Annotated in this window: 105 protein-coding genes, 4 tRNA genes and 1 pseudogene (2 of these 110 only partly in view); 42 read left to right on the top strand and 68 right to left on the bottom strand. The window is 56.6% G+C overall.

The window, feature by feature from the left end:
* The 15 genes from KUF73_RS15105 to rluD form a co-directional block, all read right to left on the bottom strand.
* Positions 1-67: the start of a GNAT family N-acetyltransferase gene (locus tag KUF73_RS15105; RefSeq protein ID WP_218438867.1), read on the bottom strand. The gene continues 446 nt to the left of window position 1, outside the view; the window shows 67 of its 513 coding nt (coding positions 1-67); the start codon lies at positions 65-67; the stop codon falls past the left edge of the window.
* Positions 64-1218 carry a class I SAM-dependent methyltransferase gene (locus KUF73_RS15100; RefSeq protein ID WP_218438866.1) on the bottom strand — a complete coding sequence of 385 codons (1155 nt, stop codon included), beginning with the start codon at positions 1216-1218 and terminating at the stop codon, positions 64-66. The genes KUF73_RS15105 and KUF73_RS15100 overlap by 4 nt, the downstream gene beginning before the upstream one ends.
* A gap of 3 nt (positions 1219-1221) precedes the next feature.
* Positions 1222-2064 carry a phytanoyl-CoA dioxygenase family protein gene (locus KUF73_RS15095; RefSeq protein ID WP_256345647.1) on the bottom strand — a complete coding sequence of 281 codons (843 nt, stop codon included), beginning with the start codon at positions 2062-2064 and terminating at the stop codon, positions 1222-1224.
* Positions 2065-2090: 26 nt separating this feature from the next.
* Positions 2091-3191: a DegT/DnrJ/EryC1/StrS aminotransferase family protein gene (locus KUF73_RS15090; protein ID WP_218438865.1), complete on the bottom strand. Its 1101-nt coding sequence runs from the start codon at positions 3189-3191 to the stop codon at positions 2091-2093.
* On the bottom strand, positions 3188-4411 hold the full coding sequence (locus KUF73_RS15085; RefSeq protein ID WP_218438864.1) for a class I SAM-dependent methyltransferase: 1224 nt from the start codon (positions 4409-4411) through the stop codon (positions 3188-3190). Before KUF73_RS15085 ends, KUF73_RS15090 begins: the two co-directional genes overlap by 4 nt.
* Positions 4408-4959 (bottom strand): dTDP-4-dehydrorhamnose 3,5-epimerase, encoded by a 552-nt coding sequence (rfbC, locus tag KUF73_RS15080; protein WP_218438863.1) that lies wholly within the window; start codon positions 4957-4959, stop codon positions 4408-4410. The genes KUF73_RS15085 and rfbC overlap by 4 nt, the downstream gene beginning before the upstream one ends.
* Positions 4956-6035 carry a CDP-glucose 4,6-dehydratase gene (rfbG, locus tag KUF73_RS15075; protein ID WP_218438862.1) on the bottom strand — a complete coding sequence of 360 codons (1080 nt, stop codon included), beginning with the start codon at positions 6033-6035 and terminating at the stop codon, positions 4956-4958. The genes rfbC and rfbG overlap by 4 nt, the downstream gene beginning before the upstream one ends.
* Entirely contained in the window at positions 6032-6802 is a 771-nt protein-coding gene (gene rfbF, locus KUF73_RS15070; protein ID WP_218438861.1) for a glucose-1-phosphate cytidylyltransferase, read from the bottom strand. The genes rfbG and rfbF overlap by 4 nt, the downstream gene beginning before the upstream one ends.
* Positions 6803-7008: 206 nt before the next feature.
* Positions 7009-7085, bottom strand: a tRNA-Pro gene (locus tag KUF73_RS15065).
* 96 nt (positions 7086-7181) lie between these two features.
* Positions 7182-7257 (bottom strand) — tRNA-Lys (locus KUF73_RS15060).
* Positions 7258-7262: 5 nt separating this feature from the next.
* Positions 7263-7339, bottom strand: a tRNA-Pro gene (locus tag KUF73_RS15055).
* 9 nt (positions 7340-7348) lie between these two features.
* Positions 7349-7424: transfer RNA gene (locus KUF73_RS15050), tRNA-Asn, on the bottom strand.
* 404 nt (positions 7425-7828) lie between these two features.
* The gene (gene clpB / locus KUF73_RS15045) at positions 7829-10393 is read right to left on the bottom strand and encodes an ATP-dependent chaperone ClpB (protein ID WP_218438860.1); all 2565 of its coding nucleotides are present in this window, start codon (positions 10391-10393) and stop codon (positions 7829-7831) included.
* A gap of 295 nt (positions 10394-10688) precedes the next feature.
* Positions 10689-11408: a peptidoglycan editing factor PgeF gene (gene pgeF / locus KUF73_RS15040; RefSeq protein ID WP_218438859.1), complete on the bottom strand. Its 720-nt coding sequence runs from the start codon at positions 11406-11408 to the stop codon at positions 10689-10691.
* Positions 11405-12367 (bottom strand): 23S rRNA pseudouridine(1911/1915/1917) synthase RluD, encoded by a 963-nt coding sequence (gene rluD / locus KUF73_RS15035; protein WP_218438858.1) that lies wholly within the window; start codon positions 12365-12367, stop codon positions 11405-11407. The genes pgeF and rluD overlap by 4 nt, the downstream gene beginning before the upstream one ends.
* Before the next feature lie 151 nt (positions 12368-12518).
* On the opposite strand from rluD, the gene KUF73_RS15030 reads away from it, so the two are divergent.
* The 4 genes from KUF73_RS15030 (at position 12519) to KUF73_RS15015 (ending at position 16824) form a co-directional block, all read left to right on the top strand.
* Entirely contained in the window at positions 12519-13541 is a 1023-nt protein-coding gene (locus KUF73_RS15030; protein ID WP_218438857.1) for an outer membrane protein assembly factor BamD, read from the top strand.
* Between the two features lie 136 nt (positions 13542-13677).
* Positions 13678-13911: a PP0621 family protein gene (locus KUF73_RS15025; RefSeq protein ID WP_218438856.1), complete on the top strand. Its 234-nt coding sequence runs from the start codon at positions 13678-13680 to the stop codon at positions 13909-13911.
* Positions 13901-15490 (top strand): PAS domain-containing sensor histidine kinase, encoded by a 1590-nt coding sequence (locus tag KUF73_RS15020; protein ID WP_218438911.1) that lies wholly within the window; start codon positions 13901-13903, stop codon positions 15488-15490. The genes KUF73_RS15025 and KUF73_RS15020 overlap by 11 nt, the downstream gene beginning before the upstream one ends.
* Before the next feature lie 2 nt (positions 15491-15492).
* Entirely contained in the window at positions 15493-16824 is a 1332-nt protein-coding gene (locus KUF73_RS15015; protein ID WP_218438855.1) for a sigma-54 dependent transcriptional regulator, read from the top strand.
* Positions 16825-16903: 79 nt separating this feature from the next.
* On the opposite strand, the gene thiO is transcribed toward KUF73_RS15015, so the two are convergent.
* From thiO to KUF73_RS14980, 7 genes are read right to left on the bottom strand one after another with little or no spacing between them, the layout of a single operon-like run.
* Positions 16904-18004 carry a glycine oxidase ThiO gene (gene thiO, locus KUF73_RS15010; RefSeq protein WP_218438854.1) on the bottom strand — a complete coding sequence of 367 codons (1101 nt, stop codon included), beginning with the start codon at positions 18002-18004 and terminating at the stop codon, positions 16904-16906.
* Between the two features lie 56 nt (positions 18005-18060).
* Positions 18061-18462, bottom strand: coding sequence for a type IV pilin protein (locus KUF73_RS15005; protein ID WP_218438853.1), 402 nt, complete (start codon positions 18460-18462; stop codon positions 18061-18063).
* A 14-nt stretch (positions 18463-18476) separates the two neighbouring features.
* On the bottom strand, positions 18477-21560 hold the full coding sequence (locus KUF73_RS15000; RefSeq protein ID WP_218438852.1) for a pilus assembly protein: 3084 nt from the start codon (positions 21558-21560) through the stop codon (positions 18477-18479).
* Positions 21547-22026: a PilX N-terminal domain-containing pilus assembly protein gene (locus KUF73_RS14995; RefSeq protein ID WP_218438851.1), complete on the bottom strand. Its 480-nt coding sequence runs from the start codon at positions 22024-22026 to the stop codon at positions 21547-21549. The genes KUF73_RS15000 and KUF73_RS14995 overlap by 14 nt, the downstream gene beginning before the upstream one ends.
* 11 nt (positions 22027-22037) lie before the next feature.
* The gene (locus KUF73_RS14990; protein ID WP_218438850.1) at positions 22038-22751 is read right to left on the bottom strand and encodes a prepilin-type N-terminal cleavage/methylation domain-containing protein; all 714 of its coding nucleotides are present in this window, start codon (positions 22749-22751) and stop codon (positions 22038-22040) included.
* On the bottom strand, positions 22748-23197 hold the full coding sequence (gene pilV / locus KUF73_RS14985; protein ID WP_218438849.1) for a type IV pilus modification protein PilV: 450 nt from the start codon (positions 23195-23197) through the stop codon (positions 22748-22750). The genes KUF73_RS14990 and pilV overlap by 4 nt, the downstream gene beginning before the upstream one ends.
* Entirely contained in the window at positions 23194-23667 is a 474-nt protein-coding gene (locus KUF73_RS14980; RefSeq protein WP_218438848.1) for a GspH/FimT family pseudopilin, read from the bottom strand. Before KUF73_RS14980 ends, pilV begins: the two co-directional genes overlap by 4 nt.
* Before the next feature lie 157 nt (positions 23668-23824).
* Between KUF73_RS14980 and KUF73_RS14975 the strand changes: the two genes are divergently transcribed.
* Positions 23825-24382, top strand: coding sequence for a GspH/FimT family pseudopilin (locus tag KUF73_RS14975; protein WP_218438847.1), 558 nt, complete (start codon positions 23825-23827; stop codon positions 24380-24382).
* Here KUF73_RS14975 and ispH read toward each other — a convergent pair.
* From ispH to murJ, 6 genes are all read right to left on the bottom strand, one after another.
* A complete protein-coding gene (ispH, locus tag KUF73_RS14970) occupies positions 24351-25298 on the bottom strand; it encodes a 4-hydroxy-3-methylbut-2-enyl diphosphate reductase (protein ID WP_218438846.1) in 948 nt (315 codons plus the stop codon). The two genes, KUF73_RS14975 and ispH, sit on opposite strands and share 32 nt — an antisense overlap.
* Positions 25299-25428: 130 nt before the next feature.
* Positions 25429-25866, bottom strand: coding sequence for an FKBP-type peptidyl-prolyl cis-trans isomerase (gene fkpB / locus KUF73_RS14965; RefSeq protein WP_218438910.1), 438 nt, complete (start codon positions 25864-25866; stop codon positions 25429-25431).
* 7 nt (positions 25867-25873) lie between these two features.
* On the bottom strand, positions 25874-26386 hold the full coding sequence (lspA, locus tag KUF73_RS14960; protein ID WP_218438845.1) for a signal peptidase II: 513 nt from the start codon (positions 26384-26386) through the stop codon (positions 25874-25876).
* Positions 26379-29210, bottom strand: coding sequence for an isoleucine--tRNA ligase (gene ileS / locus KUF73_RS14955; protein ID WP_218438844.1), 2832 nt, complete (start codon positions 29208-29210; stop codon positions 26379-26381). Before ileS ends, lspA begins: the two co-directional genes overlap by 8 nt.
* Positions 29211-30161 (bottom strand): bifunctional riboflavin kinase/FAD synthetase, encoded by a 951-nt coding sequence (gene ribF, locus KUF73_RS14950; protein WP_218438843.1) that lies wholly within the window; start codon positions 30159-30161, stop codon positions 29211-29213.
* Between the two features lie 129 nt (positions 30162-30290).
* Positions 30291-31829 carry a murein biosynthesis integral membrane protein MurJ gene (murJ, locus tag KUF73_RS14945; RefSeq protein ID WP_218438842.1) on the bottom strand — a complete coding sequence of 513 codons (1539 nt, stop codon included), beginning with the start codon at positions 31827-31829 and terminating at the stop codon, positions 30291-30293.
* Between the two features lie 252 nt (positions 31830-32081).
* On the opposite strand from murJ, the gene rpsT reads away from it, so the two are divergent.
* Positions 32082-32360: a 30S ribosomal protein S20 gene (gene rpsT, locus KUF73_RS14940; RefSeq protein ID WP_020798646.1), complete on the top strand. Its 279-nt coding sequence runs from the start codon at positions 32082-32084 to the stop codon at positions 32358-32360.
* Positions 32361-32545: 185 nt separating this feature from the next.
* On the opposite strand, the pseudogene KUF73_RS14935 reads toward rpsT, so the two are convergent.
* Positions 32546-32932, bottom strand: a pseudogene (locus KUF73_RS14935) (CreA family protein); the annotation flags it as partial.
* A gap of 742 nt (positions 32933-33674) precedes the next feature.
* Here KUF73_RS14935 and KUF73_RS14930 point away from each other — a divergent pair.
* The 5 genes from KUF73_RS14930 (at position 33675) to rimL (ending at position 39532) form a co-directional block, all read left to right on the top strand.
* A complete protein-coding gene (locus KUF73_RS14930; protein WP_218438841.1) occupies positions 33675-34661 on the top strand; it encodes a ThiF family adenylyltransferase in 987 nt (328 codons plus the stop codon).
* Between the two features lie 551 nt (positions 34662-35212).
* Positions 35213-35578, top strand: a complete 366-nt coding sequence (locus tag KUF73_RS14925; protein WP_218438840.1) for a c-type cytochrome — start codon at positions 35213-35215, stop codon at positions 35576-35578.
* A 78-nt stretch (positions 35579-35656) separates the two neighbouring features.
* On the top strand, positions 35657-36964 hold the full coding sequence (locus KUF73_RS14920) for an FAD-dependent oxidoreductase (RefSeq protein ID WP_218438839.1): 1308 nt from the start codon (positions 35657-35659) through the stop codon (positions 36962-36964).
* Between the two features lie 16 nt (positions 36965-36980).
* Entirely contained in the window at positions 36981-37778 is a 798-nt protein-coding gene (locus KUF73_RS14915) for a class I SAM-dependent methyltransferase (protein WP_218438838.1), read from the top strand.
* A complete protein-coding gene (gene rimL, locus KUF73_RS14910) occupies positions 37763-39532 on the top strand; it encodes a 50S ribosomal protein L7/L12-serine acetyltransferase (protein ID WP_218438837.1) in 1770 nt (589 codons plus the stop codon). The genes KUF73_RS14915 and rimL overlap by 16 nt, the downstream gene beginning before the upstream one ends.
* 76 nt (positions 39533-39608) lie before the next feature.
* Here the strand turns inward: rimL and KUF73_RS14905 are convergent, their stop codons facing one another.
* The 5 genes from KUF73_RS14905 to rplU form a co-directional block, all read right to left on the bottom strand.
* Positions 39609-40067 (bottom strand): CreA family protein, encoded by a 459-nt coding sequence (locus KUF73_RS14905; protein ID WP_218438836.1) that lies wholly within the window; start codon positions 40065-40067, stop codon positions 39609-39611.
* Positions 40068-40078: 11 nt separating this feature from the next.
* On the bottom strand, positions 40079-41197 hold the full coding sequence (gene proB, locus KUF73_RS14900) for a glutamate 5-kinase (RefSeq protein ID WP_033041014.1): 1119 nt from the start codon (positions 41195-41197) through the stop codon (positions 40079-40081).
* A gap of 133 nt (positions 41198-41330) precedes the next feature.
* Positions 41331-42554 (bottom strand): Obg family GTPase CgtA, encoded by a 1224-nt coding sequence (gene cgtA, locus KUF73_RS14895; protein WP_218438835.1) that lies wholly within the window; start codon positions 42552-42554, stop codon positions 41331-41333.
* Positions 42555-42747: 193 nt separating this feature from the next.
* Complete coding sequence (gene rpmA / locus KUF73_RS14890) at positions 42748-43023, bottom strand: 50S ribosomal protein L27 (RefSeq protein ID WP_007943982.1); 276 nt, start codon at positions 43021-43023, stop codon at positions 42748-42750.
* Positions 43024-43058: 35 nt separating this feature from the next.
* Positions 43059-43373, bottom strand: a complete 315-nt coding sequence (rplU, locus tag KUF73_RS14885) for a 50S ribosomal protein L21 (RefSeq protein ID WP_003176051.1) — start codon at positions 43371-43373, stop codon at positions 43059-43061.
* A gap of 240 nt (positions 43374-43613) precedes the next feature.
* Here rplU and KUF73_RS14880 point away from each other — a divergent pair, with 240 nt between their 5' ends.
* From KUF73_RS14880 to KUF73_RS14870, 3 genes are all read left to right on the top strand, one after another.
* On the top strand, positions 43614-44582 hold the full coding sequence (locus KUF73_RS14880) for a polyprenyl synthetase family protein (RefSeq protein ID WP_218438834.1): 969 nt from the start codon (positions 43614-43616) through the stop codon (positions 44580-44582).
* A 158-nt stretch (positions 44583-44740) separates the two neighbouring features.
* On the top strand, positions 44741-45082 hold the full coding sequence (locus tag KUF73_RS14875; RefSeq protein WP_218438833.1) for a zinc ribbon domain-containing protein YjdM: 342 nt from the start codon (positions 44741-44743) through the stop codon (positions 45080-45082).
* Positions 45083-45289: 207 nt separating this feature from the next.
* Complete coding sequence (locus KUF73_RS14870; RefSeq protein ID WP_218438832.1) at positions 45290-45547, top strand: hypothetical protein; 258 nt, start codon at positions 45290-45292, stop codon at positions 45545-45547.
* 130 nt (positions 45548-45677) lie between these two features.
* Here the strand turns inward: KUF73_RS14870 and KUF73_RS14865 are convergent, their stop codons facing one another.
* The 3 genes from KUF73_RS14865 to KUF73_RS14855 all read right to left on the bottom strand — a co-directional run bounded on the left by KUF73_RS14865 (position 45678) and on the right by KUF73_RS14855 (position 47430).
* Positions 45678-46295 carry an FKBP-type peptidyl-prolyl cis-trans isomerase gene (locus tag KUF73_RS14865; protein ID WP_218438831.1) on the bottom strand — a complete coding sequence of 206 codons (618 nt, stop codon included), beginning with the start codon at positions 46293-46295 and terminating at the stop codon, positions 45678-45680.
* Positions 46296-46416: 121 nt separating this feature from the next.
* Positions 46417-46725 carry a DUF6482 family protein gene (locus tag KUF73_RS14860; RefSeq protein WP_218438830.1) on the bottom strand — a complete coding sequence of 103 codons (309 nt, stop codon included), beginning with the start codon at positions 46723-46725 and terminating at the stop codon, positions 46417-46419.
* Between the two features lie 216 nt (positions 46726-46941).
* Complete coding sequence (locus KUF73_RS14855; protein WP_007943976.1) at positions 46942-47430, bottom strand: TIGR00645 family protein; 489 nt, start codon at positions 47428-47430, stop codon at positions 46942-46944.
* A gap of 171 nt (positions 47431-47601) precedes the next feature.
* On the opposite strand from KUF73_RS14855, the gene KUF73_RS14850 reads away from it, so the two are divergent.
* Complete coding sequence (locus KUF73_RS14850) at positions 47602-49431, top strand: hypothetical protein (RefSeq protein WP_218438829.1); 1830 nt, start codon at positions 47602-47604, stop codon at positions 49429-49431.
* A 6-nt stretch (positions 49432-49437) separates the two neighbouring features.
* Here KUF73_RS14850 and KUF73_RS14845 read toward each other — a convergent pair whose 3' ends face one another.
* Positions 49438-49779, bottom strand: a complete 342-nt coding sequence (locus KUF73_RS14845) for a hypothetical protein (RefSeq protein ID WP_046815727.1) — start codon at positions 49777-49779, stop codon at positions 49438-49440.
* 301 nt (positions 49780-50080) lie between these two features.
* Complete coding sequence (locus tag KUF73_RS14840) at positions 50081-52519, bottom strand: Lon protease family protein (RefSeq protein WP_218438828.1); 2439 nt, start codon at positions 52517-52519, stop codon at positions 50081-50083.
* A gap of 278 nt (positions 52520-52797) precedes the next feature.
* Between KUF73_RS14840 and KUF73_RS14835 the strand changes: the two genes are divergently transcribed.
* From KUF73_RS14835 to KUF73_RS14820, 4 genes are all read left to right on the top strand, one after another.
* Positions 52798-53286: a DUF3015 domain-containing protein gene (locus tag KUF73_RS14835; protein WP_218438827.1), complete on the top strand. Its 489-nt coding sequence runs from the start codon at positions 52798-52800 to the stop codon at positions 53284-53286.
* Positions 53287-53507: 221 nt separating this feature from the next.
* The gene (locus KUF73_RS14830; RefSeq protein ID WP_218438826.1) at positions 53508-55361 is read left to right on the top strand and encodes a DUF4105 domain-containing protein; all 1854 of its coding nucleotides are present in this window, start codon (positions 53508-53510) and stop codon (positions 55359-55361) included.
* A gap of 180 nt (positions 55362-55541) precedes the next feature.
* Positions 55542-55898 carry a hypothetical protein gene (locus KUF73_RS14825; RefSeq protein ID WP_218438818.1) on the top strand — a complete coding sequence of 119 codons (357 nt, stop codon included), beginning with the start codon at positions 55542-55544 and terminating at the stop codon, positions 55896-55898.
* Positions 55899-55968: 70 nt separating this feature from the next.
* Complete coding sequence (locus tag KUF73_RS14820) at positions 55969-56463, top strand: GreA/GreB family elongation factor (protein ID WP_218438816.1); 495 nt, start codon at positions 55969-55971, stop codon at positions 56461-56463.
* On the opposite strand, the gene gdhA is transcribed toward KUF73_RS14820, so the two are convergent.
* From gdhA to ettA, 6 genes are all read right to left on the bottom strand, one after another.
* Positions 56460-57797: an NADP-specific glutamate dehydrogenase gene (gene gdhA, locus KUF73_RS14815; protein WP_218438815.1), complete on the bottom strand. Its 1338-nt coding sequence runs from the start codon at positions 57795-57797 to the stop codon at positions 56460-56462. The genes KUF73_RS14820 and gdhA overlap by 4 nt on opposite strands.
* A 228-nt stretch (positions 57798-58025) precedes the next feature.
* Entirely contained in the window at positions 58026-59309 is a 1284-nt protein-coding gene (locus KUF73_RS14810) for an aminotransferase class I/II-fold pyridoxal phosphate-dependent enzyme (protein ID WP_218438813.1), read from the bottom strand.
* A gap of 47 nt (positions 59310-59356) precedes the next feature.
* Positions 59357-59692: an AzlD domain-containing protein gene (locus tag KUF73_RS14805; RefSeq protein ID WP_218438811.1), complete on the bottom strand. Its 336-nt coding sequence runs from the start codon at positions 59690-59692 to the stop codon at positions 59357-59359.
* Positions 59689-60399 (bottom strand): AzlC family ABC transporter permease, encoded by a 711-nt coding sequence (locus tag KUF73_RS14800; RefSeq protein ID WP_218438809.1) that lies wholly within the window; start codon positions 60397-60399, stop codon positions 59689-59691. The genes KUF73_RS14805 and KUF73_RS14800 overlap by 4 nt, the downstream gene beginning before the upstream one ends.
* Positions 60400-60476: 77 nt before the next feature.
* Positions 60477-61343 carry a sugar phosphate isomerase/epimerase gene (locus tag KUF73_RS14795; RefSeq protein ID WP_218438807.1) on the bottom strand — a complete coding sequence of 289 codons (867 nt, stop codon included), beginning with the start codon at positions 61341-61343 and terminating at the stop codon, positions 60477-60479.
* 416 nt (positions 61344-61759) lie between these two features.
* Positions 61760-63424, bottom strand: a complete 1665-nt coding sequence (ettA, locus tag KUF73_RS14790; RefSeq protein ID WP_218438805.1) for an energy-dependent translational throttle protein EttA — start codon at positions 63422-63424, stop codon at positions 61760-61762.
* Positions 63425-63709: 285 nt separating this feature from the next.
* On the opposite strand from ettA, the gene KUF73_RS14785 reads away from it, so the two are divergent.
* From KUF73_RS14785 to KUF73_RS14760, 6 genes are all read left to right on the top strand, one after another.
* Positions 63710-67558 (top strand): bifunctional diguanylate cyclase/phosphodiesterase, encoded by a 3849-nt coding sequence (locus tag KUF73_RS14785; protein WP_218438803.1) that lies wholly within the window; start codon positions 63710-63712, stop codon positions 67556-67558.
* Positions 67559-67769: 211 nt separating this feature from the next.
* Positions 67770-69023 carry a serine hydroxymethyltransferase gene (gene glyA, locus KUF73_RS14780; RefSeq protein ID WP_157712663.1) on the top strand — a complete coding sequence of 418 codons (1254 nt, stop codon included), beginning with the start codon at positions 67770-67772 and terminating at the stop codon, positions 69021-69023.
* Positions 69024-69320: 297 nt separating this feature from the next.
* Positions 69321-69866, top strand: coding sequence for a hypothetical protein (locus tag KUF73_RS14775; RefSeq protein WP_218438801.1), 546 nt, complete (start codon positions 69321-69323; stop codon positions 69864-69866).
* A gap of 297 nt (positions 69867-70163) precedes the next feature.
* Positions 70164-71477, top strand: coding sequence for a C4-dicarboxylate transporter DctA (locus KUF73_RS14770; RefSeq protein WP_218438799.1), 1314 nt, complete (start codon positions 70164-70166; stop codon positions 71475-71477).
* A 65-nt stretch (positions 71478-71542) separates the two neighbouring features.
* Positions 71543-72247: a FadR/GntR family transcriptional regulator gene (locus tag KUF73_RS14765; protein WP_218438798.1), complete on the top strand. Its 705-nt coding sequence runs from the start codon at positions 71543-71545 to the stop codon at positions 72245-72247.
* A gap of 25 nt (positions 72248-72272) precedes the next feature.
* Complete coding sequence (locus tag KUF73_RS14760) at positions 72273-72974, top strand: GntR family transcriptional regulator (protein ID WP_218438796.1); 702 nt, start codon at positions 72273-72275, stop codon at positions 72972-72974.
* A 21-nt stretch (positions 72975-72995) separates the two neighbouring features.
* Here the strand turns inward: KUF73_RS14760 and lanM are convergent, their stop codons facing one another.
* The 5 genes from lanM to KUF73_RS14735 all read right to left on the bottom strand — a co-directional run bounded on the left by lanM (position 72996) and on the right by KUF73_RS14735 (position 80027).
* On the bottom strand, positions 72996-76076 hold the full coding sequence (gene lanM / locus KUF73_RS14755) for a type 2 lanthipeptide synthetase LanM (RefSeq protein ID WP_218438794.1): 3081 nt from the start codon (positions 76074-76076) through the stop codon (positions 72996-72998).
* 58 nt (positions 76077-76134) lie between these two features.
* Positions 76135-76287 (bottom strand): hypothetical protein, encoded by a 153-nt coding sequence (locus KUF73_RS14750; RefSeq protein ID WP_218438793.1) that lies wholly within the window; start codon positions 76285-76287, stop codon positions 76135-76137.
* Positions 76288-76654: 367 nt separating this feature from the next.
* Positions 76655-77626, bottom strand: coding sequence for a GTPase (gene yjiA, locus KUF73_RS14745; protein ID WP_218438791.1), 972 nt, complete (start codon positions 77624-77626; stop codon positions 76655-76657).
* A 121-nt stretch (positions 77627-77747) separates the two neighbouring features.
* Positions 77748-77945, bottom strand: coding sequence for a YbdD/YjiX family protein (locus KUF73_RS14740; RefSeq protein WP_007895266.1), 198 nt, complete (start codon positions 77943-77945; stop codon positions 77748-77750).
* A 15-nt stretch (positions 77946-77960) separates the two neighbouring features.
* Positions 77961-80027 carry a carbon starvation CstA family protein gene (locus KUF73_RS14735; RefSeq protein WP_218438790.1) on the bottom strand — a complete coding sequence of 689 codons (2067 nt, stop codon included), beginning with the start codon at positions 80025-80027 and terminating at the stop codon, positions 77961-77963.
* 159 nt (positions 80028-80186) lie between these two features.
* Between KUF73_RS14735 and KUF73_RS14730 the strand changes: the two genes are divergently transcribed.
* Complete coding sequence (locus KUF73_RS14730) at positions 80187-80555, top strand: PilZ domain-containing protein (RefSeq protein WP_218438788.1); 369 nt, start codon at positions 80187-80189, stop codon at positions 80553-80555.
* 98 nt (positions 80556-80653) lie between these two features.
* Here the strand turns inward: KUF73_RS14730 and radA are convergent, their stop codons facing one another.
* Positions 80654-82021, bottom strand: a complete 1368-nt coding sequence (gene radA, locus KUF73_RS14725) for a DNA repair protein RadA (protein WP_218438786.1) — start codon at positions 82019-82021, stop codon at positions 80654-80656.
* Between the two features lie 743 nt (positions 82022-82764).
* Here radA and mscL point away from each other — a divergent pair.
* Positions 82765-83178: a large-conductance mechanosensitive channel protein MscL gene (gene mscL, locus KUF73_RS14720; RefSeq protein ID WP_218438785.1), complete on the top strand. Its 414-nt coding sequence runs from the start codon at positions 82765-82767 to the stop codon at positions 83176-83178.
* Between the two features lie 45 nt (positions 83179-83223).
* Here mscL and KUF73_RS14715 read toward each other — a convergent pair whose 3' ends face one another.
* Positions 83224-84000 (bottom strand): ferredoxin--NADP reductase, encoded by a 777-nt coding sequence (locus KUF73_RS14715; protein ID WP_218438783.1) that lies wholly within the window; start codon positions 83998-84000, stop codon positions 83224-83226.
* Between the two features lie 312 nt (positions 84001-84312).
* Here KUF73_RS14715 and KUF73_RS14710 point away from each other — a divergent pair, with 312 nt between their 5' ends.
* Both KUF73_RS14710 and KUF73_RS14705 read left to right on the top strand, forming a co-directional pair.
* The gene (locus KUF73_RS14710) at positions 84313-85044 is read left to right on the top strand and encodes an autoinducer binding domain-containing protein (RefSeq protein ID WP_218438781.1); all 732 of its coding nucleotides are present in this window, start codon (positions 84313-84315) and stop codon (positions 85042-85044) included.
* A gap of 165 nt (positions 85045-85209) precedes the next feature.
* Positions 85210-86334: a methyltransferase gene (locus KUF73_RS14705; RefSeq protein WP_218438780.1), complete on the top strand. Its 1125-nt coding sequence runs from the start codon at positions 85210-85212 to the stop codon at positions 86332-86334.
* 73 nt (positions 86335-86407) lie between these two features.
* Here KUF73_RS14705 and KUF73_RS14700 read toward each other — a convergent pair whose 3' ends face one another.
* The 3 genes from KUF73_RS14700 to KUF73_RS14690 form a co-directional block, all read right to left on the bottom strand.
* Positions 86408-86575: a DUF2474 domain-containing protein gene (locus KUF73_RS14700; protein ID WP_218438778.1), complete on the bottom strand. Its 168-nt coding sequence runs from the start codon at positions 86573-86575 to the stop codon at positions 86408-86410.
* A gap of 85 nt (positions 86576-86660) precedes the next feature.
* Complete coding sequence (gene cydB, locus KUF73_RS14695; RefSeq protein WP_218438776.1) at positions 86661-87668, bottom strand: cytochrome d ubiquinol oxidase subunit II; 1008 nt, start codon at positions 87666-87668, stop codon at positions 86661-86663.
* A 3-nt stretch (positions 87669-87671) separates the two neighbouring features.
* The gene (locus KUF73_RS14690; RefSeq protein WP_218438774.1) at positions 87672-89093 is read right to left on the bottom strand and encodes a cytochrome ubiquinol oxidase subunit I; all 1422 of its coding nucleotides are present in this window, start codon (positions 89091-89093) and stop codon (positions 87672-87674) included.
* Between the two features lie 465 nt (positions 89094-89558).
* On the opposite strand from KUF73_RS14690, the gene KUF73_RS14685 reads away from it, so the two are divergent.
* Entirely contained in the window at positions 89559-90797 is a 1239-nt protein-coding gene (locus KUF73_RS14685; RefSeq protein WP_218438773.1) for an MFS transporter, read from the top strand.
* A gap of 2 nt (positions 90798-90799) precedes the next feature.
* Here KUF73_RS14685 and KUF73_RS14680 read toward each other — a convergent pair whose 3' ends face one another.
* Both KUF73_RS14680 and KUF73_RS14675 read right to left on the bottom strand, forming a co-directional pair.
* Positions 90800-91351 (bottom strand): DJ-1 family glyoxalase III, encoded by a 552-nt coding sequence (locus tag KUF73_RS14680; protein ID WP_218438771.1) that lies wholly within the window; start codon positions 91349-91351, stop codon positions 90800-90802.
* Between the two features lie 67 nt (positions 91352-91418).
* Positions 91419-91859: a DUF4879 domain-containing protein gene (locus KUF73_RS14675; RefSeq protein WP_218438769.1), complete on the bottom strand. Its 441-nt coding sequence runs from the start codon at positions 91857-91859 to the stop codon at positions 91419-91421.
* A 219-nt stretch (positions 91860-92078) separates the two neighbouring features.
* Between KUF73_RS14675 and KUF73_RS14670 the strand changes: the two genes are divergently transcribed.
* Both KUF73_RS14670 and trmA read left to right on the top strand, forming a co-directional pair.
* Positions 92079-93374 (top strand): NCS2 family permease, encoded by a 1296-nt coding sequence (locus tag KUF73_RS14670; RefSeq protein ID WP_218438767.1) that lies wholly within the window; start codon positions 92079-92081, stop codon positions 93372-93374.
* On the top strand, positions 93371-94450 hold the full coding sequence (gene trmA, locus KUF73_RS14665; protein WP_218438765.1) for a tRNA (uridine(54)-C5)-methyltransferase TrmA: 1080 nt from the start codon (positions 93371-93373) through the stop codon (positions 94448-94450). The genes KUF73_RS14670 and trmA overlap by 4 nt, the downstream gene beginning before the upstream one ends.
* 61 nt (positions 94451-94511) lie before the next feature.
* Here trmA and KUF73_RS14660 read toward each other — a convergent pair whose 3' ends face one another.
* On the bottom strand, positions 94512-94718 hold the full coding sequence (locus KUF73_RS14660) for a 4-oxalocrotonate tautomerase family protein (protein ID WP_034148192.1): 207 nt from the start codon (positions 94716-94718) through the stop codon (positions 94512-94514).
* A 119-nt stretch (positions 94719-94837) separates the two neighbouring features.
* Here KUF73_RS14660 and KUF73_RS14655 point away from each other — a divergent pair, with 119 nt between their 5' ends.
* The 3 genes from KUF73_RS14655 to KUF73_RS14645 all read left to right on the top strand — a co-directional run bounded on the left by KUF73_RS14655 (position 94838) and on the right by KUF73_RS14645 (position 97257).
* Positions 94838-95749 carry a LysR family transcriptional regulator gene (locus KUF73_RS14655; RefSeq protein ID WP_218438763.1) on the top strand — a complete coding sequence of 304 codons (912 nt, stop codon included), beginning with the start codon at positions 94838-94840 and terminating at the stop codon, positions 95747-95749.
* A 207-nt stretch (positions 95750-95956) separates the two neighbouring features.
* Positions 95957-96397 (top strand): type II 3-dehydroquinate dehydratase, encoded by a 441-nt coding sequence (gene aroQ / locus KUF73_RS14650; protein WP_218438755.1) that lies wholly within the window; start codon positions 95957-95959, stop codon positions 96395-96397.
* Positions 96398-96402: 5 nt separating this feature from the next.
* Positions 96403-97257, top strand: a complete 855-nt coding sequence (locus KUF73_RS14645) for a shikimate dehydrogenase (protein ID WP_218438754.1) — start codon at positions 96403-96405, stop codon at positions 97255-97257.
* 101 nt (positions 97258-97358) lie between these two features.
* Here KUF73_RS14645 and KUF73_RS14640 read toward each other — a convergent pair whose 3' ends face one another.
* Positions 97359-98036, bottom strand: a complete 678-nt coding sequence (locus tag KUF73_RS14640) for a TetR/AcrR family transcriptional regulator (RefSeq protein WP_218438752.1) — start codon at positions 98034-98036, stop codon at positions 97359-97361.
* Between the two features lie 102 nt (positions 98037-98138).
* Entirely contained in the window at positions 98139-100040 is a 1902-nt protein-coding gene (gene quiC / locus KUF73_RS14635; RefSeq protein WP_218438744.1) for a 3-dehydroshikimate dehydratase QuiC, read from the bottom strand.
* Positions 100041-100374: 334 nt separating this feature from the next.
* Here quiC and KUF73_RS14630 point away from each other — a divergent pair, with 334 nt between their 5' ends.
* Positions 100375-101712 carry an MFS transporter gene (locus KUF73_RS14630; protein ID WP_218438743.1) on the top strand — a complete coding sequence of 446 codons (1338 nt, stop codon included), beginning with the start codon at positions 100375-100377 and terminating at the stop codon, positions 101710-101712.
* A gap of 130 nt (positions 101713-101842) precedes the next feature.
* Here the strand turns inward: KUF73_RS14630 and KUF73_RS14625 are convergent, their stop codons facing one another.
* The 4 genes from KUF73_RS14625 to KUF73_RS14610 form a co-directional block, all read right to left on the bottom strand.
* Positions 101843-102721, bottom strand: a complete 879-nt coding sequence (locus tag KUF73_RS14625) for a DMT family transporter (protein WP_218438741.1) — start codon at positions 102719-102721, stop codon at positions 101843-101845.
* Positions 102722-102832: 111 nt separating this feature from the next.
* Positions 102833-103648: a sugar phosphate isomerase/epimerase gene (locus KUF73_RS14620; RefSeq protein WP_218438740.1), complete on the bottom strand. Its 816-nt coding sequence runs from the start codon at positions 103646-103648 to the stop codon at positions 102833-102835.
* Positions 103649-103650: 2 nt separating this feature from the next.
* Positions 103651-104706: a Gfo/Idh/MocA family protein gene (locus KUF73_RS14615; RefSeq protein WP_218438738.1), complete on the bottom strand. Its 1056-nt coding sequence runs from the start codon at positions 104704-104706 to the stop codon at positions 103651-103653.
* 180 nt (positions 104707-104886) lie between these two features.
* The gene (locus tag KUF73_RS14610; protein ID WP_218438720.1) at positions 104887-105663 is read right to left on the bottom strand and encodes an IclR family transcriptional regulator; all 777 of its coding nucleotides are present in this window, start codon (positions 105661-105663) and stop codon (positions 104887-104889) included.
* Between the two features lie 176 nt (positions 105664-105839).
* Between KUF73_RS14610 and KUF73_RS14605 the strand changes: the two genes are divergently transcribed.
* The 4 genes from KUF73_RS14605 (at position 105840) to KUF73_RS14590 (ending at position 110435) form a co-directional block, all read left to right on the top strand.
* Positions 105840-107588: an FAD-dependent oxidoreductase gene (locus tag KUF73_RS14605; protein ID WP_218438718.1), complete on the top strand. Its 1749-nt coding sequence runs from the start codon at positions 105840-105842 to the stop codon at positions 107586-107588.
* The gene (locus KUF73_RS14600) at positions 107572-108405 is read left to right on the top strand and encodes an aldo/keto reductase (protein WP_218438716.1); all 834 of its coding nucleotides are present in this window, start codon (positions 107572-107574) and stop codon (positions 108403-108405) included. The genes KUF73_RS14605 and KUF73_RS14600 overlap by 17 nt, the downstream gene beginning before the upstream one ends.
* 179 nt (positions 108406-108584) lie before the next feature.
* Positions 108585-109478, top strand: coding sequence for a neutral zinc metallopeptidase (locus tag KUF73_RS14595; RefSeq protein WP_218438715.1), 894 nt, complete (start codon positions 108585-108587; stop codon positions 109476-109478).
* A complete protein-coding gene (locus KUF73_RS14590; protein WP_218438713.1) occupies positions 109479-110435 on the top strand; it encodes an alpha/beta fold hydrolase in 957 nt (318 codons plus the stop codon).
* 64 nt (positions 110436-110499) lie between these two features.
* Here the strand turns inward: KUF73_RS14590 and KUF73_RS14585 are convergent, their stop codons facing one another.
* From KUF73_RS14585 to KUF73_RS14575, 3 genes are all read right to left on the bottom strand, one after another.
* Positions 110500-111093, bottom strand: coding sequence for an HAD family hydrolase (locus tag KUF73_RS14585; protein ID WP_218438712.1), 594 nt, complete (start codon positions 111091-111093; stop codon positions 110500-110502).
* Positions 111090-111959, bottom strand: a complete 870-nt coding sequence (tesB, locus tag KUF73_RS14580) for an acyl-CoA thioesterase II (RefSeq protein ID WP_218438711.1) — start codon at positions 111957-111959, stop codon at positions 111090-111092. Before tesB ends, KUF73_RS14585 begins: the two co-directional genes overlap by 4 nt.
* 103 nt (positions 111960-112062) lie before the next feature.
* Positions 112063-112632 (bottom strand): GNAT family N-acetyltransferase, encoded by a 570-nt coding sequence (locus KUF73_RS14575; protein WP_218438703.1) that lies wholly within the window; start codon positions 112630-112632, stop codon positions 112063-112065.
* A gap of 74 nt (positions 112633-112706) precedes the next feature.
* Here KUF73_RS14575 and KUF73_RS14570 point away from each other — a divergent pair, with 74 nt between their 5' ends.
* The gene (locus KUF73_RS14570; RefSeq protein ID WP_218438701.1) at positions 112707-113627 is read left to right on the top strand and encodes a histone deacetylase; all 921 of its coding nucleotides are present in this window, start codon (positions 112707-112709) and stop codon (positions 113625-113627) included.
* Between the two features lie 286 nt (positions 113628-113913).
* Complete coding sequence (locus KUF73_RS14565; protein WP_218438699.1) at positions 113914-115155, top strand: TIGR03862 family flavoprotein; 1242 nt, start codon at positions 113914-113916, stop codon at positions 115153-115155.
* Positions 115156-115262: 107 nt separating this feature from the next.
* Here KUF73_RS14565 and KUF73_RS14560 read toward each other — a convergent pair whose 3' ends face one another.
* Positions 115263-115343 carry the end of a DEAD/DEAH box helicase gene (locus KUF73_RS14560; protein WP_218438698.1) on the bottom strand. The gene runs 1257 nt beyond the window's last position, so the window shows 81 of its 1338 coding nt (coding positions 1258-1338); its start codon lies beyond the right edge, outside the window; its stop codon occupies positions 115263-115265.

The raw sequence follows: 115343 nt of genomic DNA, 5'->3' as shown, positions 1-115343 counted from the left end.
TGCTCCGGAGTAGCGCAAGGTCGCCCTCGTTCCAGCTACGTAGAAGGACGTTTTTCCCTGTGATCATGCATGTTGCTCATCAAGGAAGACCAGAGAGATGTCTCGATCCTGCAGCCAGCGCATGTCATTCATGACGGCGCGAGCAATGCTGGGATTCAAGCCAACGTAAAGTACCTTCACGTCTTCCGGAAGCGACTGCGGAGAAAGAATCGGCTTACCGAACAGCTCTTTTCCCTGCTGGAAAGGGCTAGCGTCCAAAAAGCAGGTAACGCTATCAAAGTCACTCATTGCACTGGCGATATAGGCGCCATAGAAGCCCGAGCCGTAAATAGCCTTGGTTACACCTGCATTGGCTTGTGATGTTTGGGAGATACGCTGATTAACAGCCTCCCAATAACGAGCCAATTCTTCTGATCGCACAAGGGTTTCGGCTATGTTGAGTCTGGCTGAGTTCTGGGGACCTTTACGAGCCGTAAAGACAAGGGCCCCGCGGTGTGCAGCATCATCGATCTGAATATCAGTGAAGCCAGCAGCATCAAGCAGGTAGGCTAGCGAAGGAGCCGTGAAGTGGTTGACATGGTCAATCACTACAAAGTCCGCAACGTTGCCGAAGGTATCAGGGACAATGCCATAAAACACTCCATTGTCCTTAAGCAATGCATGAACTTTCTTTACTGTATCGATCGGCTCAGGGATATGCTCGAGGGCGAAGAAGGAGGTCAGGACGTCAAAGTTGGATGCCCAGGATTCAGGTGTTGTGTGAATCGCGTACTTATCGGCACTGACGAATTTATTCCAATATTCTTTGTACATCGAACTGACATCGAATAAATGAATATTCAAATCAGTACGTACCCCACTCAACTTCTTGAGTGTAGAGGCCTTGGCACAGCCATAATCCAAAACTGTAGCGCCAGCGGGCAAATTCAATTTGCTCAGCAAGGTTGTTATCTGATGATCCGTCCGATAGACAATTTCACCTGCTTTTACCTCGTAAATCTGATCCTCTTCTTCGTCACTCAGAAGAATTTTGTAATCGGACTCGTAATAAGCAACAGTATCGGCGAACGCCTCGCTACGCAGATGCGAGCACACCGGGCACGACCAAACATTGACTTGTCCATCGCGAAGCTCACACAGCGAAGTCAGGGACTGATTCGAGTTAGCCGTATAGACAGGCTTCTCGATTTCAGTGAGACAAACATTGCAGTGCATCATTTTTTACTCCGCGTGAAATAATTCTGGATGTACGGCGCGAAAATCAACGCCAGCTGCATAGGACCCTTTCCAACCGTGTGAACGGCCTACAGGATCTGCAAAATTGAAGTATCTGAATTGCATAGACCAACGGGCCCGATCGCTCTTGTTATAACCAGAGCAATGCAAGAGCATGAAATCGATGATGACCAAATCACCAGGTGAAGTCAGTGGCGCAATTTTACTGTACTTTTCCAGGTACTGTTGCTCGTCTTTAATCATCAACGCGTACGCACCGGAACGCCCTGCGCCGTCAGGATCAGCACTGTAAACGGGCAACGGTCCCAGCTTGTGAGACTCAGGGCAGAATACGACCGGCCCCATCGCTTCGGTCAAATCCAGTAGTGGGCTCCAGAAAACCAGGCCATCTACACTTCGCAGCTGAGCCGGGTATTCCTGATGCCACATCGCACGGTATTTGTCTTCGAATGGGCAATCGATACGAATACCGTACCCACCCGCCGCAATGCCTGGAATAGCCCCCTGTCTCAATTCCGAAAATAACGACTCGTGCCGAGGATGCGCGACCAGTCGCATGAACGCAGGGATTTGTTTCACCGCATCATAGATCTCTCCGCCCCAGGAGCGATTTATTTTGATCAGGTCCAGATAACCGCTATCGAATTTCAACGGGTTATAAGCGCCTCTCTGGTCGGTAATTCCGTACTTGAGCATGACCTGACCAATGACATCGTGGATACCACGCTGAACCGCCCCAATGTCACACTCGTCATAAAAGTTCCGAATTATCAAAACGCCATTGCGTTCAAACTCGGTAATCTGCTCTGGGCTCAAGTATTTATTCATGGTGCGCTCTGGCTCAGGGTCTACCATCACAATGTCGAAAAAACCGAGCACACCCGCTCTAGTTCAACAGCGGTCAGGTCGTGGTAACTCGGCAGATTCATCGCACGTAGCGGAATGGAATAGGCATTCACATTCTCAGGCCGCGGCTCGAACATCGGTAAGCTGGACAGCGGGTGAAAAAATACCCGAGCGTCGATATTGGCCGCCTGAAAAGCCAGCTGCAAGCGCTCACGGGTCATCCCGGTATGCTCTGCAAAAACGACTGTTGGCATCCACGCGCCAATGATCGTTCCTTCAGGCTGCGCATTGAGCGCAATGCCCGAGTAGGATTTCAGCCCTTCTCGGTACAGGCCCATGATCTCCTGCTTTCGCCGGATCAACTGGTCAATGCGTTCGGTTTGCGCACAACCAATCGCAGCCTGAATATTCGACATCTTGTATTTGAAACCAACCATGTCCGGCCAGAATTGCTTAGTCTGCCCCCTTGCCCTGCCATGGTTTGAAAGCGTCAGCACTTTCTCGTAAAGGGCTGCGTCGTTAGTAACGAACATGCCGCCTTCGCCCGTCGTCAACGTCTTGGTGCCATGGAAAGAAAAACTGCCAAAAGCCCCCATGCTACCGGCACGCTTGCCGTGATACTCAGAACCAATTGCCTCGGCCGCATCCTCTATTACGGGAATACCATGACGCTCGCCGATTTCCAGCAGACGATCCATATCGCAGAGATTGCCGTACAAGTGCACCGCGACGATGGCTTTGGTTTTAGGGGTGATAGCTGACTCAACCTGATCGGGATCAAGGCACCAGGTGTCGGGAAGAATATCGACGAATACCGGCGTAGCGCCCAGGTGCTCGACAGGAGAAACGGTGGCGATCCAGTTGGTGTCCGCCATGATCACTTCATCACCTGGCCCTATGCCCAAAGCAGCCATGCCCATGTGCAGGGCCCCCGTACAACTCGAAGTGGCAATCGCATACTCAACGCCAAGATGGGCCTTGAATGCATTTTCGAAACGCACGATATATTCGTAGCACTTATCGCCCCAACCGTTTCTTGCCGCGTCAGTGGCGTACTCGACTTCTAGCTCGGTTATCGAAGGCTTGGTGTAAAAAATCCGCTCGCTCATTTGACCTCCAGTGCCGGAACAGCGGTGACAAACTGTCCGCCCCACTCTCTGACGTAGCCGTGATGACCGATCACTTCGTCGGCGATGTTCCAGGGCAGAATCACCACGGTGTCGGGTTTAGTTTCTTTCAGCTTCTGCGGCGAGTAGACCGGGATATGGCTCCCGGGAAGGTATTTACCTTGCTTGGACGGCGCTGCATCACACACATAGGCCAAGAGATCCGGTTTAACGCCTGCATAATTCAACAGCGTATTGCCCTTGGCAGCAGCACCATACGCAACGACCTGTTTGCCCGCGCGCTTCTGCTCGATCAGGAAGCTGAGCAATCCATTCTTGACGTCATCGGCCCGCAATTGAAAAGCTTGATAAATTTCGAGATTCCGCAGCCCGAATTTCAGCTCTGCATCAAGAAGACGAGCGACTCCGAGACTGTCAATGCGACCATCCTCAACATGACAGCCATGTACGCGCAAGCTGCCTCCATGTGTCGACAACTCTTCCACATCACTGATCCGCAAACCAGCCTGGGCAAAGATTCGGTCTACCGTGTAGAGCGACAGATATGAAAAGTGCTCGTGGTATACGGTGTCGAACTGGGTGTGTTGGATCAGGCGCATGAGGTGCGGAAATTCAAGGGTAATGGTTCCCCCTGGTTTCAATGCTGCTTTCAGACCACGAGTGAAGTCATTGATATCCGGGACATGGGCAAAAACATTGTTGCCGGCAATCAGATCAGCCTGTCGCCCTTCTTTCGCCAGTCGCTTGCCCAACTCCTCACCGAAGAATTCACGCAATACCGGAATACCGATTTGCTCTGCAGCAGCGGCAGTGCTAGCGGTTGGCTCGACCCCAAGGCATGGGATATCAGCAGCCAGAAAATTCTTCAGCAGGTATCCGTCGTTAGAAGCCACTTCGATGACAAAGCTGTCAGCTCCGAGGCTCAATCGCTCGATCATGGTCTTCGAATAAACAGCCGCATGTTCGAGCCAACTGGTCGAAGTGGACGAGAAGTAGGCGTAATCCTTGGAAAAAAACAGGTCTGCCTGAGCGTAATCTTCGGTCTGCACCAGCCAGCAGTGCTCGCACACTTTCAATTTGAGCGGAAAGTAGATTTCTGGTGCGCTCAACTCCGCTTCGCTGAGGTACGAATTGGAGGGTGGAGCAAAACCGAGGTCCAGAAAAGTGTGCTGCAGCGGCTCAGAGCAGTGGCGACATTTCATACATGAAGTCCGGCGAATTCGTTAGATAACAAAGCGTGATTCTTGTCGCGCTCGGAAAGATCAGTAACAGCCAACGGCCAAGTGATTCCAAGCCGAGGATCATCAAAACGCACAGCCCCCTCGGCCGCTGGCTCATAGAAAGCGGTGTGCAGGTAAAGAAGCTCACTCTCGGCTTCCAGCACTTGAAAGCCGTGAGCGCAGCCTTGAGGAATCACTAACATACGACCGGTTTGCGGGCTCAACTCTTCAGCGTGCCAGCGCAAAAATGTCGGAGAGTCGGCACGCAAATCAACGACCACATCCCATACCCGCCCTTTCAAGCAACGGACCATTTTCATCTCTGCATGGGGTGCGTGCTGAAAATGCAGCCCTCGTACGGCACCGACGGTTGAGGTACGAGAATGGTTGATCTGCACGATATGTTGCGAACCTAATACCTGAGCCAGGCTTTTTTCGCAGAACAACCGACTGAAAGCACCACGGTGGTCCTGGTAAGGTTGGGTTTCAACCACCAGTGCGCCGTTTATAGCTGTTGGCCTGATATTCATGAGTCAACCCAGACACAGCCGGCTTGTGCTGCCGCCGCGATATAGCTCCCCAATTGTTCACGGGTGATCGCTTGGCCGGTGGAAGATTGGTGACGATACCAGTCAGCCGTCATTTCCAGGCTTTGCTCGAGACTCCAGACCGGCTGCCAACGCAACTGAGCTTTTGCCTGCGCGCAGTCGAGGTACAACAGGTTGGCTTCGTGAGGCTGTGGTACCGAGGTAGTATGCCAGGCGAGTTCAGGCCAATACTTCTGCAGCCCTGTCAGAACCTCGGCAACCGTACGATTGTCTTGAGGGGCGGGACCAAAATTCCATCCGCTTGCGATAGCCTTATCGACCATCAGAAGACGCTGACCGAGCAAAAGATAGCCGGACAGGCATTCCAGCACATGCTGCCAAGGCCGGGTGGATTGAGGAGAACGGATTTCCAGAGATGTACCGGCTTGAACAGCCCGGACCAGGTCAGGAATCAGACGATCTTCAGACCAGTCGCCCCCGCCAATGACATTACCAGCACGGGCTGAAGCGATCAGCGGCGCATCTTCACTGCTCCAGAATGCCTTGCGATAGCTGTCGACAACCAATTCGCTGGCCGCTTTGGAAGCACTGTAAGGATCATGACCGCCGAGACGATCATTTTCACGATAGCCCCAAGGCCACTCATTATTGGCGTATACCTTGTCCGTCGTGATGACAATCACTGTCCGCACACTAGGCGTAAGTCTGCAGGCCTCAAGTACGTTGGCAGTACCCATTACATTGGTCGACCAGCTTTCCAGCGGATCGCGGTAGGAGCGACGGACCAGCGCCTGGGCCGCAAGGTGAAAGACGATTTCTGGCTGGGCTCGTTCGAATGCATCCCGAACCACCGCCGGATCGCGAATGTCACCCCGTAAATCAATCGATGGGTTGTTCAGCAAATCCCAGTGAGCCGGAGCGCTTTCAGGCGCCAGGCCAAGGCCGGTCACTTGCGCCCCTAGCTCGCAGAGCCAAGTCGCCAGCCAACTGCCCTTAAAGCCCGTATGGCCGGTGAGCAGGACCTTGCGCCCCCGATAGAGATCGCCGAACTGTTTCATGCCCAGTGCTTCCAGGGTGCGTTACCTTTGCTCCACAAATCTTCGAGGTGATTTTTGTCGCGCAAAGTATCCATCGCCTGCCAAAAACCACTGTGCTGGTAAGCCATGAGGTTACCCTCATTAGCCAACCGCATCAGCGGCTCGGCTTCCCAACTGGATTGATCATCAGCAATGTAATCAATGACCGACGGATTGAGCACAAAGTAACCACCGTTGATCCAGGCACCATCGCCGGCCGGTTTTTCCTGGAAACTCTCAACCTGATCGCCTTGCATGTTCAAAGCGCCGTACCTTCCAGGCGGCTGAATAGCCGTGACGGTTGCAAGCTTGCCATGAGCATGGTGAAAATCGATCAATTCACGGATGTTCACATCCGATACACCGTCGCCATAGGTAAAACAGAACGGCTCATCGCCCAGATGTTCGCGGACTCGCTTGAGGCGCCCACCGGTCAAAGTATCCTCGCCGGTATTGACCAACGTGACGCGCCAAGGCTCAACGTAGCGCTGATGAACTTCCATGGTGTTGTTGGACATGTCGAATGTCACATCGGACATGTGCAGGAAGTAGTTCGCGAAATACTCCTTGATCACATAGCCCTTGTAGCCACAGCAAATTACGAAATCATTGATTCCGTAAGAAGAGTAGAGCTTCATGATGTGCCAGAGGATTGGTTTGCCACCAATTTCGATCATCGGCTTGGGACGCAGATGAGACTCTTCAGAAATGCGCGTGCCAAGTCCGCCCGCCAGAATTACCGCCTTCATGGAAAACCTTACCTGCAAATGCTTATGGAAACCGCTCAATCAATCTGAGGGTCGCGACAGTGACCCTTGATGCGCGAGCACTACAGACGGACTGGCAAACAGGAAGGTTTTAGCATGGCCTCGATGCATTGAACAGTCCTTGATCCAGCGCACACGCTTGATTCCAAATATAAAAAAGGCGTCCTATTGGACGCCTTTTTTATGTATGGTCGGGGTAAGGGGATTCGAACTCCTGACATCCTGCTCCCAAAGCAGGCGCGCTACCGGACTGCGCTATACCCCGGTAAAAAAAAGGCGACCTTTCCAAGTCGCCTTCTTCGATCAGCGCTTTTGGCCTCTGATCTTAAGATTCGATTCCAGCGTTAACTGGTTTCAAAAATGGTGGGTCGTGTGGGATTCGAACCTACGACCAATTGGTTAAAAGCCAACTGCTCTACCAACTGAGCTAACGACCCAAAAATGGTCGGGGTAAGGGGATTCGAACTCCTGACATCCTGCTCCCAAAGCAGGCGCGCTACCGGACTGCGCTATACCCCGGTTTGAAATTGGCTCCGTGACCAGGACTCGAACCTGGGACCCAATGATTAACAGTCATTTGCTCTACCGACTGAGCTATCACGGAACTACATATTTCAATTTACAACTTTGAAGCTTTACTGCGTTCTCTTCGACCCGTTCGCATCGCTGCGTTCGTGTGTCTGAGGCGCGCTATTCTACAATCTTAAGCACCTCTGTCAACCCCCTAAATTGCTTTCAAGTTAATGATTTGCAACTTATTTCAGATTCCTGCTTGGGGAGCAGAAACCCTTCCGGGTGACTTACTGCGGGGCGCACTTTACAAGCCTTTTCCTTTGAGTTCAACAGCCTGGCGAAAAAAAGGCCTCGCAATGCGAGGCCTGATGTTTAGGCTATGGATTGTGTAGGAGCGAGCTTGCTCGCGAAGTACTCAATGACACCGCGCTTATCCAGGAAGTCCGCGTTATCGTTATCGCCCATCGCGAGCAAGCTCGCTCCTACAAAAGTGGATCAGACGAAGACGATTTCGTCGTTTTCCACGACACCCTTGGCGGTATCGCCCGGCATGAAGCGACCGGACAGAATCAGCTGAGCCAGCGGGTTCTCGATCCAGCGCTGGATCGCTCGTTTGAGCGGCCGTGCGCCGTACACCGGGTCGTAACCGACTGCGATCAGCTTATCCATCGCCTCAGGGCTGAGTTCCAGCTTCAGCTCACGCTCGGTGAGGCGACTGCGCAAACGACTCAACTGGATCTCGGTAATGCCCGCGATCTGATCCCGCGCCAAAGGCTCGAAGATCACCACTTCGTCCACCCGGTTGATGAACTCCGGCCGGAAGTGCGAAGAAATGGCATCCATTACTGCGGCACGCTGCGCCTCACGATCACCCACCAGCTCCTGGATCTGCACCGAACCCAGGTTGGACGTCATGACGATCACAGTGTTTTTGAAATCCACCGTGCGGCCATGGCTGTCGGTCAGGCGACCATCTTCAAGCACTTGCAGCAAGATATTGAACACATCCGGATGCGCCTTCTCGACCTCGTCCAGCAGGATCACCGAATAAGGCTTGCGACGCACCGCCTCGGTCAGGTAACCGCCCTCTTCATACCCCACGTATCCTGGTGGCGCACCGATCAAGCGAGCCACGGAATGTTTCTCCATGAACTCGGACATATCGATTCGCACCATCGCCTCTTCAGTATCGAAGAGAAATTCGGCCAGCGCCTTGCACAGCTCGGTTTTACCAACACCGGTCGGGCCGAGGAACATGAACGAACCGCTTGGGCGATTCGGGTCGGACAACCCGGCACGGGAACGCCGCACCGCGTTCGAAACCGCGACCACTGCTTCGTCCTGGCCGATCACACGTTGGTGCAACAGGCTTTCCATCTTCATCAGCTTGTCGCGCTCGCCCTCGAGCATTTTCGACACGGGGATGCCGGTCCATTTCGACACGACTTCAGCGATCTCTTCCTCAGTTACCTTACTGCGCAGCAACTGGTTTTCACTTTTGCCATGCTGGTCGACCATCTGCAGGCTGCGCTCCAGGTCCGGGATTACCCCGTACTGCAATTCGGCCATGCGGTTCAGGTCGCCTTTGCGGCGCGCGGTTTCCAGTTCCTGACGAGACTGTTCGATCTTCTGCTGAATCTGCGCAGAACCCTGAACCTCGGCTTTTTCCGAGTTCCAGATTTCTTCCAGATCCGAGTACTCACGCTCCAGACGAACAATTTCTTCCTGGAGTTTTTCCAGGCGTTTGATCGCCGCTTCGTCGCTTTCTTTCTTCAGCGCCTGGGATTCCACCTTCAGCTGAATCAGCCGACGCTCCAGACGGTCCAGCACTTCCGGCTTGGAGTCGATTTCCATGCGGATGCGGCTGGCGGCTTCGTCGATCAGGTCGATCGCCTTGTCCGGCAACTGCCGGTCAGTGATATAGCGATGGCTGAGCTTGGCCGCCGCGATGATCGCACCGTCGGTGATCGCCACCTTGTGGTGAACCTCGTAGCGTTCTTTCAGGCCACGCAGGATCGCGATGGTGTCTTCTTCGCTCGGCTCGTCCACCAGGACTTTCTGGAAACGTCGTTCGAGCGCGGCATCCTTCTCTATATATTGGCGGTACTCGTTGAGCGTGGTCGCGCCGACGCAATGCAACTCACCGCGAGCCAGTGCCGGTTTGAGCATGTTGCCCGCATCCATCGAGCCTTCGCCTTTACCGGCGCCGACCATGGTATGCAGTTCGTCGATAAACAGAATGATCTGCCCTTCCTGCTTCGACAGTTCATTCAGCAGGGATTTCAGGCGTTCTTCGAACTCACCGCGATACTTGGCACCGGCGATCAACGCGCCCATATCCAGAGACAGCAGGCGCTTGCCTTTCAGACCATCGGGCACTTCACCATTGATGATGCGTTGGGCCAGGCCTTCGGCGATGGCGGTTTTACCGACGCCAGGCTCACCGATCAGCACCGGGTTGTTTTTGGTGCGGCGCTGTAGCACCTGGATGGTCCGGCGAATTTCATCGTCACGGCCAATCACCGGGTCAAGCTTGCCGTCTTCGGCGCGCTTGGTCAGGTCGACGGTGTATTTATCCAGGGCCTGGCGTGACTCTTCGTGGTTGGGGTCATTGACCGCCTCGCCACCACGCAGGTTATTGATCGCGTTTTCCAGGGCTTTCTTACTCACGCCCTGGCCGAGCAACAATTTGCCGAGCTTGCTGTTTTCATCCATCGCCGCGAGCAGCACCAGTTCGCTGGAGATGAACTGGTCGCCCTTCTGTTGAGCCAGGCGATCAGCCTGGTTAAGCAGACGCGCCAGATCCTGCGACATGTTCACGTCGCCGGTCGGGTTCTGGATTTTTGGCAGTTGGTCGAGCTCTTTGGTCAGCTCTTTACGCAGGCTGTTGACATCGAAACCCACTTGCATCAACAGGGGTTTGATCGAACCGCCCTGTTGCTCGAGCAGGGCTTGCATCAAATGCGCCGGCTCGATGGCCGGATGATCAAGACCGACGGCCAGGGATTGGGCGTCGGACAAGGCTAACTGCAACTTGCTGGTTAAACGGTCTATACGCATGGGTCACCTTCCTTTTGAGCAGGCCGGACCTATAAAACATCCTGAATGAAGAAACCTGCCAGATACCACAATAGATGCGGTCGATTCTGGGAGTTTCAAGCGCCGTGATATTGATGCAGGTCAAGGAAGTCTAGCGGTCGTGCCCTGTCTTACGAATACGTTCCTCTTTGGCGAGTGGCTGTTGTCGTCAGGCAAGGCGCCGCGACGAGTCATAGCCCGCTATGGCGAGGAGCGGCAACGCAGCATGACGGCAACAGACGCCGTCAAAGTGGAACAGTATTCGTGAGACAGGGCACTACAGCCAGATCAAGGAGGCGAATCGACCGGTGCGGGGCGCACGGCGGTAAGAAAAGAAGCGCGGATCGGTCACGGTGCAGAAACCGCCACCGTAGACAGCCGTAACACCACGAGCCGCCAGACGCAGGCGCGCGAGCATATAGATGTCGGCCATGAACTTGCCGGCGTTTTGGCTCGGCACAAAAGCATCAGCCGCTTGCGGCAACTGCTGAACGAAGGTTTCGCGCACTTCCGGACCGACTTCAAAGGCTTGCGGGCCAATGGCCGGACCGAGCCACACCAGCACCTCGGAAGGCGCTACCGCGAGGCTGTCGAGAGTGGCTTCCAGAACGCCAGCCGCCAGCCCTCGCCAACCGGCGTGGGCCGCCGCAACGCGAGTTCCGGCACGATCGCAAAACAGCGCAGGAAGGCAGTCGGCGGTCATCGCCGCACAGGCGATGCCGGGGGTCTCAGTCCAACTGGCGTCGGCAGTGACCACCTGGCTCGGGTCGGCATGGGCCACGACGATGCCGTGAACCTGTTGCAACCAGGCCGGTTGAATAGAGAAGTGATCGGTGAGGCGACGGCGATTTTCGGCGACAGCTTCGGCGCTATCGTCGACGTGATCGCCGAGGTTGAGGCTGTCGAACGGCGCCAGACTGACGCCGCCCGCACGGGTAGTCACACAGGCTTTGACCCCGGCCGGCGCGGGCCAGTCAGGAATCAGCCAGTCACTCATCCGATGAACGCCTCGCGGTCCTGCTTGAGCAACGTCAGCAACCAGACGAAATCGTCCGGCAGTGGCGATTCCCAGCTCATGCGTTTACCGGTGGTCGGATGATCCAGTTCCAGGAACCGCGCATGCAGTGCCTGACGCGGGAACGTCTTCAAGGAGTCGACCATGGTTTGGCTGGCGGCTGGCGGAATACGGAAACGACCACCGTAGGCCGGGTCTCCGACCAACGGGTAGTTGATGTGCGCCATGTGCACACGAATCTGGTGCGTACGGCCGGTTTCCAGTTTCACCCGGACATGAGTGTGGGAGCGGAAACGCTCAAGCACACGGTAATGACTGACGGCTTGCTTGCCACCTTCCATCACGGCCATGCGCTGGCGTTGCTGGCCGTGGCGACCGATCGGCGCGTTGATTTTGCCGCCTGCGGTTACCACACCAATCACGATGCATTCGTAGATCCGGCTGACACTGCGGCTCTGCAACTGTGTAACCAGCTGCGTCTGCGCCTGAATGGTCTTGGCCACCACCATCAGACCGGTGGTGTCCTTGTCCAGACGATGCACGATACCGGCGCGCGGCACATTGATAATGTCCGGCACGTGGTGCAGCAAGGCGTTGAGCAAGGTGCCATCAGCGTGGCCGGCGGCGGGATGCACCACCAGACCCGCAGGCTTGTTGATCACCAGGATGTCGTCGTCTTCATAGACGATGTCCAGGGCAATGTCTTGAGCGACCCATTCGCCCTGAGCTTCCTGCTCGGCAGTGAGTTCAAGAATGGCGCCACCGTGAACGATGTCTCGCGGGCGGATTACCGCCCCATCCACAGTCAGGCGGCCGTCTTTGATCCAGGCGGAAAGGCGCGAGCGCGAGTGCTCAGCGAATAATTGTGCGGCGACTTGATCGAGGCGTTGGCCGCCCAATTCGGACGGCACCTCTGCGCGAAGTTCAATTTTATCGGACATGCTCAGACTAGGCGTCGGCACAGCCTTTGGTTTCGGCTGCGCGCTTGTGGTTAAATACGGCGTCTTTTGCCCCGAGGCTATTCAACGGGGCGCTCATCATAACAGGACGGCCACGCCCAAGACAGCGGCCGTCATAGGGACGCAAGCCGCCATGCAAGTGAAACACCTGCTGCTGATCGCCATCCTCGCATTGACCGCTGCTTGCTCATCGAAGGAAGTCGTAGACGAAAACCTGAGTGAAGTCGAGTTGTACCAACAGGCTCAGGCTGATCTGGACAACAACAGCTACACCAGCGCCACCGCCAAGCTGAAGGCTCTGGAATCGCGTTATCCGTTCGGCCGCTACGCCGATCAGGCTCAACTCGAACTCATCTACGCCAACTACAAGAACGCCGAGCCAGAGGCTGCAAAAGCCGCTGCCGAGCGCTTTATTCGTCTGCACCCGCAGCATCCGAACGTCGATTACGCCTACTACCTCAAGGGCCTGACTTCTTTCGACCAGGACGTTGGCCTGCTGGCGCGCTTCCTGCCGCTGGACATGACCAAGCGTGACCCGGGTGCCGCTCGCGACTCCTACAACGAGTTCGCCCAGCTGACCAGCCGCTTCCCGAACAGCCGTTACGCGCCGGATGCCAAGCAGCGCATGATTTACCTGCGCAACCTGCTGGCCTCCTACGAAATTCACGTTGCCGACTACTACCTGACCCGTCAGGCCTATGTAGCGGCCGCGAACCGTGGCCGTTACGTGGTGGAAAACTTCCAGGAAACCCCTTCGGTCGGCGACGGCCTGGCGGTGATGACCGAAGCCTACCAGCGCATGCACCTGGACGAACTGGCCGCCACCAGCCTCGAAACCCTGAAGCTTAACTACCCGAACCACCCAAGCCTGGTGGACGGTCAGTTCGTGCCGTCGGTCGCCGAAGCGGATAACCGTTCGTGGCTGAGCAAGGCCACTCTGGGCCTGATCGAATCCCGTCCACCACTGCCGCCGGGCGAAACCCGCGCCAACCAGGACGTGCAGAAGCAGTTCCAGGACGCCAAAGACGCGATTCCTAGCGACCTCAAGCCAAAAGACTCAAATGGCGATGTGATCGAAGAAGAGAATCACGAAGCGGAAGGCAACAACAGCGACCGCTCGTGGTTTAGCTTCATGACCTTTGGTGTGTTCGACTGACACAACGGGTTGTACGAAAGGGAGACTCTTGAGTCTCCCTTTTTTATTGCTGTTTTTTTGTGCACAGCAATTGCGCTGTGCGCCTGTCATGTCCTTGGCTAAACTGCCGGTTCATCCGCCAAGAAAGCAGCTCACCATGCTTCGTTTACTATTCTGGATCGCCGTGATTGCCGCCGCCGTGTGGTTCTGGCGCAAATACAAGGGCCAGGCTTCCGTGCCCAAGTCTCCTGCCGAGCTGGAAGCGGCGCCGATGGTCCGTTGTGCCCACTGCGGCGTGCACCTGCCCCGCGACCGCGCATTGAACCTTCAAAAACAGTGGTACTGCAGCCAGGCTCACCTTGAGCAAGGCCCCGGCTCCAGTGATCGCTGAGACACCCAGTCCCGGCGGCAAACAGGCCCAGCGACTGCTGCGCCTTTATCACCTCTACCGTTTAAGTGTCGGCATCACCCTGGTGCTGTTGATCTCCAGCAACATGGACAACCAGTTGCTGACCTCGGCCAATGACGACCTGCTGCGCAGTGGTAGCTGGTTATACCTGGTGCTGAATATCCTGCTGGTGGTGTTTTTCGAGAACACCCGGCGCCCTGCGCAATTGTTCAGCCTGGCGCTGCTGGATGTGCTGCTGTTGTGCGGCTTGTTCTATGCCGCTGGCGGAATAGCCAGCGCCATAGGCAATCTGTTGATTGTCTCGGTGGCCATCGGGAACACCCTGTTACGCGGACGCATCGGCCTGCTGATTGCCGCCGTCGGCGCACTCGGCATCGTCGGCTTGAGTTTCCTGCTGAGCTTCAGCCATCCCGCCAGCCCCAACGACTATCTGCAAGTCGGCACCCTTGGTGCCCTGTGCTTCGCCGCCGCCTTGTTGGTGCAAGGTTTGATCCGACGCCTGGAAGTCAGCGAGACCCTGGCCGAACAACGGGCCAGTGAAGTCGTCGGCCTGGAAACCCTGAACGCGCTGATCCTGCAACGCATGCGCACTGGCATTCTGGTGCTTGACGATCAACAACGCGTACAACTGGCCAACCACAGCGCGCTGACCCTGCTCGGTTGCGAGCGCCTCGAAGGCCGACGGATTGACGACCACTTCCCCGCCCTGGTCGAACGCCTGCACCTGTGGTTGAACAATCCGACGCTGCGCCCCCAGAGCCTGAAAATCGCCAGTAGCGGCCTGGAACTGCAACCCAGTTTTATCTCACTGGACACTAACCCGAATCACCAGACCCTGGTCTTTCTCGAAGACCTCGCGCAGATCGCCCAACAAGCGCAACAACTGAAACTTGTCGCCCTCGGCCGCCTGACTGCCGGCATTGCCCATGAAATTCGCAACCCGTTGGGCGCCATCAGTCATGCTGCACAGCTATTACGAGAATCGGAGGAACTGAACGGCGCGGATCGACGTCTGACGCAGATAATTCAAGACCACTCTCAGCGAATGAACCGGGTTATCGAAAACGTCCTGCAATTGTCCCGCCGCCAGCAAACCGTACCGCAACGACTCGACTTGAGGCCGTGGTTGGAGCAGTTCGTCGCCGAAACCCGCGAGGGTGCAACCGAGCGCCAACAGATTCACTTGAGCATCGCTTCCGGGGATATCAAAACCCTGATGGACCCGAATCAACTGCACCAGATCCTCGACAACCTGATACGCAATGCCTGGCGCCACAGCGCCTTGAACCACGATCAGGCGCAAGTCTGGCTGGCGTTGTTTGTCGATCCAAACAGCCAGTTGCCGACGCTCGAAGTCATCGATGACGGCCCCGGCGTGACACCGGACCACCAAGCGCAGTTGTTCGAACCTTTCTTCACCACCAGTCACCAAGGCACTGGCCTGGGCCTCTATCTGTCCCGTGAGCTGTGCGAAAGCAACCAGGCCCGCCTAGACTTCAAACCACGCCAAGACGGCGGCTGCTTTCGCATTACCTTTGCTCACGGACGGAAACAAGGTTGAACATGAGCCCACGGCCAAAAGTCCTGATCGTCGACGACGAGCCGGACATCCGCGAACTCCTGGAAATCACCCTGGGACGGATGAAACTCGATACCTACAGTGCCCGCAACGCTGCCGAGGCACTGGCCTTGCTGAAGCGCGAGGCGTTCGATCTGTGCCTGACCGACATGCGCCTGCCGGACGGCAGCGGTCTCGAGTTGGTGCAACACATCCAGCGACATTACCCGCAAGTCCCGGTGGCCATGATCACGGCCTACGGCAACCTCGACACCGCGATCAATGCGCTCAAGGCCGGTGCTTTCGACTTCCTGACCAAACCGGTGGACCTCACCCGCCTGCGAGAGCTGGTCACCAGTGCCCTGCTTCTGCCCGCACCCGGTATCGCCATCGATCGCCGCTTGCTCGGCGATTCGCTGCCCATGCGCAATCTGCGCAAACAGATCGACAAACTGGCGCGCAGCCAGGCGCCGGTGTACATCAGCGGCGAATCCGGCAGCGGCAAGGAGCTTGTCGCGCGGTTGATTCATGAGCGAGGGCCGCGAGCCAATCAGGCTTTTGTTCCAGTCAATTGCGGCGCCATCCCGTCGGAACTGATGGAAAGCGAGTTTTTCGGCCACCGCAAAGGCAGTTTCAGCGGCGCCATCGAAGACAAACCTGGCCTGTTCCAGGCCGCTCATGGCGGCACGTTGTTCCTCGACGAAGTGGCTGACCTGCCGCTGCCGATGCAAGTCAAACTGCTGCGAGCGATTCAGGAAAAGGCCGTACGCCGTATCGGCGGACAACAGGAAATGGTGGTCGATGTACGCATTCTTTGCGCCACCCACAAAGACCTTGATGCCGAAGTCGCCGCTGAACGCTTTCGCCAGGATTTGTATTACCGCTTGAACGTAATCGAACTACGGGTGCCGCCCCTGCGCGAGCGCCGTGACGATATTGAGCGACTGGCCAGCCACGTGCTCAAGCGCCTGGCTGCTGACACGGGGCAACCGGCGGCAAAACTCCAACCGCAAGCCCTCGATGCACTGAAGAGTTACCGCTTCCCGGGCAATGTGCGGGAGCTGGAGAACATGCTCGAACGAGCGCATACGTTGTGCGAGAACAAACAGATCGAGGCCGGCGACCTGCGCCTGGCTGAAGGCAATTGCGCGGCTGAAGGTGGCGTGGCGGATTTGACGCAGATCGACAATCTGGAGGCTTATCTGGAAAACGTCGAACGCCAGCTCATTCTTCAGGCACTGGAAGAAACCCGCTGGAACCGCACGGCGGCGGCTCAGCGGTTGAATCTTTCATTCAGGTCGATGCGCTATCGCCTCAAGAAATTTGGTTTGGATTGAGGCCTAAAAGATCGCAGCCTTCGGCAGCACCTACATGAAAATGCATTCCCCTGTACAGGCTGTGATCTTTTGATCTTGCTTAGATTCGCCCAGCGGGCGCATACGGCGCCGGATCAATTATCGGCGCCCTGCCCAACATCACATCGGCAAACAACTGACACGACGCTGGCGCCAGCACCAGCCCATTACGGTAATGCCCGCAGTTGAGCCACAACCCATCAAACCCCGGCACTCGGCCAATGTAGGGAATGCCTTCCGGCGACCCCGGTCGTAACCCGGCCCAATGCCCCACCAGCTCGGCATCCGCCAACGCTGGGATCAACTCCACCGCCGATGCCTTGAGACTTTCCAGCGCCGATTCGGTTGGCGTCTTGTCGTAGCCTTCGTGCTCCAGCGTGCTGCCGATCAGAATATGTCCGTCGCGCCGCGGGATCGCATAACGCCCCTTGGCCAGCACCATGCTCGGCAGGAAGTCCGCCGCGCACTTGTAGAGAATCATCTGCCCTTTCACTGGCTCGACCGGCAGCACCAACCCCAGGCTCTTGAGCAAATCACCACTCCAGGCGCCGGCGGTCAGGACCACCTGATCACCGTTAACAGTGCCCGCCGAGCTCTGCACACCAACGACTTTATCGCCGTCGCGGACAAACCCGCTGACTTCACACTGCTCATGAATCGTCACGTTCGGCAGCGCCAGCAACGCTGCCTTGAGCGACTTCACTAGTCGTGGATTGCGCACGTTGGCCACATCGGCCATGTAGATCGCCCGGGAAAAACCGCCACCCAGCACCGGCACCGCGTCGTGCGCCGCCGAGATATCCACAGCCCGTAACGGACGATTCTCTCGCACAGCCCAGGCCAGCGCCTCGGTTTCGTCGTCGAGGTCCAGCCAATACAGGCCAGTGGTGTGCACTTCGGGATCAACACCCGTTGCGGCAAACAAGCGCTCGCCCAGCTGTGGATAAAAGTCCTGGGACCAATGGGCCAGCGCGGTGACCGCCGGGCTGTAACGCCAGGGATAAAGCGGCGAAACGATGCCGCCGCCCGCCCAGGACGACTCCTGACCGACATTCGAACGATCCAGCAGCACAACGCTTTGCACTTCGGATGCGAGATTGAATGCCGTCAGCAGCCCGATTACCCCACCGCCGACAATCACCACTTGCTGTTGCCTGGTCATGTTCTGATCCAACCGTTAAATAGACAGGGGACGCAAAGGGCGCCCGGAAAAAGAACTCAGCGGCCCCAGCAATCCTTGGTGGTCAAACCCGCCGTTGCGTTGACCATACTGCGGACACCGGTATTGGTGAGGGTGAAATCACCGCACTTGTCCGTGGCCATGCTGGTGCCAGCCTTACGCACTGCCGTCAGCACGAAGGTCTGGTCGGTCAGCGTCGGCGTGATGGTGTAATAGTCATTGCCGGCGCTCAGGCCGGTGGCATTGGTGTAGACATTCTTTTGTGAATAGAAGCGCTCAAGAATCTGCGCTTGCTCAGAGAGCAGGCCAGCCACTTCGGTACGGCGGCCCTTCTTCAGATATTCGGTAAAGCTCGGGGCAGCAATGGTCATGACAATCCCGATGATCGCAATCACAATCATGATTTCGATCAGGGTAAAACCGCGGTTGGATCTACGCATGCCTCAAGTCTCACTTACTGTATTTGTCGCCACATGATGCGACGGCTGCCGCCGCCGGATTTTTCCACCAGCGTGCTGATGCCGCCACTGGAATCGTTCACGATTTTGCGGGTCGCGCCATTGACGATGGCGTTCAGGGTCGGGATGCCGCCGGTGAAAATCACCCCGCTGGACACTGTGTCAGTGCTGTCGACCACCCCATCGCCATTGGTGTCGAGCACCGCGTAGTTGAGCATCTTACCGCTGAACGCATCGAGTTCGACCAGTTTGCCAGTGCCGAAACTCGCGCAAGGGTCTGTGGTGTCCACACTGGCGGTAGTAAACACGATCCGCCCGAGCACCAGACTGGCCTGATTGATCACCCGCTCCCCCGTCAGGACGCTGTTGTACGCCAGTGGCAGATACCAGCCCTTTTCCGCCGGATAAGTCACTTCGTTCTGACTGGTGGTGATGAACTGACCGGTGCTGCCGGAGAACACACCGGTCACCGCCTGAGCCTGCAAGCTGGACGTAGTGATCTGCCCGGAACCGCCATCCGCGTCCCACACCGCGTAGAACGCCTGCAAATCCTTATTGGTCTTGTCCGCCATTTCGTTGAATTTGCCGGTGCCAAAAAACACTTCCTTGCCGCCCAAGCCGTTGTCCGCCAGCAATGGTTGCGCGGTAATTGGCTGAGTGGCCCCGCCCGCCGTGGTAAACAACGGCTTGCCGGAGAACGCCACACCCCATGAATCAGTGCTGGTGCTGCTCAAATCAAACTTCCACAACCGTCCTTTCAGGTCGCCGCCATAGGCCGCTTGCACCACATTCTGCGAATTGACCTTGAGCTTCACTGAGGACAAACCGTTGGTGGTTTCGGTGCTGTCGAGGACGATTTTCTTGATCAGCGACCCGTCGCGAATATCCACCACGTACAACGCCGCGACACCGGTGTTGCTGCCATAGCCATTGGAGATGAACGCAGCCCATCGACCGTCGGCCAAGCGTGCCACTTCCGGACGGGCGTAGGCATAACCCAGATCATTGAAAGCATTTGCTGTACTGGCCGTGGCGGGTGCGCTGATTTCCCACAATGCCTTGGTCACGTTACCCGCCGACGCGTCGAACAATTGCAACGCATAGAAGGCTTTCCCTCCCGCCCCCGTCCCGCCGAGCGCGAGGGTTTTCCAGGCGCCGTTGAGCTGGGCATCGAACACGCCGACTTGCCCATCCACCAGAAATTTGTGGCTGACGCCGTTGATGTACGCGGTGTCGGCGATATAGCGCAGCGATGGCAACACACTGGATGGCATGTAGGCATACCGCCGCCCGCCGTTGCCGGCATTGATGACGTTTACAAAACCGTCGTTGGCGTTGACCACCAGGCTAGCGATCATGGTGGCCGCCTTGGTCGCCAGGTAGGTGCTGTAGGTGGTGTCGCCTGACAGGTCGGACGCGGTTTTATCCGAGGGCGACGCAAGGGCCAGCGGCGAGTTGATGATGTCACCGAGTAGCACGCTGCGCACTTTCAGACCGGTTTTGTTGGTGCCTTTACTCCATTCCACCAGATCACTGCCGGTGATGCCGGTGGGCAAGCCCTGATTGAGGGCGGTTTGCTGGGTAGTGGAAAAGTTGGTGTAGGCCAAGGTCACTGCGGTGCTGGTTTGACTGTTCCAGGATTGATAGGTCGGCGCCGTGGCACCGGGCACAATGGCCGTGTCAGTGGTCCACAGCACCGAGCTGGTGTTGACCGCGCCGCTGGAAGTGAAGCCGTAAGCCCTGATCGTGCCACGCCAGTCCTTGGGGTCGTAGCTGGTCTGGAAATAACTCGTGCCGCTGACGAGGGTCGTCCCGCTCGCGACGCCACTACCGCCAGAGCCTGCCTTGGAGGTGATGTCGCTGAGCGCTGAAGACAACGCTGCATTGAGCCCGACGCTGTCAGTGGCCTGGTAGTACTTGCCCTGACCATAACTGGCAGCGTCGGACAGCATTTGATTTGCCGCCGTGAAACCCACCGTGTAGGTGTTCATGTTCTGCTTGGGAAAGTCGGCGGCGTTCCAGCTTTTGCCCGCCAAGTCTGTCCCGGTGGAGCGCATGTCGATGTCGAAGGCGAACTTGGCGATGTCATCCAGGTACAGGGTGTCACCCTCCCCGTCGCCGTTGAGGTTGTCGCCGTCGTTGGCACTGTTGCCGTCCCAGTTCGGCAAGCGACTGCCGCCGAGCGGGTCGTTGCTCGGGAACGTTCGGTCGTAAGTCGGTAAGCCGTCAGTGATTACCACGCCATAGTTTTTCTGGCAGCGATATTGGATTGGGCTGGTGTAGGTGGCCGGCGTGGCGTTGTAGTACGGTGCCATGCCGCGCATGTAGCGGGTCACTTCGTAATAGGTCTCCGCCAGCGGCGTATTGGCGACGGCACTCAAGCCGTTTATCGAGGTAATCAACGCGTTGTAGTTGGCATCCACAGACAAATCACTGACAGCACGAGCGATGTAGCCACCATTACCCGGACTGTTACTGGCCGGCGGATTGAAAGTGGCCAGGCCAATACGTAATGAGCGATTGCTGCCAACCAGATTTTTGGAAACGTCCTGCGCAACGCTAATCCGGTAATCGTTGGGAATGGCATTGGCACCCGTGGTGAAGTCCCGGTTAGAACCGTTGGCCAGACTCAGCAAATAGGCCAGGTAGTTCGCCGTGTAACGGGTTCCTTCGTTGCCGACAGGATCAGGCAGTTTCAGGCAGATCGGCGTCAACCCGAGAAAACCGCGATAAAAACCGTACCAATTACCGCTGGTCGAGCACCCGCCGCGGTTCAGGCTCGACAACGCAATATTGCTGTCTGTCATGTCCAGATTCTGGCCGCCGAGACACAATGTGTTTGAGTTGCATATCGCGATCTGCGCCCGACTGATCGTCGGATCGAAACCTGGCGCCCAGATGATGTTATTCATGCTGCCCGAGTCGTCGATCAGCAACATCACGTTTGGCGCGACTGCGGCGGCGCTCAACAACGGCGAATCCGAGGGCGTGAAGGCACAGGCAGGTGCCGACAAGTACAGTGCCAAAACAGCGCCGCACAACTGCTGCCATAAGCCTTGGCGCCTGTTAGTACTTCGCATAAATACTCTCCACCACGCTGCGCGAAGTACCCGCGAGGCCAACCGCAGTTACCCGGTACAACGTTGCCGAGGTATTGCTCGGCACGTTCACCGCCGTCAGGGTGGTGCCAATGTTTTGCACGCCATAAAAACCAGTACCGGAGGCGATCCAGGTCACCCCCGAGGTGGAGTTCAACCCGGCGACAAGGACTGACGAAGACTCGGCTGGCGGCGAGCATTGGCTAGTACCGCTGCAAACCGGCAATGAATAGCTGTCCAGTTGCACCGCGCTTTCGCCCACGCGCAACGCCGCTTCGGCGCCCTGAAACGACTGATTACGCAAGCTCACGCTACTGGCCATTTTTTCCTGCAGGGTGGCGTTCTGCATCGATGAAATACCGATGAGCGTCAGCAACAACAGGAACACCAGACTGACCAGCAATGCCATGCCGCGCTGGGAGTGATCGCTCACAGATGAAAGATTCATCAGCCCTCCCCTCATGGCAGACGGTTGCGCAGCGCGGCAACCACGTTGAAGGTTTGATTGCTGACCCGGTTGTTCGGGTCGGTGAGGGTCAGCGTCAGGCGAACGCTGCGAATGCGTGCCGGGTCCGATGGGTTGGAGCTGTAACTGGATGCCGCCGTGTCGGTGGCGGAACTGGCGAGTCCGAAGCTGACGTTGAAGGCACTGACGTTATCCACAAGTACTTGTTGGGCCGGCGTGCCTCTGCCGGTGCCCATCGTCAACTGACCGCTCTTGAGGCTGTAGATCAATCGACGGATCGGAAATGCCAACTGCCCCGACGCAGGCGTGCGCGAATCGGTGTAGGCCGTCGCGCTGTTACGACAATCGGAAACCACCGTCCAGGCTGGCGTCCCGCCGCTGCTGCCGACATCCGCCGTCACCAACGTCAACTTGAGACTGGCGTTATCCCAACTGATCGGCGTGATCTGAGCGGCATTGAAATCACCCGCCGTGCTGGCGTCGGTGATCGACCCCAAACAACCGAACATGCCGACCATGCGGATTTCCTGGATCATTTTGCTCAGCACGAAACGTGCATCTTCCTGCATTGCGGCGGCGGAGTTCTGGCTGACAAAGGTATTTTTTGCGGCGATGAATACCTGCACCACGCCTAGTACCACCACCAGACTCAATGCCAGGGCGATCAACAACTCGATCAGGCCGAACCCTCTGTTGAAGCGGTTCATGGCGTGGCCACCGGATCGACGGTTGCGCGGCTGGTCAGCACAAAGCTGCGCCGCGAATTGGCCGTGTTGGCCGCCCGGGAGTCGTCCCAGGTGATGGTGATGGTGTACACCCGTTGATTGAGGGTGATGCTGCCGGTAGCACTGGCACCGCCGAAATTGACGATGTTACTGGTGAAGTCGTAGAGATCTTGATCCCGGGCGACACTCAGGTTGCCCGAGGTCGGCGGCGTAACGGTGTAGTCGGCGGCGGAGTTGGCGCGAATGCGGTCCATCATGTCGTATGCAATAAAACTGGCCTGGCTGGTCATGCGCGCGCTGTCCGTGTACTTCAGCGCATTCAGTTGAAACGCCGCCGCGCCCAACAGCCCCACGCTCAGAATCAACAACGCCACCAGCACTTCAATCAGCGTCATGCCCTCCTGTGCACACTTGCTCCATTCCCTCATCCGCAACTTCCACCCAATAGAATTCGTCCGTTCAAACACACGTTCAGCGTCCTGCTTTGCGTGCCCAGCACATAATTGATCACCACCCCCGTGGACGGTGACGACAGGCCGCCCAGATTGTTGAAATCGATAGCGGTCACTCCTGAGGTTAGCGTCAGAGTCGCACCGCTGCTCATCGCTGGAACAACCCGCAATACATTCGCCGGAGTGCCAGTACCGTCATAGACCGACAACTCCCCGGTCCAGACGCCACCGCCCACCGTCGGGCGCATTCGTGTTGTTACGCCCCGGTCGATGGCTTCCAATCGGGCGAAATTCAGACCACGTTGCAGGTCACTAACCTCTGTGTCGGCCTTGGTGATTTGCGCCGAACGGGTAAACGCCGGGACAGCCAGGGTGATCAGGACCAGAAATATCGCTATCGCGACCAGCAGCTCTACCAACGTGAAACCTTTTGAACGATGTTCCATCGGTGCCCTCCGTTGCCGTCGGCTATACCTGCCTGTGTGGAAGCAAGCTCACTCACACAGGTTTGACGCTAGAACATTCGACCGCCAAGGCACGGTTGATTTGCCATTACTCGCGCAGGGAAGGCGCGGGGCACCACGCTCCAGGGAGGAAAATGTCATGCATCAGCAAGGCTTCAGCCTGATCGAACTGCTTATGGGACTGACGATTGCCGGGATTGTTCTGCATTTGGTCAGTCCGGCGTTTGCGTCAGTCACCGAATCGAACCAACGCGAGCAAGCGGCACAGTCGCTTTTCAGCGGTATACGCAGCGCCAGGACCGAGGCTGTCGCTCGTCACCAAAGCGTGGTGATTCACGCCATCGACGGCGACTGGGGCCAAGGTTGGCGGATCATTCTGGATATCAGCGGCAAGGGACATAACGACAGCAGCAACCCGTTGCTGGTCGAAAACAGAAGCGGCAAAACGCTGCCGATTGTAGGCAACCAACCGGTCAGCCAATTCGTGCGCTTTAGCGATCTGGGCGAACCACAGTTCGCCAGAGGAGAGTTTCAGGCAGGGACTTTACACATTTGCGCAAACCGCGAACCGGTGAGTCAGTACCAAGTGGTTCTGGCCCCGTCCGGCCGCGTCAGCCTGCGCAGCGAAAAGGCTGAACAGGCGTTGTGCACAGAGAAGAAAAAACTCAGAGCAAAGAGCGGACGCGCAACTCTTTAGGCATGGAGAACGTAATGTTCTCCTCGCGACCGGCCAGTTCATCGGCACCGGTAGCGCCCCAGGCCTGCAACTGCTGGATCACACCACGCACCAGAACTTCCGGCGCCGAAGCACCAGCGGTAATGCCTATGCGCTCGACACCGTCGAACCAGCTCTTTTGCAGGTCTTCGGCGCCGTCGATCAGGTAGGCCGGGGTGGCCATGCGTTCGGCGAGTTCACGCAAACGATTGGAGTTGGAGCTGTTCGGGCTGCCAACCACCAGCACCACATCGCATTCATCCGCCAGTTGCTTGACCGCGTCCTGGCGGTTTTGCGTGGCGTAGCAGATGTCGTCCTTTCGAGGACCACCGATTGCCGGGAAACGCGTACGCAGTGCGTCGATGACGCGACTGGTGTCGTCCATGGACAAGGTGGTCTGAGTCACGAACGCCAGTTTTTCAGGGTTGTGTACTTGCAGTGCCGCGACGTCTTTCTCGTCTTCGACCAGATAGATCGCGCCGCCATTGCTGACGTCGTACTGACCCATGGTGCCTTCGACCTCCGGATGACCAGCGTGGCCGATGAGAATGCACTCACGGCCGTCGCGGCTGTAACGCGCGACTTCGATGTGCACCTTGGTCACCAGCGGGCAGGTGGCGTCGAACACTTTCAGGCCACGGCCAGCGGCTTCGGTACGTACGGCCTGGGAAACGCCGTGAGCACTGAAGATCACGATGACGTCGTCCGGCACTTGATCCAGCTCCTCGACGAAAATCGCCCCGCGCGCGCGCAGGTCTTCGACAACGAATTTGTTATGGACCACTTCGTGGCGCACATAGATCGGCGGCCCGAAGACTTCCAGGGCGCGGTTGACGATTTCGATCGCCCGGTCCACACCGGCGCAGAAGCCACGGGGATTGGCGAGTTTGATTTGCATGCTGTGCCTCGTGTCTTGCCCTGTAGGAGCGAGCTTGCTCGCGAAAAACTAAAGGACACCGCGTTAATCCAGAAGAGACGCGTATTCGTTGACGATCATCGCGAGCAAGCTCGCTCCTACAGAAAAGCAGTTACAGCGCTTTGACGGAAATGATTTCTACATCAAAGGTCAGGGTCTTGCCAGCCAGCGGGTGGTTGAAGTCGATGGTCACTTGCGCGTCGTCGAACTCTTTCACCACACCCGGCAATTCAGTATTGGCCGCATCGTTGAAGATCACCAGCAAACCCGGCGACAGCTCCATGTCCGTGAACTGTGAGCGCGGAATGATCTGTACGTTTTGCGGGTTGGGCTGGCCGAAGGCGTTTTCCGGCTCGATGTTCAGGGTGCGCTTGTCGCCCGCCTTGAAACCGAACAGCGCCGCTTCGAAACCTGGCAACAGGTTGCCATCACCGACCTTGAAGGTCGCCGGGGCTTTGTCGAAGGTGCTGTCCACTGTGTCGCCGTTCTCCAGGCGTAATGCGAAATGCAGAGTGACTTCCGTGTTCTGGCCGATGCGTTGCTCAGCCAATACCTGTTCAGTCATGAACGGCTTCTCCGGTCTTTTTACTTTTGAACATATCCAGTGCCAGCATGACGGCACCGACGGTAATTGCACTGTCGGCAAAGTTGAACGCCGGGAAATACCAGCGATTCTGCCAATGCACCAGGATGAAATCGATCACATGGCCCAGGGCGATGCGGTCATACAGGTTGCCCAGCGCACCACCCAGCACCAACGCCAAGGCGATGGCCAACCAGGTTTCGTTGCGCCCCAGGCGTTTGAGCCAGACCACCAGCACCGCACTGACCGCCACGGCGATCATTGCGAACAACCAGCGTTGCCAGCCCGAGCTGTCAGCCAGGAAGCTGAACGCCGCGCCGGTGTTGTAGGCCAGGGTCCAGCTGAAGTAATCAGGGATGATTACGATCTGCTGGTACATCTGGAGCTTGCCTTCGAAGTAGAACTTGCTGGCCTGGTCGATGACCAGGACCAGCAAACTCAACCAGAGCCAGCTCAGCCGCCCAAAGCGGCCAACGCCATTAGGCATAGTGACGAACCTCGCCAGCGCCGCTGATGTTGTCTACGCAACGGCCGCAGATTTCCGGATGCTCCGGGTTCACGCCAACGTCTTCACGGCAGTGCCAGCAACGGGCGCACTTGGCATGGCTCGACTTGACCACTTTGAGTTTCAGACCGGCGACTTCAGTGACCACGGCATCGGCCGGCGCCTGCACGAACGGCGCAACGCTGGCTGTGGACGTGATCAGGACGAAGCGCAGTTCGTTGCTCAGCTTGGCCAGGTCGGCGCTCAGCGCCGACTCGGCGAACAGCGTCACTTCGGCTTGCAGGTTGCCACCGACGGCCTTGGCCGCACGCTGGATTTCCATTTCCTTGTTGACCGCGACCTTGACCGCCATGACCCGATCCCAATACGCACGGCCCAGCTCAAAGCCTTCCGGCAACTCGGTCAGGCCTTCGTACCAGGTGTTGAGCATCACCGATTCGTTGCGCTCGCCCGGCAGGTATTCCCACAGCTCGTCGGCAGTGAACGCCAGGATCGGCGCGATCCAGCGCACCAGCGCTTCGCTGATGTGGTACAGCGCGGTTTGCGCCGAACGGCGAGCCTTGCTGTTGGCGCCAGTGGTGTACTGACGGTCCTTGATGATGTCGAGGTAGAAACCGCCCAGCTCCTGCACGCAGAAGTTGTGGATCTTCGAGTAGACGTTCCAGAAGCGGTATTCGCTGTAGTGCTCCTGCAACTCGCGCTGCAGCAACAGCGTGCGGTCCACGGCCCAACGATCAAGCGCGAGCATTTCTTCGGCTGGCAGGATGTCGGTGGCCGGGTTGAAACCGGTCAGGTTCGAAAGCAGGAAGCGCGCGGTGTTACGGATACGCCGGTAAGCGTCCGCACTGCGTTGCAGGATCTGCTCGGAAACCGCCATTTCGCCCGAGTAATCGGTAGATGCGACCCACAGGCGCATGATGTCGGCGCCCAGGGTGTCATTGACTTTCTGGGGCGCGATCACGTTGCCCAACGACTTGGACATCTTGCGACCGGACTCGTCGACCGTGAAGCCGTGGGTCAGCAATTCGCGGTACGGCGCGTGGTTGTCGATGGCGCAACCGGTTAGCAGCGACGAGTGGAACCAGCCGCGGTGCTGGTCCGAACCTTCCAGGTACAGGTCGGCACGCGGGCCGGTTTCGTGGCCCATTGGATGCGAACCGCGCAGGACGTGCCAGTGCGTGGTGCCGGAGTCGAACCACACGTCGAGGGTGTCGCTGATCTTGTCGTATTGTGGCGCTTCATCGCCCAGCAGCTCGGCGGCGTCCATCTTGAACCAGGCTTCGATGCCTTCGACTTCGACGCGCTTGGCCACTTCCTCCATCAGCTCGACAGTGCGTGGATGCAGTTCGCCGCTTTCCTTGTTCAGGAAGAACGGGATCGGCACGCCCCAGTTGCGCTGACGGGAGATACACCAGTCCGGACGGTTGGCAATCATCGAGTGCAGGCGCGCCTGGCCCCAGGCCGGGACGAACTTGGTCTCTTCGATGGCTTTGATCGCCCGCTTGCGCAGGGTTTCGCCGGTCGCAGGCTCTTTGTCCATGCCGATGAACCACTGCGCCGTGGCGCGGTAGATCAGCGGCGTCTTGTGGCGCCAGCAGTGCATGTAGCTGTGTTCGATGATAGTGGTGTGCAGCAGCGCGCCGACTTCGGTCAGCTTATCGACGATGGCCGGGTTGGCCTTCCAGATGAACTGGCCGCCGAAGAATTCCAGCGATGTCGCGTAGACGCCGTTGCTTTGGACCGGGTTGAGGATGTCGTCGTTGACCATGCCGTATTTCTTGCAGGTCACGAAGTCGTCCACGCCGTAGGCCGGAGCGGAGTGAACTACACCGGTACCAGCGCCCAGTTCGACGTACTCGGCCAGGTAAACCGGCGACAGACGGTCGTAGAACGGGTGGCGGAAGTTGATCAGCTCCAGCTCTTTACCGGTGGTGATCGCAATGACCGAGCCTTCGAGGCTGTAACGTGCCAGGCACGATTCGACCAGTTCTTCAGCCAGCACCAGCAGTTTGTCGCCGACATCGACCAGGGCGTAGTTGAACTCTGGGTGAACGTTCAGCGCCTGGTTGGCCGGGATGGTCCACGGGGTGGTGGTCCAGATCACGATCGAGGCAGGCTTGGCCAGCGATGGCAGACCGAAAGCGGCAGCCAGTTGAGCTTCGTCGGCAATCGGGAATGCCACATCGATGGTCGAAGACTTCTTGTTCTCGTACTCGACTTCCGCTTCAGCCAGGGCCGAACCGCAGTCAAAGCACCAGTTCACAGGCTTGAGGCCCTTGAACACGAAACCGCCCTTGACGATTTCGGCCAAGGCGCGGATTTCACCGGCCTCGTTCTTGAAGTCCATGGTCTTGTACGGGTTGGCGAAATCGCCCAACACGCCCAGACGGATGAATTCGGATTTTTGCCCTTCGATTTGCTCGGTGGCGTAGGCGCGGCACAGTTCGCGAGTTTTGTCCGCACCCAGGTTCTTGCCGTGGGTCACTTCGACTTTGTGCTCGATCGGCAGGCCATGGCAGTCCCAGCCCGGAACATAAGGCGCGTCGAAGCCCGAAAGGGTCTTCGAGCGGATGATCATGTCCTTGAGAATTTTGTTCAGTGCGTGACCGATGTGGATCGTGCCGTTGGCGTACGGAGGACCGTCGTGCAGGACGAACTTAGGACGATCCTTGCCAATCTCGCGCAACTTTCCGTACAGGCCAATGCTGTCCCAGCGCTGCAGAATCTGCGGTTCGCGCTGAGGCAGGCCGGCCTTCATTGGGAAGGCGGTGTCCGGAAGGTTTAGCGTGGCTTTATAGTCGGTCATTTAAGGCTCTTCATTAGCGATTGGCGCTAGGTGCGACAGGGCACGGGCGGCGGCGACATCCGCATTGATCGCCGTCTTAAGCGCCTCCAGAGAGGCGAAACGCTGCTCTTCACGCAGCTTTTGGTGGAAAACCACCGTCATACGCCGGTCATACAGATCGCCGGCAAAATCTAAAAGATGGACTTCGAGGTGGGCTTTGCCATCCCCTTGAACCGTAGGCCTTACGCCGATGTTGGCGACGCCGGGCCAGGTCTTGCCGTCGAGGTCGACGCTGACCAGATAGACCCCGGTGAACGGCACGCGACGACGCTTGAGTTGAACATTGGCCGTCGGCGTACCTAACTGTCGCGCCAGCTTCTGCCCGTGCAACACGCGACCGGCAATCCGGTACGGGCGCCCGAGCAGACGCTCAGCGAGGGCGAAGTCGGCAGCGGCCAGCGCGTTACGCACCTGGGTACTGCTGACGCGAATGCCATCGAGCTCGACGGTTTGCGCTGCTTCGACGGTAAAGCCCTGCATAACGCCGGCCTGTTGCAGGAAATCGAAATCGCCGACCCGGTCACAGCCGAAACGGAAGTCGTCGCCGACCTCAAGGTGCTGCACGCCGAGGCCGTCGACCAAAATGGTATCGACGAACTCACTGGCGCTGAGCTTGCTCAGGCGCTGATTGAACGCCAGGCACAGGACCCGATCGACGCCTTCGGCGGCCAGCAACTGCAGCTTGTCGCGCAAGCGGGCCAGACGGGCAGGCGCCGTATCCGGAGCGAAAAATTCCCGGGGCTGCGGCTCGAAAATCACCACGCAGCTGGGTACGCCCAACTCAAGCGCACGTTCACGCAGCCGCGCCAGGATAGCCTGGTGGCCACGGTGTACACCGTCAAAGTTGCCAATAGTGGCGACACAGCCCCGATGCTGGGGGCGCAGATTGTGGAGGCCTCGAACCAGCTGCATAACGCGCTTCTTGCTCATAAAGTGGTCGATTATAACCACACCCGGCGGCCGACGACAGGCAACACCGTATCCCAAAGTAATCGAGCCGACAAAAACGTCGGCCCGCCCGTGTTTATTGCAGCCCTGGCTTCAGCCAAGCGCCTTGCGATTGAAGTCGCGCAAGCGGAAGCCCATCAACACTAACATGCCGAAATACGCCACCACACCGGCGACCACCAAGGCCCCCAGGCGCAAGAAACGCTCGAACATATGCCCTTGATCCCAAGCTGGCATGAAATGCATTGCGCCCAGCAATACCGCAGACATCACCGTTACTGCGATCACCAGCTTCAATCCGAACTTCCCCCAACCCGGTTGCGGCTGATACATCTGCTGCTTGCGCAGTTGATAGAAGAGCAATCCGGCATTAAGACAGGCACCGGCGCTGATGGCGAGCGCCAGACCGGCATGGGCCAGCGGACCAATCAGCACAAGGTTGAACAGCTGAGTGACGATCAGGGTGAATATCGCGATTTTTACCGGTGTGCGGATGTTTTGTTGCGCATAAAAACCCGGCGCAAGCACTTTAATCACGATAATCCCGAGCAAACCGACGGAATAGGCGACCAAAGCGCGCTGGGTCATGGCGGCATCGAACGCACCGAACTGGCCGTATTGGAACAATGAAACTGTCAGCGGCTCAGCCAGAATCCCCAACGCCAGGGAGCAAGGCAAGACCAGCACGAAGCACAGGCGCAGGCCCCAGTCGAGGATTCGCGAATACTCGTGGCGATCCTTGTTGGCGTACGTCTTGGCCAGCGTCGGCAGCAGGATCGTGCCCAACGCTACGCCCAGCACGCCGGATGGCAATTCCATCAAACGGTCCGCGTAGTACATCCAGGACACGGAACCGGCAACCAGGAACGAGGCAAAAATAGTGTTGATGATCAGCGAAATCTGGCTCACGGACACACCAAGAATCGCCGGCAGCATCTGCTTCATCACCCGCCAGACGCCACTGTCACGCAGGTTCAGGCGCGGCAGCACCAGCATGCCGATCTTTTTCAGGTGTGGCAGCTGGTAGAGCAACTGCGCCAGACCGCCCGCCAGCACGGCCCAACCGAGCGCCATTACCGGTGGATCGAAGTACGGCGTCAGGAACAGCGCAAAGATGATCATGCTGACGTTAAGCAGGGTCGGCACAAAAGCCGGCACCGAAAAACGGTTCCAGGTATTGAGAATCGCGCCAGCCAACGAAGAAAGGGAAATCAGCAAAATGTAAGGAAAGGTCACCCGCAGCAGACTGGAGGTCAGCTCAAATTTTTCCGGAGTGTCGGTGAAACCCGGCGCAGTCACCCAGATGACCCACGGCGCGGCGATCATGCCCAATGCGGTGACCAGCGCCAGCACCAGCGTCAGTAGCCCCGAGACATAGGCAATGAACGTTCGCGTCGCTTCCTCGCCTTGCTGACTTTTGTATTCGGCAAGAATCGGCACGAACGCTTGGGAAAATGCCCCCTCGGCGAAGATCCTTCGCAGCAGATTGGGCAGTTTGAAGGCGATAAAGAAGGCATCGGTCGCCATTCCGGCGCCAAATGTGCGCGCAATGAGGGTGTCACGAACAAAGCCCAGAATCCGGGAAAGCATCGTGATAGAGCTTACGGCGGCCAACGATTTGAGCAGATTCATTGAAAGAGTTTGTGCCTGTCGATAAACAGCAGGCGAACTACGCGCCTACTTATGCGATACTCCGCGCCGCAACAGCACAGAGCCAAAGCTCGCGAGTTTACAGGTCAAGCGCCGGAAATAAATATCCCGCCTCTTTATACCTACCACTTAGCGGAACGTCTCAACCGCCCTTGACAAGACATCAACTCATCGGCATGATTCGCGGCCTATTTTGTTTGCTATTTCCTAAAAAGTCTTTCGAGGAGCTCGACGGTGGCCAACTCACCTTCCGCCAAAAAACGTGCAAAACAGGCTGAGAAGCGTCGCAGCCACAACGCCAGCCTGCGTTCCATGGTTCGTACCTACATCAAGAATGTAGTTAAGGCCATCGACGCAAAAGACGCTGAAAAAGCTCAAGCTGCTTACGTTCTGGCTGTGCCAGTTATCGACCGTATGGCCGATAAAGGCATCATCCACAAGAACAAAGCTGCTCGCCATAAGAGCCGCCTGAATGGCCACGTCAAGGCCCTGAACGTTGCCGCTGCTGCCTAAGCGACACGCTCATTAAAAAACCGACCTCAGGGTCGGTTTTTTATTGCCTGCGATTTGATGAACGCCGCGCAAAAAAATGTAGGAGTGAGCCTGCTCGCGATAGCGGCGCAACATTCAACACCGATGTCGACTGCTGCACCGCTATCGCGAGCAGGCTCACTCCTACAATTTGGATCTTCGTCTGATTACTGAGCGTGCGCCCACGGCAAAATCGGAATCGCCGTCACCGCATTCTGCGGACTGCCCTCGATCAAGCGATCGCTGTAGACAAGGTACACCAGCGTATTGCGCTTCTTGTCGAGGAAACGCACCACCTGCATGGTCTTGAACACCAGCGACGTGCGCTCCTTGAACACCTCGTCGCCGTCCTTGAGCTCGCCCTTGAAGCTGATAGGACCGGCCTGACGACAGGCAATGGACGCCTCAGCGCAATCCTCCGCCAACCCCAAGCCTCCCTTCCCCCCCTCCTTTCACGCCTCCGGTCTTGGCACGCGACAGGTAACAGGTAACAGGTAACAGGTCACGCTTTCGGCCTTCGGATCATCAAACGCTTCCCCCACCTCCTCACAATTTTTTCTATTTGCTGAATTCAGTTATTCCGTAGAAAAGCACTCCCTCCAACAAATAGAATCTTTACATATAAGCATTTACGATAATGCGTACAAACTCACATAAGCAGTCTCCGCCAAAGACATTTGCTAGTTTAAATAGCCCTACAGCTCTCCTACAAACTTTAAAGAAAAAGCTTACGTACTAAATAACACGTTCGCTGCAAAAACAAGAGGTTAAGAGCCAGCAAAAGAAGAACTCTTTCAGCGACGCCAAATAAATCCAGACCCAACCTACAGCTATATAGGAACGATCCTACAACAGCATTCAAATCCAAAAAAGCATCAATCGTACCAACTACAAGATCAGAAATATTAGGTTACACCCGACTACTTGCGAGCGTATCTATGATGGATCAACACTGAAGGCGTGAAACATCGAATATCAATTAACACACCTATACAAATAAAGGACCACACCAATGAAACTATTAGCCGGGGTTACCGTAATTCTTCTCGGAGCATCTAGTATTGCAAACGCGACCCCCATATCTGCATACAACGCCGAAACGCCCTCAGAACTTCAATGCCCAAAAGCGAACGACATTCTCCATACAGAAAACGTTAAAGACACGACCAAAAGCAAAGCCCAACTAACTTCAATCTTAACAAATCACCTTACAGACGAATATAAAATACTAAATGCCAGCTGTAATTAACACAAGCGCGCACTACGCGTCAACACAAGCCATCGAGATTTCAATCAATGAGTTTAGAGCAAGACATAACACTGGATGACTACATCTTCCTTAACGAAAGAGGAAAAGCCATCGGTATCATAGCGCCATCGACGCTTTACTGCCTGATGAACAACACCACCTATATCAACGGCCCAGACAGTATCATTAAGCTAAACCAACAGAGCATCCCTGCACTAACTGAAGGATTGATAACATCAGGCTCATTGATTGAGGGGACACCGAGCGAAATAAATGAAGTAGTTCGCTTACTAAAAAATCCTGACACTAGTCGAAACACGAGTTTCTTCATGTGCATCGCAAAAAACTGCGGCCAGATACTAAAAGATTCTCAATCATTACAAGATTCTAAAATCTTAATTGTAGGCTGTGGCGGAATAGGGAGCAGTGTCGCACTGTTATTAGCAGGCTGTGGCGTTAAAAGCTTCACACTCGTAGATTCAGACACCATCGAAAAAAGCAACCTAAACAGACAATTATTTTGGAGAAAAAAAGACATTGGTAAATACAAAGTACTCGCTTTAAAAGCGGCTATTGAGGAGCGATTTGATAGCACTAAAATCGAAACAATCAACAGAAAGTTATCTTTTGACGATTTACTACAACTCTCTACCATTGTCAAATACACAACAATTGTTGTAACCGCCGACGACCCAGCGACGCTGGCGGCGCGTTGTGGTGAGCTTTCCAAAAAAACGTCAACTCCAGTTGTTAGCGGCGGTTACCTACATACACATTGTTCTGCTAATTTTTTTTCAGGAGACACCACTCAATCTGAGTTTGATTTACATGAAGACGCTGAACACTGGCAAAGGCTGCCAACATCTGTAATGCCAAGCTTTGGTCCTATGAACTTCAGCATCGCTTCCTTACTTGCCTATGGAGTAATTTCATTCATAGCTACAGAATCGTTTCAAAGAAAAAAAACACTACTTACACAATGGAATGCAAGCCACCTACCAACAAACTTTAATGTATTCGACACTTTTACCTAATTACAAGCCCTAAAAATATCTAGGTAGAACAGCCTCTATCAAAACCAAGAAAGGACTGCCATGAAAGTAAAACATATCGCATTGGCATTTAGCGCTGTATATTTATTAGACATACCACTAACCCTATCAGAACAGAGGATAGTCGATTCTCCGGATTTTTTAAAATCTCTAACCATAATATTTGAACCACCCAAAGGAATGGAAAATGAATTCCTAACTCCTTTGTAAAAGATCAATCAAAGTACATGACCGCATATTCAAACTACAATAAAACAAACACCGAAACAGTTAACATTATCCCTACAAAATTAGGAGAGCCACTTATCCACCTCATAATTTATCACGACAAAGGCTCTTATGATCGCGCGACTAAAATTTTCAGCACGTTCGAAAATTTGCAAAACTACATGAGTGGACATGCAAACACCTATGGAGGAACCAAAATACCAAAAATGTACTTACAAAACTCAAAAATCTATTTCGGCGATGTCGTAAGAAACCAACAACCCCACAAAACCAAAACGACACATTAATCGAGCAATAGAGCGTAAATGCCGAAAACTTACATTTATTTATTAATGTTTGCGCTGCCCTTTTCGGAAAGACTACTAGCCACTGAAAAGCCAAGCATTCCAATGATTGCTAATAGCTGTACAAACTGCCATGGCATGCGCGGGGTTAGCACGAAGGGAATCCCATCCATTGCAGGATTACCAAAAAAATATCTCATTGACAGACTTCAAGGATATAGAGACAACTCTATAAATGGCACAATTATGAATCGCATCATGGAGAAACATAACGACAAAGAAATAACCGAACTAGCAGATCATTATTCAAAAATAAACACTTTAAACTCGTACAACACAGATAAAAGCACTTGTGGAAAATGCCACGAACACAAGCCATTAATTTAGCAATTCAAAAATGTATTACCAAACCAATAGAGTGCACACGCCCCTACTCCCTACTTAAGCAACCATTGACAGTTGAATATGAGCCAAAAAACCCTATTGGATGCAATCACCCGTAGAAATGCGTTAAAGCTTTTACTAGCAAGCTTTGCAAGTGCGCCAGCGAAAACTCCAGCATCTAATAAAAAACCAAAGAAAGTAGTTATTATTGGAGGAGGTTTCGCTGGTGCTACATTTGCCCGCTCCTTACGCATACTAGATAAGTCCATCGAAATAACACTAATAGAACCCAATAAAATTTATCACACCTGTATTCTAGGAGCTGAGTATCTCATAGGCCGACGCTCAGCTAATTCATTAACGTTCAGCTACAAAACACTGACAAGTAACTATCAAATAAATGTAGTCCATGATTACGCCACACTTATTGACCATGAATCTAAACGAGTATTTACAAAGGAAGCTGGAGCCTTCAGCTATGATAGATGCATTGTAGCATCAGGCATTGGATTTCATTACGAAGCAATAGATGGTTATAGCAAAGAAGTCGCGGAAAGAATCCCCCACGCTTGGCAAGGTGGCCACCAACATTCGTTGCTAAAGAATCAGATTTCTAATATGACCGACGGTGGTGTGATTATTATTACAGCTCCACCTGACGACTACAAGTGCCCTCCTGGCCCATACGAACGCGCCAGCCTGATAGCTGAATATCTCAAAATCAACAAACCTCGATCACGCATTATTATTCTGGACAGTAAAGATAGTTTCCCGAAGCAACAGCAATTCGAGTCAGCCTGGGAAAAGTTATATGGCTACGGTACTTCCCATAGCTACATCAATTGGATAGGAAGAAAACAAGGAGGCACAATACTTGCGGTTGATGAACGACATTTAGAAATAACTACTGACTTTGGAAAGATAAAAGGAAACGTTATAAATATAGTCCCACCTCAGCATGCCGACACTTTTTCATACAAAAATGGACTAGCACAACAATATAACTGGTGCCCTGTTAACACAAAAACATTTGAATCATTACTTATACCAGAGATACATATTATAGGAGACTCAGCTTATGCTGAGATGTTACCAAAGTCTGCCTTTGCTGCTGCATGCCAAGCACGAGTATGCGCAATAGCAATTTATAGTCTATTCAAGGAGCAAGAGCCCCCAGACCCTGAGTTCATGAACGTTTGCTATAGCCTTTGTGCTGAGAACTACGGTATTTCAGTTCTAATAAGCTACTTAAGAGATAAAAATACCAACATACTTGAGATAAACAACCTAAAGAACACCCCCATTACTTCCACTGATGAACACCACCTAAAGGAATCGGAAGCTGCATATAGCATGTTTAACACAATAACATCTGAAGCTTTTGGCTAATCCTAGGAAAAATTTTGTGAAGAAAGCACGTGCAGACATTCCACGTATCAGCGACATGTCCTACCCCGACTTCATAGCTTTTATGAAACAAGATAATACACCGCCCGGGGGAGACGCTACACTCAACTATTGGATCAGAAATAGCAATATAAAACCCCACTCATATCTACTGGACTTGGCATGCTCAACGGGATATAGCTCAAGATACTGTTTTGAGAAAGTTCATTGCTCTGCAGAAGGTATCGATATATCAAAATCATCAATTGAGATTGCGCGAGAAAAAACTATCGAATTAAAGGCGACGACTCACTTAGATTTTCTTGTCGCCGATGCATGCAAACTCCCGTTCAAAGACGGCGTGTTCACTCACATATTGGCGGGATGCAACTTCGCATTCATACACGATAGAAATATTGCACTTTTAGAATCCGCTCGGACGTTATCAAACCAAGGAATTCTTTGCTCTTCCAACTTTTTTTATCGAAAGCTCCCGCCCGAGGATCTATTGGACTCAGTTAGCCACTCTTTGGGTTTCAAGCCAGGACCTCACTGGGACTTAAATTTCTGGACTGATTTTTTTAATAGCGTCGAACTGGAGCTAATTGACGAAAAAAACTATGACTTACATCGCTTTTCTGACGACGATCTTTATCGTTCAATAAGGCAATATATCTTCAACACAAACAACTTTACATCGCTCCTTCCCACCGAATTAAAAGAAGAGATTCTCTCCCACTTCCTTGAAATACGAAGGCCACTAAACATTCAACGTGACTACCAAGGAGTATCATTACAGCTATGGCGCAAAAAATAATACCGCGGCGTGTAAAAGCCACCGCATTAAAGATCATTGAGAGCCAATCTGTACTACCGGACGCGGCTTTTCAGCTTATTGACATGATAGAAGTCCGCAAAAGAGCGGTTTCATTTCAAACCTTCGCCATTAAAGAGTTTAGTAAGTTAGAAATCGCTTACTCGTATAAAACAAACAATATTTCCTCTATTGGGAGCACCCTGTGCTCCTTAGGTTTTTCTGCAGAAACTGTTTCGCTGGAAGAAATTCACTGTGCATTGGCGGATGGCTTCTCACCTTCGAAAATTATTTTCGATGGCCCTTTAAAAACTCGATACGAATTAGAATTCGCTATTGAAAAAAAAATCAGAATTCAAGTGGACAGCATAAATGAACTTCAAACAATCAATGAAATTTGCTCATCTCAAAATATAAAATATGACGTATCGCTGAGGCTATCTCATAAATACGGAAGTTCGTACTCCAGATTCGGCTTCGATAGATATGAAGTAGAAGAGGCCGTACAAAGAAACTTACTTAACAACAACCACGTAAACTTAACTGGTTTCCACATACATGTTGGTTCGAACTTGACATCAGCTGAGAGATTAGTGTCCGAACTATCCGAATACTCCCTTCTCATCCTACGTTTTTTACCAGATGACGGATGGCTTGACCTTGGAAGCGGCTTCCCCGCAGATTCATTTTCATCTATTACGAACGAACCTACACCCGCAATCAAAGAATTCATGCAAACAATACAGTTAGCAGTTGACCGTACATTAGGGAGTCGAGCTAAGAAGATTAAAATCATATTCGAGCCTGGACGTTGCCTAGTCGAAGATTGTGGTTATTTTGTAGCTAAAATTATTTCATCAAAAAAAAGAGAAAACACGCAACTATTACAAAGTAATATAGGAATTAACTGGATTCCATCCATAAAAAACTGGGCACACTCCATAGAACCGCTCAATGCTATGCCGCCACTTTCATCAAGCAGGCAAGTCATAACTGGCTTTAATTGTTTCGAACAAGATTACCTTACTTCTAATGCTAACAATATAGGTCTAGAGGTCAATGAATATTTTATAGTTAGAGGATGCGGCGCATATGACCTCCAGACGGCGAACTATTGGACTCGTGCTGCTGCGAAAATATTTTCTTTTGATGCAAACGGGTTTTACATCAGCAGAGGAGCCCATGAAACTACGAATTTCAGGGATAGGGACATACCTTACTTGAGTGAAACGCTACATGCCTCAGAGCATATAAAACTGAGAGCGGCGAACGAAAAATACGCTAACGATCTACATGCTACTTATATAAAAAATAAAAACCATCTTCAAGCCTTTCTAGACTGGCCCCGCTACACAAACTCAATAAGTGATACACGAGATTTTTTGACAAGCTCCGCAAAACAGCACAAGGCTGGCACATCAAAAACGTATTTAATTTATTATCACGAGAAATGTGTCGGGACAATATCAATCAATTCGATTGACACTCAGAACTCCACCGTTTATCTAGGATACTGGCTAGATGTAAAAGCGCAGGGGAAAGGCATTATCTCCTGCAGCCTGACATTTTTAATTGATCATTACTCTAAATCTTGTTCAATTCAGCGCTTCGTCATTAAATGCGCCGTAGCAAATAAAAAGAGCAATAGAGTTGCACTAAATAACGGCTTCTCTCTTGAAGGAACTTTGATGAAAGCAGAAAAAATCAATGCCAGATTTCATGATCAAAATATATACGCAAAAATTACCGATCTTTAAGTATTTTACTATGTGCTACAGAACTTTATACGGAGCCAGTCTACCGGCTCCATAATACGACATACCGGAATCTGTTCTACTCTTCCCACGGCAAAATCGGAATCGCCGTCACCGCATTCTGCGGACTGCCCTCGATCAAGCGATCGCTGTAGACAAGGTACACCAGCGTATTGCGCTTCTTGTCGAGGAAACGCACCACCTGCATGGTCTTGAACACCAGCGACGTGCGCTCCTTGAACACCTCATCACCGTCCTTCAACTCGCCCTTAAAGCTGATCGGACCGACCTGCCGACAAGCGATGGAGGCCTCGGCACGATCCTCAGCCAGACCCAATCCACCCTTCACGCCGCCCGTCTTGGCGCGAGAGAGGTAGCAGGTCACACCCTCAACCTTCGGATCATCAAACGCCTCAACGACTATCCGGTCGTTCGGGCCGACAAATTTGAAAACCGTCGACACCTGGCCAATTTCCTCGGCCGATGCCAGCAACGGCACCGCCAGCAGCAACCCCAACAATCCTTTTGCCACGCGCATTCAGTATTCCTTCAGACCAGAATCAGGTTATCGCGGTGAACCAGTTCCGGCTCCGCCATGTAACCCAACAGACCGACAATCGCCTCGGACGACTGACCGATGATTTTTTGCGCTTCCAAGGCACTGTAGTTGGCCAGGCCCCGGGCGATCTCACGCCCATCCGGCGCCACGCACACCACCATCTCACCGCGACGGAAGCTGCCTTGAACCAGCTTGACCCCGACCGGCAGCAAACTCTTGTTGCCCTGGGACAATGCCGTTACCGCCCCCGCATCCAGCACCAGAGTGCCGCGAGTTTGCAAATGACCAGCCAGCCACTGCTTGCGTGCCGCCAGCATGCCTCGCTCAGGCGAGAGCAAGGTGCCGATGCGCTCACCTGCCTTCAGGCGATCCAGCACACGCTCAAGGCGCCCACCAACGATGATCGTATGCGCACCGGACCGCGCAGCCAGACGCGCCGCACGCAACTTGGTCTGCATGCCGCCGCGCCCCAGCGCACCCCCAGTGCCGCCCGCCACAGCATCGAGTGCCGGATCATCGGCGCGCGCTTCGTAAATCAGCTGGGCATCAGGGTTATTGCGCGGATCAGCGTCGAACATGCCGTCGCGATCCGTCAGGATCACCAGCAAGTCAGCTTCGACCAGGTTGGCCACCAGCGCCGCCAGGGTGTCGTTATCGCCGAAACGGATTTCGTCGGTGACCACGGTGTCGTTTTCGTTGATCACCGGAATGACCTTCAACTCGACCAGCGCACGCAAGGTGCTGCGGGCGTTCAGGTAGCGCTTGCGGTCGGACAGGTCATCGTGGGTCAGGAGAATCTGCGCAGTGTGCCGGCCATGCTCGGCAAAGCTCGACTCCCAGGCCTGCACCAACCCCATCTGGCCGATTGCAGCAGCAGCCTGGAGCTCGTGCATTGCACTGGGTCGCGCGGTCCAGCCCAGACGACTCATACCGGCAGCCACTGCCCCGGAGGACACCAGCACCAGTTCGACACCCGCCTCGTGCAAGGCCACCATCTGCTCAACCCAGACACCCATTGCCGCGCGATCCAGGCCCTTGCCGTCCGCCGTCAGCAAAGCGCTGCCGATCTTCACGACCCAACGCTGCGCACCTGTCACCTTGCTCCGCATCATCTTCAACCTTAGCTTGAGGACAGCGCGACTTAGCGCTACCCATGACGTTATTCGTGGTAATTCCTGACTTCCGATTTCCAGATACTAAAACGCCGCTCAATTGAGCGGCGCTTAAGTTTACTGCAACGAATCAGTCACGCACGTAAATGATTTCCGGACCGTCTTCGTCATCCACATCTTCTTCATCCCAATCATCGTCGCCGATGTCGTGAACCGACTTCACGCCGCTACGACGCAGGGCACGCTGATCATCCAACGCCTGCAACTGCGCACGGGCTTCGTCTTCGATGCGTTGATCGAGGTCAGCCAACTCTTCTTTGTAGGCCGGGTCATTAGCCAGGCGATCGGCACGATCTTCCAGGTAACGCATGATGTCGTGGCACAGACGCTCGGTATTCTGCTTGGCGATGGCCGAGATCACGTAGACCGGACCGGTCCACTCCAGGCGATCAACGATCTCCTTGACGCGAGCATCGTGCTCTTCTTCGAGGATCTGGTCACACTTGTTCAGGATCAACCAACGATCACGCTCAGCCAGAGACGGGCTGAACTTGGTCAGTTCGTTAACGATCACTTCCGCAGCGTCTGGGGCACTGGTTTCATCCAGCGGCGCCATGTCGACGAGATGCAGCAGCAGACGAGTACGCGACAAGTGCTTGAGGAAGCGAATCCCCAGGCCTGCACCGTCGGAAGCACCTTCGATCAGGCCCGGAATGTCTGCGACCACGAAGCTTTTCCAGCGATCGACACTGACCACGCCCAGGTTTGGCACCAACGTGGTGAACGGGTAGTCGGCGACTTTCGGCTTGGCGGCCGAAACCGAACGAATGAAGGTACTTTTGCCAGCGTTCGGCAAGCCCAGCAGACCAACGTCCGCCAGCACTTTCATTTCCAGCTTGAGGTCACGCTGCTCGCCCGGCTTGCCCGGCGTAGTCTGACGTGGCGCACGGTTGGTACTGGATTTGAAACGGGTGTTACCCAGACCGTGCCAGCCGCCATGGGCAACCAGCAGCTTCTGACCAGCCTTGGTCAGGTCGCCGATCACTTCCTGGGTGGCAGAGTCGATCACCGTGGTGCCAACCGGAACGCGCAACACCAGCTCTTCACCTTTCTTGCCGGTGCAGTCGGTGCTGCCGCCATTGGAGCCACGCTCGGCATCGAAGTGACGGGTGTAACGGTAGTCCACCAGGGTGTTGAGGTTTTCATCGGCGATCATGTAGACCGAACCGCCATCACCACCGTCGCCGCCGTTCGGGCCGCCGTTCTCGATAAACTTCTCGCGACGGAAGCTCATGCAACCGTTGCCACCGTCACCGGCTTTTACTCGAATGGATACTTCATCAACAAACTTCATAACAAAACGCCTCTCGCCATACGGACGAGCCGAAAAAACCTAGACATAAGACTCTTGCAAAAATGAGCGCAGCGACCTCAATCAACGACCGCAAATCCAGCGCTGGAGCCCATTACAAACAGCTTTGCAAGAGACTCACCCCACAAACGAAAAAGCCCCGTCGCAAGACAGGGCTTTTCCAGCAACCACGTAATTATGCCGCGACGACGTCAGTCTTCGGGACAATGCTTACGTAACGGCGATTGAAAGCGCCTTTTACTTCGAACTTGATCACGCCGTCGATTTTAGCGAACAGAGTGTGATCCTTGCCCATACCAACGCCGTAGCCAGCGTGGAATTGGGTACCGCGCTGACGCACGATGATGTTGCCCGGAATGATAACCTGGCCGCCATACATCTTCACGCCAAGGCGTTTGGCTTCTGAGTCGCGACCGTTACGGGTACTACCACCAGCTTTTTTGTGTGCCATGAGTTCAATTCTCCTAGTGAGGAATTAGGCTGAAATTAAGCCTGAATACCGGTGATTTTGATCTCGGTGTACCACTGGCGGTGGCCCATACGCTTCATGTGGTGCTTACGACGACGGAACTTGATGATGCGGACTTTATCGTGACGACCTTGGGAGATCACTTCAGCCACAACGGTAGCGCCAGCAACAACTGGAGCGCCGATATTCACGTCGTCGCCATTGGCAACCAACAGAACGCGATCAAAGGTAACGGATTCGCCGGTAGCGATTTCCAGTTTTTCGATCTTCAGGTATTCACCTGGGGCGACTTTGTACTGCTTGCCGCCAGTAACGATTACTGCATAAGACATGGTATTTCTCCGATAATCCTGCTCACCCAGCTCTTTATAAGAAGAGGTATTGGCTGGCATGGCTGCATTGGGCTGGAAGGCCCGTTTGCAATTGCGTAAGGCAGGTGCTGCCCAGGAAGTTCAGGGTGCGCGATTGTACGCAAGGCACGAGCGCCTTGCAATAGGCCGTCCATCGCGCCTTGACACCTGCCGACGTGGGTCCTAGCATGCCGCGCAACCCTTCTGGAGCAACTGTCGCTGATGCAACCCCAAGCTTTCTACCGCGCGGTGGCGGACGATTTTAGCGCCGTCGACGGCATCATCAAGAAGCAGCTGACTTCCCGAGTGCCGCTGGTATCGAAAATCGGCGATTACATCACCTCGGCTGGCGGTAAACGCCTGCGTCCTTTATTAGTGCTGCTGTGTGGCAAGGCCCTGGGCCGCGAAGGCGATGACCTGCGCCTGCTGGCCGCCACCATCGAATTCCTGCACACCGCGACGCTGCTGCATGACGATGTGGTCGACATGTCCGGCATGCGCCGTGGCCGCTCGACCGCCAACGCCATGTGGGGCAATGCGCCAAGCGTGCTGGTGGGCGACTTCCTGTACTCGCGCTCCTTCGAGATGATGGTTGAGCTCGGTTCGATGCCGGTGATGAAGATCCTGTCGCAAGCTACGCGCATCATCGCCGAAGGCGAAGTGTTGCAGCTGTCGAAGGTCCGCGACGCCAGCACTACCGAAGAAACCTACATGGAAGTCATCCGTGGCAAGACCGCGATGCTCTTCGAAGCCTCGACCCATAGCGCCGCGGCCCTGTGCGAAGCCACGCCGGAGCAGGCTGAAGCCCTGCGCACCTTTGGCGATCACCTGGGCGTAGCGTTCCAACTGGTCGACGACCTGCTGGACTATAAGGGCGACGCCGAAACGCTGGGCAAGAACGTCGGCGACGATCTGGCCGAAGGCAAGCCGACCCTGCCACTGATCTTCACCATGCGCGAAGGCACGCCGGAACAGGCCGCCCTGGTGCGCAAGGCGATCCAGAAAGGTGGCATCGAAGATCTGGAAACCATCCGCGAAGCCGTAGAAGCCTCTGGCTCACTGGAATACACCGCGCAATTGGCCCGTGACTATGTGGCCCGTGCGATCAAATGCCTCGACGCGCTGCCTGCCAGCGAATACCGCGATGCATTGGTCGAGTTGAGCGAGTTTGCGGTCGCGCGTACGCACTGATCGCGACAGCAAGATCAAAAGATCGCAGCCTTCGGCAGCTCCTACAGACGCCCATGTAGGAGCTGCCGAAGGCTGCGATCTTCTGCTTTCAGCTCCCCGCGCCCGAAAAACCCTATACAATGTGCGCTTTTTAGCGATCCTGAATCCAAGGAGCCTTAGTGAGCACGTTGCCACCCTGCCCGAAATGCAATTCCGAATACACCTATGAAGACGGCGCCCAGCTGATCTGCCCCGAGTGCGCCCACGAATGGTCCGCCAGCGGCGAAGCCGACGCTGTGTCCGATGATGCGGTGAAAAAGGATTCGGTCGGTAATGTCCTGCAGGACGGCGACACCATCACCGTGATCAAGGACCTCAAGGTCAAAGGCACATCGCTGGTGGTCAAGGTCGGCACCAAGGTCAAGAACATCCGCCTGTGCGATGGCGATCACGACATTGATTGCAAGATCGACGGCATCGGCCCGATGAAGCTGAAGTCCGAGTTCGTCAGAAAAGTCTGATTACGCTGTATTCCATCCCACGCCCGGCGTGGGATGGTGCTTTGCCCTCCCCCGCTCCACCCCACACTCCCTCGCTATAGCCAAACGCCAGCCGTTTTGACCTGGACGCAATCTTTACCCAGGAAAAACCACAATCCGCTAATAGGCCCTTGCTATTTGATGAATAAGAATTATTCTCATTGAAACCTTTCAATGGAGATGAGAACCATGACTTATTTGATCGATGCCTGGCTGGACCGGCCACACCCTTACCTCAGAATCCTGCATCGGGAAACCGGGGAAGTCTGTGCGGTACTTGAAGAAGAAGCCTTGAGCGAACTGCAGGATCAGGGTGACCTGGACCTCAACGGCTTGAATTCCAGCGAGCCCGTGGTGCTCAAGGAAGTGGTGCGAAATCTGTTTCTGTTCTGCTATGCCCGGGCGTTGCGCCCTGCGCATGAACTGCACCACAAGATCGAAATATGAGCAGCGCTGCAAAACCTGTAGGAGCGAGCTTGCTCGCGAAAACTCACCGACACCGCGTTCATTCGGAATGCTCGCATTATCGTTGACGCCCATCGCGAGCAAGCTCGCTCCTACAGGTAATTAGCGCTTCTTACAGAACGTCGAGCAGCTCGACGTCGAATACCAGTACGCTGTGCGGCGGAATGCTGCCAACGCCTTGAGCGCCGTAAGCCAGTTCGCTCGGCACGTACAGACGCCATTTGCTGCCGGCATTCATCAGTTGCAGGGCTTCGGTCCAGCCAGCGATCACGCCGCCGACCGGGAATTCTGCAGGCTGACCGCGCTCGTAGGAGCTGTCGAACACAGTGCCGTCGATGAGAGTGCCGTGGTAATGGGTACGCACGGTGTCTTCACGGGATGGCTTGGCGCCTTCACCGGCAGTCAGTACTTCGAACTGCAGGCCGGAAGCCAGAGTGGTGATGCCATCACGCTTGGCGTTTTCAGCCAGGAAGGCCAGGCCTTCGCCAGCGGCCGCTTCAGCCTTGGCTGCAGCTTCGGCTTGCATGATTTCGCGAATCACTTTGAAGCTGGCGGACATTTCTTCCTGGCCAACACGGCTTTCCTTGCCAGCAAAAGCGTCAGTCAGACCCGCCAGGATCGCGTCCAGGTTAACGCCCGGTGGCGGGTTATCGCGCAGTTGGTCGCCCAACTGACGGCCAATGCCGTAGCTGACGCGGGTTTCGTCGGTGGACAGATTTACTTCGGACATGACACTGCTCCGCTGTGCGGACGGCCCGGAGACTTGCCGTGCGTGCACAGCGCGTCCCGGAGCGCCCGGAACCAAAAGGGCCAGCAGACTAGCACAGATGCCATCGTGTTGATGAGGGCCGTCAGCCCTGTCGCGAGGAACGGAGGTCGATCGGTACTTTCAGGCTTTCTTCAATATCACCGAGGCCGCACATTTCGTCGTGCACCAAGGTATGCACGAGATTGAAGTTCAGCTTGGGAAAGGAGCGCAGCACGTCACGGGCATGCTCCACCGAACGCAGGTGCATCATGTGGTCGTGAGCATCCTTTAGTGGATACGCCGCGCCATGCATCCGTGCTTCGAGCAGGTAGATACCACCTTCCATCGAGATCAGGTTCAGCTCATCGACCTTCCCGGCGACGGCATAGGCATTCAACTCTTGCAGGTTCATGAACGCACCTCACGCATTGGCGAGCCAAGACCTTTACAGGGATATGCCTCGGCGCATCAAAGCACAAGCCAAAAACCATGCCGTTTGTCTGTTTTGCTCTCTGTAGGAGCGAGCCTGCTCGCGATGAACTCAAGAACGCCGCATTCAGCCAGTAATCACGCGTTATCGTTAACGACCATCGCGAGCAAGCTCGCTCCTACAAGTGGTGATGCAGGATCAGTGCTTGGTCAGCTTATCCAGGTAACCCATGGCAAATGCCGACACCACAAAGGTCATGTGAATAATCACGTACCACTTCAAATGCTCAGGATCGACGTTCTTGGCGTCCATAAAAATCCGCAGCAGGTGAATGGAGGAAATCGCCACGATAGACGCGGCCACCTTCATCTTCAGGGAAGACGAATCCATGGTGCCCAGCCAGTTGAGCTTTTCCTTGCTGTCATCGATATCCAGTTGGGAAACAAAGTTTTCGTAACCGGAAATCATCACCATCACCAGCAAGCCGCCTACCAGCGCCATGTCGATCAACGACAGCAGCACCAGGATCAGGTCCGACTCGGCCATCGAAAAGACGTTAGGGATGACGTGGAAAACTTCCTGAAAGAATTTCAGTGCCAGCGCCAACAGCCCCAGCGACAGGCCGAAATAGATCGGCGCCAGCAGCCAGCGGGAGGCATACATTGCGTTTTCGATAAAGCGTTCCATTGAATCTCACACGTGGTCTGAAAATGGCCGCGAGTATAACAGTCACCCGTCAATCCCAAGAAGCCAGCCAGAAACCGTCATGGAATCCGCCACCTGCGCGTGTGTATCAAGGTTTTTCTGCTAGTGTCCAAACCATCGACAGCTGCGTGATATCGGACAGGAAGACTGGAAATGGATGTGCGTTTACCTTTAACCAGCGCCGGAATTTGCCTGGCCTTGCTGATGACTGCTTGCTCGCCCAGCGACGAGAAGCATCAAGTCAGCCTTGAGGAAAAAACCGCGCAGTTCGAGAAGTCTCTGGATGCGATCACAGACCCGAAACTCAAGGATGCAGTAGCCGAACTCGGCGGCTCGCTGCTGTTGCTTGAACGCGCACAACTCAAGCTCGACAGCAAACCCGCGGAAACCGAATACGGCGAAGACGTCCTCGCCGTGCTAAAGCATTACCCCACGCCACAAGCCCTGGTCGACACGTTCATCAACGGATTGTTCGTGCTGCGCAAAGACTCCAGCTCCGATTACCTGACCGACCTGCAACCGGTGTTTCCTTTCGCGTTCAGCATTCCGGCAGCGTTCCTGTTCCCCCATGGCCTGGAATGGCAGTCAGTCACTCTGAGCAACAAACGGGTAATCGCCTTCCAGCCGGAATGGTCGGAAACCGATCCCGGCATTCAGCTGAGCCCGTCGAGCTCCACGCTGACCAACCCTGATGACCTGACTGTGGCCTACCCGTACATAGAAGGCCTCGACATCGACCCCAATAAACAGCCCCAACCGGTAAGCCTGCAAGGCAAGCTGGAAGTCATTGCACCGCGCCGGCTCTACAGCTTCGACCTGACGAAGAAGGACGTTGGCCAGCCCCGCACCAACGATAACCTCAGCGTCACGCTGCTGAAACTGACCAATAATTATGCCGAAGTCGAGTTCAACAACAGCGCGCCATTGGCTCCCGAGATTGGTGAAACCCCGCTTAACCCGCTGATCGTCCAGGCCAGGGATGCTACCGGACAATTTCTCACTCGCTCCGGCTCAATCAATGAGACCGCCGCGCAAATCGCCTTCTATCAACAACAGCTGGCGAAAATGCAGCAACAGAAGACCTGGAGTGAGGCGTTCGGTAAGCAACTGGATGAAGAACAGCGCCAGTTCGAGAAACAACAAACCCACCATTACTCGAAGGTGTACTTCAACGGGCCGATCGAAACCCTTGAAGTCAGCCTGCTGGATTTTTCCGCCGCGACCGTGACTCGCAAGGACTTGAACCTGCCGGTCCGGCGCTTCGACCGCCACACCACGGAGAAGACCATCCAGCCCCTGAACATGCCGGTGGTGGTGTATGACGATCAGGCCACGGCCTGGCTCAAGGGCGCGACGCTGACCGAGGAACAACTGAAGAAAGGGGTCAGCATCAGCCAATCGGTTGAAGACCCCAGCGCTGCGCGAGTCGAGTTCAGTCACCTCAAGAGCTTCAATGACGAACTGCTCGGCACATCCTTCAATCCCGGCGACAGCCCGGTCAGCTTCTTCACCGAGGACAGTCGCGGCAAACGTGATGAGCCGATCGAGTTACCACCGGAGGCGTATCAAGTCGATCCCCTGCGCGGCACAATCACTTACGACTTGAACCTGTTTCCGGAAACACCGGCTTACGTGGTGGGTTCCGTACCGCTGTTTCTGGCCACGGTCGAAAAGAAGGCCCTCGATGCCCATCAATTGCCGAAAGGACTTGAGCTCAAAAACAACGCACTGGTGGTGGATCTGAAAGTGTTTCCCGATCAGGACTGGCGTTTTTTCGCCAAGGACGATAGCGGCAATTACCTGAAGGAAATTCTCGCGGTCAACCATGACGCGAGCACAGAAGGCCCGGCGCTGTTTGCCGTGCATTACTTCTACGGGCAACCCACGCACCTGGAGACCTATCAGCGAACTGACCTCGCCACCGTGCAATATGGTTTTGAGGTCAAGCTCGACAAGGCCGACATCTCCCACCTGGCCCAGTAGCGCAGGTCAGTGCTCAGGCCGGAACTCGAAGCCGCCGACGTTTCGGCAACGACCACCGTTGATTTCCCGCAGCTGGGCTTGCAGATGCAGGCACCAGATTTGCGGATCATCGGCCAGTTCATAGCCATGCAGAGTCAGGCTTTCAACGATGGTGTCGAGGATCGATTCAGCCACGAAAGGGCCATGAAACGGGCCTTGGGCTTTGATGGCTGAAGGTTGCTCGCCGGCCATTCCGGCGGCAAAGAGCAAGGTCCACATGCCCGTATCGCCGGCCAGCGGCTTGATGGCGCATTCGATACGGGTCACAAGACCCAGGCATTGACGGGTGAGGCAGAGGTTGCGCGACATGGCGGCGACCCTCGGTAGATCCGGTATTCAGCCTCCACGGGAAGGCTGTCTCGATCCAGTGATTACTGTCGATATCCCTGAGCAGATAATAGAAGAAAAGTCTGAAGAGCACGCCTGGCGAGACCAGAAGGTGCCGAATGGTCACTGTGTGAATATTGACGTCAGAGTGATGGCACTTTGCGGATTAATCAAAGATCCCTGTGGGAGCCGAGCTTGCTCGCGATAGGTCACTGACATTCAACATTTATGTTGACTGAAAGTCCGCCATCGCGAGCAAGCTCGGCTCCTACAGGGGTGGGTGTTACGCAGGTTTGGCCTCCGCCAGCGCCTCGACCGCCAACTCTTTCTCTGCTTCCTTGAGGTCTTCTTCGCTGATCATTTCCGCAATGACCCGCAAGCGCTCCACCACCCGTGCGTTGACGCTGCCTTCAGGAAACTCGCCATTTTCATCCGGCGCACCCGCTGGCTCACCGACCAGCAGGCTCAAAGCCTCATCGGCCTGTCTCACCGCGTAAACATGGAACTGCCCCGCGCGCACCGCGGACAGCACTTTTTCGTCGAGCATCAGCGTGGCGACGTTGGCATGCGGAATGATCGCTCCCTGTTCGCCGGTAAGCCCGCGGGCCTCGCAAAGACGGAAGAAGCCTTCGATCTTCTCGTTGACTCCGCCCACCGCCTGCACTTCACCGAACTGGTTGATCGAACCGGTGATTGCAAAACATTGCTTGAGCGGGGTTTTCGACAAGGCCGAGATCAGCGTGCACGCCTCACCCAAGGACGCACTGTCACCATCGACGTAACCGTACGACTGCTCCAGAGCGATACTCGCGGAAATCGCCAGCGGGAATTCCTGGGCGTAACGGCTGCCCAGGTACCCGGTGAGGATCATCACGCCTTTGGAGTGAATCGGCTGACCGAGGTTGACCTCACGCTCGATGTCGACGATGCCGCTGCCGCCCGGATACACCGTGGCGGAAATCCGCGCCGGCACACCAAAGGCCGAGTCGCCGACCTCAAGCACGGTCAAGCCGTTGCACTTGCCGACCGCTGCGCCATCGGTGTCAATCAGGATGATTCCGGCCAGCATGTCATCGAGAATCCGCGCCGACACACGACCGGTGCGGGTGGCCTTGGCCTTGAGCGCACGCTCGATATGACCGGCATCGGTCATTTCGTCCGAGGCCAGGTGACGAATGAAGTCCGCCTCGCTGACCAGTTGAAACAAATCACCGATGCGCGCCGACAATCGTCCCTGATGCTCGGCCAGACGCGCGCTGTAAGTCGCCAGACGCGCCACCGCATCGGCGGTCAACGGCGCCATGCCTTCTTCCGAAGTACGGGTTTTCAGCAACTGGGCGAACTGTTCCAGGCTTTCGTCGACCATCGGGATGTCTTCATCGAAATCCACCAGGACGCGGAACATCTCCTGGAAGTCCGGATCGAGGTCTTGCAACGTGTAATAGAGCGAACGAGCGCCGATGATCACCACTTTGACCTGCAACGGAATGTGTTGCGGGGTCAGGGTTACGGTCGCCAGACGACCCAGCTCACCCAGCGGCGATTCCATTTTCAGCTTGCGCGATTGCAACGCACGTTTCAGCGCGTCCCACACGAACGGCTCGCTGAGCATTTTTTCCGCTTCGAGGATCAGGAAACCGCCGTTGGCCCGGTGCAATGCACCTGGTCGCAACTGCCGATACGTCGTGTACAGCGCGCCTTGATCGGTGCTGTATTCGATGCGGCCGAACAGGTTTTCGTAGGTCGGGTGCGGTTCGAACACCACGGGCGCACCGCCGCTGGCGGAGTGACCGACAACCAGGCTCGGCGCGTATTGCTCTTCCAGCAGCTTGCGAGCGACGGCGTCGGTCTTGCTGTCGTCCACCAGTTGCTCGACCACGGTCTTGAGCAAATACACCTGCATCGCTTGCAGGTAACCGCACACGGCGGCGTTCTCGGCGTATTTCTCCGACAACGGCGACAGCAACGGCTGCAAGGCCAGGGTGATGGTTTCTTCGTTGAGATGACGCAGTTGATTGCTCGACTCGCGCTTCCATTGCGGCAGGCTGGCGAGCTCTTCATTCAAACGTTCTTCGAGGGCCGAAATGTCCTCGTGGAAGCGTTCACGCTCAGCTTCCGGCAATTGGGCGAATTCCGCTTCGTCCAGCGCCTTGCCTTCTGCCATCGGCGTGAAAGCGATGTTGCTGCTGTCACGGTAGAGCGCGACGTCTTTTTCCAGGGCCAGGCGTTCGATGATGTCCAGCGCCTTGTCGTAGCGCTGATTGAAGGCGCGGTCGATGGCGCTCTTCTTTTGCTGGTACGACGGGTGTTCAAACACCGCTGGAAAGGTTGCCAGCAGGTTATCGATCAAGCCGTTGATGTCACCGATGAAAGCGCCAGCAGTGCCTGACGGCAATTCCAGTGCGCGAGGCTCGCGCGGCTCATCGAAATTATTGACATAGACCCAGTCCGCCGGGGTCTGCAGGCGCTTGCCTTCGGCTTTCAGGTAGCGTTTGACGAACGAAAACCGGCCGGTGCCTGGCTCGCCCATGACGAATACGTTGTAACCGGGGCGTGGCATGGCCACGCCGAACTGCAACGCTTCGACCGCACGTTCCTGGCCAAGCACACCGCGAAAGGGCTCCAGATCATTGGTGGTAGAGAAGCTGAACTGTTCAGCGGAAAACGGACGGGTCAGCGCTTCGGGCGCTAGACGCAAGCTGGCAGCAACAGGATCAGGCATCGGGCTTCCTTACATCAGGCGGGGCAGATAGCGGCATTCTGGCGCTGCCTATGCCCGACTGGCAAGGAGCGCCTCAGGCCAAAGCATAGACAAGTCGAAACCTCGATGCAGAGCGGCGCCAAATCCCTGATTTCAACGATTGTTTTGCAAAAAATCACGGAACCCCGTGATCGTGCCTAAACTCCAAACTGCGCGGCTGGACTAATAACCGGCCCAACTGGCGCCGACACGGGCCAAACTCCCTTGTCCATTGGTATGCACATAAAGAGAACAAAGCTATGAAACGGATTCTTCTCGGTACTCTCTTCACCGTTGTATCCCTCAACGCCATGGCTCAGGCGCCAGGCGGGCCGGATTGCGGTTGGGGCAACATGCTGTTCGAAGGTCAGCGTGGTACTCCGGCTCACTTCCTGGCATCCACCACCAACGGCACCTCCGGCAACGCAACCTTCGGTATGACCTCCGGCACCAACGGTTGTGCGACCAACGCGTCGCTGACCTATGGCGGCAAATCCTGGTTTGCCATGAATGGCATGATGAATGAGCTGTCCGAAGACATGGCTAAAGGTCAGGGCGAAGCACTGACCACTTACGCCGTGGTACTGGGCGTGGCGCCGGAAGACCGTGCGCACTTCGCCGCCGTCACTCACGAGCACTTCCAGCAGATCTTCAGCAAGGCTGACGTCACTGCGGAAGACGTGCATACCAACACTCTGGCCGTGCTGAAAAACGACCCTCGTCTGGCCAAGTACGCGACTCAAGCTTAAGCTCGACCCACCCCGCTTCTTTCGGGAAGCGGGTTTTATTTTTGGGCCCGCCCCTCTTTGGGTAATGCCATGCACCTGTAGGAGCTGTCGAGTGCAACGAGGCGGCGATCTTTGCTTTTAAAAGATCAAAAGATCGCCGCCTCGTTGCACTCGACAGCTCCTACCCGCAAGTGGCATCGACCGCGCCGGGTCTTTGTTTTTTCCTGTTTAAGTTGCCGACTATGCTCAAACGCTTTGCCTGGCTGGCGCTCTGTGTCTGCGCGCCGCTGTCCGCCGCGCCGCTTATCGACAATCAACGTTTGCAGCAACTGGCCAACGACCCTTTCTGGATTTCCCTGGGTCATTACGAAACCGCCAAACTCGGTGGCTGGCGCAGCTATGTCAGCGACAAAAAATTCTTTCTTGCTGCCGATGGCAACGAACACCCGGACCATGAACTGGCGGCCACCGTACAAGCGCTGTATGCCCCGGCGAGCGCTGGCGAACAGCATGCACAGTGCGTTTACCCGGCCCGTACCCGTTGGCTGAAGGCGCAACTCAACCTGACCGATCTGCCGACGCTGGACTGCGCTGAGTTCAAGCAATGGTTCAAAGACGTTTCGCCGCATAGCGCGGTGATGATTTTCCCGGCGGCGTACCTCAACAGCCCATCGTCGATGTTCGGCCACACCCTGCTGCGCATCGATCAGGCCGACGTACAGAGCGACAAGACCTCATTGCTCAGTTACGCGATCAACTTCGGCGCCTACATCGAAGGCTCGGACAACAGCATCCTCTATGCCTGGAAAGGCTTGATGGGCGGCTATCCCGGTCTGTTCGCGCTGGTGCCGTATCAGGAAAAACTCTCGGAATACCGCAGCCTCGAAAACCGCGACTTATGGGAATACCGTCTTAATCTGACCCAGGAAGAAACCGCGCGCATGGTCGAGCACGTCTGGGAGTTGAAGCAGATTCAGTTCGACTATTTCTTCTTCGACGAAAACTGCTCCTATCGCCTGCTGGAACTGCTGCAAGTAGCCCGCCCGAGCCTGCGCCTGACCGAGCAATTCCCGCTGACCGCCATTCCTACCGACACCGTCAAAGCGGTGAAAGAGGCCGGGCTGGTGGAATCGATCCAGTACCGCCCGTCTCGCGAGCGCGAACTGCTAAGCCGCGCCGAGCCGTTGAGCGATGAAGAACAGCAGTGGGTGCTGAAGGTCAGTGCCGACCAGAAACAATTGCAAACACCGGCGTTCAAGGCTCTACCCCGAGGACGCCAGGCATTGATCATCGATGCCGCATATCGTCTGGAACGCTACCGCGCCAATGGCCAGGAGCGTGATCCGCAACGGGCACAACGCAGTTTCGAACTGCTGCGGGCGATCAACCAGAACCCGGCACCGGAGCTGGACATCCCGCAACCCGGCCTGCCCGAGGACGGCCACGAATCGCGCACCTGGCAGGCGGGCCTCGGCACTCGTGGTGACAAGGCCTTTGGCGAGTATGGCTTACGCATGGCCTATCACGACCTCAACGACAATGCCGAAAGCTTCCCCCTCGGTGCACAGATCGAAATCCTCCAGCTGAAACTGCGTCAGTACGAAGGCAATGACTGGCAGGTGCAGCAACTGGACCTGGCAACCATCCGCTCACTGACGCCGCGCAACGAGTTACTGCAACCACTGTCGTGGCAAGTCACGGGAGGCCTGGAACGGGTGCCGGGCAAACATGACGACGAAAATCTGGTCAGCCATGTGAATGGCGGTGGCGGTGGCACTTGGCAACTCGGCGACGACACACTTGGTTTTGCCTTGGGTACGGTGCGCGTGGAACACAACAATGACTTCGCCGGTTTTATCGCCCCGGCAGCGGGTTTCAACACAGGATTGCTGTGGAAAAACCCGCTGGGCAATTTCAGCCTGGAAGCCAAGGGCGACTACTTCACCAATGGCGAAGTGCGCCGCAGTATGAGCCTGAATCAACAGTGGGAGCTGTCGCGCAACTTGGGCTTGCGGCTGAGTGCCCAGCGTGAATTCAGCCACTTGGCTACGCCGGAGAACGAAGTGATGCTTGAGGTGAAGTGGTATCACTATTGATCTGAAATTTGGTCGGAGCCAAGGTAGATCAAAAGATCGCAGCCTTCGGCAGCTCCTACATTGAAATGCGACTCCCGTAGCTGCCGCAGACTGCGATCTTTTGATCTTTCTTTCACACCCCGCCGACGAACCCGCTTCTAGACTTTCCTTATAGGCCGTATTGCGGCCCGGGAGTCCAAGATGTGGCGTTGTGCAGGTGTAGTCGGTTTATTGCTGTTGATCGCGGGTTGCCAGACGACCCACGAAGATCTGATTGCCAAAGGTTACCCACCGGCATTCGCCGATGGTTTCGATGACGGTTGCAGCAGTGGCCGGCAGGCCGCCGGTGCCATCACCGGTGAGTTTCGCAAAAACGTCCCGCGCTATCTGAAAGACAAAAACTACGCCGAAGGCTGGGGCGACGGCTTTCGCCAGTGCCAGGCCATGCGCGAAAGCGAGGACCGTGATGACTATCGCAATCGTCATTGGGACGAACGAGATAAAGCCTGGCAGCAGCAGAAGGATCAGGACGCCGCCCGGGCCTATCACTCGCAATAGGTCGCTGCCCTATATCCCTCGAAACTAAAAGCCTGCGACGATGGCCCAAACCCTATATCGGGAGAAAACCATGAGTCGCGCCTTCGTCAATGAAGATAATGCCGCCGCACAAGCCGATCAGCCGGTCGAACGGCAGGTCAGCGAGCAGCCCAACTACGTCACGCCAGAAGGCCTGACCCTGCTGCAAAACAAGGTCACCGAGCTGCAAGCACAGCACGGCGAGCAGTCCGCTTTAGGCGACCAGTCGGATAAACAGCTGCTGGCCAACCTTGAACGCGATTTGCGCTACTTCCATCAACGCCTGCAAAGCGCTCAGGTGGTAACGCCAGCGACCTCCACCAGAAAGGTGCAGATTGGCAGTTGGGTCACCTATGCCGATGAAAACGGCACTGAACGCCGCGTACAACTGGTCGGCGAAGATCAGGCGGCTGCCGCCAAAGGCCTGATCAACTGGGGTTCACCGCTGGGCCGGGCGTTGCTCGGGGCACAACTCGGTGACGAGGTGCTATGGCGACGCCCGGCTGGCGATCAACTGATCGAGATCATCCGTATCGAACCGGCTTAAACCACGCCTTGGGCGAGCATGGCGTCAGCGACTTTGACGAAGCCGGCGATGTTCGCGCCTTTGACGTAATTGACCTGACCGTTTTCCTCACCGTAGTGCACGCACGCGTGGTGGATCGATTGCATGATCGCGTGGAGTTTGCTGTCCACTTCACCACCGGTCCACAACAGGCGCATGGCGTTCTGCGACATCTCCAGCCCGCTCACCGCAACACCACCGGCGTTGGACGCCTTGCCTGGCGCAAACAAAATACCTGCGTCGATGAACAGGTCCACGGCCTCAAGTGTGGTCGGCATGTTGGCACCTTCGGCGACGCAAGTGCAGCCATTGCGCAGCAACACGCGAGCGGCTTCGGCATCCAGTTCGTTTTGTGTGGCGCAAGGCAGGGCGATGTCGCAACTCAGCCCCCACGGGTGCTGGCCCGAGAGGAACTCCAGGCCAAAACGACCGGCCAATTCGCTGATGCGTCCGCGCTGGACATTTTTCAGTTCCAGCACCGCTTGCCATTGCGCTTCAGTCAAACCGCTTTCGCAGTACAGCGTGCCTTCGGAGTCCGACAAGGAAATTACTTTGCCGCCCAGGTCCATGACCTTGCGCGCCGCGTACTGCGCGACATTGCCAGAACCCGAGATTGCCACGCGTTTGCCCTCGACAGTTTCGCCGCGCCGTTTGAGCATTTCCTCGGCGAAGTACACACAACCGAAACCGGTGGCTTCCGGGCGAATCAGGCTACCGCCATAGCTCGGTCCCTTGCCTGTCAGGACGCTGGTGAACTGATTGCTCAGGCGCTTGTACTGGCCAAACAGATATCCGATCTCGCGGGCACCAACGCCGATATCACCGGCGGGCACGTCAACGTCGGCACCGATGTGGCGGTACAGTTCGCTCATGAAGGCCTGGCAGAAGCGCATGACTTCCGCATCGCTTTTGCCTTTCGGATCGAAGTCCGAACCACCCTTGCCACCGCCCATGGGCAATGAGGTCAGCGAATTTTTGAAGGTTTGCTCGAAGGCGAGGAACTTCAATACGCCCATGTTCACCGATGGATGGAAGCGCAAACCGCCCTTGTAGGGGCCGATGGCGCTGTTCATCTGAATACGGAAACCGCGATTGACCTGCACTTTGCCCTGATCGTCGACCCAGGAAACCCGGAACACGATAGCTCGCTCCGGTTCACACATCCGCTCCAGAATGCCCGACGCCAGGTAATGCGGATTGGCCTCAAGAAACGGCCATAGACTGCGCAAGACTTCTTCCACGGCCTGGTGGAATTCTGGCTGGTCCGGGTCACGTTTTTTCAGGCGGGCAAGGAAGGATTCGACGGATTCGATCATAAAAAAGTCTCGGCAAATTTGTTGTCGTTGGAAGAGATTGGGCCGGACTGTAACAAACGAATTGTGCACAAGAAAAGGACGACGTGTCGCCATTATGAAATCAAATGGCGCACAACATAAAACACCCTCCAAAAAAACCGGCAGTAATGCAGCTAACTCGTGAACCACAACAGAGAGTCCGCTACATAATCAAGCCCCGTAGATTCAACGGAGCTTGATCAAAGCCTGCTATCGAGTGCGTTCCTGCTGTGCAATCGAAAGCAACACGCACAGTACAAGGACTTGAGCAGCTACTCCGAGAGTTTCAAGATCCAGATAAGTGGGTGCCAGCCGAATGTTGCTATCAAGGGGGTCCAGTCCTTTGGGGTGGGTTGCTCCTGCTTGCGTCAGCGCGAGGCCCACTCGTAGCGCAAGATCCACGGCCCTGCTAGCGCATCCTTGGGGCAAGTCCAGACTGACAAAGTACCCACCTTGCGGTCTCGTCCAACTCACCTGACCTACCCCGTTAAATCCTTTTGATAACTCAACCTCAAGCCTCTCGAATTTTGGTGCAAGTAACGAACGGTGTTTCTTCATGTGATTCGACACGCCTTTGTCGTCACGAAAAAACAACAGATGGCGTAGCTGATTGACCTTATCTGGACCGATGGTTCGGCACTTGCGATGGTTTAACCACCAAGTCAAATTTGTCGTAGATGAGCCGATAAACGCCAAACCTGCTCCAGGCAGGACAATTTTCGAGGTTGAAGCGAAAATAAAGTATCGATCGGTATGCCTGGCCTCCTCACATAACTGCGCAATGGGCTGGTTCTGTACCTCATCGTCAGTCAAATGATGAACCGCATAGGCATTGTCCCAAAACAATACGAAATCGTCTGCGGCGGTTGGCATTCTCGCGAGTCTTGCCACTGTCTCGCCACAGTAAACGGCACCTGACGGATTGCTGTATTTGGGTACACACCACATACCTTTTATCGTGGGATCCGACGCCACCAAACGTTCGATCATGTCCATGTCCGGACCCGTTTCGAGCAGGGGTACCGGGATCATTTCGATGTTGAATTCTTCGCACATCGCAAAATGTCGGTCATAGCCTGGGACAGGGCAGAGAAACTTTACCAATGGCTCTTTTCCCCACGGACGCGGACTCGTGCAGAGCCCATGGCTAAATGCGTAGCCGAGCGTCTCGTGCATCAATGCAAGACTGGAGTTTTCACCGACGGCAATCTGATCGGCCGGCAGCCCCAGCAATGCTTCAGCAACTAACTTGCGCACCTCTGGCAAGCCCTGCAGGCAGCCATAATTTCGCCAATCGACAGCATGAGCAGAAACGAAGCTTGATTGGCCGGGTAGAAACAGGAATGAGTTAGCCAAATCCAATTGCGCGGGCGAGGGCAAACCTCGAGTCATATTGATATCAAGCGGGTTATTCATGACTCGATAATAGCAATCCTCAAGTTGTTGGCGAGTCAGTTCGCCAGGTCGCTTATCGAAACCTGCAAATATATTCATTATTAAATACTCTCTTTAGCGATGTTCAGAGGCGGAACGAAACCCCATCAGAGCAAATACAAGGCGACACCGTATATCGACGCACAGCAGACTAACGACTTGATGACACTGCGGGTAAAAGCCGCAACAAAAAATGAAAGCAGGATAACTATCAACTTCATCAACTGAACATCTTCAAAATGTCCTGACCAATCCAGAAACAATGCATCTCCAAATGCGATTGAGTAAATTATCCCGCCCATCACTGCGCAGGCTGCATAGCTTAAAAACACATAAACATTTCCATCGCCATTGATCTTGTATTTTCGAAAAATCAAGACAGGCAAAAAACGCAAGCAATACGAAACGCTTGCAGCAACCAGTATTAGCCCCCAGTTACTCATGATGTCTTACCACTCAGTCGCTCGACGGAAAGAAATATAGCACCCAGAAACAATGGAACAACAAAAACGTGATAAACGCCTAGCCATGAACCGACAATTGGCGTAGCGATAAACCCGATAGCGGTGGCAACAACAGGGCGCCACTTCGGCCAGGACATTCCGACAAGAGCCGTGAAATGGATAGGCAATATCATCGCAATGACTGCATATGCCATAACCCCCAAATCGGCACGTATGAGATACCCCATAATCGTTGCAAAAACAGCAACAGACAGACTGGTAATACCGCAGCCCAAATAATACCGGTAACTGTCCAGAGCACTGGTTTTCGTGGAGTTTGCAAGTGTGAAGGTTGATACGGACAGCAACTGCACCGACCACATCATCTTAGTCAGAGATATTGACTTGAATTGCTCACACAGTACTGAAGACATGATCATGAATCGAAAATTCACCAAGAGCGTAATCATGATCAACGCGCCAACACCTATACCTCCATCCGATTGTCCAATAAACACTTGAAGTGGAGCAGCATGCACGGCAAGTGTCATGACAATTGACTGAATCAGCGAAAATCCGGCCGAAGCCAACAGCACGCCAATGGAAAAAAACATGAACATAAACGCGAGGCAAACCGGGATCGAATCTATACAACCTTTTACAAAATCGGCATTACCGGGGAAAAATTTCTCTCGAACGGCACTCACAGAGGTCACCTCTATTCGACGGGAAGTAAGCAGAAAATCAGGTCACTATCGCTAAATGACCTGAAGGGATTCCTGTATCAAGCAACTTTATCGGTGATCCTGCTGCCTATCGAGTTGAGGTAGGCAACGCTGTCTGACAGCGTGCTTCCGCGCGTCTCAAACCCAACCAATCCACGCCATTCATGCTTCAATATCGCTTTCACCAACCCGGGATAGTCCAACGACCCTCTTCCCAGCGGAAAGTGCGAATCACGTTCGCCTTTATTATCACTGAAGGACATGCCGACCACATATTGATGCAGCCGGTCGAAAACCTTGACCGGGTCACCATCATTGACATGGGCATGAGACACATCAAAAAAGAACTTTAAGCCCGGAACATTACCCAGAACCTCCGCGTATTCATCTTCGGTAACGCAGATATAGTAGAACGGATGAAACTTTGTATAGTTACTGAGATTTTCCAGCCATATCTCAACATTCCGCTCACGCGCATAATCTACAAGTTCCCCAAGATTGTCGATAAAGGCAGTCAACCCCATACGCCGAGCCTCTATCACCAAGCGTGGCTCAACGACGCCACCACCATGCACGATAACAGGCGCGCCACCCAATGCGGCACTAAGGTCAACCTCCCGTTTTATATAGTCAAGTGCAGCCGTGCCTATTTCCTGAACATCACTTCCAAGGGGTGCTTTAAAATTCCCATGATAAATAGGTTTTACGCCAGTTTTCAAAATTGTTTCACGCAACGCGTCGATGCGACTTTCCGTCCAGTCGGAAGGCCGCTCCCCCGGCAAACTACCGTCTATATACCAGTGACTGTAACCTTGCTTGGCAGCCTCAAGAATTCCGACCTCAGCCTTTAAGTAATTTTGTTGGGCTGTACCACTTACGTACTCCGGCCACACACCACCATGGTTATTATCTCTGACTTTTATCATTATGATATTCCTTTCAGCTTATATTCGGCATCGCCAGAAGGCGATACCAACAATGGAATTAAATTACTGAAACAAGATGAAAACTGTCTCTCCAGCAATACTCCGGCGAACAATAGCCCACTGAAAAAAATATTGAACCCTCCAATCATTTCAGAATATAAAACAAACGGAAAACCCACTAACTAAAGCAACCTCATGTAACACTCCCTCCTTACAATACTTCGTTTAGGAGGTTTGGTTTTCTCACACGCAACAGTCATTTCAAGGTCGAAGAACTGATCCGGACCACGACGAGCGGGCAAAAAAAAATCCGATGCCTTACGAGGCATCGGATTTTTATTTCAAGCAATCAACAATGAGACGTTACATCTTAGATACCCGAAAGAACTGCTCTCAGTTCAAACAATTCAACCGAATCAGGCCAACTTCTTGTGCCGTACACGATGCGGCTGAGCTGCTGCTTCGCCAAGGCGCTTTTTGCGATCGGCTTCGTATTCGGTGTAGTTGCCTTCGAAGAACACCGCTTGCGAGTCGTCTTCGTACGCCAGGATGTGAGTCGCGACGCGGTCAAGGAACCACCGATCGTGAGAGATCACAATGGCGGCGCCCGGGAAGTCCAGCAGGGCTTCCTCCAAAGAACGCAGGGTTTCAACGTCGAGGTCGTTAGACGGTTCGTCGAGCAGCAGGACGTTGCCGCCCTCCTTCAGGGTCAGGGCCAGGTGCAAGCGACCGCGCTCACCACCGGACAGGTCCTTGACGAACTTCTGCTGATCGCCGCCCTTGAAGTTGAAGCGACCGACGTAGGTACGCGACGGGATCTCGTAGCTGCCGATGCGGATCTGGTCGGAGCCGTCGGAGATCTGCTGGAACACGGTCTTGCTGCCGTCCAGGTCTTCGCGGCTCTGATCCACGCAAGCCAGTTGCACGGTTTCGCCGACTTCGATGCTGCCCGAATCCGGCGTTTCCTTGCCCATCAGCATGCGGAACAGGGTCGATTTACCGGCACCGTTACCGCCGATCACGCCAACGATGGCGCCTTTCGGCATAGAGAACGACAGGTTGTCGATCAACACGCGATCGCCGTAGCCCTTGGTGACATTCTTGAACTCGATGACCTTGTCACCCAGGCGCGGACCGGCCGGGATGTAGATCTCGTTGGTTTCACTGCGCTTCTGGAATTCCTGCGATTGCATTTCTTCGAAGCGTTGCAGGCGAGCCTTGGATTTCGACTGGCGGGCCTTGGCGCCTTTGCGCACCCACTCCAGCTCTTCCTTCATGGCTTTTTCGTGAGCCGACTGCTGCTTGGATTCGGCAGCCAGACGATTCGACTTGGCTTCCAGCCAGCCCGAGTAGTTGCCCTCGTAAGGAATGCCCGCGCCGCGGTCGAGTTCCAGAATCCAGCCCGCAACGTTGTCCAGGAAGTAACGGTCGTGCGTGATCGCTACCACGGTGCCCGGGAAGTCGTGCAGGAAGTGCTCCAGCCAGGCGACGGAATCGGCGTCCAGGTGGTTGGTCGGTTCGTCGAGCAACAGCATGTCCGGAGCGGACAGCAGCAGGCGGCACAGGGCCACACGACGTTTTTCACCACCGGACAGGAATTCGACCTTGGCATCCCATGCTGGCAGACGCAGCGCATCGGCGGCGACTTCCAGTTGGCGATCCAGGTTGTGCCCGTCGCTGGCTTGCAGGATGGCTTCAAGTTTGGCCTGTTCAGCAGCCAGCTTGTCGAAATCGGCATCTTCATCAGCGTAAGCCGCGTAGACCTCGTCCAGGCGAGCCTGGGCGTTCTTGATCACGCTGACCGCTTCCTCGACCACTTCACGCACGGTCTTGGTCGGGTCCAGGATCGGCTCTTGTGGGAGGTAGCCGATGTTCAGCTCCGGCATCGGACGCGCTTCGCCCTCGAACTCGGTGTCGACGCCAGCCATGATTTTCAGCAGCGTGGACTTACCCGAACCGTTGAGGCCGAGCACACCGATCTTGGCGCCGGGGAAGAAGGACAGAGAGATGTTTTTCAGGATTTCCCGCTTCGGCGGAACAACTTTTCCCAGCCGATGCATGGTGAATACGTATTGAGCCATGGAGAACCTAGGGTCAGTGACTGATGAATGATTGGAGCGCAGGCTTATGCCCGGCCAGACCGTGCGCGTCGTCCGATTGATGAGTCCAATTCGTGTGCGCTGAAAAAGTCTGAGTCTAGGAGCTGGAACGCTCCCGCGTAACCCGCAAAGCTACCTTATTGATAGAAGGCAGTCCAGCCGAGCGGGGCTGGCACTTTGCCACAACTCAAGGCATGCTAGCCGCCCTTCGGGCGTCCGGCTTATAGTGCACGTCGCGCCAGTCCAGCCAAACCGCAGGATTACAGTTTGTCCAATGTCCCTCCGTCCCTGACCACCAGTGCACCGACAGCGGCGCCCGGCTCGCCCCTGCGCGGAACACTAAAAGGTGCATTGGCGACGCTTGTGCTGTTGCTGCTTGCCCTGCTGTTTTGGCAGTTGCTGGATCAACTGCGCGAAACCCAGAAAACCCAGCGTCAATACACCATTGACTACACCGCCGACCTGGCCGCACAAGTCAGCCTGAACATGGCGCTCAGCGCGCAGATTGCCCTGAACCTGCTACCGATCGTCGAGCAACCGCAGAGTGCCGACGAACAGCAGGAGCTGCTGCGCAAATTGCAAAAATCGCTGCCCGACCTGATCAGCCTGGCATTGCTCAGCCCGTCCGGCAGAATCATCTCTGACAGTGCCAGCAACAGCGAAGACGCGGATTTTCTGAGCGACCTGGTCCGCCGTAGCCGCGCGCAGCCTCATTATTTCAGCAACGCCATCGACGGTTCGATGGTGCATGTGCTTTTGCATCAAGCCAGCGGTAGCACCCGTGGCTACTGGGCCTTACGCCTGAAACCGACGTTTTTTTCGTCATTGACCAAGCTCAACGAAGCCAGCGATCGCCCGCTATGGCTGGTGGAAAACCGCCTCAATCACCAGATCATCAGCCGCGATGAAGCGCTGCCCTTGATCAACCCGGGCACACTGACCCAGGACGATCTGGCCAACAGCGTGCTCACCGTTCCGCTGAGCAGCAGTGACTGGCAACTGCGCGGGCTGTTCGATCGGCAGCGCGTGCTAGAAGAGCTGCTGCCGGCCTTCATCGGCAAATGTTTGCTGGGCCTGGCATTTTCCTTACTGCCGTTCATCGTCCTGTTGAACATGCGCCGCCGCCAGCGCCAGTTGCATGAGGGGCGCCGACGTTATCAGGAGATTTTCGAAGGCACCGGCGTAGCGCTGTGCGTGCTCGACATGTCTGGTCTCAAAAGCGTATTCGAAAAAGCCCAATTACAAAGTAACGAGCAACTGCAGGCATGGCTGGCGGTCCCCGAGCAACGCCGACAATTACTGCAGGAATTACGCATTACCGAGGTCAACCAGGTCGCCCTGCAACTGCTCAATGTCACGACGGCCGGTCAAGCCTGGAAACAGCTGATCGATGGCAGCCCGCTCGACGACAACGCCATCGGTAATCAAGTGCTCGAAGCGCTGCTCAGCCATCAGAAGAAGCTTGAACTGGAAATCAAACTCCAGGATGCCAACGGTCGTGACCAGCACCTGTGGTTGGTGCTGCGCCTGCCGGAAAATTCCGAGGACTATAGAGCGGTGATCCTGAGCATCACCGACATCACCAGCCGCAAACTTATCGAGCTGTCCCTGCTGGAGCGTGAAGGATTCTGGTCCGACGTGGTGCGTACGGTGCCGGACCACCTGTATGTGCAGGATGTGATCAGCCAGCGGATGATCTTCAGCAACCACCATCTGGGACAGACGCTGGGCTACAACCGCACTGAGCTGCAACAGATGGGCGAGTACTTCTGGGAAATCCTCCTGCACCCCGAAGACGCCGACTTCTATCACCGTTCGCGCCAGACCCAAAGGCAAGCCGGTTATCGCCAGTTGATGCAGTGTCAGTTGCGCTTTCGTCACCGTGACGGCGAATGGCGGCGATTCGAGATTCGCGAACAGGCGCTGGCGCGGGACAAGCACGACCAGGTCACGCGAATTATCGGCGTAGCCAAGGACATCACCGATCAGATAGAGGCCAGCGAATCGCTGCGCGACAGTGAACAACGCTACCGGATGCTCGCCGAAAGCATCAGCGACGTGATTGTCTCTACCGATAACCGATTGGCGCTCAACTACGTGAGCCCTTCGGTGCAAGCGGTGCTCGGCTACGACGCCGAGTGGATTTTCCAGAACGGCTGGCAATCGACCATTGCCAACCCACAGCAGCTGGCCGGCATTTTCAGCCTGATGGACCGGGTCAGCAAAGCGCTGGATCAACCTGATCAGCTGGCGTTGTTGCGCAGCCAGGTGCAGACCCAATTGTTCCTGTTCGACTGCCTGCGAGCCGACGGGCGCAAGATCCCGATCGAGCTGCGACTGGTGCTGGTCTGGGACGAACACGGGGTATTTGAAGGTGTGCTGGGGGTCGGACGCGACATCAGTCAGCAACGCCGCGCGGAGAAAGACCTGCGCATGGCCGCCACGGTATTCGAACATTCGACGTCGGCAATCCTGATCACCGACCCGGCCGGCTACATCGTCCAGGCCAACGAAGCCTTCAGCCGTGTCAGCGGTTATGCGGTGGAGCAAGTGCTAGACCAACTGCCGAACATGCTGACCGTCGACGAGCAGCAGGAAGCCCACCTGCGTTACGTGCTCAAGCAGCTGAATCAACACAGCACCTGGGAAGGCGAAGTCTGGCTCCGACGCCGCAACGGCGAGCACTACCCGGCCTGGGTCGGTATCACCGCGGTGCTGGACGACGAAGGGGATCTGGCCAGTTATGTGTGCTTCTTCAGTGACATCAGCGAACGCAAGGCCAGTGAGCAGCGGATTCACCGCCTCGCCTATTACGACGCCCTGACCCACCTGCCCAACCGCACACTGTTCCAGGATCGCCTGCACACCGCGCTGCAAGCAGCCGATCGGCAGAAGTCGTGGGTGGTGCTGATGTTTCTCGACCTCGACCGCTTCAAACCGATCAACGACTCCCTGGGCCACGCCGCCGGCGACCGCATGCTCAAGGAAATGGCCACGCGCTTGCTCGGTTGTGTCGACGATGACGACACCGTGGCGCGCATGGGTGGCGATGAATTCACGCTGCTCCTGCAACCACGGGCCAACCGTGAAATCGCCTTGAACCGGGCGATTCACGTGGCGGAACAGATCCTCGCCAGCCTGGTGAAACCCTTTGTGCTCGAAGGCCGCGAGTTCTTCGTCACGGCCAGTATCGGCATTGCCCTGAGCCCGCAGGACGGCAATGAACTCAGCCAGTTGATGAAGAACGCCGACACCGCGATGTACCACGCCAAAGAGCGTGGCAAGAACAACTTCCAGTTCTATCAAGCCGACATGAACGCCAGTGCCCTGGAGCGCCTGGAACTGGAAAGCGATTTGCGTCACGCCCTGGAACAGGACGAATTCGTGCTGTATTACCAGCCGCAATTCAGCGGCGATGGCAAACGTTTGACTGGCGCCGAAGCCCTGCTGCGCTGGCGTCATCCGCGACGCGGCCTGGTACCGCCCGGGGATTTCATTCCGGTGCTCGAAGAGCTCGGGCTGGTAGTGGATGTGGGCGACTGGGTGATCAGCGAGGCGTGCCGTCAGCTCAAGCACTGGCATCAGGCCAAAGTGCGGGTGCCAAAGGTATCGGTGAACATTTCCGCCCGGCAATTCTCCGACGGTCAGCTCGGCACGCGAATCGCCACCATCCTCAAGGAAACCGGCCTGCCGCCGGCGTGCCTGGAGTTGGAACTGACCGAAAGTATCCTGATGCGCGAAGTCAGCGAGGCGATGCAGATCCTCGACGGCCTGAAAAACCTCGGCCTGAGCATTGCGGTCGACGACTTCGGCACCGGTTATTCCTCGCTGAACTACCTCAAGCAGTTCCCGATCGACGTGCTGAAAATCGACCGAACATTCGTCGACGGTCTGCCGTCGGGTGAGCAGGATGCGCAGATTGCCCGCGCTATCATCGCCATGGCCCACAGTCTGAACCTGGCGGTAATCGCCGAGGGCGTGGAAACCCATGAGCAGCTGGACTTCCTGCGCGAGCACGGTTGCGATGAGGTTCAGGGCTACCTGTTCGGTCGTCCGATGCCGCCCGACAAGTTCGAAGTGCAGTTCAGCAATGACGCGCTGTTCATGTTCGATTGAGTGGCTGCGCCTCCCCTGAAAGGATCGCAGCCTTCGGCAGCGCCTACAGGAGAACGCATTCCAAAGTAGGAGCTGCCGAAGGCTGCGATCTTTTGGCTCTCACACCGACCATGAAAACCACTTGTCTGCGACATGATGCCGTTTCATATGCCATCTAAAACCCATTGGGTTAGAATGCCCCCCTTTTCTGCCCCGATCCTTGAGGACCGCCATGTTCAGCCGTGATTTGACTATTGCCAAGTACGACGCCGACCTTTTTGCCGCCATGGAGCAAGAAGCTCAGCGCCAGGAAGAACACATCGAGCTGATCGCTTCGGAAAACTACACCAGCCCAGCGGTCATGGAAGCTCAAGGCTCGGTTCTGACCAACAAGTACGCCGAAGGCTATCCGGGCAAGCGCTACTACGGCGGTTGCGAGTACGTGGACGTTGTTGAACAACTGGCCATCGACCGGGCAAAAGAGCTGTTCGGCGCCGATTACGCCAACGTTCAGCCGCACGCCGGTTCGCAAGCCAACAGCGCCGTTTACCTGGCCCTGCTGTCGGCTGGCGACACCATCCTGGGCATGAGCCTGGCCCACGGCGGTCACCTGACCCACGGTGCCAGCGTTTCGTCCTCCGGCAAGCTGTACAACGCCATTCAGTACGGCATCGACGCCAACGGCCTGATCGACTACGACGAAGTCGAGCGTCTGGCGGTTGAGCACAAGCCGAAAATGATTGTGGCCGGTTTCTCTGCCTACTCGCAGATCCTCGATTTCCCGCGTTTCCGCGAAATCGCCGACAAGGTTGGCGCTTACCTGTTCGTCGACATGGCCCACGTGGCCGGTCTGGTCGCCGCTGGCGTCTACCCGAACCCGGTTCCATTCGCTGACGTCGTGACCACCACTACCCACAAGACCCTGCGCGGTCCACGTGGCGGCCTGATCCTGGCTCGCGCCAACGCCGACATCGAGAAGAAGCTGAACTCCGCAGTATTCCCGGGCGCCCAGGGTGGCCCGCTGGAACACGTGATCGCTGCCAAGGCGATCTGCTTCAAGGAAGCGCTGCAGCCTGAGTTCAAGACTTACCAGCAACAAGTGGTGAAAAACGCCAAGGCCATGGCCGGCGTATTCATCGAGCGCGGCTTCGACGTAGTTTCCGGCGGTACTGAAAACCACCTGTTCCTGCTGTCGCTGATCAAGCAGGAAATTTCCGGTAAAGACGCCGACGCCGCTTTGGGCAAGGCTTTCATCACCGTGAACAAGAACTCCGTGCCAAACGACCCTCGCTCCCCGTTCGTCACCTCCGGCCTGCGCTTCGGCACCCCGGCTGTGACCACCCGTGGCTTCAAGGAAGCAGAGTGCAAAGAACTGGCCGGCTGGATCTGCGACATCCTGGCTGACCTGAACAACGAAGCGGTGATCGATGCCGTTCGTGAGAAGGTCAAGGCTATCTGCAAGAAACTGCCGGTGTACGGCGCCTAATCAGCCCCGCTAAACCGCAGTTGAAAAAACCGGCACCTGTGCCGGTTTTTTTATACCTGGGATTTTTAATCGCCACATTCCCCCTTATAAACCGTCAAACACACCCCCTCTCTAAAACAGCAAACTTCTTCTCCATTATCACCACAAAACAAAACCTATTATTTTGCAACACACCAAAAACCATCACCCCAAAATCTTCATGATAGCCTGACCAAACTTTTTACAGGACAACGAATCGCCAACCCACAATGTAACGAGCGGCCTAAGTTATTCAACTATCAAGGAAGAGATACCACCATGCAAAAAACAGATAAGAACCAATCGTTTACGGCTCAACTTTTTGTGGATCACAAGCCGGTAGCGCTAGCCAGCAAGGTCATTCGAAAAATGCTCGAAGCCCCTGACATCGCTGAGGATTTCAAGCTTATCCTTGAAAAAAAGCTCGAACTTTATGGAGACGTTCTTCTGAGTTACACAGAGAATGTAATCCCTGAAACGTTCCTCTTCGATTATCACGATGATGTCTATACCATCAAGATTGAAGGCAGTGACGGAAACTTCCAAAGCACTGCAAGCATGGAAGGCGAGCTTCGCAATTTGTCAGTTTTCAACGGCAATGACCCTACTTACTTTCGCATCATCAACAGACTGGGTGAAAGTTCTAATCTGGACGACCTGCCAGACGAACTCAATACCATTCGCCTTCATACCGGGCCACAGCGCCGAGAGGTTCATACTTATGGTGACGCACCAAACTTCCCGGTTCTTACCGATTACGAAAAGCGTGGTGGAAAATTAGTATTCTTCGAACTTAAAATCATTAAGCGCAATATCGCCATGTAAAAAAATCGATCGAGTACCTTCGAGAGCAGAACTCTGAAAACCGGCCAGCGATGGCCGGTTTTTTTTCATCCGCAAACTCACGCTCACCTTTATGGAGCTGCCGAAGACTGCTCCTACAGGGACCGGCGCCACTGGTCAGACCGGTCATGCCAATTTTGCCGCCACCCCTTGTAATCCTAAAAAAATCGAGCGTAGACTGCGCCTGCACTGGACATACCGGTAAGACCACAATAATTAAATCCTGAAGCTGATGCGCTCTGCGCCCCGGCAGCCAGGACACCGACCAGGATTCCTCCCATGCTCAGATGGTGCTCGCGTTCAATCTTCCTCCAAGTGGTTCTCGGACTGGTGCTCGGCATCGTCTGCGGGCTGACCCTTCCCGAATACTCCGCTCAACTGAAACCGCTTGGTGACGGTTTTATCAAACTGATCAAAATGCTCATCGGCCTGATCGTGTTCTGCGTGGTGGTCAGTGGCATCAGTGGTGCCGGCGACCTGAAGAAGGTCGGGCGCATCGGCCTGAAATCGGTGATCTATTTCGAAGTGCTGACCACCATTGCTCTGGTGATTGGCTTGGTGTTCGCTTTCAGCACCGGTATTGGCAGCGGCGCGAACATTCATCTGGAGCAGCTTTCCGCCGCCGACATGGGTGATATCGCCCAGCGCGGCCAGCACATGCACACCACCACGCAGTTCCTGATGGACCTGATTCCCACCTCGGTGATCGGAGCATTTGCCGACAACAACATCCTGCAAGTCCTGTTGTTTTCAGTGCTGTTTGGCAGCGCGCTGAATCTGGTAGGCGAAGCAGCGTCAGGCATTTCACGTCTGATCAATGAACTCAGCCATGTGATCTTCCGCATCATGGGCATGATCGTGCGCCTGGCACCGATCGGTGTGTTCGGCGCGATTGCCTTCACCACCAGCAAATATGGCCTGGATTCGCTGCAACACCTGGGCAGCCTGGTCGGCCTTTTCTACCTGACTTGCACAGCGTTCGTGGCGTTGGTGCTCGGCCTGGTGATGCGCCTTTCCGGGCTGCGGATGTGGCCGTTGCTCAAATACCTGCGCGAAGAACTGCTGATCGTGATGGGCACCGCCTCTTCCGACGCCGTACTGCCGCAAATCATGCGCAAGCTTGAACATTTGGGCATTGGCAGTTCGACGGTCGGACTGGTCATTCCTACCGGTTACTCTTTCAACCTTGATGGTTTTTCTATCTACCTGACGCTGGCCATCGTGTTCATCGCCAACGCCACCGGCACACCGCTGGCCATGACCGACCTGCTGACGATTCTGTTGGTGTCGCTGATCACGTCCAAAGGTGCGCACGGTATTCCTGGCTCAGCCCTGGTGATTCTGGCGGCAACCCTGACAGCAATTCCGGCGATTCCGGTGGTGGGCCTGGTGCTGGTGCTGGCCGTGGACTGGTTCATGGGCATCGGTCGGGCACTGACCAACCTGATCGGCAACTGCGTGGCCACCGTGGCCATCGCCCGCTGGGAAAAAGACATCGATGTGCAACGAGCCAACAAGGTGCTTTCCGGCCAGGCGGGTTATACCTTCCAGCCGCGAAAGCCGGTTGCACCGGCACATCAGCAGGAATTCTGAAGCAACGGCGTGCCTGCCTCACGGTAGGCATGCCCTCACTCTCTTCGATGCTCCTGGAGCGATCAGTGATTACCACTTCAACCGTTGTAAATTCAGTCGTAGAAAAACTCAGGGCCGCGTTGGCTCGAGGTCAGTGGCGCTCCGGCGAAATGTTGCCGGGGCAACGTGAACTGGCCGAACAACTGGGCATCAGCCGCCCGAGTTTGCGTGAGGCGGTCATCGTTCTGGAAACCCTCGGTCTGGTGCGTTCCATGCCGGGCAAAGGTGTGGTGGTACTCGAGGCCAATCTCAGCGACAGCCAAACCCACGACAGCGCCGTCGCGGCGGCAAGCCTGGAGGACGTGCTGCAACTGCGCTACACCCTTGAACCGTTCATCGTCGGCCTCGTGGCGCAATCGATCAGCAGCAAGGAAGTCGGGCAATTGCGCCTGACTTTGATGGACATGCGCGAAGCGCTGGACGCCAACGACAGTGAAGCGGGAGTAAACGCCTACATCGCGTTCCACGAAGAGTTGTTCACACTGACGTCCAACCCGATTTTCCAAAGCGTGGTTCAGCAGACCAGCAATGCCCTCAAGCAAAGTGCCGAGGTACTGCGCAACTCCCCGGAACATTTGGCCGAACGCCTGGAAGAAAACGAAGCCGTGGTGCGGGCGATCCGCAGCAAGAACAGCGCACAGGCCAGCGCCGAGATGCGTCGGCACATCCTGCGCGAAGGCCAACGGATGGGCATCGAGTTGAACATCCCGGACGACAACCTTCGCAGTTGAATTCTCTTCGAACTGGAGACAGGCCATGAACAGCTTCGCCACAGCGCAGTACACCCGCGAATTACCAACGGCCCTGCCCTTTTGCGGCGGGCATCGTGCCAAGCCCTTGGTGGATGACCTCTACCCGCGTGTATTCGATGCCATTCTTGAGCAACGCATCACCCCGACCAGTCGTTTTACCGAAGAGAGCCTGGCGCAGATGTTCGACGCCAGCCGCAGCCAGATGCGTCGGGTGCTGACGCGTCTGTCCCATGAACAGGTAATCATCCTGCGTCCCAATCATCGTCCACGCGTCGCAACGCCTGCTCCCGAACAAACCCGGCAGATTCTCCACGCGCGTCGCCTGACGGAAACCAAGCTCATCCAACTTGCCTGCCAGCAGCCTCGCCGTGGCGGACTGTATGCGCTGCGTGAATTGATCGAAAAACATCGCCAATACCTGGAGTGCGACCAGCGCGGCTCGGCTATCCGCGTCTCAGGCGAATTTCACCTGCAACTGGCCCACCTGTCGGCTAACACCCCATTGGCGCACTTCCTCCACAGCCTGGTACCACTGACCTCTCTGGCGATTGCACAGCACAAGGAAAAGGCTGATGGTTACTGCTCCTGGAGCAAACACCTTGCGGTTGTCGACGCCCTGGAGCAAACCGACGCTAGTTCAGCGGTTCTGTTGATGACTCAACATCTGGATGATCTTGAACAACGGCTGATCAGGACGACTCCCTGAGTCCATCGACCGGAACAATGCTCAAGCGACGGTAATCGGCCTTGCAAACTCCATCGACAACACATCCGGCAAACTGTCATCCACGGTATTCAACAGGGCCAGGCCGACACCCGAAATTCCCAGCATCAAGCCGAGGTCGGGGACATTGCGCTCATCAAGAAAGTCTTCATTGAAGAAGTTATGGGCCACCTGAGACAGCGCCTGCTTCACTCTGGCGATACCCTCCTCATTGCGGGTCTCGCGATAGAACTTCAGCAAGCACAAAAGATTGCCGAAATCGCCATGGCACAGGCTATATCCAGAACCCAGCCCCTGATCCCACAGATGGCGTTCGCAGCGTTCGATATCCCGCGCAAGTGCAGCTTTGGTGTCGTCGTCGAATGCCTCACCCATCACCTGAACCAGCCAATCTCGTGCAATGAGGATGCCTGCATCGCCATGACACCATTTGATGGTGGATATCGACTTCGCCGTTTCACGCAGATCAACCCAGAAGCCATTGACGGTGAGGCGATTTTCCGCCTGCAGCCACTGAGCGATCAATTTCGCCAACAGTGGATCTCTCGTCACTTCCCACACTTTGCCCATCGCCAGTAACGCTCCGGAGATACCGTGGGAAAAACCGGTCCACAGAGGTTTACCCGTGGCCTTGAGCAGCAATGTTCCGTTTTCCAGCGTGAAAGCAGACTGAATGGCTAGCGAGAACTTTTCGATCAAATGCCGCAACGTTTCGCGTTTTTCAATTTGATAGAGATTCACCAGAACAGTCACAGTCCCGCACCAACCATGAATGAAATCGAACTCATCGCCCTCGCGCGGAAAAACTTCCAGCTTATGCAGTAACTCGTCGACAGTCGTCTGGTACGTTTTCCGGCCAGTCATAAGCTGGTAATTCACCAGAACGTATAAATAAGACGTCAGCCCAAAATAAGCACCCACGGTTAGCTCATTTGCAAAATGCCCATGGGACTTGACCATCGCACAGAGGATTTTCTCGGCCTCGTCCCGATAATGCGCCGCCCCGCTAACCCGGAACAGGCTCAGGTAGAAAATCGCCAATCCCCCCATCCCGCTGTACAAACCGCTGCCCATCGGCGAAATAAAGTTGCGCCGGGTTCGTGGGTGCGTGTCCATGAACGTCCAGCCAACATCACCCTCATCCCCCTCTATGCGCCATTTTTCAATGACCTCGGCAATGCGTATGGCACCTTGAAGGTAGTGTGCGCGGCTCAGGTGCGGCACTGCCTTAAGTTGATGCGCCCGGTTCAACGGTAGGTCTTCATTGGCAACAGGAAACAGGCACATCTGCAATATGTGTATCTGAAAAGCTTTGTCTATGAGCGAAAGGCTATCCAACTTGCGGTGGCAACTGTCGAACGGGCGCTCAATCGCCAAAGAGGCAACGGTCTGCCCATGTGCATTCAACAAGTGGTTGGACAGCAAGGGCAAGGTAAAACAGGGAAAGTTGGCCTTCTCCAGATCGATGATTTCATGCCTTGGAATCTCGTAATCGTTGAGTGTTTCACTCAACTCCGACCACAAGGTCGCCATTAGCAATTCCTGCTGGACCCGGCATTGCGTAAATCTGGGGTGGAGCATCATTGCGATGAAGTCGGCGTAACGTTGGGTGTTTTTGATCAGGACACGGGATTTCAATGCCCCTGCATGCTGCGTGAGCAACTCAAGGACAGCGTTGCGACAGTTCACCATTTCATCGTAACCGCGCTCGAAGCCAAGTAAAAATGCATCCTTGTAGTCAGCTACCGAACGCGTCTCACCTTCGAAAATGGGCAAGTGCCGAATAATGGGTCGATTGTCGACCTCAACCTGTTTCAAGCGGTAGAAACCCTGCTCACGAACCAGCTGCTTTTTTCTGCCTACGAATTGTTTCTGCCGACTCAGCCCACTGTAGTCATTGTCGGAATCCGGCGAATATGGCACGAAGCCGCTAGAGAAAACCGACTGGCTATTGAGCTTGATCGTTTTGAATAGCGCGCGGCTGTGAGGCAAATTGACCCTCAAGTCGACCATCACCGGTGTGAACAGGCACTCCAGATCGATCATCACCGGGCTGCTGCCGCAGGCAATGATGTTCTCATAGTGGAAGTCGATCCCATTCAAGGCGTGGATTACCGCAACTTGGGCACCGAGGCGTTGAAAGAAAAGCACCAGATCATTTTCGTTTTCGCAGACCAGGTTTTCGACGTTTTCAATCCAGCAACGGTTCTCTAGAGACACCATGATTGGTGAGTAAACGGTAAAACAGGCATTGCCTGAGGAGCACTGCAGTTGTGCAAGCAATGCATTGTAGAAAACCGCTTCCCGGTTGCTTCTGGGCTTGTACACCAATGAATAACCGCTGACCTGAACGCGGCAGACTGTTTCGCCATTACCGTGAGAATCCCCCAGACCAAGGTCTATCGAATCTATCCGCTTGCCGACCAATGGGTAAGCTGCCTCGAGTCGATCAATGTCTGCAACGAAATGTTCGATGACCTTGTAAAGGTAGGCCACTGTATCTTCGATCCGCTCCAGCAGCAGGTGTGTCAGCAGCGGGTACGATGTCAGAAACGGCACCAGTGCCTCATCTGCCAGCTCTCGGTTGAAGGTTTCCAGATCGAAATCGGCGTCTTCGGCGATCCGGCTGTTCAACTGATGAACCAGTGACTTGTCCGACAAGCCTTTAACCAGAGCGGTTATATGCGGACGGACACTGGGCAGAAATCCCTCAACGCTAATCCACTCACAAACGGAACTGTATTTACTGTCGTGTAAAAAAACGTATTTGAAATAACTATACCAACGGGCGTAGAAATTGCCGAAAGACTCATCCCGATCAACGTCGCAACCGAATGACAGCGAAACAACTAGCGTGATTTTCTGCTCAACCGCTCCAACTTTAAAATCATTTTCCTTATTAGCCGAAACTGAAAGGTTCTGACAATCTTTCAACAGTGCCTGTCGACCAAAACCAAAGTAACGCTGGATAGCCTTATCATCTTTATGCAGAAGCTCCAGTGTCTTGCGCAACATATCTTGATCTAGCGCAGTTATCACACCAGATGTTTTACGCTCTTTGAAATCTAGAACATTAGCCAACATCACTAATCACTCTCGACGAACAAGGCGGGTCACTGACCCACCCTGTATTATTGGAGGATCAGCAGCAGCCGAGGACGGTGCAACCCAAGGTCTCGCAAGAAAGCATAGTGCACATGACTTCACCACCTTTAGCACCGGCGCTACCAGAATTTACATAGGCTTCGAACTCAGCATCCAGTTCACCGGAAAGATCCATAATTTGTTCTTGCATAGTGTTTCTCCTGATAAAAAAGTCGCCTTGAATGGCGCCGACAAAAGGTAGCACTCACTAGCTTGCTGTACCTCCAGCCAATCAAAACCAAATGTAAAATGTAGATTAAAACTTTCCAACCGGTGAGAAATTCAACTAACAAAAAGAAACAACAAAACACCCATTCAGCACTAGAACCCAACAAAACCGAAACTCTGCATATCTTGCCGAATGAAACAAACCTTGAATTCACGCAAACCCGAACCAAACAAATCCAGGAGATTTTATTTAAATAAGTTAACTATTCTCACTTTCAAAAAAACAAAACGCCCGCATCAGGCGGGCGTTCGATATTCCGTTGTTCGTTTCAAGACAAGTACAGGCTCTCTCAGGCAGCCTCGACCCGCGCAAACCCTTCCCGAATTTTCTCTGCCGGCAAATCATCGGCGATAAACACAATCACGCTCTCGCGCACTTCGTCCTCGGCCCACTCAGTGTCCCAGTCAAAGCCGTACAGCTTCAGCACACCCTGAAACACCATGCGCCGTGGCTCGCCAACGATGCTCAGCACACCTTTGTAGCGCAACAATTGCTTGCCATGCTCTTCCAGCAGTTCGTTCATGAACTCGCTGAGTTTGTCGATATCCAGCGGTTTGTCGGTACGCAGCACCAGGCTGGAAATGCGGTCGATGGACGCGGCTTGGCTAACGGGTCGCAAACTCACGCCGCCACCGAGGTCGGCATTGAGGTTGAAACCGCGCACGTCGAGCAACTCGGCCAGGTCGATGTTGCCGTGGTCGACCACGCGGATGGGTGCACGGCGGTTGATTCGGGTCAGGCGCTCGCTCAACGCGGTAAAGGTCGGTTCATCCACCAGATCACGCTTGCTCACCAGCAAGCGGTCAGCGAAACCGATTTGTGCCTGAGCGATGGTCTGAGTCAGGTGCAGCTCGGCATGTGCCGCGTCCACCAGGGTGATGATGCCGTCGAGAATGTAGCGCTCGCGCAATTCTTCGTCGATGAAAAAGGTTTGCGCCACCGGTGCGGGGTCGGCCAGGCCGGTGCATTCGATCACCAGACGATCGAAGGCGATGTCGCCGCTGTCCAGGCGTTCGAGCAGCAAGTACAGGGCCTTGGTCAGGTCGGTGTGGATGGTGCAGCAGACGCAGCCATTGGACAGCGTCATGACTTGTACCGGCTCATCGCCCAGCAACTGGGTGTCGATACCGGCGTCGCTGAATTCGTTTTCGATCACGGCGATTTTAAGGCCGTGCTCGGCCTTGAGCAGGTGGCGCAGCAGGGTGGTTTTACCAGCGCCTAGGAAGCCGCTGAGGATGGTGACAGGGATTGGAGTGAGCAAAACAGAATCTCCCATACGCTAAAAAACTGTAGGAGCACGGCTTGCCGGCGATGGCGTCCTGAAGATCGCTATCGCCGGCAAGCCGTGCTCCTACAGTGCTGTGTTGCCTAGGCTTGGTGCATCAACAGCACTTCGGCCCACCCTTGCCACCGTAACGGGCTTCTTGGCGTTCGCGGAAGAACATCTCGTAGCTCATCACCGGTTTGTCCGGGTGTTTGGTTTGCATATGCTCGACGTAATTGTCGTAGTCGGGCATGCCGACCATCAGGCGTGCAGCCTGACCGAGGTATTTACCGAGGCGACTCAGGTCATTGAACATGCTGCAATCCTCAGGTTACGCATCCGGCAGGGCCTGGAATGGTGATTCTTTATCCGTACGCTCTTTTTGACCCCAGGAGGCAATGCCGACCTTGAGTGCATAGAACAGGATGCTGAACACCACGAACAGGAACAGCGCGGTCAGCGCTGCGTTGGTGTAGGCGTTGAAGATCACGTGCTGCATCTGCGTGATGTCCTTGGCCGGGGCGAGGATCTGACCATTGGCCAGGGCATCGCTGTATTTTTTCGCCAGCGACAGGAAGCCGATCGCCGGGTTGGCGTCGAACAGCTTGATGAAGCCGGCGGTGGTGGTACAGATCAACAGCCAGGCTGCTGGGAGCAAGGTCACCCAGATATAGCGCTGGCGTTTCATTTTGATCAGCACAACCGTGCCGAGCATCAGCGCGATACCGGCCAGCATCTGATTGGAGATACCGAACAGCGGCCACAAGGTGTTGATGCCGCCTAGCGGATCGATCACGCCCTGATACAGCAACCAGCCCCACATCGCCACGCAACCGCCGGTGGCGATCAGGTTGGCAGTCCAGGATTCCGTACGACGCAGCGCCGGCACGAACGAGCCGAGCAAATCCTGCAACATGAACCGTCCGGCACGCGTACCGGCGTCCACCGCGGTCAGGATGAACAGCGCTTCGAACAGGATCGCGAAGTGGTACCAGAACGCCATGGTGTTTTCACCCGGCAGGATACTGTGCAGGATTTGCGCGATACCGACCGCCAGGGTCGGCGCACCACCGGCACGCGCCAGAACGGTCGTTTCACCGATGTCATGGGCCACGGCTTGCAGAGCTTCCGGGGTAATTGCGAAACCCCAGCCGCTAACCGCTTGCGCCACGGCCACCACATCGCCGCCGACCACAGCTGCCGGGCTGTTCATGGCGAAGTACACACCTGGCTCGATCACCGACGCAGCAACGATGGCCATGATCGCCACGAACGACTCCATCAGCATGCCGCCGTAACCGATGTAACGGGCGTTAACCTCGTTATCCAGCAGCTTCGGCGTGGTGCCGGAGGAGATAAGCGCGTGGAATCCGGAGACCGCGCCACAGGCAATGGTGATAAACAGGAACGGAAACAGCCCGCCCTTCCACACCGGTCCCGTGCCGTCGATAAACTGGGTCACAGCCGGCATTTTCAGCTCGGGCATGGTGATCAGAATGCCAATCGCCAGGGCGATGATGGTGCCGATTTTCAGGAAGGTCGACAGGTAGTCGCGCGGTGCCAGAATCAGCCACACCGGCAACACCGCGGCGACGAAACCGTAGCCGATCAGCATCCAGGTGATCTGAATCCCGGTGAAGCTGAACGCTTTGGCCCACACCGGATCGGCGGCAATCTGCCCACCCAGCCAGATCGAACCCAGCAGTAACAGCACGCCGATGACGGATATTTCACCGATGCGGCCTGGGCGGATGTAGCGCATGTAAATGCCCATGAACATCGCGATCGGAATGGTCGCCATCACCGTGAAAATGCCCCACGGAGACTCGGCCAGGGCTTTGACCACGATCAGCGCCAGCACCGCGAGGATGATGATCATGATCAGGAAGCAGCCGAACAGCGCAATAGTGCCGGGGATACGGCCCATTTCTTCGCGGACCATGTCCCCCAGGGAACGGCCATTGCGGCGAGTGGACATGAACAGAACCATAAAGTCCTGCACCGCACCGGCCAGCACCACGCCAGCAATCAGCCACAGCGTACCTGGCAAATAACCCATCTGCGCCGCCAGTACCGGACCGACCAAAGGCCCCGCGCCAGCGATGGCCGCGAAGTGGTGACCGAAGAGGATATGTTTGTTGGTAGGAACGTAGTCCAGACCATCATTATTGAGCACGGCGGGGGTGGCCCGTCGCGCATCAAGCTGCATCACATTGTTGGCGATGAACAGACTGTAGTAGCGATACGCGACCAGATAGATGGCCACCGCAGCAACCACAATCCACAAGGCGTTGATCGCCTCACCTCGGCGCAATGCCACGACACCCAGGGCGCACGCACCAATGATTGCCAGCACCAGCCAGGGTAGGTGGCGTAGCGGGCTATTATTATTTTTCATTTTATTATTCCAGCCAGAGTGGACAAGAAAGACAGCCACCCCGAGTTTAGCTCTCCTGACGGCAAAGGCCATACCCCGACAATGGTCTAGCGCCCCCTCTGCGCTGGCAGCCTTGCGCAATGCGGGTCTATAGTCAGCGAACATCTCGAGGATTGCGCCATGAGCGACCACCCTGCCGACCGCCGCCGCTTCAAACGTATTGCGTTCGATGCCAAAACCGAGCTGAGTCAGGGGGATTTCACCTGGCCTGTAAAGCTGATCGACCTGTCACTCAAGGGGTTGTTGATCGAGCGGCCTGAGCCGTGGCTGGGCAATCCGCAGCAGGATTTTTTCGTCGACATTCACCTGAGTGAAGACATCGATATCGCCATGGATGTGGAATTGACCCACGAAGACCACGGCCAGCTCGGCTTCGTCTGCCGGCACATCAGCCTGGAGTCTATTGAACGCCTGCGGCGATTGATTGAGCTTAATCTGGGTGACGAGGCCGAACTGGAACGAGAGTTGGGTGCCCTGATCGAGGTTTGACCGCTTTACGTAGGAGCTGCCGAAGGCTGCGATCTTTTGATCTTGTTCTTTAAGATCAAAAGATCGCAGCCTTCGGCAGCTACTACAGGGGATTGACGCTATTCGAATAACGCGTCGAGGGCCTGTTCGAGACGGGTCACGGCGATGATCTGCAGCCCCGGCGGCGACTCTTTTGGCGCATTGCCCTTGGGCACGATGGCGCGCTTGAAGCCGTGCTTGGCCGCCTCTTTCAGACGCTCCTGACCGCTCGGCACAGGACGCACCTCACCCGACAGCCCGACCTCACCGAATACCAGCAGATCATGGGGCAGCGGCCGGTTACGCAGGCTGGACATGACGGCCGCCATCAGCGCCAGGTCGGAGGCCGTTTCCAACACCTTCACGCCGCCAACCACATTGAGGAACACATCTTGGTCGTGGGTGGGAATACCGCCATGACGGTGGAGCACCGCCAACAACATCGCCAGACGATTCTGATCCAGCCCCAGCGTTACTCGACGCGGGTTGGCCAAGTGGCTGTCGTCCACCAACGCCTGGACTTCCACCAACATCGGCCGCGTACCTTCCCACGTCGCCATGACCACACTGCCCGGGACTTCTTCCTGAGCGCGGGTCAGAAAAATCGCCGACGGGTTGGAGACTTCTTTAAGGCCTTTGTCGGTCATGCCGAACACGCCCAGCTCGTTGACCGCGCCGAAACGGTTTTTCACCGCTCGCAGCAAGCGCAACCGCCCATCGGACTCGCCTTCAAAATACAGAACGGTATCGACCATGTGCTCCAGCACGCGAGGCCCGGCCAGCGCACCTTCTTTAGTGACATGGCCCACCAGGAAAATCGCCGTACCGCTTTGCTTGGCATAACGCACCAGTAATGCCGCACTTTCGCGGACCTGGGAAACGCCACCCGGCGCCGATTGCAGTTGCTCAGTGAAAATCGTCTGGATCGAATCGATCACCATGACTTTGGGCTTTTCCTGCCGGGCCGTGGCGATGATGGTTTCGATGCAGGTTTCGGTCATGACCCGCAACTGATCTTGCGGCAAGCCAAGGCGTCGGGCACGCATGGCCACTTGCTGCTGGGATTCTTCGCCTGTGACGTAGAGCGCCGGCATGACCTTGGCGAGGTTGCACAAGGTTTGCAGCAAAATGGTCGACTTGCCGATACCGGGATCACCGCCGATCAGCACCACAGAACCATCCACCAGGCCACCGCCCAGCACCCGATCCAGCTCGCTGGAGGCAGTGGAAAAGCGCGGGATCTCTTCGACGCTGACTTCGGCCAGGGTCTTGATCTGCGCCTGCTGGCCGGTCCAGCCGGTGCGACCGCTGGGCGCTGCTGCCCCGCCACTTTCCACCATGGTCTCGGTCAGCGTGTTCCAGGCGCCGCATTCACCGCACTGGCCGGCCCACTTAGGGAAGGTTGAGCCGCACTCGGTGCAGCCGTACATGCGCTTGGCCTTGGCCATCTGAACCCCCGACAAAAAAACGCGATGATAGCTCAGGTGAGCCGGATCAGCGCGAGCGGTTGTCCTGGCATGCAGCTCTTCTCCGGGCTTAAGAAGCAGCAGGTGTTGAGTGGGAGAATCAAAAACGGCTTCATCTATATAACAAGAAACTTTACCAATTAAACAACGACAGCTAACGACTTAAGCTTTGGATGACATCTGTACTTTTACCATTCAGATAAAATTGTCTAAGTTTTCACTGCGTAAAGTTCAAAGAAACCAAGCCACCCCGCTACAAAACTTGTACACCCCCTAACAGCATACGAACAAAATGTATAAGTTAATATTGAAAAGCACCCTCAATCAAAACCAGAACAACCGCATTCGATCCGATCTTAATACTAAATTAAAATTTACAACTGTTCGGCAGACAAAATTTCTCCGGACTGTCCGCGAGTGGCTACATGCTTATAAGCCTTTATAGAGTGTTAGCTCTTTTCGAATCGGGATTGTCATCGATATCATCAAGGCGAATCGCGGAGGCTGCTCATTTGCGACCAGGACAGTACCGCCGGAGCAGCTAAAAGCACCTATGGCGACGATCGCAAAATGATCGAAAGCCCAAAGCATTCAATGTCCTGCAAACTTTTCTACCTTGCTCTGGTCGACTACAGGCAAGCGCCGTAAGCAGTTGTGTCGAGCAGGATGCACCTTGCTGATTTACACTGCGTTCACCAACCTCATCTGTAACAAGGAAATAACCTATGGGCGTGCTAAGTGAGTTCAAGGCCTTCGCGGTCAAAGGCAATGTGGTCGACATGGCCGTCGGGATCATCATTGGCGCCGCGTTCGGCAAGATCGTTTCGTCGTTTGTCGGTGATGTGGTCATGCCCCCCATCGGGCTGCTGATCGGCGGAGTGGACTTCAGTGACCTGGCCATCACGCTCAAGGCCGCTGACGGCAATGTCCCGGCGGTCGTGCTGGCGTACGGTAAATTCATCCAGAGCATGATCGACTTCATCATCGTCGCCTTCGCGATCTTCATGGGCGTCAAAGCCATCAATCGCCTGAAACGCGAAGAAGCCGTCGCCCCTACACTGCCGCCAGTTCCGACCAAGGAAGAAGAGTTGCTGGGCGAGATCCGCGACCTGCTGAAGGCCCAGAACAACCGGCCTTGAATGCTTTAGCTGCACAAAAACGGCGCCCTTGAGGCGCCGTTTTTTCTACCAGAAATTTTCCACTGCCACCTGACCGGGCCGTCGGCTGAGGCTCAAGTGCATGTCGCGTTGCTTGAGCAATTTGCGCGTGTCATCAATCATCTGCGGGTTGCCGCAAAGCATGACTCGCGAGTGTTCGGGCGTCAGCGCCACTCCCGCAGCGCGCTCCAGCTCGCCATTTTCGATCAGCGTGGTGATCCGCCCTTTCAGGGCGCCAGGATGCTGCTCGCGAGTCACCGTATTAATGAGCTGCAACTTGTGCGCGTACTCCGTCAGATACTCGCGCTGTGCCAGTCCGGCGATCAACTCCTGATAAGCCAGCTCCTTTGACTCGCGAACGCTGTAAACCAGGATGATTCGTTCAAATTTTTCCCACACCTCAAAGTCCTGCAGGATCGACAGAAACGGTGCCAGCCCCGTGCCGGTGGATAACAACCACAGGTCCCGCCCGTCTACGAAACGGTCGAGCGTCAGGTACCCGAAGGCCTGGCGGTCTACCAGCAGCGTATCGCCAACGCCCAGTCGACAGAGCTCGCTGGTGAACTCTCCTCCCGGTACGACGATGGAAAAGAATTCAAGGAACTCATCGAAGGGCGAAGACACCATGGAGTAAGCGCGCCAGACCGTGCTGCCATCCGCTTTGGTTACGCCCAGCCGGGCAAACTGCCCTGCACGAAATCGAAACCCCGAGTCCCTGGTGGCGCGCAGGGTAAACAGGTTCGGGGTCAACCGTTGAACGTCGAGCAACGTCTGGCGAGTATATTTTTCTTCACTGGCGGTCATGGGGGGCTCCATCAACAGATAGGCGCAGTGTCTCGCAAAGCAGGCGCCACAAACACCGGTGTTTTGTAGTGTCTTTTAGGCAAGCAGTCTTATTCTCACTTATATCAAAGCCCCAGCTAACTACTTGGTTAAGCAGAAAGCATTGATATTAATATCAACATACAAACAACCCTTAAGAACCAGACATATGTTTAATTTAACGCCAGCAAACCAAAAAAGTCTCAACACGAATATAAGAATTATCCTACACTCCAAATCGCGCCGATCCATTGGATCCAAACGCCAATTCCAACCTAATGTAGGGAGCCGATCATGGAACGATGGAAGGAACTACAACTCACACAGTTGTCCAACACGACTGAAATTGAGAGCGCCTACCGTATATCTCTAAGTTTCGCGAAAAATATTGGGTTTAAATTTTTTGCTTTTTCAACAAGTTATCCGACAAAAAACGAGCAGTTTCACACCGTACGATTCAACAATTACCCGACTGACTGGAACACCGAGTATGAAAAAAACAAGTGCAGCGCAATCGACCCAGTAGTAGCGCATTGCAATCACTCAATGCTGCCGGTTCTCTGGGATGAAGATCTTTATAGCGACACGCCATGGTTATGGGATGCACTTGAGCAACAAGGCTTGCAGCACGGCTGGTCACAAGCCGTTCATGACGAACAGAGCGGTCTGTGCAGCATTTTGAGTCTGGCCAGAAGCCATTGCCCAGTCAGCGCATGGGAGCTGTATGAAAATTTCGGTTTCTCCGTGTTCATTGGGCAACACCTGCACCGGTTGATCGCACAGACACTGCCCAAGTCATCTGCCAAACCTCCCATACCGCATTTATCACCACGGGAAGTTGACGTTTTGAAGCTGGCGGCGGACGGCAAGACCGCCTATGAGAGCGCCAGAATTCTCAATCTCAGCGCCCGTACCATCAATTTCCATGTGCAGGAAGCGATCCGAAAGCTCGGCGTCAGTAATAAGGTTTCCGCCGTCATCGCCGCCGTCAAGGCCGGCTATCTCAGCAGCGGCGCAATGCGCTGAGCCAAAAAACCTGCGAGTAATCCGATTCAAAAAAACGTACCATTCGCGGTCCCATCCTGAGTGATGACGTGTGAATTTTCCACGACGCAGTGCACTCGGACGGCCCCGCCCGCTACAACGCCCCTGAGCCGCGGGATACCCGTTGATTACCCAGAGCCCCGCCCCATGCCTTTGCTCGAAACACCTTTCGCCAGCCTCGACCTGATCCGCCAGCCCGAACAGCAGAACGAACCGCTGCAGGCTTTTGATGCGGCAGACGAGTACCTGCTCAACCATCTGGCCGAACAGCAGCCTTCGATCGACACACGGGTTCTGGTGCTAAACGACAGCTTTGGCGCACTGGCCGCCAGCCTGGCAGGCAAGGTCAACGTGACCAGCAGCGGTGATTCATTTCTGGCCCTTCAGGGGCTGGAAAAGAACCTGGTCCGTAATGGCCAGGCGTTTGATGCGGTGGCACACGTACCCGCAAGTCAAGTATTTGCCGGTCCATTTGACCGCGTGCTGATCCGCGTCCCGAAAACACTCGCGTTGCTCGAAGAACAACTGATTCGTCTGCAAGGCCAACTGGCGCCGGGTGCCCAAGTCATTGCGGGCGCGATGATCAAACACCTGCCGCGTGCCGCGGGCGATCTGCTGGGGCGTTACATCGGCCCGGTTCAGGCTTCGCTGGCAGTGAAGAAAGCACGTCTGTTGATTGCCACCGCAGAATCAAAAACGCCGGTCACCTCTCCTTACCCGACACGCTATCAGCTCGACTCGCCGGCTATCGAACTGCTCAATCACGCCAACGTGTTCTGCCGCGAAGGCCTGGACATCGGCACCCGCGCGTTTTTGCCGCACTTGCCGAAGAACCTCGGGACAGCACGGGTTGCTGACCTCGGTTGCGGCAATGGGGTACTGGCCATCGCCAGCGCCCTGCAAAACCCCGAGGCCCAGTACACGCTGGTCGACGAATCGTTCATGGCCGTGCAATCAGCCGCCGAAAACTGGCGTGGGGCGCTGGGTGATCGCGACGTGACCGTACGTGCTGGCGATGGTTTGGCCGGGCAAGAGCCCGAGTCACTGGACGTGGTGTTGTGCAACCCGCCGTTTCACCAGCAACAAGTCGTTGGCGACTTCCTGGCGTGGCGGATGTTCCAGCAAGCCCGGGAAGCGCTGGTGGTCGGCGGGGCGTTGTACATCGTTGGTAATCGCCACTTGGGTTACCACAGCAAACTCGCGCGGTTGTTCCGTGGCGTCGAGCAAGTGGCATCGACACCGAAATTCGTAATTCTCAAGGCCCGCAAGTAACACGGCAAAAAAAACCCTCCCATCGGAGGGTTACAAATCGGCGCCTGAAGGCGACGGGATGGAATGCAGGTTTTCAGTGAGTGGTCAGGCCGGCGGCGTTCATGAACATGCGCATCAGGCTGGCCACAATGAACAAGGTTCCGACGCTGCAAACCCAAATCAGGGCTAACCAGCCAAGCCGCTGCCACAGCGGCTTTTTTTCGGCGTGTTCAATTTCTTGCAAAGAATGTTTGCCGTTCATTGCTTCGATCTCCTTCAGATCAATGGCGCCGCTGCCGACGCCATCGCGAGCAGGCTCGCTCCTACACGGAACCGGGGCGCGGAGACTAGTGGTAACCGTCCTCGTGGGTGACCTTGCCGCGGAACACGTAGTAGCTCCAGAAGGTGTACCCAAGGATGAACGGGATGATGAACAGCGTGCCCACCAGCATGAAGCCCTGGCTCTGCGGCGGCGCGGCGGCGTCCCAGATCGAGATCGACGGCGGCACGATGTTCGGCCACAGGCTGATTCCCAGGCCGCTGTAACCGAGGAAGATCAGCACCAGCGTCAGCAGGAATGGCGTGTAGTGCGCATTGCGGGCCACCGCGCGGATCAGACCGTACAAGGTCACCAGCACCAGAATCGGTACCGGCAGGAACCAGAACAGGTTCGGTAATGTGAACCAGCGTGCCGCGATCTCGTTGTGGGCCAGCGGAGTCCAGATGCTGACGACGCCAATGACTGCCAGCAACACGAACGCCAGGGGCCGCGCCAGATCGTGCATCTGCTCCTGCAACTTGCCTTCGGTCTTCATGATCAGCCAGGTGCAACCCAGCAGCGCATAAGCCACCACCAACGCAGCGCCGCAGAACAGGGTGAACGGTGTCAGCCAGTCCAGTGAGCCACCGGCAAACTGGCGATTGACCACCGGCAAGCCGTCGATGAATGCGCCCAACGCCACGCCCTGGAAGAACGTTGCGGCAATCGAACCACCGATGAACGCTTTGTCCCACAGGTGTCGTTTTTCGTCCCGGGCCTTGAAGCGAAACTCGAAGGCGACGCCACGAAAAATCAGCCCGATCAGCATGAAGATCAGCGGCAGGTACAACGCCGAGAGCACCACCGAATAGGCCAGCGGGAAGGCGCCGAACAACGCCGCGCCACCCAGTACCAGCCAGGTTTCATTGCCGTCCCAGACGGGTGCGACGGTGTTCATCATTACGTCACGATCAGTCTTGCCCGGGATGAACGGGAAGAGAATCCCGATCCCGAGGTCGAAACCGTCCATAACCACGTACATCATGATGCCGAAGATGATGATCACGGCCCAGATCAGCGGAAGATCAATACCCATGATTCAAATCTCCTTGGTCAGGCTGTGGTCGTCTTCGGCCGCGGACAGCGGACGCGCCGGCGTGCGTTGCTGGCCAGGCCCACCGTCGTTGGTTTCCTTGCCTTCGTCGATCTTCGGCCCTTTGCGCACCAGGCGCATCATGTAGCCCAGGCCGGCACCGAACAGCGCGAAATACACCACGACGAACAGGATGAGGGTGATGCTCATCTGCACGAAACTGTGGTTGGAGGACGCGTCCGCCGTGCGCATCAGCCCGTAGACCACCCACGGCTGACGACCAATTTCCGTGGTGAACCAACCGGCGAGGATCGCGATCAGGCCGGACGGCCCCATCCACAATGCCAGGTACAAGAACGGTCGCGACGTATACAGCTTGTCGCGTTTACGCAGCCACAGGCTCCACAAACCGGTGAAGATCATCAAAAAGCCCAGACCGACCATGACCCGAAATGACCAGAACACAATGGTCGAATTCGGCCGGTCTTCAGGCGGGAATTCCTTGAGTGCCGGCACCTGCTTGTCCAGCGAGTGGGTCAGGATCAGGCTGCCCAGATAGGGAATTTCTACGGCGAATTTGGTCCTCTCTTCCTTCATGTCCGGCCAGCCGAACAGGATCAGCGGTGTCGCCTCGTTACCCTTGTTTTCCCAGTGGCCCTCGATCGCAGCGATTTTCGCGGGTTGATGCTCAAGGGTGTTGAGGCCGTGGAAATCGCCGATGACCGCTTGAATCGGCGCCACGATCAACGCCATCCACATGGCCATCGAGAGCATGGTGCGGATTGCCGGGTTGTCCTTGCCGCGCAGCAAGTGCCAGGCCGCCGAGGAACCGACGAAGAACGCCGTTGCGACGAACGCCGCCGTCGCCATGTGCATCAGGCGGTACGGGAACGACGGGTTGAAGATCACGGCCAGCCAGTCGGTCGGAATGACCTGGCCATTGATGATTTCGAAACCTTGCGGGGTCTGCATCCAGCTGTTGGAGGCGAGAATCCAGAAGGTCGAAATCAGCGTGCCGATGGCCACCATGACCGTGGCGAAAAAGTGCAGGCCGCGTCCGACCTTGTTCCAGCCAAACAGCATGACGCCGAGGAAACCGGCCTCAAGGAAGAATGCCGTCAGCACTTCATACGTCAGCAGCGGCCCGGTCACGGAACCGGCGAAGTCGGAGAAACGGCTCCAGTTGGTGCCGAACTGATAGGCCATCACCAACCCCGAGACCACGCCCATGCCGAAGTTGACGGCAAAGATCTTCGACCAGAAGTGGTACAGGTCGCGGTAGGTGTCGTTATGGGTTTTCAGCCAAAGACCTTCGAGTACCGCGAGGTAACTCGCCAGGCCAATGGTGATGGCGGGAAACAGGATGTGAAACGAGATGGTAAACGCGAACTGAATTCGGGCGAGATCAAGTGCCTCTAAACCGAACATAAGTCTTCCTCTGTCAGGTAGTACGGCTGCTGGCTGGGAGCCTGCATCCACGGTTCCCACGGTATGGAGTGCGGCGAATTCGAATTCGTTCTTTTTTTTACCGGCATCACAACTCAGGGAGTCTGGCCACCGGATCAATTCCTTTTGAGGGTTTTGATCTGGATCAATCAACGTTGAAAGAGTAGTCCCATTTGCGAGGTTGAACCGCGTGGTCTTTTGCCGCGTGACAAGTTGCCTCATAGGGCATCAACACTATCCCTGTAGGCGCGAACCTGCTCGCGATAGCGGAGGGTCAGTCAACATCATCGGTGGATGTCACACTGCAATCGCAAGCAGGCTCGCTCCTACAGGGAATTGCAGGGCTCAGAATATCGATGTCTGGCTAACTAAATTTTTTGTCATGGCAACTTCCTGTTACAGCTTGGTGATAATCTCGCCCTTCCCCTCCCCCAGATCTGCCTTCAAATGCCCAGCCAAGAGCCCTTGCTGTTACGTCATCACCGCCCTTTCCTCGCGTTCTGGCTGGCCCGGGTTTTTACTGCGAGCGGGTTTCAGATGCTCACGGTGGCGATTGGCTGGAACCTGTACCAACTGACCGGTAACGTGCTTGACCTGGGTTTGGTCGGGCTGGTGGAGTTCGCCCCGCGCGTGCTGTTCATGCTGCACACCGGGCACGTCGCGGACCGCTACGACCGGCGCAAGGTCGCGGCAATCTGCCAATCCCTGCAAGCGCTAATCGCCTTGTCGCTGGCTATTGGTAGCGCGACCGATCACGTCACCCGGGAAATGATCTTCATCCTCGCGTTCCTGCTCGGCGCCGCCCGTTCCTTCGAGATGCCGACCACCCAGGCCCTGCTACCAAGCATTGTTCCCAGCACCCTGTTTCCCCGGGCCGTTGCCGCTGCGCAGTCGGCCCAGCAATCGGCGACCATCGTCGCTCCGGCCCTCGGTGGCTTGCTTTATGCCTTCGGTAGCGTCTGGGTTTATGGTCCGACCGTGATCCTCTACATCATCGCCTGCACGCTGATGCTCAACCTGCCCGCGCGACAAACGCCACTGAACAAGGGCAAGGCCACCCTGGACTCGCTGTTGGCGGGTATTCGCTTCATTCGCAGTCGCCCGGACATTCTCGGTGCGATCTCCCTGGACCTGTTCGCCGTATTGCTGGGTGGCGCGACAGCGTTGCTGCCGGTATTCGCCAAGGACATTCTGCTCACCGGCCCGTGGGGGCTGGGCCTGCTGCGCTCGGCACCGGCGGTGGGTGCGCTGCTGATGTCGCTGTTTTTGGCGCGGTTTGCCGTGGAGCGCAACGTCGGGCGAGTGATGTTCACGGCGGTGGGTGTTTTCGGTGTCGCGACCATCGCCTTCGGCCTGTCGACCTCGTTCTGGTTCTCGCTGGCGGTGCTGGTGGTGTTGGGCGCGGCAGACATGATCAGCATGGTGATCCGCGCATCATTCGTGCAACTGGAAACCCCTGACGAAATGCGCGGCCGGGTCAGCGCCGTGAATGGTCTGTTCATCGGCGCTTCGAATCAGCTAGGCGAATTCGAATCCGGCCTCACGGCCCACTGGTTTGGCACCGTGCCAGCAGTGGTCATGGGTGGGATCGGCACGCTGGTGGTAACCGGAACCTGGATCAAACTGTTCCCGAGCCTGGCCAATCGCGATCGTATGCATGTGCCGAAGGAAGAGGCGACGGTCTGAGACTAAATCAGTAACTCCCCCGCCACCGCCGCCCGCGTGGCCTTGCCGCAGAGCTGTTCCACCAGCGTCAGGGCAAACGCCAACGCGGCCCCCGAACCCTGCGCCGTGATGCAGTTGCCATCGACCACTACCGGTTGATCGACGAAGTTGCAGCCCGACAGTTGATGGCTGGCCGAAGGCAGGCACGTCATGCGCCGCTGGCGCAACACGCCAAAGGCTTGCAAAGCCAGGGCCGGCGCTTCGGCGATAGCGGCGAACAGCCGGCCGGCGGCGGCCTGGTCCTTGATCAATTGTTGCAAGGGTTGATGCGCAGCCAGATGCTGCGCCCCTACAGCGCCGCCCGGCAGAACGATCAAATCAAATGGCTGGGCCAGTAAATCCACCAGCATCGCATCGGTGGTCAAGCGAGTGCCGCGCGCGCATGTCAGCATGCGCCGCCCCTCGATGCTGGCTACCACCACCTCCACCTTGGCGCGGCGTAGCACATCGACCAGGGTCACTGCTTGCAGGTCATCGATGCCCTCGGCGAGGGTAATCAAAGCTCTAAAGGTCATGAGTGCAATCCACGGAATGATCTTTAAAGCGTAGTCAGCTTTCCCGCCCCTTGTTCGAGCCCAGCCGTTACTTGATGTAAAGCTGCGTCGACATTTTATTGCCCGGCGCGTTGATCGAGGTGTTGCTGAAGGTGAATGTGCCCTCTTGCTTGCCCGCGAGATCGAAGACGTACAGATAGCCGACGGTTTTTCTGCCGACGGTGCAATCGGTCAGGTTGCCGTTATCAAAAGCACAGACCGGCGTCCGGGTTCCATTTACTGCAAAACCGTCCAGTGCGACATGCGGCTCACGCCCGTAGCCGACTTCCAGCACAAAAACCCGGATGTTCGGCCCAGTGTGATCGCAGCGTGTCTGCGCCAGCCCTTCGGCAATGTCCTCAAAACCGCAGGCCGGCGATTCGACCTTGAGCACTTTCAACTGAGTCAACGGTGGTGCCGAGGCCGCCGAGACGGTTTGTGCACCCAACGCCAACAAAAATCCTATGCCGATAAACAGACGCTTTTTCATGCGTGACCCACCCCAAAAATCAGCGCGCAGTATGGCTGACTTGGGCCAAACGCAAAACATCGACGACGATCACTGCCATCAGCAGCCATAACCCTGTGCTGCTGGTATGATGCGCGGCTTTTTCCGACCGATAGAAAATTCCCAGGCGCCTGCAGTGGTCTGTGCTTTGCTGTTGAGGTCAATACATTCACGGCGCCGGGCGCGCCACGGGGAGCAGACATGCTGGAAAGGCTGTTTCAACTCAAGGCACACAACACCAACGTACGCACCGAGATTCTGGCGGGCGTCACGACCTTCCTGGCCATGGCCTACATTCTGTTCGTCAACCCGAGCATCCTCGGCGAGACCGGCATGGACAAGGGCGCGGTGTTTGTCGCGACCTGTCTGGCAGCCGCCATCGGCTCCACGATCATGGGCCTGATCGCCAACTACCCGATCGCCCTCGCACCGGGCATGGGCCTGAACGCCTTCTTTACCTACACCGTGGTCCTGCACATGGGCCACACGTGGCAAGTGGCGCTGGGCGCGGTGTTTATCTCGGCAGTGTGCTTCTTCCTGCTGTCGATCTTCCGCATTCGTGAATGGATCATCAACAGCATCCCGCTGCCGCTACGCTCGGCTATTGCCGCTGGTATCGGGCTGTTCCTGGCACTGATCGCCCTGCACAACGCCGGCATCGTGGTCAGCAACCCGGCGACCATGGTCGGCCTCGGTGACCTGAAACAACCAGCGCCGATCCTCGCGACCCTCGGCTTCGCCCTGATCGTCGCCCTCGAAGCGCTCGCCGTGCGCGGTGCGGTACTGATCGGCATTCTCGTGGTGACCATCGCTTCGATCGCTTTGGGCTTCACCCCGTTCGGCGGCGTGATGTCGATGCCGCCTTCGCTGGCGCCGACCTTCCTGCAACTGGACATCAAAGGTGCACTGGACATCGGTTTGGTCAGCGTGATTTTCGCTTTCCTGTTCGTTGACCTGTTCGACAACTCCGGCACTCTGATCGGCGTCGCCAAGCGTGCCGGCCTGATGGGCAAGGACGGCCACATGCCGAAAATGGGCCGCGCCCTGATCGCCGACAGTACCGCCGCCATGGCCGGTTCCCTGCTGGGCACCTCGACCACCACCAGCTACATCGAATCCGCTGCTGGCGTCAGTGCCGGTGGCCGCACCGGCCTGACCGCCGTGGTCGTGGCGATCCTGTTTTTGCTCGCGCTGTTCTTCTCGCCACTGGCCGCCAGCGTTCCGGCCTTCGCCACCGCACCAGCGCTGCTGTTCGTCGCCGTGCTGATGACTTCCGGCCTGGCCGAAATAGACTGGGACGACATCACCGTTGCCGCGCCAGTCGTAATCACCTCTTTGGCCATGCCGTTCACTTACTCCATCGCCAACGGCATCGCCTTCGGTTTCATTTCCTGGACAGCCATCAAGCTGATGTCCGGTCGCGGCCGTGAACTGAACCCGGCGCTGGTGATTCTGTCGATTCTGTTTGTGATCAAGTTGGGTTGGTTCAACGCATGACTTTTGATTCCCAGGCCTACGCCGTTCAGCTCGAAGAAAAGGTCACGCGTTTGCGTGACCTGCTGGCCCCGTTCGATGCGCCGGAGCCGACCGTGTTCGACTCGCCGCTGCAGAACTTCCGCTTGCGCGCTGAATTCCGCCTGTGGCGCGAAGCCGGCGAGCGCCACTACGCGATGTTTTCCCAGGAAGACAAACGCACGCCGATCCTGATCGAAGAATTCCCCATCGCCAGCCTGCGCATCAACCAGTTGATGCCGCAGCTCAAAGCGGCGTGGCAAGCCAGTGCTGCCTTGAGCCACAAGCTGTTCCAGGTGGAGTTCCTGACCACCCTGGCCGGCGATGCGATGATTACTTTGTGCTATCACCGCCCGCTGGACGAGCATTGGCATGCCGCCGCCACCAAACTGGCGACTGAATTGAATGTCAGCGTGATCGGCCGTTCCAAGGGCAAGCGCGAAGTCATCGGTCACGATTACGTGGTTGAAAAACTGGATGTCGGCGGCCGTACTTTCAGCTATCGCCAGCCCGAAGGCGCGTTCACCCAGCCAAACGGCACCGTGAACCAGAAGATGCTCAACTGGGCTTACGACGCGTTGGGCGATCGCTGCGACGACTTGCTGGAGTTGTATTGCGGCAATGGCAACTTCACCCTGCCGCTCGCGACCCGCGTGCGCAAGGTACTGGCCACCGAAATCAGCAAGACTTCGGTCAACGCGGCGTTGAGCAACCTCAGCGAAAACGCTGTGGATAACGTCACGCTGGTGCGTCTGTCCGCCGAAGAACTGACCGAAGCGCTGAACGAAGTGCGCCCGTTCCGTCGCCTGCACGGCATCGACCTGAAAAGCTACGAGTTCGGTAGCGTCTTCGTCGACCCGCCGCGCGCCGGCATGGACCCGGACACCTGCGAGCTGACCCGGCGCTTCGACAACATCCTCTACATTTCCTGTAATCCGCAAACCCTGGCGGCCAACATCGCCCAACTGCACGACACGCACCGCATCACCCAATGCGCGATGTTCGATCAGTTCCCGTGGACCCATCACATGGAATCCGGGGTGTTGTTGACCCGGCGGTGATTGCGGATGCCAAACATAAAAAAGCCGTCTCTAATGACGGCTTTTTTGTTTTTTAACCGAATCACCCCGGCTGATTTTTTCGAAACTCCGTCGTGGTGATGCCCTTATATCCCCAGTTATCGGTGTCGATTTCCTCGATCACGATGTGGGTCAGCTCCGGTGGTTTGCCGAGGACGCGCTGTAGGGTCTCGGTGATTTCGGCGATGACCTGGGCTTTCTGCTCTCGGGTAACGCCATCGCGGGTAATACGTACGCTGACAAAAGGCATGCTGCTTCTCCTGCTCGCTGATTAAGAAAGGCTGACCACTCCAAACTCACTGTATCTGTGTGCAAGCATTTGATAAATACTGATTCACACACTTCATTTGATCCCCGGTGTAATCAATCATGCAGCGACAATTCGACGATCTTCAGTTGGGCAGCATCGAGCTGTTTTGCCTGGCCGCCGAGGCTGGCAGCTTCACTGCTGCCGCGCTGGTGGCAGGCGTCACGCCGGCTGCCGTGAGCCGCTCGGTGTCGCGCATGGAAGAACGCCTGGGCGTACGGCTGTTCGCGCGCACCACCCGCAGCGTCAAAATGACCGACAGCGGTCGCCGTTATTACGAAGAATGCCGTCAGGCACTGGCGCAATTGGTCGAAGCCCAGCGCGAAGTCATGGGCCAACAGCAAGTGCCGTCCGGGAACCTGCGGATCAGTATCCCGACCACCTATGCCCACCATCGAATCCTGCCGTTGTTGCCGGCGTTTCGCGCGCGGTTTCCAGCGGTGAAGGTCGAGTCGCACATCAGCAATCGCAACATCGATTTTGTCGGCGAAGGCTATGACATGGCGATTCGCGTGCGGGCGATCCCGGATTCCGGCCTGATCGCTCGGCCGCTTGAGGACGCAGCCCTCGTAATGATTGCCAGCCCCGATTACCTCAAGCTGGCCGGCACACCGCAAACCCTCGACGATCTGCAACAACACGAATGCATTCAGTACGAACTGCCCAGCAGCGGTCGGCGCATTGCCTGGCTGTTCAACGACAATGGCGTGGAGCGGGAGATTCTGGCTGAGGGCAACTTCAGTTGCTCTGACGATGTGTTGGGCGGCGTGACATTGGCAAAAAACGGCGCGGGATTGTTCCAGACCTATCGGTTCATCGTCGAGAAAGAACTCGCCGATGGCTCGCTGGTGGAAGTGCTCAAGCCTTATGGCGGACGCTCGCGGCCCTTTACATTGCTCTACCCGCAAAGTCGCCATATGCCTCTACGGCTGAGGGCGTTTATCGATTTTCTGGTAGAGCATTTACCCCGATAAAAGATCGCAGCCTGCGGCAGCACCTACAGAAAAATGCGCTCCCTGTAGGTGCTGCCGCAGGCTGCGATCTTTTGCTTTGTTCGATTACCGAACACAATAGCTTGCGATCAGACCTCTTTAATTGACCAAACTAACTAGCTAGTACAATTTATCTCCACAGGCTGAAACCCTCGGCCAATGCCAAAAATAATAAGTGGAGAAACACCGATGCCCCCGATCATTCTGGTGCTCAACGGCCCGAATCTGAACCTGCTCGGCACCCGTGAACCGGCGACTTACGGTCACGAAACCCTCGCTGACATCTCCGCCCTCTGCGGCCGCGCCGCCGAAGAGTTCGACCTGGCGGTGGAGTTTCGCCAAACCAACCATGAAGGCGAATTGCTCGACTGGATTCACGCCGCCCGTGGCCGTTGCGCCGGGATCGTGATCAACCCCGCCGCCTGGACGCACACCTCGGTGGCGATCCGCGATGCATTGGTCGCCAGCGAACTGCCAGTGATCGAAGTGCACTTGTCCAACGTCCATGCCCGTGAAGCTTTCCGTCATCACTCGTTCGTCTCGGCGATTGCCACCGCCGTGATGGCCGGTTTCGGCAGCCATGGCTATCGCCTGGCGTTGGAGCATTTCAGTCTGCGTCTGAAGGGGTGAGCATCGTGAAGCAGAACCACACGGTATTGGCCGGACTGATCGGTGCCGGCATCCAGGCTTCGCGCACCCCGGCTTTGCACGAACATGAAGGCGATGCCCAGGGCTTGCGGTACCTCTATCGCCTGATCGACCTCGATCAATTGCAACTCGACAGTAACGCCCTGCCCGATTTGTTGAATGCCGCCGAACGCATGAACTTCACCGGGCTGAACATCACCTTTCCGTGCAAGCAGGCGATCATCCCGCTGCTCGACGAATTGTCCCCAGAAGCCCGAGGCATTGGCGCGGTGAACACCGTCGTCCTGAAGGACGGCAAACGCATCGGCCACAATACCGATTGCCTGGGTTTTGCCGAGGGCTTTCGCCGTGGCTTGGAGGGCGTCGCCATTGAACGGGTAGTACAAATGGGCGCCGGTGGTGCCGGTGCCGCAGTGGCCCACGCGCTGTTAAGCGAAGGCGTACGGCAACTGAACATTTTCGATGTGGAAATCAGCCGCGCCCAGAGCCTGGCCGACAACCTCAATCAACATTTCGGCAGTGGTCGTGCGGTGGCCGGACATGATCTGGCGCTGACTCTGGCCGAAGCCGACGGCCTGGTGAACACCACGCCAATGGGCATGAAAAAACTGCCGGGCATGCCGGTGCCGGTCGAGATGCTTCGGGCGCAGTTGTGGGTGGCGGAGATTGTTTACTTCCCGCTGGAAACCGAACTGCTGCGCAACGCCCGCGCCTTGGGTTGCCGCACGCTGGATGGCGGAAACATGGCAGTGTTTCAGGCGGTGAAAGCGTTCGAATTGTTCAGCGGTGTGGTGCCGGATGCCCAGCGAATGCTGGCGCATTTTCAAAGCATGAAGGGTTGAAAAAGCAAAAGATCGCAGCCTCGTTTCACTCGACAGCTCCTACATGGGGTTTGCTATAGGCGCTGTCGAGTGAAACGAGGCTGCGATCTTTTAATAAAGCATCAAGCCTGCAAATACCGCAAAACCGACTCGCAAATCATCTCGCGATGACGCTGCTTGATGCGTTCGTCCGGCAAGTCGATCTGAAAAATCTCACCAAAGGTGTGGCGGTTCGAGACGCGATAGAAGCAGAACGAACTGATCAGCAAATGCACATCCAGCGGCTCAAGGCCCGCGCGGAACAGCCCTTCTTCGGCGCCACGGCGCAAAATCACACCCAGTGAGTCGAGTACGGTGTTGTTCATTGCCTTGATCGCATCGGAGCGCTTTACATACTCGGCGTTGTGAATGTTCTCGATGCTGACGATGCGCACAAAATCGACGTTGCGATCATGGTGATCGAAGGTGAATTCCACCAACCGCCGAATGGCTTCCACTGGCGCCAGCTCGGTCAGGTGCAAACGATTTTCGGTGCTGCGGATATCGCCGTAAAGCTTCTCCAGCACCTCGACGTAGAGTTGCTCCTTACTGCCGAAGTAGTAATAGATCATCCGTTTGGAGGTGTGGATTCGCTCGGCGATGGCATCGACGCGCGCACCGGAAAGCCCCTGCTGAACGAACTCGACAATGGCTTCTTGAAGGATGTTCTCGCGGGTTTTTTCCGGGTTGTTCTTGCGACTCTTGCGCGGCTCGGCAACAGGTTCGTCGGGCGTTACGGAGAGTTCTGAAGTCATTGTCATTGCGGGCTCACGGCCATCACTGCACAAGCTGGCGATTATGGGCTGCGCCGCACACTGAAGGAAGCCATGCGGCAATGGATTACCCCCGCGGTTACGAATTTCCTACAACTTCGCCTGACGGACGGCACCACTTCGAGACTTGGCCATGGCCGCCAGTCGCACCGCGACGTTGGCTGCGCCGTAACCGGCATAGCCGTTCTTGCGCTGGATGATCTCGAAGAAGAACCGCCCCTCGAACGGCTCGGTATAGACATGAAACAACTCCCCGCCCTGCGCGTCCCGGTCATACAGAACGTTGTAGTACGCCAGCTCGCTGAGGAATTCGTCATCGAAATCGAACCGCGCCGCCAGGTCATCGTAGTAGTTGAGCGGAATATCCAGCAGCGGGACGCCCGCCTCTTTGGCCCGACTGACCTCGGCAAAGATATCGTCGCAATCAAACGCAATGTGATGCACGCCGGACCCGCGATAACTCGACAGTGCGTGTGAGATCGCGGTGTTGCGGTTCTCGGAAATGTTCAACGGCAGACGAATCGAACTGTCACGACTGCGCAATGCACGGCTCTTCACCAGGCCATAAGGATCGGGCAACACCACTTCATCGTCGGCCTCAAAATCCAGCAGGCTCTTGTAGAACAGCACCCAACTGTCGAGGCTGTCGGCGGGTAGCGCCATCGCCATGTGGTCGATGCGCTTGAGACCGCCGCTGGCCGCCGCGTTCGGCTGCAGGTTGAAGTCGGTGCCATAGACGTCGGCGTGCTGATCCACCAGGTAAATCAGGCTGCCATCCGGCGCGCGCACCGCGGCAAGTTCCAGCTCATTCGGGCCGACGAGCCCGCGATAGGGCTGACCTTTGTAAGCCACGGCCCGGGCCAGCGCACTGGCGCTGTCTTTGACCCGTACGGCGGTAGCGCACAGCGATGGGCCGTGCGCTTCGAAAAAGCTGTGGGCGAACGAGTACGGTTCGGAGTTTAGGATCAGATTGATATCACCCTGACGCAGCAGACTGACGCTTTTGGAGCGATGCTGGCCAGCCTTGACGAAGCCCAGGCGTTCCAGCCAATGGGAGAGCTTGGCGCCGAGGCTTTCGTCCACGGCGAATTCGAGAAACTCGATACCGTTGTACTCGCTGGCCTTCGGCGTCTCGAACAGAATGTCGAGGTTGTCTGCCGGTTTGGCTTCCTGCTCCAGGCGCTGACGGGTTTTCTCTTCGAGGTACAGCAGCGAGCGCAAACCGTCGGCGGCATTGGCTCTTGGCGGCGCGGCACGGAAACCGTCGTTGAAGATCTCCAGCGATAACGGCCCGGTGTAGCCACTCTTGATAATCGGTGCGAGGAAGCCCGGCAAATCAAATTCGCCCTGACCCGGGAAGCAGCGGAAATGCCGGCTCCACTCCAGCACGTCCATGGCCAGGATTGGCGCATCGGCCATTTGTACGAAGAAAATCTTGTCGCCGGGAATCTCGGCGATGGCACTCGGATCGCCTTTGAGCGACAGCGTGTGGAAGCTGTCGAGCAACACACCAAGGCTCGGATGATCGGCCTGTCGGACGATGTTCCACACCTGTTGATACGTGTTGACGTGACGCCCCCAGGCCAGCGCTTCGTAACCAATGCGCAAACCGCGAGCACCGGCGTGTTCGGCCAGCAGACGCAAGTCGTCGACTAAAATCTGTTCATCACCGATGGAGTCGGCCGACGCATTACTGCACACCAGCACCAGGTCGGTGCCCAGTTCCTGCATCAGGTCGAACTTGCGCTCGGCCCGCTCCAGATTGCGCGACAGACGATCACGGCGGCAGCCTTCGAAATCCCGGAACGGCTGAAACAGGGTGATGGCGATCCCGAGATCGGCGCACATCTGTTTAATTTCCCGAGGGCTGCCGTCGTAGTAGAGAAGGTCGTTTTCGAAAATCTCGACACCGTCAAAACCGGCGGCGGCAATGGCTTCGAGTTTTTCCGGCAGGGTACCGCTCAAGGACACGGTGGCAATGGAACGCTGCATGTTTCGACTCCCGGTGTTGTTTTATGCAGGAGCTGCCGCAAGCTGCGATCTTTTGATCTTGCTCTTAAAACAGAATCAAAAGTCGCAGCCTGCGGCAGCTCCTGCAGGGATCGCGTTTTATCTTGAGTAAATTATTGGCTTCTCAATCTCTCACAGCAATTCAAAGTGTACTACCCGGTTAGTTTTGTGTTCGATTATCGAACACAATGGCCGTTGGCGAATTGACGATTTTTCGTCCACTGCCCAACATCGACTGCACATTGAGTCCGGACACACACCAACGGCCACGATGACCAAAACACCAAATAACAAATTCAAAAAACGGGTGGTACACATGATTCCTTCCCAAAGCTCACGCATGGCTCCGGCCGTGAACGTCACTGCCGGTGGCATCGGCGATAAAATCCGCGGCGCCATGGCCGTCGGCAAAACCCGTTGGGGCATGCTGGCGCTGGTGTTCTTCGCCACCACCCTGAACTACATCGACCGCGCCGCCCTCGGCGTCATGCAGCCTATCCTTGCCAAGGAAATGAGCTGGACGGCGATGGACTACGCCAACATCAACTTCTGGTTCCAGGTCGGCTACGCCATCGGTTTCGTGCTGCAAGGCCGCTTGATCGACCGGGTCGGCGTCAAGCGCGTGTTCTTCTGCGCCGTGCTGCTCTGGAGCATTGCCACTGGCGCCCATGGCCTGGCCACTTCAGCGGCCGGTTTCATGGTCTGCCGCTTCATCCTCGGCCTGACCGAGGCCGCCAACTACCCGGCCTGTGTGAAAACCACACGCCTGTGGTTCCCGGCGGGCGAACGCGCCGTGGCCACTGGCATTTTCAACGCTGGGACCAACGTCGGCGCGATGTTCACCCCGATGCTGCTGCCGCTGATCCTGCACGCATGGGGTTGGCAAGCAGCGTTCCTCTGCATGTCGGCACTGGGCGGCATCTGGCTGGTGTGCTGGGGGCTGAAGTATTTCAACCCGGAAGATCACCCAAGCGTTAAACAGTCGGAACTGGACTACATCCAGAAGGAAGTCGAGCCGGAACAAGCCCGCGTGCCGTTCTCGAAAATCCTGCGCATGCGTGGCACCTGGGCCTTCGCCCTCGCCTACTCGATGACCGCGCCGGTGTTCTGGTTCTACCTGTACTGGCTGCCACCGTTCCTCAATCAGCAATACAACCTGGGCATCAACGTGACCCAGATGGGCATCCCGTTGATCATCATCTACCTCACTGCCGACTTCGGCAGCGTGGGTGGCGGGATCCTGTCTTCGTTCCTGATCGGCCGCGGAATCAACCCGATCAAGGCGCGCCTGATGTCCATGTTCCTGTTCGCCTGCTGCATCATCGGCGTGATCATGGCAGCCGGTTCAAGCAGCCTGTGGGTCGCAGTGTTCGCCATCTCCCTGGCCATCGGTGCGCACCAGGCCTGGACCGCAAACATCTGGAGCCTGGTGATGGATTACACGCCCAAGCACATGATGAGCACGGTGTTCGGTTTCGGCGGCATGTGCGCGGCGATTGGCGGGATGTTCATGACCCAGTTGGTCGGCCATATCCTGACCGTCACCAACAACAACTACACCGTGCTGTTCACCCTGATCCCGGCGATGTACTTCATCGCGCTGGCCTGGATGTACTTCATGGCACCGCGCAAGATTCCGGACGTCACTGAATAAAACGCCATCCCCCCGGTAGGAGCTGCCGAGTGAAACAAGGCTGCGATCTTTTGATCTTGTTTTTTAAGATCAGGATCAAAAGATCGCAGCCTGCGGCAGCTCCTATACAGGCCGCTCGTTTCCGTTTGAGTTAACGACGGCTTTGCTGCCAGGCCGCCGCCAGGCCACTGCAGCAAATCACGGCGATCCCGAGCACGGTGGTCACGGTCGGCGTATGGGAAAACAGCAGCCAGCCCAACAGACCGGCAAACACAATCTGGCAGTAGCTGAAAGGTGCCAACAGGGCCGGTGCGGCAAGGCGAAAAGCTTGGGTCAGAAACAGGTGCGCGGTCATCCCGCACGCCCCCAGCGCCAGCATCATCGCGCCATGCGTCAGGCTCGGCATTTGCCAGAAGAATGGCACCAGCGCACTCATCACCAAGGTGTTGCACAGGCCGGCGAAGAAGTTGCTGGTGGTCGGGCTGTCGATATCACTGAGCTTGCGGGTCAGCAGTTGATAGAAGCAGAAAAACAGCGCCGAACAGAACGGCAGCAGCACCGCCGGGGTGAACAACTCTCCACCGGGGTGAACGATGATCAGCACCCCGCTAAAGCCGAAAATCACCGCCAGCCACTGGCCGCGCGTGACTCGCTCCTTCAGCAGTGGCACCGATAACGCTGTCACCAGCACTGGCGCGAGGAAGTTGACCGACGTCGCCTCGGCCAGCGGGATGTACATCAGCCCGGTGGTGAAAAACAGGCTGGTACCCAACAGGCATAGCGCCCGGATCAGCTGAAGCAACGGCCGTTTTGTGCGTAGGACGCGCAGCCCGGATTGCGGCAGAAAAATCCCGGCCATCAGCAAGGTGTGCACCACGTAGCGCGCCCAGACCACCATGACAATCGGGTAGAACCCGGAAAGGTATTTTGATATCGCGTCATGGCTGGAAAACAGGAAGGTGGCGACAACGATCAGCAAGATGCCTTTGAAGGGCTGATTGACGCCGGATAGCGGGGTGCTGACGGTCATTGAGTTTCCTTTTTCCCAAAATCAAAAGCTGCGCGGGCAAGCCTTGCTCCTACAGGTTCCATGTTGACCGTGTGGAAGCCCGGCTTGCCCGCGAAAGGTGCGCAGTACCGATTACAGCCGCGCCAACAATTCCCGGGTTTTATCCAGCGCCATCTGCGCCCGCTGCAACCCGCTGACGCCCTGCTCCAGCAGGTGCACGGTGGGAATCTCCAGGCTCAATGGAATGTTAGCCGGCAAACAGCGCAACAGCCCCGGCAGATCACAATCGCCATCGCCGGGAAACCGCCGCTCGTTACGCGCCTGACGCAAAATCTCGGCCATGTCTGCCGGACCCGGCCCGGCAACATCGCACAACTGCGCATACCGTAACCGTGATGGGGCAACCCTGGCCAGATCTTCCAGCCGTGAACCGGAACGGTCGAAGTGGAACGCGTCCACCAGCACCGCACCGTTTTCGCGCTCGGCGTTCTCGACAATGCGCACGGCTTGCTGAAGATTGCGCGCATCGGTCCAGGGCATGAACTCCAGGTGTGGATGCAGGCCATAAGGGGCTGCCAGATCACAGAGTCGAGCGAAGTTTTCCGTCATCCGCTGTTCGTCAGAATCGTTACCGGCCACCAGCAATTCTGTCGCGCCAAATTCAGCACCGACTGCCAGAACTTTCTCGAATTCGGCGACGACGGTGTCCGGTTTCAATCGCAAGATTTCAACATCCAGCACACGGATGCCGGTATCGCGCAAACGCGCCAGGGTCTGGCGTCGCAAATCCGCATCGGCCACCAGGGCAAAATGATGTTCCTCCGGTGTCGCCGGCACCAGGCGCAAGCCGACGTGGCTGTAACCGGCGTGCGCCGCGACTTCGACCATGTCCGGCGGTGACAACTCCAGCACGGTCAGACTTGCGAGGGAAAAAATTCGATCGCTCATGGTCAAGCCTCAATCAAGGACGGTGTGCGGGCGCGGCCGGTTTCGGCGGCTTCACGGATGGCTTCAATCAGCGCCAAAGTGCGGGCGGCATCGGCGGCACTCACCAACGGCTCGACCTCCCGACGCGCAACGCGCACGAAGTGCTGCAACTGCAAACGCAAGGCTTCATCAGCACTGAAACTTTCCTGTGTCGCCTGCAACGATTGATGCCAGCCACCATCGGCTTCGGTGTAGTGCCAGCGCTTGAGTTGCGGAATGCTCAGCGCGCCTGCGGTCCCTGCCAGCAAGTAGCACGGCTGATCGGCCTGACGCGGATACACCGGGTTCTCGCCGGAATCCAGCTCCCAACTCCAGGGCGCCGCCACCGCATCGGAGCCGGTCACGCTGCCCAGCGCACCGTTATCGAATTGCAGCAGCACCGCCGCGCAATCTTCGTTGGCAAAGCCACGGACGGCGTTGCTGGTGATGGCCTGAACCTGGCGCACTTCGCCACACAAATGCCGCAGCAGATCGAGGTCGTGGATCAAGTTGGTCAACAGCATTCCCGCTCCGGACTCGCGGCGCCACGGCGTCTCGAAGTAAGTGTCGGGTTTGCGCAACTGCCAGAGTGCCGTGATCGTGGTCAGCCGTCCCAAGGCGCCGCTGTGGATAAGCTCATGGGCGCGGACGATCAACGGATTATGCCGACGGTGATGCCCCACCAGCACCGGTACGCCCGTGGCTTTCGAAGCCGCTACCAACTCGCGGACTTCATCCAGGTGAACGCCCACCGGTTTCTCCAGTAGCACCGGCACACCAGCGGCAATGCAATCGAGGGCCGTGCTGACGTGCAACGTATTCGGGTTGGCGACGATGACGGCGTCCGGTTTCACCTGCTCCAGCATCTGACAGTGATCGGCGAAATACGCCACCCCCCATTCGGCCGCGAGACTTGCCGCTTGCGGACCGGGATCAGCCACGGCGCACAAACTCGCTTCGGTCAGGGTTTTCAGATGCTGATAATGCTGCTGACCCATGTTGCCAGCGCCAATCAGGGCGATTCGAAGGGGCGAACTCATGCTGAGGTCCTCTTGTGCTTATTGTTGGAAGAGAATTCCAATAATTTAGAACCGAGTTCCACAATCTTACATACACCAACAATGAAAGTGTTCGAACAGCGCACAGCTTCAACCTGACACCCGCTCTTTGCAGGCGCTGCCGAAGGCTGCCCCTACAGTGGTCGCGTCGGACAAAAGGACTTAGCTGAACAATTCCGAAGCCAGGCTCGCCGCCGACAATTCTTCAGTAAACGCCAACAACAACGGCGCCAGTTCATGCAGCCGCGCGCCCGGCATCCGCGCACTCGGTCCGGCAATACTGAGCACCCCGATCACCCGGCCATCAGCCGGATGGCGCACCACTGCCGCAATCGCCGAAGTGCCCACCGCCGAACTTTCCTCGACACAGGCGTAGCCTTGCTCCCGCGCCAGGCGCAGGCGCTCCAGCAATTCAATGTTGGAGCGCGGCGCATTCGGCCCCAGCTCCAGCGGCTGATTCACGGCCTGGCGCTCCACCAGCGACAAAGCCTCGGCATCACTCATGCATGCCAGCCACGCATGGCCTGAAGCGGTGTAAAACAGCGGCGCATCGCGGCCCATGTCCGGGTCGTAACGCAGGCCGGAACGGGCGCCCTGGGACTTGGCGATCCACGTCTGCCGCTCACCGTCGATCACCCCGAGACGCACCAGTTCGCCGGTCTCCTGAGCCAGCCGATCGAGCACTGGCTGCACGATATCGGCGCCGCTGTTGGAGAGATAACGGAAACCCATTGCCACCAATTTGGTCGACAGGTGGTAACGCAGATTCTCCGGATTTTGTCGCACATAACCCAGGCGGATCAGCTCCGCGAGCAGGCGGTGAGTCGCGCTCTTGGGGATGTCCAGTTGCTCCGCCAACGTCTGCATCGGCAGGCCACGAGGGTCGCTGGTAAGGCTTTCAAGCACACTGAAAACACGTTCTATCTGACTGCCGGCCATGGGAGTTTCCACACGAAATTTGCCCGATTCTAGAAGACAACCAGCCGAATGCGAAATCTGGAACCGAATAACCGATAACCGCCCGCTTTAACGCATCCGGGACTTGCCCAGCTCAGCCATGCTCTTATATTTTCTGGAATCGAATTCCAAAATAATAATCTGCTGGAGATCAACTAATGCCCGCCGAACCGCACTTTCTTCCTGACATCGATTGCGATGTGCTGATTGTCGGCTCAGGCGCGGCCGGCCTGTCGGCAGCCGTCACTGCGGCATGGCACGGGCTGAAAGTCATCGTCGTAGAAAAAGACCCGGTATTCGGCGGTGCGACAGCGTGGTCTGGCGGCTGGGCGTGGGTGCCGTGCAATCCTTTAGCCCGACGTGCCGGCATCGTTGAAGAAGTGGACCTGCCGCGTACTTACCTGAAACACGAACTGGGCAAACGATTTGATCCGGCAATGATCGATGCGTTTCTGGAAGCCGGCCCGCGCATGGTGGCGTTCTTCGAACAGCACACTTCACTGCAATTCGCCGACGGTAATGCCATTGCCGATATCCATGGCGACACGCCGGGCGCCGGCACCGGTGGGCGCTCAGTGATCGCCGCACCCTATGACGCACGAAAAGTCGGCAAGCTGCTTAAGCGTCTTCGCAAAACCATGCGGGAAACTTCGTTCATGGGCATGCCGATCATGGCCGGTGCGGACCTTACAGCTTTTCTAAACCTGACCCGTTCGTTGCCGGCGGCCTGGCACGTCACCCGGCGTTTCACCCGTCACCTGTTTGACCTCGCCGTACAGGGTCGGGCAATGCAATTGGTCAACGGTGTGGCGCTGGTGGCACGTCTGGCGAAGTCCGCCGAAGACCTCGGCGTGCTGCTGTGGGAATCGGCGCCGGTGACTGAGTTGCTGCGCGAAAACAATCAGGTGTGCGGCGCGGTGATCAGCACCATCAAGGGATCGGTGCGCATCAAAGCGCGCAACGCCGTGGTGCTGGCGGCCGGTGGATTTGCCAATGACATCGAACGACGCAAGGCACTTTTCCCGCGCACACCCACCGGCCATGAGCACCTGGCCTTGCCGCCACTTGCCGTGTCCGGCGATGGGTTGCGATTGGCAGAAGGCGTGGGCGCTCAGGTAAATACCGACATGGCCTCCCCTGTCGCCTGGGCTCCGGTTTCGCAAGTGCCGCACAGCGACGGCAGCATCGGTCATTTCCCGCACATCATCGAGCGCGGCAAGCCGGGAATCATCGGCGTATTGAGCAATGGCCTGCGCTTCGTCAACGAAGCCAACGGTTACTACGACTACGTCACCGCCATGGTCGCCGCTGCCCCGCCGGGTGCAGAAGTCGCCTCGTGGCTGATCTGCACCCATGGCTTTCAGCGCCGTTATGGCCTGGGAATCTCTCGGCCCTTTCCGGTGCCGCTGTCATCCTTTATCCGCAGCGGCTATCTGAAAACCGGCAACACCCTTGAGGAATTGGCATCAGCCTGCGGCATCGACCCGGGCGGATTACGCAGCACCGTAGCGGACTACAACCGTCACGCACGCAACGGTGAAGATCCATTGTTCGGGCGCGGCACGACCCCCTACAACCGCAAACAGGGTGATGCGGCGCAGCAACCTAACCCGTGCGTCGCGCCCATTGAACAAGGCCCGTTCTATGCCGTGAAGGTCCAGCCAGGCTGCTTCGGCACCTTCGCCGGGCTCAAGGTCAATCAACACGCCCAGGTCCTCGACGACTCCGGCCAGGCCATCAGCGGGCTGTACGCGGCGGGCGGCGACATGGCCAGCATCATGGGTGGGCATTACCCCGCCGGCGGCATCAATCTTGGCCCGGCACTGACCTTTGGCTACATCGCCGCGCGCCACATCGCAGGTATCACCGCATACGAACAGGAGATCGACCATGCAGCACATCGTTAATGCCCAGGGATTGAACATGCCCAAGCTCGGACTCGGCACCTGGCCGATGCTAGGCGAAGAATGCACCCACGCTGTGGAGCAGGCTTTGGCATTGGGCTATCGGCATATCGATACGGCGGCGGCTTACAACAACGAGGACGCGGTCGGTCAGGCGCTGGCGAACAGTCCGACGCCTCGTGATCAGATCCACCTCACCACCAAGGTCTGGTGGGACCAACTGCAACCCGATTCCATGCGTCACTCCATGGACCGCAGTCTCAAGGCTTTGCGCAGCGAATACGTCGACCTGTTCATGATTCATTGGCCGACCACCGATTGGGACTTGCCGCGCACAATCGAAACGCTGGTGTCGATCAAGGAACAAGGTCTGGCCCGCAACATTGGTGTGGCGAACTTCCCACTGCCGCTGTTGCGCAAAGTCGTCGAGGAACTGGGCGCGCCGCTGTCAGCGATCCAGGTCGAATACCACGTCTTGCTCGGCCAGAACGCCTTGCTGGACTATGCCCGTCAGCACGAACTGGCGCTGACGGCCTACTCGCCGCTGGCACGCAACAAGGTTTCCGATGTTCCGCAGATTCGGCAGATCGCCGCGAAACATGGCGTGCTACCGACTCAAGTAGCGCTCAAATGGTTACTGGATCAACCGAACGTGGCCGCCATTCCCAAGGCCAGCAGCGAGGCCAATCAACTGGCCAATCTCGCGGCGCTGCACGTGCAACTGGATGACGAGGACCGAGCATTGATCGCCAGCCTGTCCAAACGCGAGCGTCTGGTCAGCCCGGACTTTGCCCCGGCGTGGGATGCATTCGACGAATAAACCGTCGCCTGACGGAATTCGTTGGGTTATCCGTGTTCAATACAAGCCTGAAATGTTCTCGGCAACCTGTCAGGGGTTGCCGGGAATCGGGGCGTGCGCGTCAAAAGCCGGACGACCGGACTGGCGCCGCTCCCACTCAGCGGCAACACTCATCGCACGGACAAACTGAGGATTCTCACATGCTATGGAAAAAAGGCCGACGCAGCGACAACGTGGTCGATGCCCGTGGCGATGATGTCGGCGGCGGTGGCGGCGGGATGCGCTTTGGAGGCGGCAAGGGCCTGAGCCTGACCGCGATCATCCTGATCGTCGGGATCGGCTGGATCACTGGCCAGGACCCATTGCAGATCCTCGGTCAACTGACCGGGCAAACGAGCCAGCAATCGGCACCGACCACCAGCCAGACCCGCAAGGCGCCACCGGCCAATGATGAAGGGGCCGAGTTCGTCCGCTCGATCCTTGGCGATACCGAAGACACATGGGGGCAGATCTTCCAGCAGGCCGGCCGGCAATATAAAGAGCCGACCCTGGTGCTATTCAGTAATCGGGTCAATTCGGCCTGTGGTCTGGCGACCTCGGCAACCGGCCCGTTCTATTGCCCGGCCGACCAGAAGGTCTATCTGGACATGGCGTTTTTCCAGGAGATGTCGCAACGCTTTTCCGCCGCGGGCGACTTCGCCCAGGCCTACGTGATCGCTCACGAAGTCGGACACCACGTGCAGACCTTGCTCGGTGTTTCCGCGAAAATTCAGGCAGCCCGCCAGCAGGGCCGACAGATGGAAGGCGATGGCGGCTTGCTGGTGCGTCAGGAACTGCAGGCCGATTGCCTGGCCGGGGTCTGGGCCAACAATGCGCAGAAACGCCTGAACTGGCTGGAACCGGGTGACATCGAAGAAGCATTGAATGCGGCAAACGCCATCGGCGACGACCGTTTGCAGCAACAGGGTCAAGGCCGCGTGGTGCCTGATTCATTTACCCATGGTACGTCGGCGCAACGGGTGCGCTGGTTCAAAACCGGTTTCGCCCAAGGCCAGGTTGGCCAGTGCGACACCTTCGCGGCGAAAAATCTGTAAATGAAAAAATGGTTGTTGGCGTTACTGATCACCTGCACAAGTACTTGGGCCGCCGAGCATGGGGTCAAAGAGGTCAGTCCGGGGCGCCTGTTGTTGAAGGCCGGTGAAATGGCGGTGGGCATCAGCCCGGCGCCGGCCAAAATCGAGCGAGTGCTGATCATCGTTCACGGTCGTTTGCGCAATGCGCAGACCTACCTGCAGAGCGGCGAACACGCAGCGGAACTGGCGGGGCAAAGCGCGACGACGCTGGTGATCGCCCCGCAATTTCTCAATGAAACCGACGTTGCGATGCACCCAATTGCCGATACGGTGTTGCGCTGGCAGGGCAATGAGTGGATGGCCGGTGGCGACTCCACAGCGCCGCTTCGAATGAGTTCCTACGAGGCACTGGACGAAATCGTCGCCCGCCTGGGTGATCGCGAGCAGTTTCCGGATGTGAAGCAAATCGTTATCGCCGGCCACTCGGGCGGCGCTCAGGTGGTTCAGCGTTACGCCATGCTGGGGCACGATCAGCCGGTTCTCGACGCTGCCGGTGTGCAGGTGCGCTACGTGATTGCCAACCCGTCTTCCTATGCGTATTTCGATGAGCGTCGACCTGTCGCTTTCAACCATGCCAAGTGCCCGGATTTCAATCGGTGGAAATATGGCCTGACCGATTTGCCCGCCTACGCCGAAGGGAAAACGCCTGCGCAGCTGCAAGAAAGGTACGTCAAACGCGACATCGTTTATCTACTAGGACAACAGGACATCGACCCGAATCATCCGGCACTGGATAAGGGTTGCGAAGCCGAGGCACAGGGCGCTTATCGATTGGCCCGTGGGCGTAGTTATTTCGAGTATTTGAAGCGGTTGCAGCCACAAGGATTGAATCAGCAGCTGATCGAAGTGCCCGGGGCCGGGCATGACGGGTATGGGATGTTTACATCACCGGAGGGGCAGAAAGCGTTGTTTCAATAAAAATCAAAGATCGCACTCCCCCTGTAGAAGCTGCCGAAGGCTGCGATCTTTTGATCTTGAAAAACTAGACCAACAACATCTGCCGCAACGCCAGACAATCCGCCGCATGCCAATCAGTCAATTCCGGCCACGGATTATCCGGCAAATTCACCAACACGGTCCGCGCGCCCGCCGCTCGCCCGCAATCCAGATCAAAGCGGTAATCACCGACCATCACCATCTCACTCGCCGGCACATTCCACGCTTCGGCCAGTTTCAGCAAACCACCGGGATGTGGTTTCGGCGGTGCTTCGTCACGGCCCAGCACATCTTCAACAGCAAAGCAGTCCGCCAGGCCGATGGCCTCCAGCGTGACATGCGCCAGCTCACGGGCATTGCGCGTGAGGATGCCCAGACGATAACCGCGCCCGGCCAATTCACGCACAAGTGCCACGGCACCCGGTGCCGGTTTCGACCCGAGCGCGAGATCCCTCTCATGCTCCAGCAACCACGCATGCTTCGCTGCTGCTTCTTCAGCCGGCAACGCGGCAAGGTGGGTCAGGATGTCGTCTTCGGCAGGGATCGCCAATGCCACGCGAATGGCCGCGAAATCATGCACGGCCACCGTCAGGGTGCCGTCCATGTCGAACACCCAGTGGCGCACATCGGCCAGGCTCATGCCCAATCCTTGCGATGACGAATCAGGCCTTCCTGAGTGACCGAAGCCACCAGTTGCCCAGCGCGGTTGAACACGCTGCCACGGGAGAACCCACGGGAATTGCCGGCCCACGGGCTGTCCATCGCGTACAGCAACCAGTCATCGGCGCGCAGATCGGCGTGGAACCACAACGCATGATCAAGGCTGGCAACCTGCATGTCCTTGTGCCAGACCGATTTGCCATGGGGCTGCATCGAGGTGGTCAACAGACCGAAATCCGAGGCATAGGCCAGCAGGTATTTATGCAGTGCCGGGGAATCGGCCAAGGCGCCATCGGCGCGAAACCAGACGTACTTGATCGGATCGGAAGGCAGCGGGTTGTAGGGATCTTTCTCGGTGATCGGTCGGAATTCGATCGGTTTGGGGCACAGCAGTTTTTCGCGCATCTTCTCGGGGATCAGGTGCGCGCGTTGCTGAGTCAGTTCCAGCTCCGATGGCAGGTTTTCCGGGCCGACCACTTTCGGCATTTCGGTTTGATGCTGGAAGCCTTCTTCGTCGTACTGGAACGAAGCGCTGCAAGTGAAGATCGGGTGGCCCTTCTGGATCGCCGTCACCCGGCGCGTGCTGAAACTGCCGCCATCGCGCACCCGGTCAACCTGATACACCACCGGTAACGCGGCATCGCCCGGACGCAAGAAGTAGCCGTGCATCGAATGCACATGGCGCGCCTCTTCGACAGTCTGACTGGCGGCCGACAGGGACTGGCCGAGTACCTGGCCGCCGAACAACTGACGGAAACCCAGGTCCTGGCTGCGGCCACGGAACAGGTTTTCTTCAATCGGTTCCAGGGTCAGCAGGTCGACCAGATCATCCAACACTTGGCTCATTCAGACTCTCCTCACACAACGCAATGCCGCGCAGTCTTGGCTGCGGCGGCCGATTCAGTTTCTGGCCAGGGCCGATGGGGCCATTGTAAACGTCCGAGCCGGCTTATCCATGCAAGGTTTGCAGCCATTGTTCACGGCTGATGCGATACAGCACGTGGTGACGCAGGGGATGATCGACGATCAGGTTCGGGTGTTCGAAGTCATCGGCCGGGGCATGATGCATGCCGATGGCCTGCATGACTTTCTGCGATGGCAAGTTGCTGTCGGCGGTAAACGAGACCACCTCGTTCAGCGCCAACCGGTCAAACCCGCAACGCAGAGCGGTCCACGCCGCTTCACTGGCATAGCCCAGCCCCCAATGTTCCCGCGCCAGACGCCAGCCGATCTCGATGGCCGGGGTGAACGGTGCATCGAAACCCACCACACCGAGCCCGGTAAAGCCAATGAACTGCCCGGTGTCCTTGCGTTCCAACGCCCACAAACCGAAGCCATGCTCGGAAAAATGACCTCTGATTCGCCCGATCAATGAAGCACTTTCCAGTCGACTCAGCGGCTCCGGAAAATAACGCATGACCTGAGGATCGGCACACATCGCCGCAAATTCCGGCAAATCCTCATCGCGCCACTGCCGCAACAGCAATCGCGCGCTCGCAAGTTCCAGTATCGGCTCCATCGTGTTCCCCCGTTTCCATGTCGCAAGTCTACAACGCTGGTAGGATCCTTCATTCATTCCTGAATGAAATCATCATGCCCCTGCCGTTGATCTATCACGAAGACTACAGCCCCGAATTTCCGGCGGATCACCGCTTCCCCATGGACAAGTTTCGCCTGCTGCGTGATCACCTGGTGGACAGCGGCCTGACCCGCGACACTGACCTGCTGCGTCCCGAACTGTGCCCGGCGGAGATTCTCGCTCTCGCCCATGACCCTTCGTATATCGACCGCTACATGGGCGGCGAATTATCCCGCGAGGATCAGCGCCGACTTGGCTTGCCATGGAGCGAAGCGCTGGCCCGGCGCACGGTGCGCGCGGTCGGCGGCTCGATTCTGGCGGCCGAACAGGCGCTGGAACATGGCTTGGCCTGTCACCTGGCGGGCGGCACCCATCATGCGCACTACGACCATCCGGCCGGGTTCTGCATCTTCAATGACCTGGCGGTGATCAGCCATTTCCTGTTGGAAAGTGGCCGGGTGAATCGGGTGCTGATCTTCGATTGCGACGTGCATCAGGGCGACGGGACTGCACGCATCCTGCACAACACCCCGGAGGCGATCACCGTTTCCCTGCATTGCGAAAAGAACTTTCCTGCACGCAAGGCCGAAAGCGACTGGGACATTCCATTGCCCAACGGCATGGGCGATGCCGATTACCTGAAGGTGGTGGATGACGCACTCAACTATTTGTTGCCGCTCTATCAGCCGGATCTGGTGCTGTACGACGCGGGTGTCGATGTGCACAAGGACGACGCCCTTGGTTACCTGAAGCTGACAGATGAAGGCGTCGCCGCCCGCGACGAAAGCGTGATGCGCCATTGCCTGGGTCGCGATATTCCGGTGGTTGGAGTGATCGGCGGCGGCTACAGCAAAGACCGCCAGGCCCTGGCCCGCCGCCACGGCATCCTGCATCACAGCGCGCAGCGGGTCTGGGAGTCTTCAGGTTGTCACTGAGTTGTGGATGCTTTTACCCACAATGCCTGTGGAACTGCCTGTGGATAACCTGAGTGAAAGGGACTACAGCCCACGCAGTGCGCAGGCTACAGAACACAGATCATTTTTTGACCACCCCCTGAAAGCACCACATAACAAAATGCAGGAGCTGCCGCAGGCTGCGATCTTTTGATCTTCAGCAATCAAGATCAAAAGATCGCAGCCTGCGGCAGCTCCTGCATGACAACTCCCAAGGATGGGTGCTGGTAGAATGCCCGGCTTGTTCAGCCTACCCGCAGCGCACGCCATGACCCAGCACGCAACCTCCTCCCCTTCCCACGTCGCCATCATCGGCGGCGGCCCCGCCGGTCTGATGGCGGCTGAAGTGCTGAGTCAGGCGGGGGTCAAAGTCGATTTGTACGACGGCATGCCTTCAGTCGGCAGGAAGTTTCTGCTCGCGGGTGTAGGCGGCATGAACATCACCCACTCCGAAGCCTACCCGGCGTTCCTCTCACGCTACGCCGAACGTGCACCGCAAATCGCACCGCTGCTGCGCGCCTTCGGCGCCGAGGCGTTGTGCCAGTGGATTCATGAACTGGGCATCGAAACCTTCGTCGGCAGCTCTGGCCGGGTCTTTCCCACCGACATGAAAGCCGCTCCCCTGCTACGTGCCTGGCTCAAGCGCCTGCGCGACAGCGGCGTAGTTATCCACACCCGCCACCGCTGGCTCGGTTGGGATGAGCGTGGCGGATTGCGCATCGCCAGCCCTGAAGGCGAAAACACCATTCAAGCCGACGCTACCCTGCTCGCCCTTGGCGGCGGCAGTTGGTCGCGTTTGGGTTCGGACGGTGCCTGGATGCTGCCTCTGGAGCAGCGCGGCGTAGGACTTGCGCCACTGCAACCGAGTAATTGTGGCTTCGAGGTGCACGCCTGGAGCGAGTTGATGGTCAGCAAATTCGCCGGTGCTCCGCTGAAAAACATCGCTATAGGCCTCAACGATGACGTACCACGGCTCGGTGAATGTGTGATCACGGCAACCGGGATCGAGGGCAGTTTGATCTACGCCCATTCGGCCTCAATTCGCGAGGCGATCAACCAGCACGGTTCGGCAACCATTCATCTTGACCTTCTGCCGGGCAAGCCTGTGGATAAAGTCCAGGCTGCATTGAGCAAACCGCGCGGTTCCCGTTCCATGGCCAAACACCTGCACAGTCAGTTGGGAATCGATGGGGTGAAAGCGGCGTTGCTGCGGGAACTGACATCTGCCGACACCTTTGCAGACATGACGTCCCTGGCCAGATCGATCAAGGCACTGCCACTGCCCCTGGTAAAAACCCGCCCACTGGACGAAGCCATCAGCAGCGCTGGCGGTGTGCTGTTCGAAGCGATGGATGAACGGTTGATGCTCAAGCAACTGCCTGGCGTGTTCTGCGCGGGAGAGATGATCGATTGGGAAGCGCCGACGGGCGGCTATCTGCTGACTGCGTGTTTCGCCAGTGGGCGAGCGGCCGGACTCGGAATGCTTGAGTGGTTACAGCGCAAGGACTGAAGATTGCGGCGCGCCCATCGCGAGCAGGCTCACTCCTACAGGAAAATGCATTCCAAATGTGGGAGCGAGCCTGCTCGCGATGGCAACCTAACAGACGCCGCAGCTAATCAAGGCTTGCGCTTACGCGGCCCGGTATTGAACACCGGCACTTTTCGCACAGGCTTGACCGAAGGTTCCGGTGCCGACGC

The sequence above is a fragment of the Pseudomonas sp. PD9R genome, from assembly GCF_019200975.1.
Taxonomy (GTDB): domain Bacteria; phylum Pseudomonadota; class Gammaproteobacteria; order Pseudomonadales; family Pseudomonadaceae; genus Aquipseudomonas.
This window is presented reverse-complemented; position numbering and strand designations above follow the sequence as displayed.

What these genes read in the sequence shown, in the direction of transcription:
- KUF73_RS15085 (WP_218438864.1), bottom strand. Translation starts at nt 4,411, where the DNA reads ATGAAATGTCGCCACTGCTCTGAGCCGCTGCAGCACACTTTTCTGGAC.
- KUF73_RS15090 (WP_218438865.1), bottom strand. Translation starts at nt 3,191, where the DNA reads ATGAGCGAGCGGATTTTTTACACCAAGCCTTCGATAACCGAGCTAGAA.
- KUF73_RS14605 (WP_218438718.1), top strand. Translation starts at nt 105,840, where the DNA reads ATGCCCGCCGAACCGCACTTTCTTCCTGACATCGATTGCGATGTGCTG.
- gdhA (WP_218438815.1), bottom strand. Translation starts at nt 57,797, where the DNA reads ATGATCGAATCCGTCGAATCCTTCCTTGCCCGCCTGAAAAAACGTGAC.
- KUF73_RS14760 (WP_218438796.1), top strand. Translation starts at nt 72,273, where the DNA reads ATGAACAGCTTCGCCACAGCGCAGTACACCCGCGAATTACCAACGGCC.
- KUF73_RS14660 (WP_034148192.1), bottom strand. Translation starts at nt 94,718, where the DNA reads ATGCCTTTTGTCAGCGTACGTATTACCCGCGATGGCGTTACCCGAGAG.
- radA (WP_218438786.1), bottom strand. Translation starts at nt 82,021, where the DNA reads ATGGCCAAGGCCAAGCGCATGTACGGCTGCACCGAGTGCGGCTCAACC.
- KUF73_RS14740 (WP_007895266.1), bottom strand. Translation starts at nt 77,945, where the DNA reads ATGTTCAATGACCTGAGTCGCCTCGGTAAATACCTCGGTCAGGCTGCA.
- mscL (WP_218438785.1), top strand. Translation starts at nt 82,765, where the DNA reads ATGGGCGTGCTAAGTGAGTTCAAGGCCTTCGCGGTCAAAGGCAATGTG.
- KUF73_RS14855 (WP_007943976.1), bottom strand. Translation starts at nt 47,430, where the DNA reads ATGGAACGCTTTATCGAAAACGCAATGTATGCCTCCCGCTGGCTGCTG.
- KUF73_RS14840 (WP_218438828.1), bottom strand. Translation starts at nt 52,519, where the DNA reads ATGCCTGATCCTGTTGCTGCCAGCTTGCGTCTAGCGCCCGAAGCGCTG.
- KUF73_RS14990 (WP_218438850.1), bottom strand. Translation starts at nt 22,751, where the DNA reads ATGAACCGCTTCAACAGAGGGTTCGGCCTGATCGAGTTGTTGATCGCC.
- quiC (WP_218438744.1), bottom strand. Translation starts at nt 100,040, where the DNA reads ATGCAGCGTTCCATTGCCACCGTGTCCTTGAGCGGTACCCTGCCGGAA.
- KUF73_RS14750 (WP_218438793.1), bottom strand. Translation starts at nt 76,287, where the DNA reads ATGCAAGAACAAATTATGGATCTTTCCGGTGAACTGGATGCTGAGTTC.
- KUF73_RS14590 (WP_218438713.1), top strand. Translation starts at nt 109,479, where the DNA reads ATGAAAAAATGGTTGTTGGCGTTACTGATCACCTGCACAAGTACTTGG.
- cgtA (WP_218438835.1), bottom strand. Translation starts at nt 42,554, where the DNA reads ATGAAGTTTGTTGATGAAGTATCCATTCGAGTAAAAGCCGGTGACGGT.
- KUF73_RS14690 (WP_218438774.1), bottom strand. Translation starts at nt 89,093, where the DNA reads ATGTTCGGTTTAGAGGCACTTGATCTCGCCCGAATTCAGTTCGCGTTT.
- KUF73_RS14735 (WP_218438790.1), bottom strand. Translation starts at nt 80,027, where the DNA reads ATGAAAAATAATAATAGCCCGCTACGCCACCTACCCTGGCTGGTGCTG.
- ileS (WP_218438844.1), bottom strand. Translation starts at nt 29,210, where the DNA reads ATGACCGACTATAAAGCCACGCTAAACCTTCCGGACACCGCCTTCCCA.
- cydB (WP_218438776.1), bottom strand. Translation starts at nt 87,668, where the DNA reads ATGGGTATTGATCTTCCGCTGATCTGGGCCGTGATCATCATCTTCGGC.
- KUF73_RS14880 (WP_218438834.1), top strand. Translation starts at nt 43,614, where the DNA reads ATGCAACCCCAAGCTTTCTACCGCGCGGTGGCGGACGATTTTAGCGCC.
- ettA (WP_218438805.1), bottom strand. Translation starts at nt 63,424, where the DNA reads ATGGCTCAATACGTATTCACCATGCATCGGCTGGGAAAAGTTGTTCCG.
- KUF73_RS14620 (WP_218438740.1), bottom strand. Translation starts at nt 103,648, where the DNA reads ATGAGCGATCGAATTTTTTCCCTCGCAAGTCTGACCGTGCTGGAGTTG.
- KUF73_RS14870 (WP_218438832.1), top strand. Translation starts at nt 45,290, where the DNA reads ATGACTTATTTGATCGATGCCTGGCTGGACCGGCCACACCCTTACCTC.
- lanM (WP_218438794.1), bottom strand. Translation starts at nt 76,076, where the DNA reads ATGTTGGCTAATGTTCTAGATTTCAAAGAGCGTAAAACATCTGGTGTG.
- KUF73_RS14630 (WP_218438743.1), top strand. Translation starts at nt 100,375, where the DNA reads ATGATTCCTTCCCAAAGCTCACGCATGGCTCCGGCCGTGAACGTCACT.
- KUF73_RS14625 (WP_218438741.1), bottom strand. Translation starts at nt 102,721, where the DNA reads ATGACCGTCAGCACCCCGCTATCCGGCGTCAATCAGCCCTTCAAAGGC.
- KUF73_RS14770 (WP_218438799.1), top strand. Translation starts at nt 70,164, where the DNA reads ATGCTCAGATGGTGCTCGCGTTCAATCTTCCTCCAAGTGGTTCTCGGA.
- KUF73_RS14865 (WP_218438831.1), bottom strand. Translation starts at nt 46,295, where the DNA reads ATGTCCGAAGTAAATCTGTCCACCGACGAAACCCGCGTCAGCTACGGC.
- KUF73_RS14860 (WP_218438830.1), bottom strand. Translation starts at nt 46,725, where the DNA reads ATGAACCTGCAAGAGTTGAATGCCTATGCCGTCGCCGGGAAGGTCGAT.
- KUF73_RS14715 (WP_218438783.1), bottom strand. Translation starts at nt 84,000, where the DNA reads ATGACCGCCAGTGAAGAAAAATATACTCGCCAGACGTTGCTCGACGTT.
- KUF73_RS14685 (WP_218438773.1), top strand. Translation starts at nt 89,559, where the DNA reads ATGCCCAGCCAAGAGCCCTTGCTGTTACGTCATCACCGCCCTTTCCTC.
- glyA (WP_157712663.1), top strand. Translation starts at nt 67,770, where the DNA reads ATGTTCAGCCGTGATTTGACTATTGCCAAGTACGACGCCGACCTTTTT.
- KUF73_RS14600 (WP_218438716.1), top strand. Translation starts at nt 107,572, where the DNA reads ATGCAGCACATCGTTAATGCCCAGGGATTGAACATGCCCAAGCTCGGA.
- KUF73_RS14925 (WP_218438840.1), top strand. Translation starts at nt 35,213, where the DNA reads ATGCCGAAAACTTACATTTATTTATTAATGTTTGCGCTGCCCTTTTCG.
- KUF73_RS15100 (WP_218438866.1), bottom strand. Translation starts at nt 1,218, where the DNA reads ATGATGCACTGCAATGTTTGTCTCACTGAAATCGAGAAGCCTGTCTAT.
- KUF73_RS14775 (WP_218438801.1), top strand. Translation starts at nt 69,321, where the DNA reads ATGCAAAAAACAGATAAGAACCAATCGTTTACGGCTCAACTTTTTGTG.
- KUF73_RS14655 (WP_218438763.1), top strand. Translation starts at nt 94,838, where the DNA reads ATGCAGCGACAATTCGACGATCTTCAGTTGGGCAGCATCGAGCTGTTT.
- KUF73_RS14670 (WP_218438767.1), top strand. Translation starts at nt 92,079, where the DNA reads ATGCTGGAAAGGCTGTTTCAACTCAAGGCACACAACACCAACGTACGC.
- KUF73_RS14995 (WP_218438851.1), bottom strand. Translation starts at nt 22,026, where the DNA reads ATGAATCTTTCATCTGTGAGCGATCACTCCCAGCGCGGCATGGCATTG.
- KUF73_RS14820 (WP_218438816.1), top strand. Translation starts at nt 55,969, where the DNA reads ATGAGTCGCGCCTTCGTCAATGAAGATAATGCCGCCGCACAAGCCGAT.
- rplU (WP_003176051.1), bottom strand. Translation starts at nt 43,373, where the DNA reads ATGTCTTATGCAGTAATCGTTACTGGCGGCAAGCAGTACAAAGTCGCC.
- KUF73_RS14610 (WP_218438720.1), bottom strand. Translation starts at nt 105,663, where the DNA reads ATGGCCGGCAGTCAGATAGAACGTGTTTTCAGTGTGCTTGAAAGCCTT.
- trmA (WP_218438765.1), top strand. Translation starts at nt 93,371, where the DNA reads ATGACTTTTGATTCCCAGGCCTACGCCGTTCAGCTCGAAGAAAAGGTC.
- rfbG (WP_218438862.1), bottom strand. Translation starts at nt 6,035, where the DNA reads ATGAAACAGTTCGGCGATCTCTATCGGGGGCGCAAGGTCCTGCTCACC.
- KUF73_RS14615 (WP_218438738.1), bottom strand. Translation starts at nt 104,706, where the DNA reads ATGAGTTCGCCCCTTCGAATCGCCCTGATTGGCGCTGGCAACATGGGT.
- KUF73_RS14830 (WP_218438826.1), top strand. Translation starts at nt 53,508, where the DNA reads ATGCTCAAACGCTTTGCCTGGCTGGCGCTCTGTGTCTGCGCGCCGCTG.
- KUF73_RS14975 (WP_218438847.1), top strand. Translation starts at nt 23,825, where the DNA reads ATGCATCAGCAAGGCTTCAGCCTGATCGAACTGCTTATGGGACTGACG.
- KUF73_RS15000 (WP_218438852.1), bottom strand. Translation starts at nt 21,560, where the DNA reads ATGCGAAGTACTAACAGGCGCCAAGGCTTATGGCAGCAGTTGTGCGGC.
- rfbC (WP_218438863.1), bottom strand. Translation starts at nt 4,959, where the DNA reads ATGAATATCAGGCCAACAGCTATAAACGGCGCACTGGTGGTTGAAACC.
- KUF73_RS14730 (WP_218438788.1), top strand. Translation starts at nt 80,187, where the DNA reads ATGAGCGACCACCCTGCCGACCGCCGCCGCTTCAAACGTATTGCGTTC.
- rluD (WP_218438858.1), bottom strand. Translation starts at nt 12,367, where the DNA reads ATGTCCGATAAAATTGAACTTCGCGCAGAGGTGCCGTCCGAATTGGGC.
- KUF73_RS14905 (WP_218438836.1), bottom strand. Translation starts at nt 40,067, where the DNA reads ATGCGCGTGGCAAAAGGATTGTTGGGGTTGCTGCTGGCGGTGCCGTTG.
- thiO (WP_218438854.1), bottom strand. Translation starts at nt 18,004, where the DNA reads ATGACCAGGCAACAGCAAGTGGTGATTGTCGGCGGTGGGGTAATCGGG.
- KUF73_RS14850 (WP_218438829.1), top strand. Translation starts at nt 47,602, where the DNA reads ATGGATGTGCGTTTACCTTTAACCAGCGCCGGAATTTGCCTGGCCTTG.
- lspA (WP_218438845.1), bottom strand. Translation starts at nt 26,386, where the DNA reads ATGCCTAATGGCGTTGGCCGCTTTGGGCGGCTGAGCTGGCTCTGGTTG.
- KUF73_RS14705 (WP_218438780.1), top strand. Translation starts at nt 85,210, where the DNA reads ATGCCTTTGCTCGAAACACCTTTCGCCAGCCTCGACCTGATCCGCCAG.
- clpB (WP_218438860.1), bottom strand. Translation starts at nt 10,393, where the DNA reads ATGCGTATAGACCGTTTAACCAGCAAGTTGCAGTTAGCCTTGTCCGAC.
- KUF73_RS15025 (WP_218438856.1), top strand. Translation starts at nt 13,678, where the DNA reads ATGCTTCGTTTACTATTCTGGATCGCCGTGATTGCCGCCGCCGTGTGG.
- ispH (WP_218438846.1), bottom strand. Translation starts at nt 25,298, where the DNA reads ATGCAAATCAAACTCGCCAATCCCCGTGGCTTCTGCGCCGGTGTGGAC.
- KUF73_RS15030 (WP_218438857.1), top strand. Translation starts at nt 12,519, where the DNA reads ATGCAAGTGAAACACCTGCTGCTGATCGCCATCCTCGCATTGACCGCT.
- KUF73_RS14810 (WP_218438813.1), bottom strand. Translation starts at nt 59,309, where the DNA reads ATGAATATATTTGCAGGTTTCGATAAGCGACCTGGCGAACTGACTCGC.
- KUF73_RS14585 (WP_218438712.1), bottom strand. Translation starts at nt 111,093, where the DNA reads ATGAGCCTGGCCGATGTGCGCCACTGGGTGTTCGACATGGACGGCACC.
- KUF73_RS14835 (WP_218438827.1), top strand. Translation starts at nt 52,798, where the DNA reads ATGAAACGGATTCTTCTCGGTACTCTCTTCACCGTTGTATCCCTCAAC.
- KUF73_RS14805 (WP_218438811.1), bottom strand. Translation starts at nt 59,692, where the DNA reads ATGAGTAACTGGGGGCTAATACTGGTTGCTGCAAGCGTTTCGTATTGC.
- KUF73_RS14980 (WP_218438848.1), bottom strand. Translation starts at nt 23,667, where the DNA reads ATGGAACATCGTTCAAAAGGTTTCACGTTGGTAGAGCTGCTGGTCGCG.
- rpmA (WP_007943982.1), bottom strand. Translation starts at nt 43,023, where the DNA reads ATGGCACACAAAAAAGCTGGTGGTAGTACCCGTAACGGTCGCGACTCA.
- KUF73_RS14845 (WP_046815727.1), bottom strand. Translation starts at nt 49,779, where the DNA reads ATGTCGCGCAACCTCTGCCTCACCCGTCAATGCCTGGGTCTTGTGACC.
- murJ (WP_218438842.1), bottom strand. Translation starts at nt 31,829, where the DNA reads ATGAATCTGCTCAAATCGTTGGCCGCCGTAAGCTCTATCACGATGCTT.
- pilV (WP_218438849.1), bottom strand. Translation starts at nt 23,197, where the DNA reads ATGAGGGAATGGAGCAAGTGTGCACAGGAGGGCATGACGCTGATTGAA.
- KUF73_RS14595 (WP_218438715.1), top strand. Translation starts at nt 108,585, where the DNA reads ATGCTATGGAAAAAAGGCCGACGCAGCGACAACGTGGTCGATGCCCGT.
- tesB (WP_218438711.1), bottom strand. Translation starts at nt 111,959, where the DNA reads ATGAGCCAAGTGTTGGATGATCTGGTCGACCTGCTGACCCTGGAACCG.
- KUF73_RS15095 (WP_256345647.1), bottom strand. Translation starts at nt 2,064, where the DNA reads ATGAATAAATACTTGAGCCCAGAGCAGATTACCGAGTTTGAACGCAAT.
- KUF73_RS14675 (WP_218438769.1), bottom strand. Translation starts at nt 91,859, where the DNA reads ATGAAAAAGCGTCTGTTTATCGGCATAGGATTTTTGTTGGCGTTGGGT.
- KUF73_RS14680 (WP_218438771.1), bottom strand. Translation starts at nt 91,351, where the DNA reads ATGACCTTTAGAGCTTTGATTACCCTCGCCGAGGGCATCGATGACCTG.
- KUF73_RS14920 (WP_218438839.1), top strand. Translation starts at nt 35,657, where the DNA reads ATGAGCCAAAAAACCCTATTGGATGCAATCACCCGTAGAAATGCGTTA.
- KUF73_RS14570 (WP_218438701.1), top strand. Translation starts at nt 112,707, where the DNA reads ATGCCCCTGCCGTTGATCTATCACGAAGACTACAGCCCCGAATTTCCG.
- KUF73_RS14565 (WP_218438699.1), top strand. Translation starts at nt 113,914, where the DNA reads ATGACCCAGCACGCAACCTCCTCCCCTTCCCACGTCGCCATCATCGGC.
- KUF73_RS14575 (WP_218438703.1), bottom strand. Translation starts at nt 112,632, where the DNA reads ATGGAGCCGATACTGGAACTTGCGAGCGCGCGATTGCTGTTGCGGCAG.
- KUF73_RS15005 (WP_218438853.1), bottom strand. Translation starts at nt 18,462, where the DNA reads ATGCGTAGATCCAACCGCGGTTTTACCCTGATCGAAATCATGATTGTG.
- KUF73_RS14795 (WP_218438807.1), bottom strand. Translation starts at nt 61,343, where the DNA reads ATGATAAAAGTCAGAGATAATAACCATGGTGGTGTGTGGCCGGAGTAC.
- KUF73_RS14710 (WP_218438781.1), top strand. Translation starts at nt 84,313, where the DNA reads ATGGAACGATGGAAGGAACTACAACTCACACAGTTGTCCAACACGACT.
- rfbF (WP_218438861.1), bottom strand. Translation starts at nt 6,802, where the DNA reads ATGAAGGCGGTAATTCTGGCGGGCGGACTTGGCACGCGCATTTCTGAA.
- proB (WP_033041014.1), bottom strand. Translation starts at nt 41,197, where the DNA reads ATGCGGAGCAAGGTGACAGGTGCGCAGCGTTGGGTCGTGAAGATCGGC.
- KUF73_RS14930 (WP_218438841.1), top strand. Translation starts at nt 33,675, where the DNA reads ATGAGTTTAGAGCAAGACATAACACTGGATGACTACATCTTCCTTAAC.
- ribF (WP_218438843.1), bottom strand. Translation starts at nt 30,161, where the DNA reads ATGCAGCTGGTTCGAGGCCTCCACAATCTGCGCCCCCAGCATCGGGGC.
- rimL (WP_218438837.1), top strand. Translation starts at nt 37,763, where the DNA reads ATGGCGCAAAAAATAATACCGCGGCGTGTAAAAGCCACCGCATTAAAG.
- KUF73_RS15015 (WP_218438855.1), top strand. Translation starts at nt 15,493, where the DNA reads ATGAGCCCACGGCCAAAAGTCCTGATCGTCGACGACGAGCCGGACATC.
- aroQ (WP_218438755.1), top strand. Translation starts at nt 95,957, where the DNA reads ATGCCCCCGATCATTCTGGTGCTCAACGGCCCGAATCTGAACCTGCTC.
- pgeF (WP_218438859.1), bottom strand. Translation starts at nt 11,408, where the DNA reads ATGAGTGACTGGCTGATTCCTGACTGGCCCGCGCCGGCCGGGGTCAAA.
- KUF73_RS14640 (WP_218438752.1), bottom strand. Translation starts at nt 98,036, where the DNA reads ATGACAATGACTTCAGAACTCTCCGTAACGCCCGACGAACCTGTTGCC.
- KUF73_RS14825 (WP_218438818.1), top strand. Translation starts at nt 55,542, where the DNA reads ATGTGGCGTTGTGCAGGTGTAGTCGGTTTATTGCTGTTGATCGCGGGT.
- KUF73_RS14700 (WP_218438778.1), bottom strand. Translation starts at nt 86,575, where the DNA reads ATGAACGGCAAACATTCTTTGCAAGAAATTGAACACGCCGAAAAAAAG.